Consider the following 113,712-nt stretch of genomic DNA (forward strand, 5'->3'; position numbering starts at 1 on the left):
GCCCCGGGACACAGGTCCCGGGGCAGCCCCTTTGGTTCAGGCGAAGCGCGCGGCTACGCCTCCTTGCTCAGGTTCGGACCGGTGCCACCGGCCGCCTGCTCGATCGGCGGGACGTCGGGCAGGGCCGCCTTCTCCTCGCCGCGGAAGGTGAAGGTCTTGTTCTCGCCCTCGCCCTCCGTGTCCACGACCACGATGTGACCGGGACGCAGCTCGCCGAAGAGGATCTTCTCCGACAGCGAGTCCTCGATCTCGCGCTGGATCGTACGGCGCAGCGGCCGGGCGCCCAGCACGGGGTCGTAGCCCTTCTTGGACAGCAGCTCCTTGGCGGACTGGGAGAGCTCGATGCCCATGTCCCGGTCCTTCAGGCGCTCGTCCACCTTGCCGATCATCAGGTCGACGATCGCGAGGATGTCGTCCTGGGTCAGCTGCGGGAAGACGACCACGTCGTCGACGCGGTTGAGGAACTCGGGGCGGAAGTGCTGCTTGAGCTCGTCCGAGACCTTGTTCTTCATGCGCTCGTAGTTGCTCTTCGTGTCACCCGAGGCCGCGAAGCCCAGGTTGAAGCCCTTGGAGATGTCCCGGGTGCCGAGGTTGGTCGTCATGATGATGACCGTGTTCTTGAAGTCCACGACCCGGCCCTGGGAGTCGGTCAGGCGACCGTCCTCCAGGATCTGCAGCAGCGAGTTGAAGATGTCCGGGTGGGCCTTCTCGACCTCGTCGAAGAGGACGACGGAGAACGGCTTGCGGCGGACCTTCTCGGTCAGCTGACCGCCCTCTTCGTAGCCCACGTAGCCGGGGGGCGAACCGAAGAGACGCGACACCGTGTGCTTCTCGCTGAACTCCGACATGTCGAGGGAGATCAGCGCGTCCTCGTCACCGAAGAGGAACTCGGCGAGCGCCTTGGACAGCTCGGTCTTACCGACACCGGACGGGCCCGCGAAGATGAACGAGCCACCGGGGCGCTTCGGGTCCTTCAGACCGGCACGCGTACGGCGGATCGCCTTCGACAGCGCCTTGACGGCGTCGATCTGGCCGATGACCCGCTTGTGGAGCTCGTCCTCCATGCGCAGCAGGCGGGACGACTCCTCCTCCGTGAGCTTGAAGACCGGGATGCCGGTGGCCGTGGCGAGGACCTCGGCGATCAGCTCGCCGTCGACCTCGGCGACGACGTCCATGTCGCCGGCCTTCCACTCCTTCTCACGCTTTGCCTTGGCGGCCAGGAGCTGCTTCTCCTTGTCGCGCAGGGAGGCGGCCTTCTCGAAGTCCTGCGAGTCGATCGCGGACTCCTTGTCGCGGCGCACGCCGGCGATCTTCTCGTCGAACTCGCGCAGGTCCGGCGGCGCGGTCATCCGGCGGATGCGCATCCGGGAACCGGCCTCGTCGATCAGGTCGATCGCCTTGTCCGGCAGGAAGCGGTCCGAGATGTACCGGTCGGCCAGCGTGGCGGCCTGGACCAGCGCCTCGTCGGTGATGGAGACCCGGTGGTGGGCCTCGTACCGGTCGCGCAGACCCTTGAGGATCTCGATCGTGTGCGGCAGGGACGGCTCGGCGACCTGGATGGGCTGGAAGCGGCGCTCGAGGGCCGCGTCCTTCTCCAGGTGCTTGCGGTACTCGTCCAGCGTGGTCGCACCGATGGTCTGCAGCTCACCGCGGGCCAGCATCGGCTTCAGGATGGAAGCCGCGTCGATGGCGCCCTCGGCGGCACCCGCTCCGACCAGCGTGTGCAGCTCGTCGATGAACAGGATGATGTCGCCGCGGGTGCGGATCTCCTTGAGCACCTTCTTCAGGCGCTCCTCGAAGTCACCGCGGTAGCGGGAGCCGGCGACCAGCGCGCCGAGGTCCAGGGTGTAGAGGTGCTTGTCCTTGAGGGTCTCGGGCACCTCGCCCTTGACGATGGCCTGAGCGAGGCCCTCGACGACGGCGGTCTTGCCGACGCCGGGCTCACCGATCAGGACCGGGTTGTTCTTCGTACGGCGGGACAGCACCTGCATGACCCGCTCGATCTCCTTCTCGCGCCCGATGACCGGGTCGAGCTTGGACTCACGAGCGGCCTGGGTGAGGTTCCGGCCGAACTGGTCGAGGACCAGGGACGTCGAGGGCGTGCCCTCGGCAGGCCCGCCGGCGGTGGCGGTCTCCTTGCCCTGGTAACCGGAGAGCAGCTGGATGACCTGCTGCCGCACCCGGTTGAGATCTGCGCCCAGCTTGACCAGGACCTGGGCGGCGACGCCCTCGCCCTCACGGATCAGGCCGAGCAGGATGTGCTCCGTGCCGATGTAGTTGTGGCCCAGCTGAAGGGCCTCGCGGAGCGACAGCTCCAGGACCTTCTTGGCACGGGGGGTGAAGGGGATGTGCCCGGACGGGGCCTGCTGCCCCTGCCCGATGATCTCCTCCACCTGCTGGCGGACCGCCTCGAGCGAAATCCCGAGGCTCTCAAGGGCCTTGGCGGCGACACCCTCACCCTCATGGATCAGGCCCAGGAGGATGTGCTCGGTGCCGATGTAGTTGTGGTTGAGCATCCGGGCTTCTTCCTGAGCCAGGACGACAACCCGCCGCGCGCGGTCGGTGAACCTCTCGAACATCGTTAATCGCTCCTCAGAGCGGTCAGGCAGTGGGGGGAACTTCCCCTCCCTGTCCTTCCGCAGCTTAGTCCCGCAAGCGGGGACCGCTCATTCCAACTGCCGACACCGTCGATGGCCTCCTGACCCCGAACGCCGACATCTGCTCCAACCCGATGGTGCGAGACGATGTTCCCGCAGGCCAGGCACTTACCCTCACCATCAGTACGCCGATGGCGAACGTGAGACCACCTTGCCTGCGTGTCGCCCCCTCCCACTAGGGATGTCTTACCCGCTGGGACTGACACTCCATGCCGCGCCCCCCGGTTCCCTCCGCTACGGGCGAACAACCTTGCGCCACCCCACACCCCCGCACGCCCCCGAATTCGCCACTCTGTGCACTCACCGCAACACCCAGCGTAACCCGCACGTCCATTCGGCGGTTGCACTTGGCATGGTCGGCACCCGCCCCAAGATCATCACGGACCTCGCCTCGATTCCCCTCCCCCGTCGGCCGCTCGATCCGAGCGATCAGGTCCGCCGGTGGTACGAGAACGAACTGGGCTGGCCGGTGGTGCCCGCCCCACCCGGAGCCCCGCTGAGCCTTCGCGTGGGCCTGCACTTCGACGTCCTGGACGTCCCCGCCGAGGCGGGCCGCGCGGCACTGCGCCATCTGGCACCCGACTCGCCGGTGGCCGTCCAGGGCGACCGGATGCGGCTCCTCCTGGCCGCGGGCAGCGCGGAGGAGGTGCCGGGGGTGCTGGACTGGCTGGAGTGGGGCACGCTGCCCCTGGACCTGACGGCGCTGGGCGAGGGCGACCTCATGGAGGCGCCGCTGCCGCCCGGGAGGCGGCCGGTCACGGCCGTACGGCCGCTTGCGGTTCTCGGGTCACCGGCGCTGGTGCGGCACCTCGCGGCCGAACCGGGCTCTGTGGACCCTGGTCCGGCCGCGGCGGCCGTACGGTGTCCCGTCGATTCGGGACCGGGGGGAGCCGTAGGGCGTCCTGGCCTGCCGGGGCACTGCGGAGTGCGGTCGCTTCCCCCGGACCGCTCCGATGCCGTGCAGGGGGCCGCCGTGTGGCTGCGGCCCCCCGAGCCTGAGGGCGAGGTCGAAGCCTCGCTGCCGACGTTGTCGGCCCTTGGGGGCGGTGGGGGCGCCCCCGATCTCGTGCGGGTACTGGGCACGGTGGCGACGCACTGCCACCGCCTGGGACTGCGACGCGCGTGCGTGCAGCCTTCGGCCTGTCCGTAGATCAGGCATCGGCCCGGATCAGGCGTTGGCCTTCTCGTATGCCTCGCGAATGGACGCCGGAACGCGGCCGCGGTCGTTGACCTCGTAACCGTTCTCCTTGGCCCACGCGCGGATCTGCGCGGTGTCCTGGCTGCCGCCGGAAGTGGCGCGCGCCTTTCCACGCCCACCCGAAGCACGGCCTCCGGTGCGACGACCGCCCTTCACGTAAGGCTCGAGAAGGCCACGGAGCTTGTCCGCATTGCCGGTCGTGAGATCGATCTCGTACGTCTTGCCGTCCAACGCGAACGTCACGGTCTCGTCCGCCTCGCCGCCGTCGAGGTCGTCGACAAGAAGGACCTGAACCTTCTGTGCCACCGGATTTCCTTTCATCGATAACTTGAGGGCCTGGGGTCTGCGGCGTCCGCCGTTTCGCCGTCCCCTGTTATATGCAGTACTGCAGTACGTCGGAAAGCAAACCGCTTTTGCTGGAAAAACACAAACCCCCGGGAGAGACTCACAGGCCGACTGCGGTCCGGAAACATGCGCGTTTCGGACATAGGGCACCTGGGCAGGGTGACCCGTCGGAATAGTGGGGGACGATCACAGATGCAGAAGCATCCGGCTGTTGCCCAAGGTGTTCGGTTTCACTCGTTCGAGACCGAGGAACTCCGCGACGCCCTCGTCATAGGAACGCAGCAGCTCGGCGTAGACATCGGTGTCGACCGGCGTCTCGCCGATCTCGACGAAGCCGTGCTTGCCGAAGAAGTCCACTTCGAAGGTCAGACAGAAAACGCGGCGAACGCCGAGCCAGCGCGCCGTGTGCAGCAACTTCTCCAGCAACTGATGACCGACGCCGGCACCCTTCAGGCCGGGCTTCACGGCCAGAGTGCGGACTTCCGCCAGGTCTTCCCACATCACGTGCAGGGCGCCGGCGCCGACGACCTCGCCGTTGTCGTCCCGTTCCGCGACCCAGAACTCCTGGATGTCCTCGTAAAGAGTCACTGTGGCTTTGTCGAGCAGGATCCGACGCCGGACGTACTCGTCAAGGAGACGACGCACCGCCGGGACATCGCCGGTACGGGCCCGCCGGACGGTGATGGCTTTTGCGGTGACTTCTGGGCTCTGAGCCGCGGGGCTCTCGGCCGAGTGGCTCTCTGCGGACATGAGCGGACGCTATCGCCCGTCGGGCTCCGGTGCCGACGCGGGGTTCTCGGCGGCGGTATCGGTACGGGTATCCGCGGCGGTATCGGTGCTGGTATCGCCGCTGGTATCGGTGCTGGTGGTATCGGCGGCGGCGCCGGTATCGGTGCCCGTAACGCGGCGCGTATCCGGTGCTTCCGCGGGTTCGGGCGTTTCCGGGCCCTGGACGATGCGTACCGCGTTCCGCAAGGCCTGGCGCTGTTCCTCGCTCATCATGCCGAAGAAGGCGACGAGTGCGGCGGCGGGGTTGTCGCTCTGCGACCAGGCGTCGTTCATCAGGGCGGCGGCGTAGGCGGCTCGGGTGGAGACCGCCTCATATCGATAGGCCCGGCCTTCCGCCTCGCGGCGTACCCAGCCCTTCTGATGGAGATTGTCCAAAACGGTCATCACCGTGGTGTACGCGATGGACCGTTCCTGCTGGAGATCTTCCAGGACTTCTCGAACGGTCACCGGGCGGTTCCACTTCCACACCCGCGTCATGACCGCGTCTTCGAGTTCTCCCAATGGGCGAGGCACAGCTCGCACAATAGTGGGAGATCTGGGTGTTGGCGTGCCGGACGTGCTCTTTCTCCGGCAAACAGGAACAAAAAGGGCGTACGACTCGGAAAGCGGTGAGCTTGGAGTCGTACGCCGCTGGGTTCAGGCGTCCGGGGTCGCCGAGGCCTGGCGGGTGCCCTCCGCGCGCGCGAGGGCGGCGTCCACGGCCTCGTCCTCCTTGGCCTTGTTGGCTCCGCCCTGGGTCTTCACGATCACCCTGATCACACCGATGAAGAACACGGCCATGACGGCCGGGGGGAGGAGTGCGGAGACGTAGTCCATGCGTCCAGGGTAGCCAGGGGGTGAGGGGCGGATGGGGCGGGGGTTGGGCGTTGTGGGGTGTTCGCGGCTCGGTGGTTCGCGGCTCGGTGGTTCGCGGCTCGGTGGTTCGTGCCTCAGCCGGCGGCGAGCTGCTGGGGCGGGTTCGCCGGGGGCGGGGTCGGCTTGCGGCGGGGGAAGACCTCGCCGGGGGTGGGGATGGGGCGGGCCGGCTTGGGCGCGGGTGGTGTGTGCTCGGGGCCGGGGTCGGGCTTGGGGGTGGCCGGCTTTTCTGCGGGCTTCTTCCGGGGCGGCTTGGCGGGGTCCTGGCCGGCCGCCTGCGCCGGGAGGGCGACCGGCGGGCGGGGGCGCTCCTCGGAGAGGCCTCCAGGGAGGGCCAGGAGGTGCGTACGGGACGCCGGGACGGCCGGCTTGGCAGGAGTGGCCGGGTGGGCGGCGCCGCGCGCGAGACGGGCTTGCACGTCCTGTTCCGCCGGCTCCTGGCAGCGGGTGAGGAGGGCGGCCGCGGTGGGGTTGCCGCGCAGGGCGCGGAGGGCGGCGAGGTCCTCGGCGGTCGGGGGGTGCCCGGCGGCGAGGGCCTCCTCGAGGAGGGTGAGGTAGCCGGCTGCGGTGCCGGGGAGGGCGGCGCGGTAGCGGGCCAGGTCGGCCGTCAGGAAGGCACGCAGCCGGGCGCCCTCGCGCATCGCCTCGTCGAGCGACTCGGCGAGGCGGAGGCAGTCCTGGACCTCCTCGGCCGAGGCGGGGCTGGGGTGTAGGGCGAGGGCGAGAGCGCGGCGGAGCACACGCAGCTCCTCCGCACCGAACGCCATGGCGCCGCGGGATCCGTATGGCGTGGGCATGGGCCGACGATACGCGCTAATCAGACAAACGCGGCATAGGTGAGGTGGGTGTGGCGTGGGGCGCCACTCGGGAGGGGGGTGTGATGCCTGCGGCGGCCCGTCGCGGTTCAGTGGGGGCCGCGTAGCGCCTGCGGGTGTGTGGTGGGTCGGGGCCGTGCCGGGGGGTGTCCGTCCTCGGACCGGCGGTTGGGTCGGGCAGAGAGGTGCCGTTTCTTGACGCCGGCCACTGCGGGCGGACACCCCCCGGCACGTCCCCTTGCCGCCGTACGCGGGTGCCGCGACGCGGGGGTGCGCCACCACGGTCAGTCCGGCGGTCCCTTTAAGTGCCGGTCCGATCAGCATTCCAGCCCGTCCGGCGTTTGAGCACGAGGCCCCCTGCAGGGCCGCAGCGGGGCCTAGGCGTCGCAGGCCCCCGGTGGGCCACCCCGACGCCGGTCAGCTCTCGCCGGGCAGCATGAGTCGGTGTGGCCCAACCGACGGAGTCACATGCGGGACACGTTGCGTTCGTAGACCAGGCGGAGGCCGACCAGGGTCAGCCACGGCTCGTGTTCGTCGATGACCGAGGACTCGCCCAGGACCATGGGGGCCAGGCCACCCGTGGCGATGACGGTGACGTCTTCGGGGTCGTCGGCGAGTTCGCGGGCCATGCGGTTGACGACGCCGTCCACCTGGCCGGCGAAGCCGTAGATGATGCCGGACTGCATGGCCTCGACCGTGTTCTTGCCGATGACGCTGCGCGGGCGGGCCACCTCGATCTTGCGGAGCTGGGCGCCCCTGACGCCGAGGGCCTCGACCGAGATCTCGATGCCGGGGGCGATGACACCGCCGATGTACTCACCGCGCGCGCTCACCGCGTCGAACGTCGTCGCCGTACCGAAGTCGACGACGATGGCCGGGCCGCCGTAGAGGTCGACCGCCGCCACCGCGTTGATGATGCGGTCGGCGCCGACCTCCTTGGGGTTGTCCGTGAGGATCGGGACGCCCGTCTTCACGCCCGGTTCGACGAGGACCGCGGGGACGTCGCCGTAGTAGCGGCGGGTCACCTCGCGGAGTTCGTGAAGGACGGAAGGGACGGTGGCGCAGATGGCGATTCCGTCGATGCCGTCGCCCAGCTCGTCGCCGAGGAGCGGGTGCATGCCCATCAGGCCCTGGAGCAGCACCGCCAGTTCGTCGGCGGTGCGGCGGGCGTCCGTCGAGATGCGCCAGTGCTCGACGATGTCCTCGCCGTCGAACAGGCCGAGGACGGTGTGCGTGTTGCCTACGTCGATCGTGAGGAGCATGCCGGTCCCTACTCCGCCGCTCGCAGGTCCAGGCCGATGTCCAGGATCGGCGAGGAGTGGGTGAGGGCCCCCACGGCCAGGTAGTCGACGCCCGTGTCGGCGTACGCCTTGGCGTTGGCCAGGGTCAGGCGGCCCGATGCTTCGAGTGCCGCCCGGCCGTGCACGATCGCCACCGCCTCCTCGCACTCGCCCGGCGTGAAGTTGTCCAGGAGGATCAGGTCCGCGCCCGCGTCCACCACTTCGCGGAGCTGGTGCAGGGTGTCCACCTCGACCTCGATCGGGAGGTCCGGGAAGGCTTCACGGACAGCCTTGAAGGCCTGGGTCACGCCGCCGGCCGCAAGGACGTGGTTGTCCTTGACCAGCGCCGCGTCCGAGAGCGACATGCGGTGGTTCACGCCGCCGCCGCAGCGGACCGCGTACTTCTCCAGGGCACGCAGACCGGGGGTGGTCTTGCGGGTGTCGCGGACCTTCGCCTTCGTGCCGTCCAGTACGTCCGCCCACGCGCGCGTGGCCGTCGCGATGCCCGACAGGCGGCAGAGGATGTTCAGCGCGCTGCGCTCGGCCGTCAGGAGGTCGCGGGTGCGGGTGGTGATCGAGAGCAGCTTCTGGCCCTCCGCCACGCGGTCGCCGTCCTCCACATGGCGCTCGACCTCGAACTCGTCCTCGCAGACGATCGAGACCACCGCCTCGGCGACCCTGAGGCCCGCCACGACGCCCGCCTCACGCGCGACGAAGTCGGCGGTGGCCACGGCCTCTTCGGGGATGGTCGCGACCGTCGTCACGTCCACGCCGTGGGCCAGGTCCTCCTGGATGGCCACGTTCGCGATGTCCTCGACCTCGACCGGGTCGAGGCCCGCGTCGGCCAGGAGTTGAGCGAGCGCGGGGTCGAGGCCGCACTCTGCGTATTCTGCGGCCCCCTCGTCGGCACCGCAGGCGCAGCCGTCGCCGCAGCCGCCGGTCGAGGCGAGGGGAAGGTCGGGGGTGGTCACTGCTGTCACTGCTCCTGGGGACGGGTCGGGGGGAAGTCTGCGGTGTCTGTGGTGTGCACGGCCAGTGTGCGGTCCGGGTTCAGGCGTACGACGATGTGGCGGCGCCATGTCGCGTCGTCACGGTCGGGCTCGTCCTCGCGCCAGTGGCAGCCCCGGGTCTCCTTGCGTTGCTGCGCCGCGGCCACCAGGACCCGGGCCACGCAGAGGAGGTTCGTGGCCTCCCAGGTGTCCACGCCGGGCTCGGCCGTCTTGCCGTTCTCGGCGAGGGCGTCGCGGGCCTCGGTGTGCAGCTGCTGGATCTGCTCGGCGGCCTTGGCGAGGGACTCCGCGGAGCGCAGGACTCCGGCGCCGTCGGTCATCGTCCGCTGGATCGCGAAGCGGGCCTCGGGGCCGAGCAGCGGGTGCTCGGGGGTCTCGGGGTAGGGCACCGGGTGCGGCACGCGCGCGTGGAGGCCGTCGGCCGCGCGGGCGGCCGCGATGTCGGCCACGATGCGCTCGGCGTAGACCAGGCCTTCGAGGAGTGAGTTGGAGGCCAGCCGGTTGGCGCCGTGCACGCCCGTGCAGGCGACCTCGCCGCACGCGTACAGGCCGGGGACGGTCGTACGGCCCTGGAAGTCGGTGCGCACGCCGCCGGAGGCGTAGTGGGCGGCCGGGGCGATCGGGATGGGGGTGGTGACCGGGTCGATGCCGTTCGCGCGGCAGGCGGCGAGGATCGTCGGGAAACGGTGCTCCCACATGTCGGCGCCGAAGTGGCGGGCGTCGAGGAACATGTGTTCCGCGTCCTGCTCCTGCATGCGTCGCATGATGCCCTTGGCGACGATGTCGCGGGGGGCGAGTTCGGCAAGTTCGTGCTGTCCGACCATGAAGCGCACGCCGTCGGCGTCGACCAGGTGGGCGCCCTCGCCGCGTACGGCCTCGGAGACCAGGGGCTGCTGGCCCTCCGCGTCCGGGCCGAGGAAGAGGACCGTGGGGTGGAACTGGACGAATTCCAGGTCGCTCACTTCGGCGCCCGCGCGAAGCGCCAGGGCCACGCCGTCACCGGTCGACACCGACGGGTTCGTCGTCGCGGAGAAGACCTGGCCCATGCCGCCGGTCGCGAGGACCACCGCGGGCGCGTGGACGGCGCCCACGCCGTCGTGCTGGCCCTCGCCCATGACGTGCAGGGTGACGCCGGCCGTACGGCCCTCGGCGTCCGTCAGGAGGTCGAGGACCAGTGCGTTCTCGACCGTGCGCAGGCCACGCGCGCGTACCGCCTCGACCAGGGCACGCGAGATCTCCGCGCCGGTCGCGTCCCCGCCGGCGTGGGCGATACGGCGGCGGTGGTGGCCGCCCTCGCGGGTGAGCTCCAGGCCGCCTTCCTCCGACTCGTCGAAGTGAGCGCCGGTCTCGATGAGGCGGCGTACGGCGTCGGGGCCCTCGGTGACGAGGATGCGGACGGCGTCCTCGTCGCACAGACCCGCGCCGGCGACCAGGGTGTCGTCGAGGTGCTGTTCCGGGGTGTCGCCCTCGCCGAGGGCCGCGGCGATGCCGCCCTGGGCCCAGCGGGTGGAGCCGTCGTCGAGGCGGGCCTTGGTGACGACGACCGGCGTCAGGCCGGCGGCCTCGCAGCGCAGGGCCGCGGTGAGGCCTGCGATGCCGGAGCCGACGACCACGACGTCCGCGGTGATGGCCCAGCCGGGCGCGGGCGCGTGCAGTCGTATGCCTGTGCTGGTCACGAGGCGGCTCCGAAGGTGAGAGGGAGGTTGTCGATCAGGCGGGTCGCCCCGACCCGGGCGGCGACGGCGAGGACGGCCTCGCCGGTGAACTCGTCCTCGATCTCGCTGAAGTCGGACGGGTCGATGAGCGCGAGGTAGTCCAGTTCGAGCGGCGGGTCGAGGCGGGCGGCCTCGTCGAGGAGCAGGCGGGCGGCGGCACGCACGGCCGCCGGGGCGCCGGGGACCGCCTTGGCGACGGCGTGTGCGTCCGCCGCCGCGCGGGACTCCCCTATGGCGCTGAGCGCTTCCGCACGCGCGCGTGTGGCGGGCACTTCGCGGGCCCGCGCGCGCAGCGCCTCCTGTGCCGCGTGCCGGTCGCGGCCGGCGAAGAGGGCCTGGGACAGCGCGAGTGCCGTGTGCCGTTCCTTGGGCGAGAGGTAGCGGTTGCGGCTGGAGAGCGCGAGGCCGTCCTCCTCGCGCACGGTCGGGACGCCCACGATCTCGACGCCGAAGTTCAGGTCGCGCACCATGCGGCGGATCAGGGCGAGTTGCTGGGCGTCCTTCTGGCCGTACAGGGCGACGTCGGGGCGGGTGAGGTGGAGCAGCTTGGCGACGACGGTGAGCATGCCGTCGAAGTGGCCGGGGCGCGAGGCGCCCTCCAGGCTGTCGCCCATGGGGCCGGCGCTGATGCGGACCTGGGGCCGGCCGCCCGGGTAGACCTCGTCCACGGAGGGCGCGAACACGGCGTCGGCGCCCGCCTGTTCCGCGATCTTGAGGTCGGCGTCCAGCGTGCGCGGATAGCGGTCGAGGTCCTCGCCCTCGCCGAACTGCAGGGGATTCACGAAGACGGTGACGACGACCTCGCCCTGCGGGCCGGCGATCGTGCGCGCGGTGCGGATCAGGGTGGCGTGGCCCTCGTGCAGGGCGCCCATGGTCATCACGACGGCACGGCGGCCGGTACGCGTGCGTGCGTGCAGTTCGTCAGCTGTGCGCAGCAGGGTCGTCATCGGGCGTCTCCCTCGGCGCCGTCGGTCCCGTCGGTCCCGTCGGCGAGTACCCCGAGAAGGTCCTCGGCGAGCTCCGGCTTGAGCAGTCCGTGGGCGAGCGCCCGATCGGCGGTCGCGCGCGCCATCGCCAGATAGCCGGCGACGGCCTGCGGGGCGTGCCTGCGCAGTTCCGTGACGTGCGCGGCGACGGTGCCCGCGTCCCCGCGCGCGACGGGGCCGGTCAGGGCCGCGTCGCCGGAGCGCAGGGCGTTGTCGAGGGCGGCGCCGAGCAGCGGGCCGAGCATCCGGTCGGGGGCCGCCACGCCCGCCTCGCGCAGCAGCTCCATGGACTGGGCGACGAGCGTCACCAGGTGGTTCGCGCCCAGTGCGAGCGCCGCGTGGTAGAGCGGGCGCCTCTCCTCGGCGATCCACTCGGGTTCGCCGCCCATCTCGATGACGAGGGCCTCGGCGGCCAGCCGCAGCTCCTCGGGCGCGGTGACGCCGAAGGAGCACCCGGCCAGGCGCTGGACGTCCACGGGAGTGCCGGTGAAGGTCATCGCCGGGTGCAGGGCCAGCGGCAGGCCGCCCGCGCGCAGGGCGGGGTCCAGGACCTTCGCTCCGTATCGCCCGGAGGTGTGCACCAGCAGCTGCCCCGGTCGTACGGCACCGGTCTCGGCGAGGCCCTCGACCAGCCCGGGCAGCGTGTCGTCCGGGACGGTCAGCAGCACCAGCTCGGCGCGCGCGAGCACCTCGGCGGGCGGCACGAGCGGCACGTCGGGGAGCAGCTGTGCCGCTCGCCGCCGGGAGGCGTCGGAGACCGCGGAGACGGCCACCGGGCGGTGCCCGGCGAGCTGGAGGGACGCGGCGAGTGCGGGGCCCACGCGGCCGGCGCCGACGACACCGACGGTGAGCCGCGCGGGGCGGTCCCTGGGATCTGGCTGTTGGCTTGTACTCACTCGACGGCGGCCTTCCCGTTCCAGTCCGCTCCGGGTACCGGACGATTTCTCGTCATGTTAACGCGATTGGTTCGAGAGGCGTTCGGTTGTCCACAGGCTGTGGGTTTCCATACGCCTTGCGCGCACGGGTGGACAGGTGAGGGCAGCAGTCGAAACTCGGGTGCCCGCTCGGGTGGCCTCCCGGGATGATCGGGCCATGAGCGATGCAGCGGAGCAGGGCACACAGCAGAGCACGCGGACGGACGACGAACAGCGCAAACAGCGCTTCGAGCGGCGCATAAGCGCATTCCGGAGTGCGGAGCGTGTCCTCTCACGCCTCGACTTCCTGGGCACGCTCCGCGAGCGCCTCGCGCTGCTGGAGGCGGCGCCGGACGTGTACGACCTGGACGAGCGGGCGGACCTCTATGGCAACGGCGTCGTCGAGGCCCTGGAGGACAAGACCGCAGCACTGCTCGGCAAGGAAGCCGCCGCGTTCTTCCCGACCGGCACGATGGCCCAGCAGATCGCCCTGCGCTGCTGGGCCGGCCGCACCGGCGACCCGACCGTCGCCCTGCATGCGCTGGCCCACCCCGAGGTGCATGAGCGAGACGCGTTCAGCCAGGTCAGCGGGTTGCGCCCGGTTCAGGTGACGAGCGAGCCGAGGCAGCCGACCGCCGCCGAGGTCCGCGACTTCGAGGAGCCCTTCGGGGCACTCGTACTGGAACTTCCCCTCCGCGACGCCGGTTTCCTGCTGCCTTCCTGGGACGAGCTCGTCGAGGTGGTGGACGCAGCGCGGGAGCTCGACGCGGTGGTGCACTTCGACGGTGCGCGTCTGTGGGAGTCCACCGTCCACTTCGGCCGCCGGCTGGAGGAGATCGCAGGCCTGGCGGACAGCGTCTACGTGTCGTTCTACAAGTCCCTGGGCGGATACGGGGGCGCCGCGCTCGCCGGTCCGCGGACGCTGGTGGAGGAGGCGAAGGTCTGGCGGCACCGCTATGGCGGCATGGTGTTCCAGCAGTTCCCCACGGCACTGTCGGCGCTGGTCGGCCTGGAGCGGGAGCTGCCCCGGCTGCCGGAGTACGTGGCCCACGCGCGCGTGGTGGCCGCCGCGCTGCGCGAGGGGTTCGCCGCAGCCGGGGTGCCATGGGCGCGCGTCCACCCCGAGGTGCCGCACACGAACGAGTTCCAGCTGTGGCTGCCGTACGACGTCGACGTCCTCTCCGAGGCCGCGATCCGGCAGGCGGAGGAGACGAGAACCGGTCTGTTCGCCAACGCCTGGGGTCAGAAGGGTCCGGGGCTGGCCTGCACCGAGGTCTCGGTCCGCGGAGCCGGCCTGGAGTGGACGGCCGAGGACGTGAAGGAGGCCGTCGCCCGGTTCGTGGCCGTGCTGACCGAGGAGGTCAGTGGGTAGGGCGGGCCCGCGGACGCAGCCACCGCCCCAAGGCCTGGCGCATCCGCCCATGGGCCGGGCGTCCGGCGACCACGGCCCGGAACTGCCGGTGGTCGCGCCACTCGCGCGCGACCTGCCAGTCATGGGCACCGGGCCCGGGCGGGGCGGGATCGCCGTGTTGGTGGGCGCGGTAGGTGTCGAGGAGGTACTGCTGCGTGATGCTCATGGCGTATCGCCTTCTCGGGACGTGGGAGACAGGTCGGGGGAGGCATGGGTGCGGAGGGATCGGGCTCCGCGGTCGCCCCGGTGATCCCAGGCTTGCCTCCGTCCGGCGGCTGCGTCGCGTCGATTGACGGCCGTCGTCAATCGGCGGCCGCGTTGTCAGTGGCGGGGTGCACCATGAGGGCATGAGCGTGACCATCGACATCGCGGGGCTGCGGCCGGAGAGGCTCGCCGTCGTGCCCTCACCCCTGGCCGAGCTCGGCATGGCGCTGCACGCGCTGTCGGAGCCGGGGCACCACCCGGGCCTGCAGGGGTGGGTCACGGGCGTCACGGCCCGGTTGGACTCGCACCTGGCCGACCGGATGTGCGAGGCCGACTTCCTGTGGCGGTCGACGTTCTCCGACCTCTTCCTGCCCTTCGCCGGCATCCCGGGCCGCGGCGCCCTCCCGGGCGCCACACTGGCGGAGGAGCTGGATCAGCTGGACAAGCTGACGGACGAGCAGTTCGTGGACGCGGCCCTGGAGTTCACCTGCGCCCTGCCGTACAGCACGCGCGGGCCCGACGCGCTCTCCGACGCCGGTGTGCGGCGGCGTGCCCTGGACCTCGCGGCCGCACGCGGGCCGCAGCAGATGCGGTTCAGCGAGCGGCTGCTGTTCGATCCGCCGCGCATCCGGGCCTGGCTGCGCCAGTTCCTCCAGGACTGCGACGAGGCCTTCTTCGCCGACACCTGGTCCCGGCTGCGCCACCAGCTCGCGGCGGACGCCCGCCACAAGACGGACCTCCTGCGGCACAAGGGCCTGGCGGAGGCGCTGGCCGCGGTGTCCCCGGCGGTCACTCTCGACGAGGCCGCCGCGCGGATCACGGTCGACAAGCTGGGCGATGGCCGTACGGCCACGGGGGACGGCGGCCTCCTCCTCGTCCCGACGAGCCTGGGCTGGCCGCACCTGATGGTCCTGCACCGCTACGCCTGGCAGCCGGTGCTGCACTACCCGGTCGGCTCCCCGGAGCTCGCCGCCCCGCCCACGCTCGAGCAGCTGGCTCTGCGGATGACCGCGCTCTCCCACCCCGTGCGCATGCGCATCTGCCGCAATCTCGCCCGCAGCGCGTACACCACGGGCGAGCTGGCGCAGGCGCACGGCGTGACGGCGCCGGAGATATCCCGGCACCTGGGCGTGCTGAAGAAGGCGGGCCTGATCACCACCCGCCGCCGGGGGCGGTACGTCCTGCACCAGCTGGACGTGACGGTGGTGGCCCGGCTGGGCAGCGACTTCCTGGAGGGGATCCTGCGCTGAGCGCCTACCTCCTGCGCCCACGGCTCAGTCGAAGCGGATGTGCCTGATCCCGACCCTCGCCTGCCGCAGCCGGGTGCGCAGCGCGCCCTCGCTGTTCGGCCTCAGCCGCAGGCCGGCCAGGACGGCGATGCGGTCCGCCGTCTTCGGCACGGTCGAGTGGTCCGTCCACAGATGCTCGGCGAACTCCGGCTCCCGCAGCCGCTCCAGGCAGTGGTCGAGCTGCTGGACGGCCCAGCTCTCCCGGCGCAGCCCGGCGTTCGTGCCGAGGTTCTTGTCGACGTTCTTTCCGGTGGCGTACTGAAGGAGGTGCCCGAAGCCCCGCTCACGCAGCCGCTTCAGGACCGTCTCGCGCTCGGCGAGGAGCGTGAAATGCCGTACGTCATGGCCGAGTTCGCGCAGCCGGCCCACAGTCTCCTCGAAGTAGCCGGAGTCCGTGACCGTCATGGGCGCGATCACCACACCGTCGTGCTTGGTGAGGGCGAGGTCGAGGACCTCGACGACCCCCTGCCGCCAGGAGCTCAAGTCCTGGAAGTCCCCCCGCAGTTCGGGCGGCAGCGTCCGTCGCAGCCCGAAGCCCGCGTGCTCGGGGTCGCAGACCACGCTGCCGGGCAGGCGGCGCTGGATCTCGTACGCGGTCTGTGTCTTGCCGCCCCCGAAGGGGCCGTTGATCCACAGGAGCATGCGCAGACCCTAGTGGGCACCGGTTACGCGGGAGTCACGCCGACGTGCGTCAGCCGTGCCCGCCGGCCCGCACCAGACCCGTCTCGTACGCGAGGACGACCACCTGCACCCGGTCCCGGAGTCCCAGCTTGGTCAGGATGCGGCCGACGTGGGTCTTCACGGTCGCCTCGGACAGGACCAGCCGGGCCGCGATCTCGCCGTTGGACAGGCCCTGGGCGACCAGCACCATGACCTCGCGCTCGCGGTCGGTGAGCCGCTCCAGCTCCTTGTGCTTGGGCTCGTTGCCGCTGGAGGGCAGCATGGGCGCGAAACGGTCCAGCAGACGCCGGGTCGTCGACGGGGCGACCACCGCGTCGCCGCTGTGCACCGCGCGGATGGCGGCGAGGAGTTCGCCGGGCGGCACATCCTTCAGCATGAAGCCGGAGGCGCCCGCCTTCAGCCCGGAGAAGGCGTACTCGTCGAGGTCGAAGGTGGTCAGGATCAGCACCTTGGGCGGCTCGGGGTCCGAGCAGATACGGCGGGTGGTCTCGACGCCGTCCAGCTTCGGCATGCGCACGTCCATCAGCACGACGTCGACCGGGGTCGAGCGCAGCACCTGGAGGGCCTCGACGCCATCTCCCGCCTCCGCGACGACGTCCATGTCCGGCTGGGCGGCAAGCACCATCCGGAACCCGGTGCGCAGCAGCACCTGGTCGTCGACGAGCATCACGCGGATCGTCATCGGGGTCCTCTTCCGTGTCTTTCGTATCCGTCTACAGGGCCGTTACAGGTGTCAACAAAGCGCATGCGCAAGCGTCAGTGTGCTGGTTTGAGCGGCAGCAGCGCACTGATGCGGAATCCTCCGCCCGGGCGCGGCCCCGCGTCCAGGGTGCCGCCCACCATGCCGACCCTCTCGCGCATACCGATCAGGCCGTGGCCGCTTCCGTCGGCGCCGCCGTCCTCGTACAGCTCGTGCGGGGCGCCCTTGCCGTCGTCCTCGACCAGCAGGCCGAGCCCGTCGTCGAAGTAGACCAGGCGCACGCTGGCGCCCGTGTTCGGCCCGCCGTGCTTGCGCGTGTTCGTCAGCGCCTCCTGCACGATGCGGTACGCCGTCAGCTCCACGCCGCTGGGCAGCGGGCGCGGGGTGCCCTCGACCTTGAAGTCGACCGGCAGACCGGAGCTGCGGCACTGCTGGATGAGATCGTCGATCTGCTCGACGTCGGGCTGCGGGACGTACTCGCCGCTCTCCTGGTGTTCGCCGGTACGCAGCACCCCGAGCAGGCGACGCATCTCGGCGAGGGCCTGGCGGCCGGTGGAGGAGATGGTCTCCAGGGCCTTCTTGGCCTGGTCCGGGGCGGAGTCGAGGACGTAGGCGGCGCCGTCGGCCTGCACGACCATCACGGAGACATTGTGCGCGACGACGTCGTGCAGCTCGCGCGCGATCCGGGCGCGTTCGGCGGCGACCGCGACCTTGGCCTGCGCCTCGCGCTCCTTTTCGAGCCGGGTCGCGCGCTCCTCGAGCTGCTCGTAGTAGGCGCGACGGGTCCGGATCGAGTCGCCGAGCACCCAGGCGAGCGCGAACGGCACCGTCAGGAAGATCACCAGGGCCACATTGCTCAGAACTGTGGAGTCCTGCTCGGGCCAGCGCGTCTGTGCCAGGGGCGCCGCACACAGGCCCGTGACCAGCGCGAGCCGGGACGCCCAGCGGGCGCCGGTCGCGGCCACGGTGTAGGTGATCACCAGGAAGGCGAAGTTGACGGGCGTCGGCGCCACGTTCAGCACCAGCTGCGCCAGCCCCACGACGATGGCCAGCACCAGCATCTTCTCCGGCATGCGCCGGCGCAGCGCGATCACCAGGCCCAGCAGGAGGAGGACCGGGACGACGACCGCCTCGGAGGAGGTGCCCGGCAGGTCCTGCCCGCCCTCCTCGCGGACGGCCACGCTCATCACAGAGACCCCGAAGAGGAGGACGGCCCAGGAGCTGTCGACCCACGTCGGGTGCCTGCGGAGGAAGTCATAGAGGCGCTGCACGTAACCCAGCGTAGGGAAGCGAGATGTGTGCCCGGGTCAACCGGAGGGCCGATCCGCACTACCCGCGCGTACTCCGCAAGGTGGAGGCTGCGTTCTCCTGTGCGCCTAGGCCCTGCCGTTTGGATCGTCTCGGCGTCGCGGGCCCTGGCACGCACATCTGCGGCGTTGACGACAGGGCCTAGCCTGGGCCGGTGACAGAAGTGGCGACGGGCGAGTGGCGCGGGTGGCGGGCGGCGACGGAAGCCGCCCTGTACGGCCCTGACGGCTTCTACCGCCGCCCCGAGGGCCCCGCCGGTCACTTCCGGACGTCCGTCCACGCGTCGCCCCTCTTCGCCCTTGCCGTGGCCCGGCTGCTGTGCCGGGTCGACGAGGCGCTGGGCCGCCCCGAGCGGCTCGACTTCGTCGACATGGCGGCGGGGCGGGGCGAGCTGGTCACCGGCGTCCTGGCCGCCCTGCCCGCCGACGTGGCGGCACGCACACGTGCGTGCGCCGTCGAGCTCGCCGACCGCCCGGAAACGCTGGATCACCGGATCGAGTGGAGGTCCGAGCCGCCGCTGCGGATCCAGGGACTGCTGTTCGCGAACGAGTGGCTGGACAACGTCCCCCTGGAGGTCGCGGAGGTGGACTCCGCGGGCGTACCCCGTCTGGTTCTCGTACGACGGGACGGGACCGAGCGTCTCGGGGAGCCGGTCGCCGGTGCGGAGGCGCAGTGGCTCGCACGCTGGTGGCCGCTCGGAGGCGCGCAGGGGGCGCGGGCCGAGATCGGGCTGCCGCGAGACGGGGCCTGGGCCGCGGCCGTGGCGCCCCTGGAGCGGGGGCTCGCGGTCGCCGTGGACTACGCGCACACGGCGCCCGCGCGGCCGCCCTTCGGGACGCTCACCGGCTTCCGCGAGGGGCGCGAGACAGTGCCCGTGCCGGACGGCTCGTGCGACATCACGGCGCACGTGGCCCTGGACGCGTGCGCGACGGCGTGCGCGCTGCCCGGCGCACGCCTCGTGTCCCAGCGCGAGGCCCTGCACGCCGTGGGCATCACAGGCGCACGCCCGCCGCTCGAACTGGCCTCCACCAACCCCACCGAGTACGTGCGCGCCCTCGCGGCCGCGGGAGAGGCCGCCGAGCTCACGGCGACGGCCGGGCTGGGAGACTTCGGCTGGCTGCTGCAGCCGGTCGGAATTCCGGACGTACTGGCGGACTGACAGCGCCCGGCTCCCCGCCGACTACTTGTCGATGTCCCCCACCTACTTGTCGATGTCCCCCACCACGAAGAACATCGACCCCAGGATCGCCACCATGTCCGCGACCAGCGTCCCCGGCAGCAGCTCGACCAGCGCCTGGATGTTGTTGTACGAGGCCGAGCGCAGCTTCAGCCGGTACGGCGTCTTCTCGCCCTTGCTGACGAGGTAGTAGCCGTTGATGCCGAGCGGGTTCTCGGTCCACGCGTAGGTGTGCCCCTCGGGCGCCTTCAGCACCTTGGGAAGCCGCTGGTTGATCGGCCCGGGCGCCAGTTCGGCGAGCCGGTCCAGGCAGGCGTCGGCGAGGTCGAGGGCGACGTGGGTCTGCTCCAGCAGGCACTCGAAACGAGCAAGGCAGTCACCCTCGTCCCGGGTCACCACCCGCAGCACGTCCCCCAGCTCGCCGTAAGCCAGATACGGCTCGTCGCGCCGCAGATCGAAGTCCACGCCCGAGGCGCGCGCGATCGGCCCGCTCACGCCGTACGCGTGCACGGCCTCCGGCGTGAGGGCGCCCACGCCCCGCGTACGACCCCGGAAGATCTCGTTGCCCAGCACAAGATCGTCGAACCGGTCCATACGGGAGCGCACATCGGCGACGGCGGCACGCGCACGCGTGGCCCACCCGGCCGGCAGGTCCTCCTTCAGGCCTCCGACCCGGTTGAACATGTAGTGCATACGCCCACCGGAGACCTCCTCCATCACATGCTGGAGCTCCTCGCGCTCCGTGAAGGCGTAGAAGATCGGCGTGATCCCGCCCAGCTCCAGCGGATACGACCCCAGGAACATGAGGTGGTTCAGCACCCGGTTGAGCTCCGCGAGCAGCGTCCGGGTCCACACGGCCCGCTCGGGCACCTCCATGCCGAGCATGCGCTCCACGGCGAGGACGACGCCCAACTCGTTCGAGAACGCCGACAGCCAGTCGTGCCGGTTGGCGAGCATGATGATCTGCCGGTAGTCGCGGGCTTCGAAAAGCTTCTCCGCGCCCCGGTGCATGTACCCGATCACCGGCTCCGCCCGCACGATGCGCTCGCCGTCGAGCACGAGCTTGAGGCGCAGCACGCCATGCGTGGACGGGTGCTGGGGGCCGATGTTGAGCACCATGTCGGTGCTCTCCGCGGCGCCGCCGATACCGACCATGGTCTCCGTCGTAGGAGTCATGGACACAGTCTCTCCTACGTACGCTGGCCTCATGGAGACGGGGAGCCCGGAGAACACGGGGACTGCGGGAGACGTGCCGGTGGCGGCCGAGCCGGGGTGGCGGGGGCTGCCACCGGGCCTGCTGCGCATGCGCCGGCTGTTGCTGGTGGTGTGGCTGGGTCTGCTGACGATCGGCCTGGGCCTGCTGCTCGGCCTGCTCGCCGGACCCGCCTGGGCGGCCTTCGCCGTGCTGCCGCCGGTGCTGATGGCGTGGGGCTGGGTGATGCTCGGCCGCAACTGGCGTTCGTGGCGCTACGCCGAGCGCGCCGACGACCTGCTGATCAGCCGGGGCGTGCTGTGGCGTGAGGAGACGATCGTGCCGTACGGCCGGATGCAGCTGGTCGAGGTGACGTCCGGCCCGGTGGAGCGGCACTTCGGCCTGGCCAGCGTGCAACTGCACACGGCGGCGGCCGCGACCGACGCGACCATCCCCGGCCTGGACCCGGCGGAGGCGGAACGCCTGCGCGACCGGCTCACCGAACTGGGCGAGGCCCGATCGGCGGGCCTGTGACGACGCAGGGCGTCGACGACGCCGTACGCGAGAAACAACCCGTCACGGAACGCCGGCTGCACCCGGTGACGCCGCTCAGGCGCGCGTGGGCACCGATCGCCGTACTCATCGGCTGGGCGGTGCACGACCCCGACCAGGCGCAACGCCAGCTGACCAGACTGACCACCACCACCCTCCTGCTCGCGCTGGCGGTGCTCGTCCCCGCGGCGGCCCTGTACGGCTTCCTCACCTGGTGGTTCACACACTTCGCGGTGACGGACAGCGAACTGCGCATCCGCACCGGGCTGCTCTTCCGCCGCACCGCGCACATCCGGCTGGAACGCATCCAGGCGATCGACATCACCCAGCCCCTGCTCGCGCGCGTGGCAGGCGTGGCCAAGCTCAAACTGGACGTCATAGGCACGGACAAAAAAGACGAACTCGCCTTCCTGGACGCGGAAGAGGCACGCACTCTCCGCGCGGAACTCCTCGCCCGCGCCGCCGGCTTCGCCCCCGAGACGGCACACGAGGTGGGCGAGGCACCGTCCCGCCAACTCCTGCGCGTACCCCCGACCGTCCTGGCGATCTCGCTCGTCCTGACCGGCGCCACCTGGGGAACACTGGCCGCCGCGATCGTCGTACCGAGCGTCCTCTGGCTGGTCACCGGGAGCGTGTGGACGGTTTTGGCGACCGCGGTTCCGCTGATCGGCGCGGCAGGGGCGAGCAGTGTGGGACGGTTCGTCGCCGAGTACGACTGGACGGTGGGCGAGTCACCGGACGGACTGCGCATCGACCACGGCCTGCTGGACCGCGCACACGAGACGGTGCCGCCCGGCCGCGTCCAGACCGTACGGATCGTCGAACCGCTGCTGTGGCGCCGGCGCGGCTGGGTACGGGTGGAACTGGACGTGGCGGGCTCGTCCAACTCCGTGCTGCTCCCGGTCGCCCCTCGCGAGGTGGCCGAGTCGGTGGTCGCACACGTACTCCCCGGCACGACGGTCCCCTCCCGCGCCGCCCTGTCCCGCCCACCGCGGCGCGCCGCCCGGTGCATGCCGCTGTGGTGGCGCGGCTACGGCCTGTCCGTCACGGAAGCCGCCTTCGCCGCCCGAACCGGCCTCTTCCGCAGAAGCCTGGCCCTGGTCCCGCACGCGAAGGTCCAGAGCGTATGCCTCACCCAGGGCCCCTGGAAGCGCCTGTGGGGCGTCGCCGACGTACATGTGGACACGGGGGCCAACAAGACGGTGACCGCCCGTCTGAGAGACGCCGAGGAGGCGGCGGAACTCCTGCGCAGCCAAGCGGAACGCTCCCGCACGGGCCGCAGGGACGCCCGTCCGGACCGCTGGATGGCGTGACGGTCCCGGAAACGGCAGGCCCGGCACCCCTCAGGAAACCGCGCTCCGCAACCCCTGCACATCGATCTGCTCGGTCTCGTCATGAGCCGTCAGGTCGATGACCTGCCCGATCCCCCGGGACTCCGCGTCCGCGGGCTTGAACTCCGCCTCGGCCTCGGCCTTGTGAAGAGCCAGGGCCTCCTGGCCCACGACATCGGCGAGGTCCTCGTTCTGGACGGACTCCAACGCGGAGGACTCGGCCCGCTTGGTGCCGAAGAAGTCGAAGCCACCCTGGACCGCCGGACGCCGTACGGGCGTCGTCGGCGCGACGGCCACGGCAGTCGGCGCGATGAAGTGCCCGGACGGCTGCCGAGCCGCGGGAAGCGCAGGCTGCTGAGCGGTGCGGGCGACCGCGCCCGTCGGGGTGCCGGCGGCCGCGCGCTCATGCCCGTCGACCGCCTCGGGCTTCCCCTGCGCGTCATCCTCCAACGCAGGCTCCGTCTCGGACCCGGCAGCGTCCCGCGCCTCCGCCTCGGCGGCCCCCGAACCGGACTTCACCGGCTCGTCGTCGGAGTGCCCGTCGCCCTTGGGGGGCTCGTTGTTCGGCGGCTCGTCCTTCGGGGGCTCGTCCTTCGGGGGCTCATCCTTCGAGGACGCGCCCTTCACGGGCTCACTGTCCGAGGACTCGCTCTTCAAGGACTCGCTCGTCGAGGACTCCCCCGCAGGAGACTCCCCGTCCTCGTCGAACCGCGCCAACGCCTCCTTGGCCCGCAGGAACAGCCGAGAGCCCTCGGGCGAGAAGACAGCGGAAGCTGCCGACGCCTCCTCAACAGCCTCGGCATCGACCTCAGCCTCGGTGTCGGCCTCAACCTCGGCCTCAACCGCGGCACCCTCGGAGTCGGCCTCGACATCAGCGGGGACAGCCACAGTCCCCACACCGTCAACCGGACCCGGCACAGCCCCCGGCGGCAACGCCCGCGCGGGCGCCCCCGCCTCTATCTCCAGGACCCGCCGCTCCTCCAGCACACTCGCCCGCTCGGTCTCCGCCGTGGCGTACCGCCGCAGCAGCGACGCATGCTCGTTGCGCAGCCCCGCGAGCTCGGCCCGCTTGGCCCGCAGCCGCTGCTCCAGCTTCACCCGCAGCTCGCGCGACTCCTCGAGGTCGGTCTCCAGCTCGGCGACCCGCTCCTCGTGCCGCCACTCGTCGCTCGCACGCGCGCGCGTGAGGTCGGCGACCTGCTTGCCCGCCTGCGCGTCCCAGCGGCGCATGACGACCCCACCCACGACCGCCGTCGCCGCGGCGGCCGCGGCAAGGCCGCGCAGCACCACGGGCTCGCTGAACACCCAGGGTGCAAGGGCACAGACAACGGACACGCCTGCGATCGCCGACGGGGGCAGCAGCCTGTGCAAGGGCGGGGAATGACGGTGACGTCCACGTGGCATGGCCAGAAACTTACCGCGCGTAGGCGAATCTTGGCGCCCCACCCCGTAAAAACACAGCCATCCCGAGTCGTTCATGCGGCAACAGGAATCAGATCCGCCACCGTAATAGCCAAGAACCAAGATCACATAGCCTCATGGGGCGGGTCACCTGCCGTTCAGCCGCCCGCTCATCCACTCCAGCGTCCCCGGAATCTCCCGCCGCCAGGTGTTGAAGTTGTGTCCCCCGCTTTCGAGGATGATCGACGAGATCCGCGTCCGCTCGGTGGCCTTCACACGCTCAATGAACTTCAACGTGGCCTTGTAGTTGGATTCTCCAACTTTGCTGCTGCTGACGAGCAGTGAAGTGTCCGGGGCAGGCATGTGCTCGAGGTACCACCACAGGTTCGCGCGATTGCGCAGTTCCTCGTCCCCCTGGAAGAGATCGCCCGTCGTGGGGTCGATCGGAGCGTCGTAGTAGGCGGAGAGCCCCGCCCCGGCGACGTACACCTTGGGATGGTGCAGGGCGAGCTTCAACGCGCAGTAGCCGCCTGTGGAGTTCCCGATGACGCCCCACCTGCCCGACTTTCCACCCACCCGGTACTGCCCGCTCACGGCCTCGGGCAGGTCCTTCGCGAAGAACGACTCGGTCTGCGGCCCGCCGGGAACGTCCACGCACTCCGTGTCCCGCGGCGGCGCCACGGTGGGCCGCATCATCACCAGGATCATCGGCCGCGCACGACCGTCCCCGACGAGCTTCGCGGCCGTACGCGGATAGTGGAGTTTGCCCGCCAGCGCCTCGGCGGTGCCCGGATACCCGGTGAGCACGACGGCCGCCGGGAACGTGCGCTCGCGGAACTCCGGCTGAAAATACTCGGGCGGCAGATAGACGTACGCGGGCGTGGCGATGCGTGTCGTACGGCCCACGATCTCGACCTTCTGGATCTGACCGCCCGTCTCCGGCCGCGTGCTCCCGGCCCCCGGCACCCGCAGCGTGTCGACGACCTTCAACGGCCCTCCGCCGGGCGTGTGGTCCACCACCACACCCTGCTCCTTCTCCTGCCCGAACAGGTCGGCCCAGCCTGCGTAGAAGCCGAAAGCCTGGTTCGCGGCGAGCCCGACCGCCATGAAGAGCATCAACTGCGTGGTGAGCAGCAGGCCCACGCGCCCGCAGACGGCCCGCCAACCGCGCCGCGCCAGTCGTGGCCACAGCCAGACCGTGCCGACGAACAGCCCTACGGCGGCCGACACCGCCAGCGCCAGCAACTTGTCGCTCGTGAGCCCCATCGATGGTTACCTGTCCGCACTTTCCGTCCGGTCCACGCGGGCGCACGACACATGCGCCCGCGCCGCCTCCCCTGCACCTTCGCAAGGGCTTGCCCCGGACTTTCCTTGGCCTTTGAAACGGTTTTGGGGAGCTGAGTGAACCTCTCCCCTCAAGACACCGTCCTAGAGGGCGCAATGTCGCCGGATGCCCGAATCGGCACCGGATCCAAGGTCTCTCGCAGAACTAATGGGATGCGATGTCTGTCAGGACAGATGTGGAAATGTCGGGCGCGGTTCCTCAACGATCGAACCGAGGGGGGCAACTGCCCAGCCGGGTACGGCAGCTGCTCCGCGGCCCGCGCCCCGAGGCAGTTCCCCTGCTCGTCGGCAGAGCCTGCGCCCTGGTGGGCCTGCTGGACATCGCCGCGGGTGTCTTCCCGCGCTTCCGGCACAGCCGTATGCACGCCATCGCCGAAGTGCTGCCGGGCTCCACGGGCCCGTTCGCGGCGGCGCTCTCGCTGAGCGCGGGCGTACTGCTGCTCCTGCTGGCGCACGGCCTCAAGCGCGGCAAGCGGCGGGCCTGGCGGGCCGCCGTCGTGCTGCTGCCGGCCGGAGCGATCGCGCAGTTCACGTACCGCCACTCCGTGGTGGGCGTCGTCATCTCCCTGGCACTGCTGGCCACCCTGCTGCGCCACCGCGACCAGTTCACCGCCCTGCCGGACCCGCGCAGCCGGTGGCGGGCGCTGGCCAACTTCGTCCTCATGGGCGCCGGTTCCCTCGCCCTCGGCCTGATCGTCGTCAGCGCCCACCCGGACACCCTGGTCGGCGACCCGAGCCTGGTCGACCGCATCACCCACGTCCTGTACGGCCTGTTCGGCTTCGAGGGCCCGGTCGACTACCAGGGCAACACCTCGTGGACGGTCGCCTTCTCGCTCGGCGCCCTCGGCTGGATCACGGCGGTCACGACGATCTACCTCGCCTTCCGCCCCGAACACCCCGCCGCCCGCCTCACCGAGGACGACGAGGCCCGCCTGCGCGCCCTGCTCGCCAAGCACGGCGGCCGCGATTCCCTCGGCCACTTCGCGCTGCGCCGCGACAAGGCCGTCGTCTTCTCGCCCAGCGGCAAGGCGGCGGTGACGTACCGCGTCGTCTCCGGCGTGATGCTCGCCAGCGGCGACCCGATCGGCGACGTGGAGGCCTGGCCCGGCGCCATCGAGCGCTTCATGGACGAGGCCAAGGCCCACTCCTGGACCCCCGCCGTCATGGGCTGCTCCGAGACCGGCGCCGAGGTGTGGACCCGCGAGACCGGGCTCGACGCCCTCGAACTGGGCGACGAGGCGGTGGTGGACGTCCCGGATTTCTCGCTCGCCGGCCGCGCGATGCGCAACGTGCGACAGATGGTCAAGCGCATCGAGCGCGCCGGTTACGAGACCCGGGTACGGCGCGTCCGTGACCTCGGCGAGACCGAGCTGGACCGGATACGCCGCGCCGCCGACGACTGGCGCGGCACCGACACCGAGCGCGGCTTCTCCATGGCGCTGGGCCGCGTCGGCGACCCCGCCGACGGCGACTGTCTCGTCGCCACCGCCCACAGAATTGAAGGGGCGGCGCGAAGCGCCTCAGGTAGGGCGGTGATGGGAGACGGGTGGGCCGACGAGGAGCCGGGAGAGTACGGCGACCTCAAGGCGATCCTCCACTTCGTGCCGTGGGGCACGGACGGGGTCTCGCTGGACCTGATGCGCCGCGACCGCTCGGCGGACCCCGGCATGAACGAACTGCTGATCGTGGCCGCCCTGCAGGCCGCCCCGAAGTTCGGCATCGCGCGCGTGTCCCTCAACTTCGCGATGTTCCGCTCGGCCCTCGCGCGCGGCGAGAAGATCGGCGCGGGCCCCGTGCTGCGCGCCTGGCGGGGCCTGCTGGTCTTTCTGTCCCGCTGGTTCCAGATCGAGTCCCTGTACAAGTTCAACGCCAAGTTCCGGCCACGGTGGGAGCCCCGTTTCGTGGTCTACCGCGCCTCGGCCGACCTGCCCCGCCTCGGCTTCGCCGCCATGCAGGCCGAGGGCTTCGTGAACCTGGCCCTGCCGCTGCCGCGCTTCCTGCGCCGCCGTACGACCGCACCGCGCCCCTGCCCGCACCGGGTGGCGGAACGGGACGTCCAGGCAGCGTGACCGCGGCCCCCGGACCGGCCCGAGCGGAAGCCCCCTGCCCCCGAGGGCTCCCGCTCGGGCCACGGCACGTCCCGGCACCCCCTTGGGCCTAGGCTGAACGTATGAGCAAGCAGAGCCGACGCGGGCGCGTCGCGGGCCTTCCGCAGTGGGACCGGTGCGCGGTCATGGGAGTCGTCAACGTGACCCCCGATTCCTTCTCCGACGGCGGCCGCTGGTTCGACACGACGGCCGCCGTCAAGCACGGCCTCGCCCTGGTCGAGGAGGGTGCCGACCTGGTCGACGTCGGCGGCGAGTCCACCCGCCCCGGCGCCAGCCGGGTCGACGAGGCCGAGGAACTGCGCCGCGTCATCCCCGTCGTCCGCGGCCTCGCTTCCGAGGGCGTCACGATCTCCGTCGACACCATGCGCGCCTCCGTCGCCGAGCAGGCCCTCGCCGCCGGCGCCGCCCTCGTCAACGACGTCAGCGGCGGCCTCGCCGACCCCGCGATGATCCCCGTCGTCGCGGACGCCGGCGCCCCCTTCGTCGTCATGCACTGGCGCGGCTTCCTGGAGGGCGGGAACGTCAAGGGCGTCTACGACGACGTCGTCGCCGAGGTCGTCGACGAGCTCCACGCGCGTGTGGAAGCCGTTCTGGCCGGCGGCATCGCCCCCGAGCGTGTCATCGTCGACCCCGGCCTGGGCTTCTCCAAGGACGCCGAGCACGACCTCGTGCTCCTCGCCCACCTCGACCGCCTTCTCGCCCTCGGCCACCCCCTCCTCGTCGCCGCGTCCCGCAAGCGGTTCCTCGGCCGTGTCCTCGCCGGGCCGGAGGCCGCGCCGCCGCCCGCGCGCGAGCGCGACGCCGCCACGGCCGCCGTCTCGGCGCTCGCGGCGCACGCCGGCGCTTGGGCGGTGCGGGTGCACGAGGTACACGCCACGGCGGACGCGGTGCGCGTGGCACGAGCCGTCGAGGGAGCGCGCGTCCCCGAGAACACGCCGGGCGCGCAGGCCGCCGAGGGAGCCCGGTGAGCGCCCCGCACACCGACGTCGAGCAGGTGGAGGCCGCCAACACCGGCTTCTACGAGGCGATGGAGCGCGGCGACTTCGAGGAGCTGTCCTCGTTCTGGCTCACCCCGTCCGACCTCGGCGTCGACGAGACCTACCACGACCCGGCGGACGTCGGCGTGGTCTCCTGCGTGCACCCCGGCTGGCCGGTTCTCACCGGCCGCGGCGAGGTCCTGCGGTCGTACGCGCTGATCATGGCGAACACCGACTACATCCAGTTCTTCCTCACCGACGTGCACGTCTCCGTGACCGGCGACACCGCCGTGGTGACCTGTACCGAGAACATCCTCAGCGGCGGGCCCGCCCCCGAGGGCGACGAGGAGCTCGGCCCGCTCGTGGGCCAGCTCGTGGTCGCCACGAACGTGTTCCGGCGCACGCCTGAGGGCTGGAAGATGTGGTCGCACCACGCCTCGCCGGTTCTGGCCGAAAACGACGAGGACGAGAGCGACGACACCCCCTCCTGAGTGGGTAGGCGACCTACAGGCCGACCGCAGGACCGCACAGGACCGCACCACAGGGCCGCACCACAGGACGGCAGGAACACGCGCAGGGACAATCACGGACAAACACTGGGATGACGCGCAGGAGCCACCCGCAAGGCGGCCCGCCGGCCCCCGCCGGGACCAAGAAGTGGTTGGAATCACGCGTCCACGGGTAGGCGCGGCTACCACCCCGTGAGCCGCCGGGTTCCCCACGGGAAACACCCAGTGAATCCTCCCGGCCCGGACCGGACCCACGCCCCCGTGGCCCGGCCCTGTCAGTGCCCGCAGGTAGATTCGGTCGAGGCCGGTGTGCCGCCCGCACACGGCATCGACCGGCCGTACCGACGATTGCAGGAGTGATTCGCGTGGATCGTGTCGCGCTGCGCGGCCTGAAGGCCCGCGGGTACCACGGTGTGTTCCCCGAGGAACGCAGGGAGGGCCAGACCTTCGTCGTGGACCTCGTCCTCGGTCTGGACACCCGACCGGCCGCCGCCGACGACGACCTGGCGAAGACCGTGCACTACGGCATCGTGGCGGAAGAGGTCGTGGCCGTCGTCGAGGGCGACCCGGTCAACCTCATCGAGACGCTCGCCGAGCGCATCGCCCAGGCCTGTCTGAAGCACGAAGGAGTCCAGGAGGTCGAGGTCACCGTCCACAAGCCGGACGCGCCGATCACCGTCCCCTTCGACGACGTGACCGTCACCATCACCCGGAGCCGAGTATGACTGCACCGTTCATCAAGGGCCCCAACGACCCGACCGTACAGCCGGTACCCGCCTCCGTCGTCGACCAGGTCGACGCCGCCGACACCACCCTCAGCAACCCGAAACGGGCCGTGATCTCCCTCGGCTCCAACCTGGGCAACCGCCTCGAGACCCTCCAGGGCGCCATCGACGCCCTGGAGGACACCCCCGGCGTGCGCATCAAGGGGGTCTCCCCCGTCTACGAGACGGAACCGTGGGGCGTCGAGCCGGGCACCCAGCCCTCGTACTTCAACGCGATCGTGGTCCTCAAGACCACCCTCCCCCCGTCCTCCCTGCTGGAGCGGGCGCACGCGGTCGAGGAGGCCTTCCACCGGGTACGGGACGAGCACTGGGGCGCGCGCACCCTCGACGTCGACATCGTCTCGTACGCCGACCTGGTCTCCGACGACCCGAACCTCACGCTTCCCCACCCGCGCGCCCACGAACGCGCCTTCGTCCTCGCCCCCTGGCACGACCTGGAGCCCGAGGCCCAGTTGCCCGGCCGCGGCCCCGTCGTCGACCTGCTCGGCACCGTCACCCGGGACGGCGTCGCACCGCGCAGCGACCTGGAACTCCAGCTGCCCGAATAGTCGTTAAGGTCAAGACGACCACATTCCGTGGGGACCCGGGGGAGCTGAAGGGGCACCGTGAGAGAGCTGCGCATCAGGTTGCTGGCAGGCGTGTTCATCGTGGCCGGAGTCCTGTCCTGGGCGGGCGCCCGCCTGTGGAACGCCGTCGGGACCCTGCCCAGCGTCCCGCTGGCCGCGCCCATCGTCCTGGCGGTCATCGCCGTGATCCTGCTCGCCACGGCACTCTCGATCCGCGCCCGCCTCAAGGCCCAGCGCGAACGCCGCCCGGAGGCCAAGGGCGTCGACCCCCTGATGGCCGCCCGCGCGGTCGTCTTCGGCCAGTCCAGCGCCCTGGTCGCCGCCCTCGTCGCCGGCATGTACGGCGGCGCGGGCGTCTTCCTCCTGGAGTCCCTCGACATCCCCGCCCGCCGCGACCAGGCCATCTACGCCGGCTTCTCCGTCGTGGCGGGCATCGCCGTCATAGCGGCAGCCATCTTCCTGGAGCGCGTCTGTAAACTCCCGGAGGACGACGAGCACAGCGGCGCGGGGGCGGCGCCCACTGCCTGAGAGTCACCAGGGTTGGCGAGCCAGGTGGCCGTTCACGAGAAAGCCCGGGTAGGGGTCGAGTCGGTAGCTGTAGAGAGTGAACGGTTTCGGGCTTCCGGCCCCGCGCGTCCGCACGTCGCGCACCTCGACCCATGTCGACTCGATGAGTCCCAACGGGTGCTGCTCGGGCTTGAAGGTCCCTCGGGACGGCCAGCTGTCGGCGACGACCAGATGCGAGGCCAATCCGTTGCCCCGAGGCATGAATCTTGCGCCGATCTCTCGTGCCGGCTCGGAGAGAAACGGCACGTTGGACCCACCCGTCAGGCGAGCCGAGCAGCTGATCCGGCGCCACGGTGAACGACACATGGTCAGTCACGAGATCCAGGACCTCGCGGACCTTTGCCGCCACCACTTGAGTGACTGTCGTCTGGACCGTGCGCTCTCCGTCCAACGTCCAGAGTCGGCTGCCCACCCGGACACTCCGCGCCTGTAAGCGCCCGCCAACCCCATTCACCGCTCGGCAGCCCGAACCCCACCGCGATCTTCCTTGATCAGCGATCAGCTCCACTGGCCGAGGACGGTATCGGGCACCACTGACAATCAGGTCAGCGAGCCAGTATCAGGCTCATGGCCTCAGCCCTGGTCGTGGCGTCCCGAAGCTGGCCCCGCACCGCCGACGTCGTGGTCTTGGCACCGGGCTTGCGGATACCGCGTACCGACATACACATGTGCTCGGCCTCGATGACGACGATCACGCCCCGGGCCTCAAGGATCTTCATGAGCGAGTCGGCGACCTGCGTGGTGAGCCGTTCCTGCACCTGAAGGCGACGGGCGAACACCTCGACCAGCCTCGCCAGCTTCGACAGGCCCGTGATCTTGCCGGTTTCGGCCGGGATGTACCCGATGTGAGCTACGCCATGGAACGGCAACATGTGATGCTCACACAAGGAGACGATCTCGATGTCCTTGACCAGGACCATCTCGTCATGCCCGATATCGAACGTAGTCGTCAGGACATCCTCGGGCTGCTGCGTGTGTCCGGCCAAAAGCTCCCGATACGCCCGCGCCACCCGCCCCGGCGTCTCCCGGAGCCCCTCCCGGTCCGGGTCCTCCCCGACGGCGATCAGCAGCTCGCGCACGGCGTTTTCGGCGCGCTTCTCGTCGAACTCGCCGACGCGGCCCTCGCCGTCCAGCGTCACGGGGTCGGTCATGTGGTGCCTCGATCCTTTGCGGGTGGCGCGTATGGGTCACGCGTCTGAACTGCCGGCATACGAAAATGCCACGCCCCCCAGGCTAGAACCTGGGGGGCGTGGCATTCATTCCGGGCCTGGTGTGGTCACCAGGGCCTGAGCGGCGTCAGCTCTCGGGACGCTCCTCGGGGGCCGGTTCGGCCACCGAGGCGGGCTCCGTCGCCGTCGACTTGGCGGTGGTGATCGCCGGCGTCGCGCCGTTGGCGCCGTTCGTCAGTGCGAGCTCCTTCGGGGAGAGCACCGGCGGACGGGTGGACGGCGTACGGCGGGAGGAACCGGTCCAGGCGGGCCGGGGCGGACGCTTGACGATGGGGGCGAAGATCTCGGCGATCTCCTCCTTGCCCAGCGTCTCCTTCTCCAGCAGCTGAAGCACGAGGTTGTCGAGGACGTCGCGGTTCTCGACCAGGATTTCCCAGGCCTCGTTGTGCGCGTTCTCGATGAGCTTCTTGACTTCCTCGTCCACCAGCGCGGCGACCTCTTCCGAGTAGTCGCGCTGGTGAGCCATCTCACGTCCGAGGAACGGCTCGGTGTTGTCGCCACCGAACTTGATGGCACCGAGGCGCTCGGTCATGCCGTACTGCGTGACCATCGCGCGGGCCGTGGTGGTGGCCTTCTCGATGTCGTTCGCCGCGCCCGTGGTCGGGTCGTGGAAGACGAGCTCCTCGGCCGCGCGGCCGCCCAGCATGTACGCCAGCTGGTCCAGCATTTCGTTGCGGGTCGTGGAGTACTTGTCCTCGTCCGGCAGGACCATCGTGTAGCCGAGAGCACGGCCTCTGGAGAGGATCGTGATCTTGTGGACCGGATCGGAGTTCGGGGAAGCCGCCGCGACCAGGGCGTGTCCGCCCTCGTGGTACGCGGTGATCTTCTTTTCCTTGTCCGACATGATCCGGGTCCGCTTCTGCGGGCCCGCCACGACGCGGTCGATGGCCTCGTCGAGCATCTGGTTGTCGATCAGCTTCTTGTCGCTGCGGGCCGTCAGGAGCGCCGCCTCGTTGAGGACGTTGCTCAGGTCCGCACCGGTGAAGCCCGGCGTGCGGCGGGAGACCGCAGACAGGTCGACGTCCGGGGCGACCGGCTTGCCCTTCTGGTGAACCTTGAGGATCTCCAGACGGCCCAGCATGTCCGGGCGGTCGACCGCGATCTGGCGGTCGAAGCGGCCGGGCCGCAGGAGGGCCGGGTCGAGGATGTCGGGCCGGTTCGTCGCGGCGATGAGGATCACGCCGCCCTTGACGTCGAAGCCGTCCATCTCGACGAGCAGCTGGTTCAGGGTCTGCTCGCGCTCGTCGTGACCGCCGCCGAGGCCGGCACCACGGTGACGGCCGACCGCGTCGATCTCGTCGACGAAGACGATCGCCGGGGCGTTCGCCTTGGCCTGCTCGAACAGGTCACGCACTCGGGAGGCACCGACACCGACGAACATCTCGACGAAGTCGGAACCGGAGATCGAGTAGAAGGGCACACCCGCCTCGCCCGCGACGGCGCGCGCGAGCAGGGTCTTGCCGGTGCCGGGCGGGCCGTACAGCAGTACGCCCTTGGGGATCTTCGCCCCGACGGCCTGGAACTTCGCCGGTTCCTGCAGGAACTCCTTGATCTCCTGGAGTTCCTCGACCGCCTCGTCCGAGCCGGCGACGTCAGAGAACGTCGTCTTCGGGGTGTCCTTGGTGATGAGCTTCGCCTTGGACTTGCCGAAGTTCATGACCCGGGAGCCGCCGCCCTGCATCTGATTCATCAGGAACAGGAAGACGACCACGATCAGGACGAAGGGAAGCAGGGAGAGCAGGATGCCGACGAACGGGTTCTGCTTGGACGGCGAGACCGTGTAGCCGTCCGGGATCTGCTTCTGCTGGTACTTGTTCTGCAGCGTGTTGGCGATGTCCACGCCTTGGTCGCCGATATAGCTCGCCTGGATCTTTGTGGCGTCCTCGACCTTTTCGCCGTCCTTGAGCTGGACCTTGATGATCTGCTCGTCGCCGGTGGTCAGCTTGGCCGACTCGACCTTGTTCTCGTTGATCGCCTGGACGACCTGGCCGGTGTCCACCGTCTTGTAGCCGCCGGACGAGCCGACGACCTGCATCAACACGACCACGGCAAGGACGGCCAGCACGATCCACATGACCGGCCCACGGAAGTATCGCTTCACGTCCATCCATACGGAGCGGTGTCGCCCCGTCCCTCCTGCCATAGTGAGTTTGATAAGACAGTTCTTCTGACGGTACCCCAGCTTCGACGCCCGTAGCCGCACGGGACGGCCGGTAAGCCCGTCTGCATGCTCCAACGGCGCGAGGCCCGCCGGGGTTCCCGATCTTCGTACGGGTGTTGGGCCCTTCGGGTCCGCGATCGCGGACCGCCGGGCTCAGCCGCCGTAGACGTGGGGCGCGAGCGTACCGACGAACGGGAGGTTGCGGTACTTCTCGGCGTAGTCGAGGCCGTAGCCGACGACGAACTCGTTGGGGATGTCGAAGCCGACCCACTCCACGTCGATGGCGACCTTCGCGGCGTCCGGCTTGCGCAGCAGCGTGCACACCTTGAGCGACTCGGGCTCGCGCGAGCCGAGGTTGGACAGCAGCCAGGACAGCGTCAGACCGGAGTCGATGATGTCCTCGACGATGAGGACGTGCTTGCCCTTGATGTCGGTGTCGAGGTCCTTGAGGATCCGCACGACACCGGAGGACTGGGTGCCGGCGCCGTACGACGACACAGCCATCCAGTCCATGGTGACGGGGGTGGACAGCGCCCGCGCGAGGTCGGCCATCACCATCACCGCGCCCTTGAGGACTCCGACGATGAGCAGGTCCTTGCCCGCGTACTCCGCGTCGATCTTCGCGGCCAGCTCGGCCAGCTTCGCGTCGATCTCTTCCTTGGTGATGAGCACCCGCTGGAGGTCGGCACCCATGTCTTTCGCGTCCACCCGCATCACTTTCGGTCGGTCGTCCCGCATTGATTGGCTCGGCCGGCCCCTCCGTCGTGTTCGTGGAGGGGTCGGGAATCAGCCTTGCCGAATCACCAGTCTGCCACCCTGGCGCTGGGCGACGACTTTGCCGGGGAGATTGATGGCTCCCTGACCGCGCCAGCCGGTGATCAGACGGTCGACTTCCTCGATGTGGCGGGCGAACAGCGCTCCGGCGGGCGCCCCGGCCTCGATGGCGGCGCGGCGCAGGATCCGGCGGCGCACGGCGGGCGGCAGCGCGTACAGCTTGGCGCACTCCAGGAGGCCGGCCGCGTCGCGTACGGCGGCCTCGGCATGGCCGGCCCAGGCGTCGAGCGCGTCGGCGTCGTCGCGGGAGAGCTGGGCCGTGCGGGCGAGGGCCTCGACGACGCCTTTTCCGAGCGCCTTCTCCAGGGCGGGCAGGCCCTCTTGGCGCAGGCGTGAGCGCGTGTATGCCGGGTCGGCGTTGTGCGGGTCGTCCCAGACCGGCAGGGACTGGACCATGCAGGCCTTGCGCGCGGTCTGCCGGTCGAGCCCGAGGAAGGGGCGGCGGTAACGGCCGCCGGCCCCCGAGACCGCGGCCATTCCGGACAGGGAGCGGATGCCGGAGCCGCGGGCGAGGCCGAGCAGGACGGTTTCGGCCTGGTCGTCGCGGGTGTGGCCGAGCAGGACGGCGATGGCGCCGTGGCGGGCGGCCGCGTCGTCGAGGGCGGCGTAGCGGGCGTCACGGGCGGCGGCCTCGGGTCCGCCCGAGCGGCCGACGGTCACGGCGATGGACTCGACGGGTTCGAGGCCGAGTTCGCGCATGCGCAGGACGACTTCCTCTGCGCGCAGGTCGGAGCCGGGCTGCAGACCGTGGTCGACGGTGATGCCACCGGCGCGGATGCCGAGTTTGGGGGCCTCGAAGGCGAGGGCGGAGGCGAGGGCCATGGAGTCGGCGCCGCCGGAGCATGCCACGAGCACGAGCGGGGAGGGGGGTCGCTCGTGCGGGGTGGTGCGAGGTTGCTCCTGCGGGGCCCGGCCTGGGGGCGCGTACGACGGTTCGCGCGCCGTGTCGTGGGCGGCGGGCGCTGCGCCGGTCGGCGTCACGGGCGGCGCCGGGGGCAGCGACATGTGCGGGATCTCGTACGAGGTCGCGCGCCGCCTGCCGGGGGCGACGAGGGCGTCGGTGGTGCGGCTGTGTTGGGTGAGGATGTCGTGGAGGACGCGGCGGACCGCCAGGCGTATCGCCGCGACCGCAGGATGGGGACCCATGTCCGGTTCCCTTCATGAAGTTTTCGGGGGGTGAGCCCGAGCTCGGTCACTCAGAGTGTATAGATGGTGACAGAGACGGGCCGTTCCCCGAGCATTGCACGCCTACCCATGGCTCACGGTCCCTCGGACGGGTGATTGGAGGGGCGTTCGCCTGCCGTCGGCCGGATTCGGTTCACGACCTTCGTATGAGATGCACGACTCGGCGCGCGATTCACGACTCCGCCTTGCGATGCACCCGCGCGATCCAGTCCGCCGGTTTGGCGATCTCCGCCTTGGTCGGGAGGGTGTTCGGGGACGTCCACACGCGGTTGAAGCCGTCCATGCCGACCTGGTCGTGGACGGCCCGTACGAAGCGTTCGCCGTCGCGGTACTGCCTGAGTTTGGCGTCGAGACCCAGCAACTTGCGCAGGGCCATGTCCAGTCGGGAGGCACCCTTGGCGCGCCGCTGCTGGAACTTTTCGCGGATCTCGGCGACGGTCGGTACGACCTGGGGCCCGACTCCGTCCATCACGAAGTCGGCGTGGCCCTCCAGGAGCGACATCACCGCGGTGAGCCGGCCGAGGATCTCCCGCTGGGCCGGGGTCTGCACCAGTTCGACGAACGAGCGTCCGCCGTCGTCCTCCTCGGCCTCGGGCCGGCCGCCGGCGAGCGACTGTGCGGCCTCGCGGATGCGCTCCAGGACGGTCATGGGGTCGACATCCGTCTCCGCCAAGAAAGACTGGATTTCGCCCTCGAGGTGGTCCCGCAGCCACGGCACGGCGCTGAACTGCGTGCGGTGCGTCTCCTCGTGCAGGCACACCCACAGGCGGAAGTCGTGGGGCTGTACGTCGAGTTCGCGCTCCACGTGGACGATGTTCGGGGCGACGAGCAGCAGTCGTCCGGCGCCGTTCTCTCCCGCCGGGAGTTCGCGGGTGGCCGGGGCGAAGGTCTCGTACTGGCCCAGGACCCGGGAGGCCAGGAAGGACAGCAGCATGCCGAGTTCGACGCCGGTGACCTTGCCGCCGACGGCGCCCATGACCGCGCCGCCGGGGCTGCTGCCGCGGCGCTCCTGCATCTTGTCGAGCAGAGGCTTGAGGATCTCGCGGAACCCGGCGACGTTGGCCCGTACCCAGCCGGGGCGGTCGACCACCAGGACGGGGGTGTCGTGGGTGTCCTCCGTGCCCATACGAGTGAAGGCCCGGACGTGTTCCTCCGAGGCCTTGGCATGTCGGCGCAGCTCGGCGACGACGGCCCTGGCCTCGTCGCGGCTCACCTCCGGGCCGGGCCGCACGAGCCGGGTCGCGGTCGCCACCGCGAGATTCCAGTCGACCATCTCGGCACCACCGATGCTCGTCATGTGTCAACCGTACGTGAGCGTTCCCACTTGGGGCAGGCCGTGCGGATGTGCGGAGGCGGGTCCGGCAGGGGTGGACGCGAGTTGGACGGCGCCCGCAGGTGCCTAACCGCAGCCGCAGGCCGCCAGTGCCGTCGCGGTTCTGTCCAGGGCCGACTGGGCGGCGTCCTTGTTCGTCGTGTTCGTTGCCAGGAAGGCGAAGGCCAGCAGGTGGCCGTCCTGGTCGACGACCGTGCCGGCCAGGGCGTTGACGCCGGTCAGGGTGCCTGTCTTGGCTCGGACGATGCCTGCCGCTCCGTCCGTGTAGCGGCTGCTCAGGGTGCCGGTGAAGCCGGCCACCGGGAGGCCGGTCAGTGCCGGGCGCAGTTGCGGGTGGGTCGGGTCGGCCGCCTTGGCCAGGAGGGACGTGAGCAGGTCCGCGGTGAGTTTGTCGTCGCGGTTGAGGCCGCTGCCGTCCTTGAAGGAGACGCCGGACACCGGCAGTCCGAGCTTCTTCAGCTGGGCCGCGATCGCCTGTCCGCCACCGTTGAAGTCGGCGCGCTCGCCGCTCGCGACGGCCGTGTGGCGGGCGAGGGCCTCGGCGATGTCGTTGTCGCTGTTGGTGAGCATGCGCTCGACCAGGGAGGACAGCGGGGGTGAGGAGACCTCGGCGAGGGCCTCGGCCCGGTTCGTGGCCTTGGACGGGCCGGGGGACGTCGTCCTGATGCCGCGGTCGGCGAGGAAGGACGCGAACTTGGTCGCCGCGTCCGTGGCCGGGTCCTTCGCCCGGGTCACCGGACCGCTGGTGGAGTCGTCCGTGCGGGCCTCGTCGGCCATGAGGGCGCTGACCGGGGCGAGGTTGCCGTCCTCGCCGATGGGGTGCAGTTCGGGGCCCGCGTAGAGCGTCTTGTCGTACGAGAGGGTGACCTCGCGTACGTCGCGCTTCTTCAGGGTCTGTGCGGTCGCGTCGGCCAGTTCGCGCAGGCTGGCCCAGCCGTCGGCCTCCTTGCGGGCCGTCAGGGTGGGGTCGCCGCCGCCGACCAGGACGAGTTCCTTGGTGTCGGGTTCGAGGGCGGTGCGGGTGGTGAGGCGGTGGTCGGGGCCCATCGCGGTGAGGGCGGCCGCGGCGGTGGCGATCTTCGTCGTCGACGCGGGCGTGAGGGGCTCGGCGGCTCCGACGCCGAAGAGGCGCTTGCCGCTGGCCACGTCCACGATCGCCGCCGACCTGCGCGTGCCGAGCTCAGGGACGTCCAGGAGCGGGCCCAGGAGGTCGGCGAGAGCCCGGCCGTTCGGGACCGAGTTCACGGTGCCCACGCCCCCGCCGAGGCCCGTCAGGACGGAGCCCGCGGAGGGGGCGGGACGGGGCGCCTCGCCTGCCGCATCGGACGAACCGGACGTATCAGTACGACGACCGTGATCTGCGCCACCCGTGCGCTCCTGGGCGGCCGCCCAGTCCCGCTCGGCCGTACGCTGACCGGTGGAGTCCCAGGGGCCGGCGGCGGTCACCACTCCGGCGGCCAGCGCCAGTCCGGCGGTGGCGGCGCCCGCGGTGTACTGCCAGGTTTTCGGCTTCGTGATCCGCGCGGCCTGCGGTGATACGGCTCGTGCGAGCCGTTTGACCTGCGGTTTCGCGGCCGTCGCGGCGCGTGCGAGACGTGGGCGTACGGCGTCCGCGGCCCGTGCCAGACGCGGTCGAACGGCGCTCGCGACCCGCGTCACATGCGGTCTCGCGGCTCGCCAAGGCCTCAGCTCTGGCACGACCACCAGCCCCTTTCGCGATCACACACCTGCGTGAGGGACACTTAACCACCAGAACTATGTGCTGATCATGGAGGAGCCACCGGTGGAGTTCGACGTCACGATCGAGATTCCGAAGGGTTCGCGGAACAAGTACGAGGTGGACCACGAGACCGGTCGGATCCGCCTGGACCGTCGACTCTTCACCTCGACCGCCTACCCGACCGACTACGGCTTCGTCGAGAACACTCTCGGCGAGGACGGCGACCCGCTGGACGCGCTGGTCATCCTTGACGAGCCGACCTTCCCGGGCTGCCTCATCAAGTGCCGCGCGATCGGCATGTTCCGGATGACGGACGAGGCGGGCGGCGACGACAAGCTGCTGTGCGTGCCGGCGACGGACCCGCGCCAGGAGCACCTGCGTGACATCCACCACGTCTCCGAGTTCGACCGCCTGGAGATCCAGCACTTCTTCGAGGTCTACAAGGACCTGGAGCCCGGCAAGTCCGTCGAGGGCGCCGACTGGGTGGGCCGCACCGACGCCGAGGCCGAGATCGAGCGGTCCTACAAGCGCTTCAAGGACCAGGGCGGCCACTGAGCCACCGGTACCTCTCAGCCACAAGTGAACGGGCTGCACGCGTGCGCGTGCAGCCCGTTCGCGTGTCTGTGCGCATACTGAGAGCGGCAGGAGGTGTCGTACAGGGAGTGCTACGCAGGTGACGGACGCGGAGGACCGCAAGCCGCAGTCGGACGAGGCGAGGATGGCCTTCACGCCTCCCGCCGGGATCGAGGTGGGCGACAGCGAGTCGGAGACCACGTCCGAGTTCGCCCTGCCCAAGGGGCTGGACGTGCTGCAGGCGCCGCTCCACGAGCCCGAGGGATCGGCGTTCACCGCGCCCAGCGGCTACACCGCCGAGGACGCCTCACCCGCGTTCACCCCGGCCGGCGGCATACCGCGGATAAGCCTGACCAAGGACCTGCCCTGGCAGGACCGGATGCGCACGATGCTGCGCATGCCGGTCACCGAGCGGCCCGCGCCGGAGCGGATGCCGCGGGCGGAGGACGAGGGCCCGGCCGTCCCGCGTGTACTCGACCTGACCCTGCGTATCGGCGAACTGCTGCTGGCGGGCGGCGAGGGCGCCGAGGACGTCGAGGCCGCGATGTTCGCGGTCTGCCGCTCCTACGGCCTGGACCGCTGCGAGCCGAACGTCACCTTCACCCTGCTGTCGATCTCGTACCAGCCGTCGCTGGTGGACGATCCAGTGACGGCGTCGCGCACGGTACGGCGGCGCGGCACCGACTACACGCGCCTGGCCGCCGTGTACCAGCTCGTCGACGACCTCAGCGACCCGGAGAGCCACATCTCCCTGGAGGAGGCCTACGGGCGGCTCGCGGAGATCCGCCGTAACCGGCACCCGTACCCGACCTGGGTGCTGACCTCGGCGAGCGGGCTGCTCGCGGGGGCGGCCTCGGTGCTGGTGGGCGGTGACCTGATCGTTTTCATCGCGGCGATGTTCGGCGCGATGCTCGGCGACCGGCTGGCGTGGCTGTGCGCGGGCCGCGGGCTACCGGAGTTCTACCAGTTCACGGTGGCCGCGATGCCGCCGGCGGCCATAGGGGTCGCGCTGACGCTGACGCACGTCGACGTGAAGGCGTCCGCGGTCATCACCGGTGGGCTGTTCGCGCTGCTGCCCGGACGGGCGCTGGTGGCGGGCGTGCAGGACGGGCTGACCGGCTTCTACATCACCGCGGCCGCGCGACTGCTGGAGGTCATGTACTTCTTCGTCGGCATCGTCGTCGGCGTGCTGGTGATCCTGTACTTCGGCGTGAACCTGGGTGCCAAGCTCACCCCTGACGAGGCGCTGCTCGCCTCCGACCGCCCGTACTGGCAGATCGCCGCGTCGATGCTGCTGTCACTGACCTTCGCCGTGCTGCTCCAGCAGGAACGGACCACGGTGCTCGCGGTGACCCTCAACGGAGGTGTCGCCTGGGTGGTGTACGGCGCGATGCACTACGCCGGTGAGTTCTCGCCGGTCGCCTCCACGGCCGTCGCGGCCGGGCTCGTGGGGCTGTTCGGGCAGTTGATGGCGCGCTACCGGTTCGCGTCCGCGTTGCCGTACACGACTGCGGCGATCGGGCCGCTGTTGCCGGGTTCCGCCACGTACTTCGGGCTGTTGGCGATCGCGCAGAACGATGTCGACGAGGGGCTGGTCTCCCTGGCCACGGCGGCTTCCCTGGCCATGGCCATTGCGATCGGGGTCAACCTCGGGGCGGAGATCTCTCGGTTGTTCCTGCGGATCGGGTCGCCGGAGAAGCGGCGAGCTGCCAAGCGGACTCGAGGGTTCTGAGCGCCTGGTAGCTCGGTCGCTTCCGAATCGACGGCGGCTGCGGATCGTGTGTGGTTGATCGCGCAGTTCCCCGCGCCCCTGAAGGGGCGCTTCAGTACCCCTGATTGGGCGGGTACTGCTGGTTCTGCTGACCGCCGTACGGCTGCTGTTGGCCGTAGCCCTGGGGGTACTGCTGGGCGTACGGCTGCTGTTGGGGCTGCTGCTGCGGCTGCTGTTGGCCGTAGTACTGCTGGTCGTAGTCGTACTGCTGCTGCCCCTGGTTGCCGTACTGCTGGGGGTGGTCCTCCGAGGGGATGCGGCGGAGCTGGGTCGTCGCGTCGTCCATCATCGGGGCCTGCTGGGCTTGCTGGGCCGGTGCGGCCGGGGACTGGACCGCCGCGCGCTTCTTCTTGGCGCGCTCCCGCAGGTACTCGATGATGATCGGGACCACGGAGATGAAGACGATCAGGACGAGGATCGCTTCGACGTTCTTGTTGATGAAGTCGATCTGGCCGAGCCAGTAGCCCGCGAGGGTGACGCCGGTGCCCCAGGCGATACCGCCGATGATGTTGTACGTGAGGAACGTGCGGTACTGCATACGGCCGGCGCCCGCCACGATCGGGGCGAAGGTGCGCACGATCGGCACGAAGCGGGCGAGGACGATCGCCTTCGGGCCGTACTTCTCCATGAACTCGTGGGCCTTCTCCAGGTTCTCCTGTTTGAAGAGCTTGGAGTTCGGCCGGTTGAAGAGCTTCGGGCCGAAGAACTTGCCGATCATGTACCCCACCTGGTCGCCGATGACGGCGGCCAGCACGATCAGGGTGCACACCAGCCACAGCGGCTGGCTGATGTAGTTCCCCTCGGCAACGAAGAGGCCCGCCGTGAACAGCAGGGAGTCCCCGGGCAGGAACGCGAAGAGGCCGGACTCGGCGAAGACGATCAGCAGGATGCCGGGGAGGCTGAAGGTCTCGATCAGATAGTCCGGGCTGAGCCACTCGGGGCCGAGCGCAAGCGTGGTCACGGGATTGTGGCTCCTGCGGGGAGGGGGCGGAGGCGAAGCTGGGTGCTCAAATTATCAACGCTGCACTGGCCGCCCAGGTTCCATGGACCCCCTCAGGATGCACTGTGCCCCTGCTGGGGCAAAGCTGTGATTCATGGGCATCGAAGAGTACGGCGGCGGGCAGGAGCCACAGCCCGACGTTCTGGTGGTGACCACCAATGACATTCCCGGCTATCGGGTCACCTCGGTTCTGGGTGAGGTCTTCGGGCTGACCGTGCGCTCACGGCATGTGGGCAGCCAGATCGGCGCCGGACTGAAGTCGCTGGTCGGCGGTGAGCTCAAGGGCCTCACCAAGACCCTCGTGGAGACCCGCAACCAAGCCATGCTGCGGCTCGTCGAGCAGGCACGCGCACGTGGGGCCAACGGCGTCCTGGCGTTCCGCTTCGACGTGTCGGAGGCCGCGGACGTGGGCACCGAGGTGTGTGCCTACGGGACGGCGGTGGTCCTGGCCCGGGAGTGACCGGTGCGGGGCCCGGGCCAGGAGCCTCAGGAGGAGTGCCGGGCGGCGTTGGCGAGGATCGCGTCCCTCAGGTAGACCGCGAGGCCCGGCTTGGCCTGGTCGATGTTCTGGGTGAACCGCGCGTCGGAGACGTACATCTCGCCGAGGCAGGCGTGCATCTCGTGCCCGCAGTCGTAGTGGTTGCGGGCGATCCCCCGGCGGTGCTCCTCGGCCGCGTCCATGGCCGTCTCGGAGTCGGCCGGCTCACCGGCCTCCATGAGCGCGACGAAGCGCCGGTTGAGTTCGTCGGCCTCGCGCTGGATCCGCTGCCAGTCCTCCTTGGTGTAGGAGGCGGCGCGCTGCTGTGACTGCCGATAGGCGTCGGTGTTGCCCCAGCGCTCCTGCACCTCCTCCTCGTACTGGTCCGGGTCGAAGTCCCCGAACACCTCGAACTTCTCCTCCGGCGTGAGATTGATGCCCATCTTGCGTGCCTCCATGGCGTGCTCCACGGCCGTCGCCATCTTCTGCAGCTTCTCGATCCGGGCGGTCAGCAACTCGTGCTGCCGGCGCAGGTGTGCGCGCGGGTCCGCGTCCGGGTCGTCGAGCAGGGCGGCGACCTCCTCGAGCGGGAAGCCGAGCTCGCGGTAGAACAGGATCTGCTGCAGCCGGTCGAGGTCGGCGTCGCTGTAGCGCCGGTGGCCCGCGTGGCTGCGCTCGCTGGGCACGAGCAGGCCGATGTCGTCGTAGTGGTGCAGGGTGCGCACCGTCACTCCGGCGAATCCGGCGACCTGTCCCACGGAGTAGCTCACTTCCGCTCCCTTCTCGGTACGCACTCCACGATGAGTCCTCACGCGGCGTGAGGTGCAAGCCCGGCGGCCCGGACCTACCGTCGTATACATGCCACTGCATCGTGGGAACAGCGAAGCACCGGACGACAAGGGCGGCGGGCGCAGGCTCGCGGTCAACCCCTTCTACGGCGAGACGAACCCGGTCAGCGGCATGACCGAGGCCCCGCCCACCCATCGGCTGCCCGACGCCCCGCTGCCGCCGGCGACGGCGTACCAGGTGGTGCACGACGAGCTGATGCTGGACGGCAACTCCCGGCTCAACCTGGCCACCTTCGTCACCACCTGGATGGAGCCGCAGGCCGGGGTGCTGATGGCGGAGTGCCGGGACAAGAACATGATCGACAAGGACGAGTACCCGCGCACCGCCGAGCTGGAGCGGCGCTGTGTGGCGATGCTCGCCGATCTCTGGAACGCGCCGGATCCCTCGGTGGCCGTGGGCTGCTCCACCACCGGGTCCAGCGAGGCGTGCATGCTCGCCGGCATGGCGCTCAAACGGCGGTGGACGCGGCGCAACGCCGACCGGTACCCCGGTGCGCGCCCCAACCTGGTGATGGGCGTCAACGTCCAGGTCTGCTGGGACAAGTTCTGCAACTTCTGGGAGGTGGAGCCCCGCCTGGTCCCGATGGAGGGCGAACGGTTCCATCTGGACCCGCAGGCGGCGGCCGAGCTGTGCGACGAGAACACCATCGGGGTCGTCGGAATCCTGGGCTCCACCTTCGACGGTTCGTACGAGCCGATCGCTGATCTGTGTGCCGCCCTGGACGCCCTCCAGGAGCGCACGGGCCTCGACGTCCCGGTGCACGTCGACGGCGCGTCCGGTGCCATGGTGGCGCCCTTCCTCGACGAGGACCTGGTGTGGGACTTCCGGCTGCCGAGGGTCGCCTCGATCAACACCTCGGGGCACAAGTACGGGCTCGTCTACCCGGGTGTCGGCTGGGCGCTGTGGCGGGACAAGGAGGCACTGCCCGAGGAGCTCGTCTTCCGCGTCAACTACCTGGGCGGCGACATGCCGACCTTCGCGCTGAACTTCTCGCGGCCCGGCGCCCAGGTGGTGGCGCAGTACTACTCGTTCCTGCGGCTGGGGCGGGAGGGGTTCCGGGCCGTGCAGCAGGCCTCGCGGGACGTGGCCGGGACGGTCGCCGGGGCCGTGGAGAAGCTCGGCGACTTCCGGCTGCTGACCCGGGGCGACCAGTTGCCCGTCTTCGCCTTCACGACGGCCCCGGACGTCAAGGCGTACGACGTCTTCGACGTGTCCCGGCGGCTGCGCGAGAAGGGCTGGCTGGTCCCGGCGTACACCTTCCCGCCGAACCGCGAGGACCTGTCCGTCCTGCGGGTGGTGTGCCGCAACGGCTTCTCCGAGGACCTCGCCGAGCTGTTCGTGCAGGACCTGACCGTGTTGCTGCCGGAGCTGCGCCGGCAGCCGCACCCCCTGACACAGGACAGGGGGGCGGCCACCGGGTTCCACCACTAGGCGGCGCCCTAGCGGCTCAGGCGTCCGAACCGCCGTACCGCGAGCGGGAAGAACACCGCCAGGAGCACCAGCGGCCATACGATCGCCGCCCCGACGCCGTCCGTACCCGTGCCGCCGAACAGGTCCCGTACGGCCGTGGCCGTCTGGGACATCGGGTTCCACTCGACGACCGTGCCGAGCCAGCCCGGCATGGACTCGGGCAGCGCGATGGCGTTGGACAGGAAGCCGATCGGCCAGACGAGGATCTGCACCGCCTGCACCATCTCCGGCTTCCCGGCCACCAGCGCCAGGTGGATGCCGATCCACAGCATGGCGAAACGGAACAGCAGGAGCAGGCCCACGGCGCCCAGGAAGGCCCCTGGGCTGCCCTCCGCTCGCCAGCCCAGTGCGTATCCGATGCCCATCAGGGCGAACAGGGCCAGCGCCGACTGGAGCATGTCGGCCACCGAACGGCCCACCAGCACCGCACCGTTGGCCATCGGCATGGATCGGAAGCGGTCGATCACGCCCTTGTTGAGGTCCTGGGTCACCGCGATCATCGTGCCCTCCAGGCCGAAGGCCATGGTGAGCGCGAGCATGCCGGGGACCAGGTAGTCGATGTAGGAGCCCTGCAGGCCCCGGCCGCCGCCGATGAGGTACCCGAACATCAGCAGCAGCATCACGGGGAAGACCAGGTTGACCACGACCTGCACGGGTTGCCGCGCCCAGTGGGCGAGTTCGCGGCGGGTCATGGTCCAGGAGTCGGTCAGTGCGTACGCGGTCACACGGCCTCCTTCACTCGTTCGTCGCGCCCGGTCAGCTGCAGGAACACCTCGTCCAGCGTCGGCCGGCGCAGCGCGACGTCCTCGGCCTCGATCCCGGCCTCCTCCAGGGCCCGTACGACACCGGAGAGCGCCGCCATCCGGTCGGTGACCGGGGCGCTGAGCAGGCGGCGGTCGGGGTCCACCGAGACGTCGTCCTTCGGCACGGGCAGCAGGGCGACGGCCGCGCCCAGTTGGCCCGCGTGCCGCAGGACCACGTCGATGCGGTCGCCGCCGGTGAGCGCCTTGAGCTGGTCCGCGGTGCCGTCGGCGATGACCCGGCCGGCGTCGACGACCGAGATGCGGTCGGCGAGCTGGTCGGCCTCCTCGAGGTACTGGGTGGTGAGCAGGACCGTCGTGCCGCCACCCACCAGGGACCGGACGGCGGACCAGACCTCGACACGGCCGCGCGGGTCGAGACCGGTGGTGGGTTCGTCCAGGAAGAGCACCTCCGGGTCGGTGATGAGTGAGGCCGCCAGGTCCAGTCGCCGGCGCATGCCGCCGCTGTACTGCTTCACCGGCTTGCGGCCGGTGTCCGCGAGGCCGAAGCGCTCCAGGAGCTCGTCGGCGCGCACGCGCGCGGGGCGGGCGCCCAGGTGGTAGAGGCGGCCGAACATCTCCAGGTTCTGCCGGCCGCCCAACTCCTCGTCCAGGGCCGCGTGCTGGCCGAGCAGCCCGATGCGCAGGCGGACCTCGTAGGCCTGGCGCACCACGTCGTGTCCCGCCACCTCGACGTGGCCGCTGTCCGGCCGCAGGAGGGTGGACAGGATGCGGACCAGGGTGGTCTTGCCCGCGCCGTTCGGGCCGAGCACTCCGTGCACGGTGCCGCGCGCGACCGTGAGGTCGAGCCCGTCCAATGCGTGTTTGCCGGCTTTGCCGCCGTACTTCTTGCGTGCCCCTTCGACGATGATCGCCGCGTCGGCCACTGAATCTCCCTCGCTAGTCAAACTTGACTACCAGCTCGAAGCTAATACCCGAGACGAACTTAGTCAAACTTGATTAGCCCACGGACCTGATCAGCTCTGATCCTCGGGGTGCCGCTCCCCCGACGCGTACGGGTTCTCCTGGTCGTCGGCAAGGATCCCGACGAACGGATCGCCCTCGCCGGAGAAGGTGTAGGCGCCTCCCCGGATGCGTTCGATCAGCCCGCGAGTCCACTCGGCGCCGGTGTCCGCGGAGTGGACCCAGAAGTTCATGATCTCGCCGATGTGGCCGAGCTGGGCGGGGCCCTCCTCGGGCGTGTAGTACTCCGTGACGGCCTTGCGCCACCCCTCGATGCTGCGCACCCGCTCCTCCAGGAGGGCGAGGACTTCCTCGCGGTCCAGGTCGACCATGAAGCCGAGCGCGGCGGTGAGCACGTCCGGCCGCTGGTCGTAGGCCGTGAGGTACTGCCGCACCAGCCCGAGGTACTCCTCGGTGCCCTGCTGCGTGATCTCGTACTCCGTGCGCGGCGGCCCGCCGGCCGTGGACGGCGCGATCTCGTGGGCGTGCAGCAGCCCCTGCTTCGCCATCTGCTTCAGGGCGTGATAGATCGAGCCGGGCTTGGCATTGGACCACTCGTGCGCGCCCCAGTACTCCAGGTCGTTGCGCACCTGGTACCCATGGGCACGCCCGTGCTGCCGGACCGCGCCGAGCACGAGAAGACGGATCGCTGACATGCGGTCCAGATTAGGGCGGCGGGCGGCCGGGGCCGAGGTCAGCCCCGGGAAGCCCGCTGTTCACCCTCAGTCACCCTCAGAACGGGAAGCCGCTCCTGCCGTGCTGCACCGAGATCCACTTCGTCGTCGTGAACGCGTCCAGCATCGTCTCGCCGTTCAGACGGCCGAGGCCGGAGTGCTTCTCGCCGCCGAAGGGGACGATCGGCTCGTCGTGGACGGTGCCGTCGTTGACGTGAAACATGCCGGTGTCGATCTGCTTGGCGAACGCGACGCCCCGCTCGACGTTGCCGGTGTGGACGGCGCCGCTGAGACCGTACGGCGTGTCGTTGACGAGGCGTACGGCCTCCTCCTCGCCGTCGAACGGGACGAGGAAGGCGACCGGGCCGAAGACCTCCTGCTTCAGCAGGGGCGAGTCGGCCGGGAGGCCGGTGAGGACGGACGGCTCGACCAGGTTGTCCGTCGTCGTGCCGTGCACCAGGGCCGTCGCGCCCTCCGCGATCGCCTGCGCGACGGTGGCCGAAATGGCCTCCGCCTGGGAGGAGTTGATGACCGGACCGATGACGGTCTCCGGGTCGCGCGGGTCGCCGGCCTTCAGGGTCTTCACCTTGGCGACGAACTTCTCGGTGAACCGGTCCGCGACCGAGCGGTCCACGAGGACACGGTTGGCGGCCATGCAGACCTGGCCCTGGTGGACGTACCGGCTGAAGACCGCCGCGTCGACCGCGTAGTCGATGTCGGCGTCGTCCAGGACCACCAGCGCGCTGTTGCCGCCGAGTTCGAGGACCGAGCGCTTGAAGAGCGAGGCGCAGACGGTGGCGACATGGCGGCCGACCTTGTCGGAGCCGGTGAAGGAGATGACCTTCGGGACCGGGTGCTCGATGAAGGCGTCGCCGATCTCGGCTATGTCCGTGATGACGACGTTGAGGAGACCGGCGGGCAGGCCCGCGTCCTCGAAGATCTTCGCCACCAGGGAGCCACCGCAGATCGGGGTGTTCTGGTGCGGCTTCAGCACCACGCCGTTGCCGAGCGCGAGGGCCGGGGCGACCGACTTGATGGAGAGGAGGAAGGGGAAGTTGAAGGGGCTGATGACGCCCACGACGCCGACCGGGACGCGGTAGACGCGGTTCTCCTTGCCGTCGATCGGCGACGGGATGATCTTGCCCTCGGGGCGCAGGGACAGGTGAACCGCCTCGCGCAGGAACTCCTTGGCGAGGTGGAGCTCGAAGGCCGCCTTCAGCCGGGTGCCGCCGAGCTCGGCGATGATCACCTCGGTGATCTCCTGCTCGCGGTCCTCTATCAGGCGCAGCGCCTTCTCGAAGACGGCACGCCGGGCGTACGGATTGGTCGCGCCCCACTGCTTCTGGGCGCGGGCGGCGGCCTGGTAGGCGTCGTCGACCTCGTCGACCGTGGCTATGGTGATCGACGCCAGCTTCTCACCGTCGTACGGGTTGAAGTCGATGATGTCCCAGGAGCCTGTGCCCGGGCGCCACTCACCGTCGATGTACTGCTGAGCCAGGTCGGTGAAGTAGGACGACATGTGATCCCTCAATCCCTAGCGGACACCGATCGACTGATCACGGAAGTCTTGACCGGCTTTGACCGGCTCTGATCGCCTTGATCGACTCGATCACCTAGACCGCCTTCACGGTCTGATCACACGTCATCGTACTTGTGTTTCAAGAGAGTTGAAGGAGACCCCGGAGAAGATCCCGGCTCTCGTCCGGACCGGGGCTGTCCTGCTGGAGCTCCTTCAGTGCCTTCTCGTACTGGGCGACGTCCTCGTGCTTGTCGAGGTAGAGCGCGCTGGTGAGCTGCTCCAGGTAGACGACGTCCGACAGGTCGGACTCGGGGAAGCTGAGGAGGGTGAAGGCACCGGACTCACCGGAGTGACCGCCGAAGCCGAACGGCATGATCTGCAGCCGCACATTGGGACGCCCGGAGATCTCGATCAGGTGCTGGAGCTGGCCGCGCATCACCTCGCGGTCACCGTACGGACGGCGCAGGGCGGCCTCGTCCAGGACGATGTGGAACTCGGGGGCGCTCTCGTCGACGAGGTACTTCTGCCGCTCCAGGCGCAGCGCCACGCGCTTTTCGACGTCGGCCTTGCTCGCGCCCTTCATACCGCGCCGGACGACCGCGCGGGCGTACGCCTCGGTCTGCAACAGGCCGTGCACGAACTGCACTTCGTACGCGCGGATGAGGCTCGCCGCGCCCTCCAGGCCGACGTACGTGGGGAACCAGCTGGGCAGGACGTCGGAGTAGCTGTGCCACCAGCCCGCGACGTTGGCCTCGCGGGCGAGGGAGAGGAGCGAGGCGCGCTCCTGCTCGTCCGTGATGCCGTAGAGCGTCAGCAGGTCTTCGACGTCACGCGTCTTGAAGCTCACCCGGCCCAGCTCCATCCGGCTGATCTTCGACTCGGAGGCGCGGATCGAGTAACCCGCCGCCTCGCGCGTGATCCCGCGCGCTTCCCGCAGTCGCCTCAGTTGCGAGCCGAGCAGCATGCGCCGCACCACCGATCCGGGCTCTCCCGCGCTCACGTTCGCCAGCCTCCCCAACCGTCTTCAGGGCCCGCAGTCTGCCACTAAATCACTTCGAGCAGTACTCGTCCGATTACAGAGACGGAAAGAAGACAAGGATTCCTCTCAGGAAGAGGTGAGGGATGAGCAAGGAGAGGCGCTGAAGTTGGCGGAAAAAATGGCCAACAAGCGGTACGGGAACGGCCAATTCGGTCACGTGCACGTGCATCTGCCCTTGCATCTGCCCTGCGCATCCGAAACCATGGTCCCGCGCAACCGCTGCATCGCAACGACCGCGAACTCCCGGGAGTGCCTCGCATGGGGACGAATGGATCGACCATGCTCGAGCCGTTACGGCAGGGCCTTCCGCCGCTTGATCCCGCAGCCGTCTCCAACGCCGCCTCCTGTGCACTGCCCGCCCGCTACGAAGCGGTGCGTGAGGCGCGGAAGTTCACGCGTCGCACCCTGGATCAGTGGGAACTGGGCGATCGCTTCGACGATGTGTGCCTCGTGGTCTCGGAGTTGGTGACCAACGCGCTGCGACACGCCCTGCCGGCGAACGCGCAGCGTGTGCACGACCAGGCACCGCCGGTGCGGCTGCATCTGATGCGGTGGACCGAGCGGCTGGTGTGTGCGGTGCGCGACCCCAGTCATGACAGCCCGGTCGCGCGCGATTCCGACGACTTTTCGGCGGAGTCGGGGCGGGGGCTGTTCCTTGTGGACTCCTTCAGCGACAGCTGGGGGTGGCATCCGCTGGCCGGGGCGCTCAACGGCAAGGTGGTGTGGGCGCTGTTTCGGCTTCCGGCGCCGCAGGGGGGTTCGGGGGCGGCGGAATGATGTGCTGCGGCGTGTGCTGGCGTCGCGATTCTACGCGCGTTACATAGGCCGTTTCGTGCGGATATGCGCGGTTGGCGTGTGCTCGACTGCCCCTCAGCCCGCTACCAAGTGGTCGAACTCGCCGTCCTTGATGCCCAGGAGCATCGCTTCGATCTCGGCGCGGGTGTAGACGAGGGCCGGGCCGTCCGGGAAGCGCGAGTTGCGCACGGCGACGTCACCGCCGGGGAGCCTCGCGAACTCCACGCAGGAGCCCTGCGAGTTGCTGTGCCTGCTCTTCTGCCAGGCCACCCCGTTCAGATCCGTGGCTGCCATGCCGTTGTACACGTCGTGGTCCACAGGTCGCTCCCCGGTGGTGTTCAGTGGTGTGCGTCCGGATCATAGCTCTGTTCACGTGCAACTGCATGAGCAGATGCACGTGCACGGGGGGTGTTCCTGTGGTTACTCCTGTGACGTACGCCGGGCGGTATGCGTTCCAGCGCTTCCCTCGCGTGCCCCGCGGATCGCGTCGCAGTCGGGAGCGGTCCCTCGTGTATTAGGAAGAGACGCGCTACGGGGCGCTGATGTTCCAGCGCCGTGACGGCAATTCAGCCCACGGGGTCAGCGGGTGGCGTACGGAAGCAGGGCCATCTCCCTTGCGTTCTTGATGGCTTTTGCCAGGTCTCGTTGCTGTTGGACCGTCACCCGGGTGACACGGCGGCTGCGGATCTTGCCTCGGTCGGAGAGGAAGCGGCGGAGGAGGTCCGTGTCCTTGTAGTCGATGTAGGTGATGCCGGCCTGGTCCAGGGGGTTGGGGCGGGACTTCGTGGGCTTGCGCTCGGGCTTGCGGGGCATGGGGGTCAGACCTCCAGGAGGGTGTCGAAGGCGGATGGGAGTTGCTTCCAGGCGGTGCGGCCGGCGGCGTACTCGGCGTCGGTCAGGAGGCAGGATTCGAGGAGTTGCTCGAGGCCGTCGCGGTCGAGGGCGGGTGAGGTGAAGACCAGGTGCTGGCAGCAGTCGCCGTGCTCGGGGTGCCAGTCCAGGGCGGCGGCGGCCCGGCGTACCGGCGGGACCATGTCCCAGGCCGCGTCGGGGAGTGAGGCGAGCCATGGGCCCGCGCTCTCCACGCACAGGGCGCCGCCCGCCGCGTCCCAGTGCAGTAGCACGTCGGGCTTGTCGGCGAGCCAGAACCGGCCACGGCTGCGGGCCGCCACGCAGGTCAGGTCCTCCAGCGCCGCGTACAGCCGCTCCGGATGGAAGGGGCGGCGGCGATGCCAGACGAGGGTGGAGACGCCGTGCGCGTCGGCCTCGGCGGGGAGCAGGGCGCACGCCGGGTGCTGGGCGGCGTCGGCCGCCTCGACGTCGAAGCCGGCCAGGGCCGCCCGGGCGAGGGAGGACAGCGGGCGTCGGCGCGGGGCGGGCACCGTCAGGTCGTCGATCGGGACCTGGCGGGCCGTCGGGTGGAGTTGGGCGAGAAGTTCGCGGTCCTCGTCGTCGGCCTCCGGCGAGGCGGTGACGGCGAGGACGGGAGCGTACTCCAGCTGGCGCGCGAAGGTGTCGGCGACCGTGCGCTGATCGGTCGCCGCCGCTGCGAGGCCGCGCTCGGCCAGGTCGTCACCGTTGCCCAGAAAGGGCAGGACCAGCGCCGGGTCGACCGCGGTGAGCACGCCGGTGACCGTGAGCCCGCCTGCTGTGACCACCTCGGCCATGGCCTTCGGTTCGACCGAGTCCCACAGTTCGACGATCGCCATACGGGTGCCGCCGGCGTCCCGGATGCGCAGGAGTTCCGGCACCAGATCCTCACGCAGCGCGCAGCAGGCGCAGTCGTTGACGAGCGGCGCCTCGCCGGCGCTGACGATGCCGGTGGCGTCGCGGATCGTCCGTACGACCGTGCCGGCGGCGGCCGTGGCCAGGTCGTGGTGGAGTACGACGCTGTCGGGGACGTCGGCGAGCAGCCGTGCCACGGCCTCTTTGCGGGCGTCGGCGTGCAGACCGCCGACGATCACGACGGAGAGTTCGGGCACCGGGTCAGCCCTGCTTCCCGTAGCGGCGCTCGAAGCGCTCGACTCGGCCGGCCGTGTCCATGACGCGGGCCGTGCCCGTGTAGAAGGGGTGGCTGACGTTCGAGATCTCGACGTCGACGACGGGGTAGGTGGCCCCGTCCTCCCACTCGATCGTTTTCTCGCTGGTCATCGTCGAGCGGGTGAGGAAGGCGTGGTTCGCGGCGCGGTCGCGGAAGACGACGGGGCCGTAGGACGGGTGGATTCCGTTGCGCATGGCGGTGCTCAGCGCTCCTCTCGGAAGTCGACGTGGCGGCCGGCGACCGGGTCGTACTTGCGCAGGGTCATGCGGTCGGGGTCGTTGCGGCGGTTCTTGCGGGTCACATAGGTGAAGCCGGTTCCGGCGGTGGACCGGAGCTTGATGACCGGGCGGAGTTCGTTGCGTGCCATGCTGCTATCTTACTGAAAATGAATTCCATTAACAGTAGCGAGCGAGGAGAGGTGCGTCACCCGTGTCCGCCCACTGCATGCTGACCGGCGCCCGGCCCGGCTTCGGCAACACGATTTCCCACTCCCATCGGCGGACCTCCCGCCGCTTCGACCCCAACATCCAGAGCAAGCGCTACTGGCTGCCCGGCGAGGGCCGGTATGTGCGGCTGCGGCTGAGCGCCAAGGGGATCAAGACGGTCGACGTGATCGGCGTCGAGGCGGCCGTCGCCCGGATCCGCGCCCGGGGGGTGAAGGTCTGATGGCCAAGAAGAGCAAGATCGCGAAGAACCGGCAGCGACAGGAGGTCGTCGAGCGGTACGCCGCCCGGCGGGCCGAGCTGAAGGAGATCATCCGTCGGCCCTCGTCCACGGATGCCGAACGGCTCGCCGCCCGGCGGGAGCTGAGCAGGCAGCCGCGGAACGCGAGCGCCACGCGCGTACGCAACCGCGACCAGGTGGACGGGCGGCCGCGCGGCTACTTCCGTGCCTTCGGGCTGTCCCGGGTGGGTCTGCGGGAGCAGGCGCATGCCGGGTATCTGCCGGGTGTGCGCAAGGCGTCCTGGTAGGTACGGCACGTTCCGGAGCTTTGGACCGGACTCCCTGGTAACTTGCAGCGGGCGTTTCGGCCACATGGCCGACTCGGCCGTATGCCGACCGCTACAGCTTGGGAGCTTCCAGTGACCTCGGCGACTTTCTCGCGTACGCGCACGATGTCCGGCCGGCGGATGCGGGTCGCGGCCACGGCCGCGGCCCTGGCCGGCGCGCTCGCCCTGACCGGGTGCAGCGGCGACGGCGACTCCGACGCCAAGGACGGCTCCTCGGCCGACCCCTCCGCGACGGCCGGTGCGGACACCGGCGGCGGTACGGGAGGGGGATCGGCGTCCGCCTCCGGTGAGCTGGAGGGCAGCTGGCTCGCCACGACCGACGGCAAGGCCGTCGCGCTCGTCGTCACCGGCAAGCAGGCCGGGCTCTTCGCGACCGGCGGGACCGTGTGCAGCGGGACCGCCGGCGAGGAGAGCGGGATGAAGATGATCCGCCTGAAGTGCACCGACGGCAGCAAGGGCCGGGCGACCGGGATGGTCGACTCCGTCGACAAGTCGCGGCTGAAGGTGACCTGGGAGGGCGACCTCGGCGCCGAGACGTACACGAGGGCGGAGGGCGGGAAGCTGCCGACGGGGCTGCCTACGGCCGGTCTGGGATCGTGATGTTTCATCGGTGACGTCCGCCCGATCAGTGCGGTGAGCGCTTCCGATCCATGCGGCGGTCACCGATGACCGGTGCGGAGATCGCCGCCCGCTCACCGACGCCACCCCCCAGAGGACCCATGCGCGCCACTTCCCTCCCCGTCGCCGCCCTCGCCGCGGCCCTCCTCCTGACCGCCTGCGACGACGGCGGGGACGGGGGCGGCAAGAGCAAGGACAGCAAGGCCGGTTCCGCGTGTGTCGGCGAACTGGCCGTGCGGTTCGGGCCCGCCAACGCGGCCCCCGCCGCCGGGGACACCGGCAACGTCCCCGTCACGGTCACCAATCGCGGCGACGGCGAGTGCGTCCTGGTCGGGCTGCCCGCCGTCGAGTTCGACGCGGGTGGCACGACGATCTCCGTCGCGGCGGACGAGGGTGCCGGGGCCGCCGCGTCGACGAGAACGACGCTCGTGAAGGAGGCCTCCACCTCCTTCGCCCTCACCTATGTCCGGGGCGAGGAGGGCAGCGGCAAAAGCCTCGCCGTGGACACGGTCAAGGTCCGGCTGCCCGGTCCACCAAGGCGCAGAGCTTCAAGTGGTCGTACGGCGATGTCGCGCTGAAGAGCGACGGGAAGGCGCCGGACGCCTCGGTGAGCGGGTTCCAGCGGACCGGCGACTGACGCCGGTCCGGCGGTTCAGCCGAGCCGCCGACGGGGGGCCACCTGCGCCCTTTCGGCCGCCTCCGACCCCTCCACCCAGCCCGCCTCGTCACTGACGCCGCGCAGGCGGGTCGTGGTCGTCTCCGGGAACATGCGGTCCAGGCGGTCGGTGACCGCCACTTCGCGGGTGGCGAGCACCGGGAGCAGGTCCTGGGTCACCTGCGACTGCGCCGCCTCGGCCAGGCGGGTGCCGATGCGGTGGGCGTAGGCCGCCAGGAACGACTGGCGGAAGGTCTTGGTCCGCTTGCGGCCGCCCGCCCGCTGCGCCGCCTCCGCCTTCGTCATCGCCGTCTGGGCCTGCACGAGGAGCGAGGTGTGGAGCAGCTCGACCACCTCCAGGTCGGCCTCGAAACCCACGACCGTGGAGAAGGCGAACGGTTCGTTCCACACCGCACGGCAGTGGTTGGCGGTCGCCACCGCGTCCAGCAGGACCGCCTTCGCCTGTTCGTACGGCGGTTCCACACCGATCCGGCAGGCGCCGGGGGCGTCCTTCGCGCCCTGCGTGCGGGTCGAGAGCAGCGCCTCGTCGACGCTGTACCGGGCCATCAGCTCCTGGGCCTTGGCACTGAGCGCCTCCGCCTCCTCCGGAAACCCGGTCGCCTCCGCCTTCGCGAGCAGCGCGCGGATGCGGGTGAGCATGCGGGACTCGGATCCCGGGCGCCGGGCGGTTTGGCCGGCCGGCTCGGCCGGCTCGTCGAGGGGCTCCAGCGCGGGCAGGCGCAGCAGGAGGCGGTACAGCTCCAGGACGGCGGTCGCGTGCGAGAAGCGGTCCGTGCGGGGCGGGGCCTCGGCGGGCAGGTCGTCGAGCTGGGCGTGCCAGCGGGGGCCGCGGGGGCGGTCGTACGGCCGCTGCGCGTGGATCAGCGCCGAGAGCAGCCGTACGTGTACGTCCTCCAGCTCGCGCCGTACGAGCCGTACGACATCGGCGGGCTGCCAGCCGCGTCGCCAGGTGGCCGCGACGAACTCCTGCCCGCGTTGGGCGAGTTCGGCGTCCGCGGTGGGGTCCGCGGCGAGGAGGGAGGCGCCGGTGTCGAGGGCGGTGTCGGTGTCGGCGTAGAGGGCGTGCTCGAAGGCCCGGTCGACGGGGCCGGGCGTACCGCTCGAACTGTTCGTACTGCTCACCTGGCGATGGTGCCACGGGGCGGACGCCACGCCGACGGGACCGCCGGGGAAGCCCTGCGCACCCGGCCGGATGGTGTCAACCACGGGTTGACACCTCTGGACTGTCAACCTACGGTTGACACATGTCGACGAACCCGACCATCACGTCATCCGTACGTCTCGACGAACTCATCGCGGCCATCAAGAAGGTCCACCAAGAACCCCTCGACCAGCTCCAGGACGCGGTGATCGCCGGCGATCACCTCGGCGAAGTGGCCGACCACCTGATCGGCCACTTCGTGGACCAGGCCCGGCGATCGGGCGCCTCCTGGACCGACATCGGCAAGAGCATGGGCGTCACCCGGCAGGCCGCGCAGAAGCGGTTCGTGCCGAAGGAGTCGATCGACCTCGACCCCCAGCAGGGCTTCGGCCGCTACACGCCACGTGCCCGGGGCGCGGTGGTGGCCGCCCACAACGAGTCCATCGCGGCCCGCAACTCCGAGGGCCGGCCGGAACACCTGGTCCTCGGCCTGCTGGCCGACCCCGACGGCCTGGCCGCGAAGGCGATCACGGCGCAGGGCGTGCTCCTGGACTCCGTACGCCAGGCCGCCACCGCGGCGCTGCCGCCCGCCGTCGACGAGGTGCCCGAGCTCGTCCCCTACGGCTCGGACGCCAAGAAGGTGCTGGAGCTGACCTTCCGCGAAGCTCTGCGCCTCGGCCACAACTACGTCGGCACCGAGCACATGCTGCTGGCCCTGCTGGAGTTCGAGAACGGCACCGGCGTCCTGTCCGGCCTCGGCCTCACCAAGCAGGCGGTCGAGGACTACGTCGTCGAACTGCTCTCGAAGTTCCTGCAGAGCGGTGAGCAGACGAGCAAGGAGTCCCGCGAGCAGGGCGAGGCCGGCGAGGCGCAGGGCTGAGGCCGTTGTCAGACCCGGGTGCCACACTCGCAGCATGACCGACCGGTGGGCGCTCGCTCCGGCCGAGGACGGTGGCGTGGAGGTCGCCCCCCTCGGTCCGGACGGGCTGCCCGCGGGGCCGGTGCGCCGGGAGGCGGATCTCGCTCAGGCCGTGCGGGGACGGCCCGATGTCGCGCGGTGGGTGTGGCGGTCCACCGCCGAGGTGTATCCACGTCTGCTCGCCACGGGGGTGCGAGTGGAGCGGTGTTACGACATCGAGGACGCCGAGACCCTTCTCCTGGGTCACGAGGGGCGGTCCGGGGAACCGAGATCGGCCGCCGCGGCCCTCGCCCGGCTGCGCGGGCGCCCCGTGCCGCCCGATCCGCCCCAGCGGTCCGCCGAACGCGGCTCGCAGTCCTCGCTCTTCGAGCCGCAGGCGGTCCACGTACCGCTCGACGACCTCGTCGAGGTCTACGCCGACCAGCAGCGCCGACACGACAAGGCCGGGCATCCGGAGCGGATGCGGCTGCTGACCGCGGCCGAGTCGGCGGGGATGCTGGTCGCCGCCGAGATGAACCGGGCCGGGCTGCCGTGGAGCGCCGAGGTGCACCGCCGGGTGCTGCACGAGATGCTCGGTGAGCGGTATGCCGGGGGCGGGGAGCCGCGGCGGCTGGCCGAGCTGGCCGACGAGGTGTCCGCGGCCTTCGGCCGCCGGGTGCGGCCCGATCTGCCCGCGGACGTCATCAAGGCCTTCGCGCAGGCCGGGATCAAGATCAGATCGACCCGTCGCTGGGAGATCGAGTCCCTCGACCATCCGGCGGTGAAGCCGCTCGTCGAGTACAAGAAGCTGTACCGGATCTGGGTGGCCCACGGCTGGTCCTGGCTGCAGGACTGGGTGCGCGACGGGCGGTTCAGACCGGAGTTCCTCGCGGGCGGGACGGTGACCGGGCGGTGGGTGACCAACGGCGGGGGCGCGCTGCAGATCCCGAAGGTCATCCGGCGTGCCGTGGTCGCCGACCCGGGCTGGCGGCTCGTGGTGGCGGACGCCGACCAGATGGAACCGCGGGTGCTGGCCGCGATCTCCCGTGACCCCGGGCTGATGGAGGTGGCCGGACGGGAGACCGACCTCTACCAGTCGGTGTCGGACCGCGCCTTCTCGGGCGACCGCGCCCAGGCCAAGCTCGCCGTGCTGGGTGCCGTCTACGGCCAGACCTCCGGCGACGGGCTCAAGAACCTCGCCGCGCTCAGACGCCGTTTCCCCAAGGCGGTGGCCTACGTCGACGACGCGGCGCGGGCCGGTGAGGAGGGGCGGCTCGTGCGGACCTGGCTGGGGCGGACGTGTCCGCCGGCGGCCGGTGCGACGGACGACGCCGCCGAGGAGGCGGGCATTCCGGTGCCGGACGCGCAGGACGAGCCCGCCGAGGGCTCCGGGCCGCAGGAGTGGGGGCGGGGCTACGCCTCCACCAACGCCCGCGCCCGGGGCCGCTTCGCCCGCAACTTCGTCGTCCAGGGCAGCGCCGCCGACTGGACCCTGCTGCTGCTCGCGGCGCTGCGGCGAGCCTGCGCGGACATGGCGGCTGAACTGGTCTTCTTCCAGCACGACGAGGTGATCGTGCACTGTCCCGAGGAGGAGGCCGAGACGGTCGTGACGGCGATCCGGGAGGCGGCGGAGCTGGCGGGGCGGCTGACGTTCGGGGAGACGCCGGTGCGGTTTCCGTTCACCACGGCGGTGGTGGAGTGTTATGCGGATGCGAAGTGATCACCGGGTGTGGTCCAGCAGGAGGCGGAGCTCCTCGACGACCGCCTTCTCGTCGGTGCCGTCCAGCAGGTCGAGAGCGGTGCGCCACTCGGCGTGCGCGGCCTGGACACGGCTCAGTTCCCGCAGCAGCAGGCCGTACTGGTGCCGGGCCAGGCCGCCCATGTAGCGGTCGGCTCGGGCGTCGGCTCGGGTGAGGAGTTCTGCGCAGGCGTGGGTGGCGCGGTCGGTGTGGCCGAGGAGACGCAGGGCGCGGACCAGACCGAGGCGGGTCTGGGACTCGCCGTGCCAGTCGCCGTGGCCGCCGAGGATGCGCAGGCTCTCCTCGAAATGCGCGGCGGCTGCCGCCGGTTCGCCGAGGGTGAGGTGGGCGTAGCCGATGTTGCAGCGGGCCGAGTGCTGCACGATGACGTTGCCGATCTCGTCTCCGATGGCGAGTGAGCGGCGATGCTGCTCGATGGCGGCCCTGGGGTCGGTGTGCTCGTACAGGTTCCCGAGGTGGCTGTAGGTCACCGCCTCGCCGTGCGGGTCGTTCAACTGCCTTGAGTACTCCAGGCTCTGGCGCAGCGCCTCCCCCGACTCGTCGTAGCGGCCGAGCCCTTCGAGCAGCAGGCCGCGGTTGTTGAGGCAGCGGCGCATCCAGGAAACGACTTCGAGATGCCGCCAGATCGTCAGGGCGCGGTCGTTGAGGTGCAGCGCCTCGGTGTGGCGGCCGGTCAGGAAGTGCAGACCGGCTAGGTCGCCCAGGGCGTATGCCTCGGCCGCTTCGTCGCCGAGCCGCGTCGCCAGGCGCAGTGCGGTCCGGCCCAGTAGCTCCATCTCGGCTACGTGGCCGCTGCGTTGGAGGTAGGGGAAGAGGAGGCGGATGAGGGTGGAGAGGGGGCCGGTGGTTGCGGTCGTGGCCGTGGCCGTGGCCGTCCGGGGGTTGGGGCCGTCGTCGCCGTACTGCTCCACCAGCGCGACGATGTTCTCCAGTTCCGAATCGCCCCACGCGAAGGCGGCTTCGGGGCTGGGGAAGACGGGCACCGTGGCGACGGTCGTCGTGTGCCCGGGCGGTTGGGTCGGGGTCGGGCGACGGCGGTCGTCCTGGTCGAGGCCGGGTTCGACGATGGCGGTGAGGGTGCGTTCGGCTACGGCGGCGTACCAGCGCAGGGCGGTCTCGGTGACGTCGGCTTCGCCCTCGGCGTCCGCTCCGGCACCGGCGAGCTCGCGGGCGAAGTCGCGTACGAGGTCATGGGGGGCGTAGCGGCCGTACGCCGTCTCCTCCAGGAGGGCCACGTCCACGAGTCGGTCGAGTGCGGCTTCGGCGCGGCGTTCGTCGGTGCCGGTCAGGCGGGCCAGCAGGGGTGCGCCGTACGCGGGCAGGTCGAGGGCGCCGATGCGGCGCAGGGCGAGAGCCGCGTCCCGGTCGGCCTCACGTTCGGAGGCGGCGAGGGCGTCGTGGGCGACTGCGAGGGAACGGCGGACGCTCAGGTCGTCGTACTCCAGGTGATGCAACCGGCTCTCGGCTGCGGCCAGTTGCCCGGCCAGCATGTCGGGGGTGAGCGCACTGCGGGCGGCGAGCCGGGCAGCGACGACACGGAGGGCCAGGGGGAGGCCACCGGTTAGGGCGATCAGGGGGTGGGTGGGGGGTGTGGGGGCCTCGGTGGTCGGGGCTGGGCGGCCCTCGGTGGTGGGGACTGCGGCTTCGCCGCCAGGTGTGCGGGCATGGGTGTCGGGTGCGGGGTCGTTGCCGGTGAGTGGTTGCGCTTCGATGGCGGGCGGGCAGCCGTCGTTGGTGGGCGCGGGGCCGTCGCCGGCCGGTGCCTGGGCCGCGCCGCCAGGCGTGCGGCCACAGCCGGTCGGTGCGGGTCCGTCGTCGGTGGGGGATTGCGCATCGCGGCTGAGCGCGCGGCCGTCGTCGGTGGGCGCGGGAAGCTCGCCGGCCGGTGCCTGGGTTTCACCGCCGAGCGTGCGGCCACAGCCGGTCGGTGCGGGGCCGTTGCCGGTGGGGGCTTGCGCATCGTGGCTGACCGTGCGGCCCTCGTAGGTGGGCGCGGGAAGTTCGCCGGCCGGTGCTTGGGCTTCGCCGCCAGGTGTGCGGCCACAGCCAGGGGCTGCGGGCCCGTTGCCGGTGGGGGCTTGCACGTCGCGGCCAGGCGCGCGGCCATCGTCGGCAGGCGCAGGGCCGTCACCAGCGAGCGCTTGACCGTCGCCGACCCGCGCCTGGGTTTCACCGCCGAGCGTGCGGCCACAGCCGGTCGATGCGGGGCCGTTGCCGGTGGGGGCTTGCGCATCGTGGCCGGGCGCGCGGCCGTCGTCGGTGGGCGCGGGAAGTTCGCCGGCCGGTGCTTGGGCTGCGCCGCCAGGCGCGCGGCCACAGCCAGGGGCTGCGGGCCCGTTGCCGGTGGGGGCTTGCGCATCGCGGACGGGCGGGCGGCCAACGTCGGCAGGCGCCGGGCCCTCGCCGACCTGTGGCTGCCCTGCGCCGCCAAGTGTGCGGCCAGGGCCGGTCGGTGTGGGGCCACAGCCGGTCGGTGCGGGGCCGTCGTCGGTGGGCGCAGGGCCCGTGCCGCCCGACTCGCCGCCCCCGCTACCGGTCGCCGGGGCGTCGCCTGCGGAGGCACGGCGCTCGTCGGCAGGTGACTGCGTCTCGACGGCGTCGGTCTGGTCGCCGGTGTCGGCGGTCCCCCGTCCAACGGGGCGGTCGGGCTCGGTACGGGCATCGCGGCCGTCGTTGACCTGGCGGAAGCCGCCGTGGAAGCCGTCGCGCCCCGAAGCCGCGCGTAGCAGCGCCGCGCTCTCCTCGGCGGTGAGGGGCGTCAGCGGGAAACGGCGGACGCCGTCCAGGGCCGTCAGCGGGGAGCGGCTGGTGACGATCACCGCGCAGCCGGGGCCCGCCGGGAGCAGTGGGCGTACCTGGGCGGCGTTCGCGGCGTCGTCCAGGAGCATCAGCGTGCGGGTAGGGGCGAGCAGCGAGCGCAGCAACGCGGCGGCCGCGTCCGGGTGTTCGGGTATGGAGCGGGGGTCGGCGCCGAGGTCGCGAAGGAGTGCGGTGAGGGCTTGGCCGGGGGTGAGCGGGGGCATGCCGGGGGTGGCGCCGTGCAGGTTGACGTAGAGCTGACCGTCGGGGAAACGATTCGCCAGCCCATGGGCGGCCTGCAGCGCGAGGGCGCTCTTGCCGACGCCGGGCATGCCGCTGAGGACGGCGACGGTGATCGTCGGGGTGGGTGCGGTCGTGGGGGCGAGGGTGCGGCGCAGGTCGGTGAGTACGGCCGTACGGCCCGTGAAGTGGGCTGGAGGTGGGGGAAGTTGGGCGGGGCGGGGCGGTCGGGGTGGGCCGGCCGGGGCGTCCCCCTCAGGGAGGGCATCGCCTTGCCCGGGTCGCCGGGTGGTGTCGTCATCGCGCGTAGCGTCAGGGTTCACGGCGTTGTGGGGCACGTCGCCGACCTGGGCAGCGGCAGAGCCGACGGCACCGCGCGCCGGGTCGCCGCCCCCACGCTCCGAACCCCCGCGCACCAATGCCGCGCGTCCTCCCTCCGAACCCGCACGCAACACCTCAACATGCGCCTCCCGCACCCCCACCCCCGGCTCCACCCCCAACTCCTCGATCAGACGCGTGCGCAGATCACGGTGGACGGCCAGGGCCTCGGCCCGTCGGCCCGTGCGGTGGAGGGCGAGCATCAGGTGGCGGTGGAAGGACTCCCGTAGGGGATGTTCGGCGGCCAGGGCCGCAAGCTCGGGTACCAGGGCGTCGACGCGCGGCCCGGCCACGCTCAGCTCGGCGTCGTAGCGCCACTCCAGGAGCAGGAGCCGCGCCTCCGCCAGGCGCTGGACGAGCGCGTAGCCGCCCACCTCGGCGGGCAGGCCGGCCAGGGGCGTGCCGCGCCACAGTGCGAGCGCTGCCGTGCTCTCGCGCAGCGTGCGCTCCCAGTCCCGGCCGGCATGGGCGACGCGGGCCGCGGCGACACCGGTGACGAAGACGTCGACGTCCAGTTCGCCCTCGTCGACGCGCAGGACATAGCCGGGCGGTGCCGCCCGCAGCCGTTCGGGGTCGTCGAGAAGTCGCCGTAGCCGGGCCACGTGGTTGTGCAGCGAGGCCCGCGCCGACGGGGGCGGCGCCCCGCCCCACAGCACGTCCGTCAGCGACTCGACGGAGACGACCCGGCCACCTTCGAGCAGCAGCGTGGCGAGCAGGGCCCGCACCTTGGGGCTGCGAATGGTCCGGACGGCACGCTCGGACACGCTCGGCGCGTCGTCGCCGGGGCTCCGGCCGGCACAGGACTCGGAGGAGCCGTCGTCCGCCCCGGCCTCGAACACGACCGCCGGCCCCAGCAGTCCGAACCGCAGCCCGTACCGCTTCACGCCGCCACTGCCTTCCCACGCGACGGGCCCGCGCCCTTGTGTGTGACCTATGTGCAACCCATGCACAGCCCATGTACGACGGTTTCCCGCCACACCCTTCACGACGCTACTCGGCCACGAACCGTTCCACCCAGGTCGTCTCCCGTCACCGTCCGTCGACTTCACGCCAACTGAACGGCGCCGAAACGGAGCATCGTTGGCCACATGTTAGCGATCCGTTGGTGTGGCCTGATGTGATCACTTCATCGGATCTGGCCCGACGGTGCGCGCGTACGACGCGTAACTCGGGGGAGTGTCGCCGCCGCGGCCGGATTCGGGGACGTATGCGGGTCCCGGTCGTCGGAGGTGAGCGACCGGGACCCGCGTCCCCATCCCCTCCCCGGCCCGGCCCGCTCGTGGCCCTAGATGACCGGCGGCCGTCCCAGCCGGCACAACCGCCACACCGTGTGCCATCGCATGGGCCGCCGCTCACCGGCCGGTTCCCGTACGCCCTCCAGGAAGCCGCCGAACCAGGCGCGCAGGCCGGCGAGCGACGATCGGTTGCGTACGAGGGTGAGGAGCACCCACAGCCCGAGATGCACGGGAATCAGCGCGAGGGGCAGTCGGCGGCGGGTCAGCCAGACCCGGTTGCCTCGGGGCGAGGTCCGGCTCAGACCCGCAGCGGGTTGGAGCACGTGGCCGCCATCAGGTACCAGGCGGTGGCCCCCACGTGCCGATACGGGTAGTACCCGAACCCGAACCCCGTGTCGAGCGGGCTGCTGGCCGACACGACCCCCGCCCGCTCCGGAAGTGCCCGCCCGCCGACGGTCTGCCACCCACCCAGCAGGTCCTGGGCCCGCTCGATGGAGTCGAGCAGCCGCCGCGCCCGCGCCTCGTCACCGCGCCGGTGCCGGTCCCGCAGGGCGAGCGCGAGGTGGGCGGTCCCCTCGAACCAGACGGCGTTGCGGTCGGGCTTGGGCTGGGAGTCGGCGATGGGGGCGTCCTCGTCGGCGAGGAGACTGGCGGAGCTGAAGGTGACGCCGTCGTACGACTGCCCCGCCGGCACTGTGCTGTTGCGTCGCGCGGCGTGGTCGAGGACGGCCAGTTCGCGCGCGGCCCAGTCCAGCGACCGGGCGTGGGCGCGGGAGTCGAGGGCGAGGTGGGTCCAGGTCTGGGTGTCCTCGGGGATCGGCGACTTGTTGACGGTCACCCCGTCGTTGGTTCCGGTGTAGAAGAAGCCGCCGGCCGGCTCCCACATCCTCATGACGAACGCCTCGGCACGCGCCCGCCGCGCCGCCCACCCCCTGTCCCCCGTGAGCCGGGCGAGCCGGCCGAAGAGGCAGAGGAGGTCGGTGTTGTGCTCGGTGGAGGTGAAGGGCAACTTCTCGTCGGCGCCGTTGACCCCGAACTTGTATCCACCGAGGGGTTCATCGGTACGGCCGTTCCGCTCGATCCACTCCCCGATCCGCACGGCACCGCCCAGGAACCGCCGCTCCCCCGTCCGCCGCGCGAGCGCACTGAGCGCGATCCCGGCCCAGGCCATGTCCCCCACGGCCGTACCCGTGAACCCGAACTGCGTTCCGACATTGACGGCCCCGTCCGCCCGCACGAACCCGTCCGGCTGCCGTGAGCCGTCGTAGAAGGTGTACGGCCCGACGTTGTACCCCTGCCGAAGCCGACCGTCGTCGTGCACCGGGTCGTGCTGCTGGGCGTACAGCAGCGCGTCCCCGAGCAGGACCGCGCGGCCGCGCCCGTCTGCGGTGCGGATGGCGAGGAGGGCGAGGATCGCGAGGGCGTTGTCGTAGGTGAAGGCGGTGCTGAACAGACCGGCTTCATCGCTGTAGCTCTGGGCGAGACGGATGGGGCCGTGATCGGGGTAGGCGTCCATGGCGGCGGCGAGGAAGGCGAGTCCTCGCCGCCGAGGGGATGCGGAAGGCATGGCGTGAGCGGCGCCGGCGCCGGTCCCCGCGAGGGCCGCGACGCCGAGGCCCAGGCCGGTACCCATGAGCGCGCGGCGACTGAGCGCCGGCCCCTGCATGCCGTTCACGCGGTTCATGCGATTCATGTCGTGCATGTGGTTCATGCCGTTCATGCCGTTCATGGGTCTCCCTCGCCTCTGAGAGCGCTCTCAAGGATGCGGGCTCATTCTGCTGGCGCGCGCGGGGCGGGTCAATGTCCTTGACCTTTCCAGCAGTTGACGATGGAGAGCCCCGGCCAGCCGGGGGATTACCGGCCGGGGCAGCTCAGATTCGACCGGCACCGCCCGGACGGTCGAAACGCTTCATGCGCTCCAGCACCTGGTCCGCGTTCGGCTGCTCGATCTCGTCGACGATGCGGCCGTCGGCCAGGAAGACCACACGGTCCGCGTACGCCGCGGCGGCGGGGTCGTGCGTGACCATGACGATCGTCTGACCCATCCGGCGCACCAACTGGCCGAGCAGGGACAGGACTTCGGCGCCGGAGCGGGTGTCCAGATTTCCGGTGGGTTCGTCCGCGAAGATGATCTCGGGACGGCCTGCCAGGGCGCGGGCACAGGCCACCCGCTGCTGTTGGCCGCCGGAGAGCCGGCCCGGACGATGCCGGAGCCGGTCCAGGAGGCCCAGGGCCGTGGTGACCTGCTCCAGCCACTGCGGCTCCGCACGGCGTCCGGCAATGCCCAGGGGCAGGGTGATGTTCTCGGCCACGGTCAGGGTGGGCAGCAGGTGGAACGACTGGAAGATGAAGCCGATCCGGTCCCTGCGTAACCGGGTCAGCTGCCGGTCCGAGAGCCGGGAGAGCTCCAGGTCACCGATCCGCGCGGACCCGGAGGTCGGCGAGTCGAGGCCGGCGAGGCACTGCATCAGGGTGGATTTGCCCGATCCGGAGGGCCCCATGATCGCGGTGAACCGGCCGCGGTGGAAGGAGACGGTGACACGGTCGAGCGCGGTGACGCCGCGCGCACCGTTGCCGTGCACCTTGGTGAGGTCGACGGCGGAGGCCGCCGGGAAACCGTGTGCCTGCTGTGTCGTGCCGTGGTGGAAGGGGGCCGAGGTCATGTGACGCTCCTCGTGAGTGACGCGGGTACGGACGGGGGCCCGAGCGGTGGTGTCCGCAGGCCGGTTCGGGCGGCGAGCAGCGCGAGGACACGGGCGCTCAGGGACCGGGCGTCGCCGCCCGCTCGTCCGTAGTGGCCGGTGTTCTCCTGATGGTCGAGGAGGAGGGGCGACTCACCGGAGGTGGCTTCCTGCAGCGCGGCGCAGAGTTTCCAGGCATGCCACGGTCGCACCCGGGCGTCGTTGCCTCCGGTGATGAAGAGCGCGGCGGGGAGGGCGTCACCGTCGCGGACATGGTGGTACGGGGAGTACGTCAGGAGTGCTCGCAGCGCGTCGGGGTCGGCCGGATCCCCGTACTCCGCACTCCACAGCGGTCCGAGTCCGCCCACGTGGTAGCGCGCCATGTCGGTGAGCGGGGCGGCGCAGGCGACGGCCGAGAAGAGGTGGGGCGCACGCACCAGGGCCGCGGACAGGACGAGGCCGCCGTTGCTGGCCGCGAGCGCGGCGAGTCGGCCGTGGCTCGTCTCTCCCTCGGCCTGGAGCGTTTGTGCCGCCGCGCACAGGTCGTCGACGGTGTCGGACTTCCCCGGACCGCGTCCTGCGGCCGCCCAGTCGTTCCCGAACTCGCCGCCGCCTCGGGCGTGGACCCAGGCGATACGTCCGCCGGCGACGAGCCAGGCGGCGAAGATCGGGTCCCAGGAGGGTTCGAGAGGGACGCCGAAGCCGCCGTAGACCGTGACCAGAGTGGGTGCCGGTTCGTGCCGGGTGCCGGTGGGCGGGTCGCAGATCGTGATGGGGACGGTGGTTCCGTCCCGGGAGGCGGCCGTCAGCGTGCGCAGAGCGGATCGCGGGGACGGCGGTTCGATGGGCGCCCTGGAGGTGACACGCCTGCTCAGCGCACCGTGGTGAGGGTCGTCGGCGAGGAGCCAGAGGGAGTCACCGGGGTGTGCGTCCCTGTCGTAGGACGTCGGGCCGAGACGCAGGCGGGCGGGCCAGGTGAAGCTGTGGGCCGGTGCCTCGCCGGTATCGGTGCCCAGGGGAGAGCCGGCCGCCTCGACCGCACGCCGGATGTCGAGGCGGCGCACGGTCCCGGACTGCCTCAGCACGGCGAGGTGGGGATCCGTACGGGCACCCAGCACGCGCAACGCCCGGATGCCACCGGCCGATGCGGGTTCCGGATCGGAGTCGGACGCGAGTCGGGCGGGCTCGGTCACGGCCGCGTTCGCGACGCGGGACAGGTCCAGTACGAACAGGTCGCCGTCGTGTGCGGCGACGTAGGCCTCGTCGGTGCCGAGCGCGACGGCCGTGACGCGCAGGTCGTCGAGGGGCAGGGGCTGCCAGTCGGGGGTGCCCGTCCCGCTCCAGCGCGTGCACCACCAGCGGGCTGTCGAGGAGCCCGAGGACCGGGTCCTCAGCAGCAGATGGCCCCCTGCGCCCCCGTGCAGCGACAGCCGTACGGGGCCGGCGACGGGGAGTTCGACGGTTCGCGTGCTGCCGTCGCCGAGACCGTGGGCGTGCAGCGTGTGTTCGGTGCGCGTGCCCGAGCTGTACAGCAACAGCCCGTCGAGGAAGGCGATGGCCGGGTGCGGCGACGCGTCGGAGAGCTCTCCCGGTTCCCCGGCCGGGCCGACCGGTATGAGGTGCAGGCCGCCGTTCTCGTGTCCGTCACGGTGCAGCTGCGCCACGACCACGCGCCCCGTCGGATCGGGCTGCCAGCCCGCCAGGCGGCTGACGGCAGAGTTCCCGCTCGTGCCGAACAGCTCGCGACCGGGGCCGCTGTCACCGGACTCGGAGCATGTCAGTGACTCCCCGCCGTTCTCGGTGAGTTCATGCCTGAAGAGCATCCCTCCGGCCTCCACCGGCGGCGTGAGGGGACGGCCCGTCGCGGACGTTTCGATGTCGGTGAGGACGTGCCGCCAGATCGCCTCGGCGTCCTGCTCCCGGCGGGAGTGGCGCTCCAGCAGGGTCCGTTGGAGCGCCAGCCAGGAACGTGTCCGCGGGGAATCGCCGTCCTCCAGCCAACGAAACGGATCGCGAGGACCGTCGACGGCCGGCTCGGGCACGGCACGGTCGGCCGCCGGTGCGGTGTCAGCCATGTTTCACCTCCATGGGCTCTTCCTCGAACTCCCCGGGCGCATCGCTCGTCGCCGCGTGCCGCGTCGCGATGAAGCCACCGCCGACCGCCAGCAGCAGCACCACCACGGCGGCGCCCGCGACCGTCGGCGTCAGGCCGAACTGATGCGATCCGGCACCGGCCAGCGCCGGCCCGAAAGGCGCGACAGCCTGGGAGAGGAACCCGCTGCCGCTGTGCACACGCCCTTGCAGACGGGGCGGAGTGATGCGCATCTGGGTCGAGGTGATGATCACCGTGATCACGGGGCCCGCCGCGGTGGCGGCGGCCAGCAGCAGCGCTGCGCCCCATGTGCTGTGGACCGTCGCGAACCCCAGCAGCGCGGCGGCCACGACGCCGGTGGCACAGGCGATGCCGGGTCCCGCCGGGAGACGCCGTGCCACCGGAGCCGCGACGACGGAGCCGGCCAGTGCTCCGGCTCCCAGGGCGGCGGTCTGCACGCCGATGCCGAGGCTGCCCGCGCCGGAGCCTTCGGCCGAGGCGATGATGACGATCAGCAGGCCGTTGAACACCAGGTTGAGCACTGTCGCGTTGAGTGCGCCGTAGCGCAGGAACGGCGAACGCCACAGGAAGCGAAGCCCTTCCGCCACCGCCTTCAGAGGTGGTTGCTCAGCACTTCTGGGACCCGCCCCCGCGGGCAGCAGCGCGGCGAAACAGGCCGCCACCAGGTAGGTGCCGGCGTCGGCCGCGAACACCCAGGCGGCGTCGACCTTGAGCAGCACGCCGCCCGCCAGCGGACCGGCGATCATGGCGACGGCCGCCCGGCTCTGGATCAAGGCCAGGGCCCTGGGCAGCAGTTCGGCGGGGACGAAGTTCCGTACGGCGACGTTCTCGGCGGGTGCGAGTGTGCTCCCCACCGCGCCCAGCAGGAAGGCGGCGCCGAGGAGAACCCCCCATCCTGCTTCGCCGACGGATTCCAGCGCGGCGAGCGTTCCCAGGACGAGGGCACCGGCACCGTTGCAGGCGAGCAGCAGGCTCCGGCGTTCGTACCGGTCCGCGAGGACGCCGGCGGGCAGCCTGGCCAGCACGATTCCGAGCGACAGCGCGGTGCTGATGAATCCGGCGAGCCGTACGTCCGCGCTGTTGTGGAAGGAGACGACGGGCAGCGCGATGACCGAGGCGGCCGTACCCACGGCGGACGCCGACTCACCGAAGTACAGGAACCAGAACAGCCTGCCGAGCCGCCTTCGCGCATTCCTGTGCCCACCCGGCTCGGTCATGCCGCTCTCCTCGCGAACTGCTCCTGCACGTTGGACATGGGGTGAGCGGTCATGGCCGACGGCACGCCGACCGCGAGAGCCGCGGCGACCAGCACTCCGACGGTCCACGGCACGTCGAAGCCCGGCAACGCTCCGGCGCCGAGGACGATGGACAGCGGAACAAGGCAGGTCACAGCCGTGACGGCGGCCAGGACCACGCCGACCACGGTGGCGCCGGCCGCCTCGTACAGGACACAGCGCAGCAGCTGGAACCTGCCGAGCCCCATCGCCCGCAGCTGGGAGCGCTGCGCGCGGCGGTCTCGCTGGGCGAGCGAGGAGGTGTTAGCGGCGGACAGCAGCGCGTAGCCCGCGACCACGGCCACGATCAGACGGGAGGCCAGGTCGTCGGCGGGGTTGCGGGGGCTGAGATCGGCCAGGTACCCGGCCCGTGAGGCGACCTTCTGGCCCGGCTCCCTCGGCCAGGACCGGAACTCGCCGGTGAGCAGGATGCGGTCGGCGTACGGAGCCGGAGTGTGGTCGAGGGCGGTGGAGCGCGGGATCACGAACTCCGGGAAGGCGAGGTCGCGTTCATAGACGGCGACCAGGGTCAGCGTCCGGTGCGACCCGTCGGCCAGGGTGAGCCGCGCCTTGTCGCCGACCCGCCAGTGGTGCCCTTCGGCCTGTATGGCTCCGGCCGCGAAGGAGCCCTCGCCAAGATCCCCCAAGCTCCCTTCACGCACGTCGAGATCCACGACCCCGGCCAGCGCGCGGCCGTCCACGCCCCACGCACTGGTGGCCGCGGGCTGGTCGTCGAAGGAGGTCGCAGGGGCGGTGACCTCCGACGCCACCAAGGGCGTGGCCGCTCCCCCGGGGAACGGCCGTGCCGTCGCGGGGAGGCGGTGGCCCGGTTCTGCGGTGACGACACCGGCGGCGCGCAGTCCCTCCTGGGTCTGCCGCTCCACCGTCCGGCCGATGGTGGCGCCCGCTCCCAGCAGGGACACGGCGACGCCGACCGCCAGCAGGACCGGTACCGCCATCGCCGTCGTACGCGCCGGGGTGGCCCGCAGCCCGGCGGCGGCGATTCGTCCCACGCGCGGGTCCAGGATCCGCATGGCCCAGCAGGCAGGAACGACGAGCGAGGGCACGATCCACGGAGCGAGTACGGCGAGGGTGGGGATCACCATCAGCGCCAGGCCGGGAGCCATGGCGCCCCGCACCGTCGCGGGCAGGTCCATGAACGCCATGACGAACAGCAGCGGGACGCAGAGGGTCAGGGCCATCGCAATGCCCGTCACCAGCCGCGCAGTACTGCGAGAGGAGGCCACCGACAGCTCCGCGTCCTTGAGCAGGATCCCCGGGCTGACCCGGCCCGCGGCCAGTACGCCGGCCATGGCCGCCAGCAGCCCCACTCCGGCCGTGGTGAGACAGACGACGACCGCCGTCCACCAGATCTGGTCGGCCGGTGGGAGGGGAGCCGACGCGGGAAACAGCTCCCGCTCCACCAGCAGGTCCCTGCCGAGGTGGGCCAGCGGCACCATGCCCACGGCGGCACCCACCGCGGCTGCGAGAAGGGCGAGGCTCACCACGTCGACAGCTACGGAGCGGCGCAGTCCGCCGGCGGTGACCCCGAGGGCGCGCAACACGGCGAACTGGGCCAGGCGTTGCCCCGTCCACAGCGAGACGGTCGAGCCGATCACGATGACCGCGGACATCAGCAGCATGGACAGCAGGAGCGAGAGAACGTTCCGCGCGTCCAGGGCGGTGTCGGCCGCCACCGAGTTCTCCGGGAAGTCCGGCAGGCCGGCGCCGATGAACAGCAGCGCGCACGCGCCCACCCCGGCCGCCGTCGTCGCGCAGGCCAGGGCCGCACCGGCGACTCTGCCGGGGTAGGCCCGCACTTCGGAGACGAACAGGCGGCGCATGCTCGTGGTTCCGGCAAGGGGCTGTGGGGTGCGAGACGCCGCAGGCACGGTTCTCTGTCCTCCGCGGGGAGCATAAACTGGGAGGAGCCCGGGGAGGCCACCCTCATTGTGGCCTCCCCGAACTCGCTTCTCGGAACGAGTGGATCCGGTGACTGCCGTGTGTCAGTGGCACACGACGATGCTGACGGAGCTCACGGGAGCGTCGACGACGATCTCTTCGTCCAGCTCCTGCAGAGCCAGCACGTGCAGCATGCGAAACACCTCCTCGTTCCCTCGAAGCAAGCGATCACTTCCTACGACGTCGGTGCCGTGCCTCAGTGGCAGGCGACGACGCTGACGGAGCTCACGGGAGCGTCGACGACGGTCTCCTCGTCCAGCTCCTGCAAGGCGAGAACATTCAGCATGGGAAGTCACCTCCTTCTGTGCTGAGTCGAGGGGTGAAAAGTCCCGGCCAGCGCCGGCTGTTCACCTCAGTGGCAGGCGACCACGCTGACGGAACTCACGGGAGCGTCGACGACGGTCTCCTCGTCCAGCTCCTGGAGAGCCAGAACGTTCAGCATGCGAAACACCTCCCTTCTCAACTCGCCGGGCCGTCCGACGTTCGACGGCGGTCGAACGTCTGCCTCAGTGGCAGCCACCGAGGCTGATGGTGCTGATCGGGGCGTCGACGACGGTCTCCTCGTCGAGCTCCTGAAGGGCGAGAACGTTCAGCATGCGAAACACCTCCTTCCGCAATGGGTCCAGGCGGGCCGGTTGCCGCGCGGCAGACCGAGCGACGGCTCAGTGGCAGCCGCCCAGGCTGATGGTGCTGATCGGGGCGTCGACGACGGTCTCCTCGTCGAGCTCCTGAAGGGCGAGAACGTTCAGCATGCGAAACACCTCCTTTCTCAACTCGTCGGTCCGGGCACCGGCGCGGTCGTCCGGCCGGGTGCTCACCCGTGAGTCGGGTGAGCACCGGGGAGCAGACAGCTGCCGGGGGTCTGTGCCGCCTTCAGCGCGACGATCGCGCCGGCGGAGCCGGTGGCCAGGTCCGTCGAAAGACGGACCAGCTGATCTCCGTGCAGCACCTGGGCGTCCTCGAACGGTGCGAGGTGCAGGGCCAGGGCTCGGAGATGGGTGTCGAGCTCCTCCCGCCAGTCAGGTAGGCGCACGAGGGCATGGGAGAGCACGTATGCGAGTCCGGAGCGTCCGTTGAACAGCCCTCCCTGTACGACGACTTGCACTGCTCCGGCGCGCAGCGTGCCCTCCACTACGTCGGTGGCGTCGATGTTCGCGGCCTGCGCTTCGGGCAGGGCCAGTGCGGCCAGTGCCACGCCCCCCGACCCCTCGGCGAGGTACGGCAGCAACCGGTCGGAGCTGTGCATCTGGAGCATGCCGTCGAGTTCGCGGGCGTGCCGCAGATCGCGGCGCACGGCCTCTTCGGCGGCTTGGGCCCACTCCAGGTCCCCGGTCGACGCGGCGCACCGCGAGAAGAGGATCGAGGGGCCCGACCAGCCGTTCATCAACCCCGGTCGGTCCAGGGCCCCTTGCTCCCCGATCCGCTCGCGGACGCGGGCCGCGACGTCGAGGGCCTCGTCCTTGAGTCCGACGTCCAGGAAGAGGTGAGCGATGCCGGTGAGTCCGCCGAACAGGCCGGGTGAGAGCGGCAGCGGGCCTGCCAGCAGCCGGTCGACGAGGTTCGCCGTTTCACCGTGCCCCATGGTGTGCAGCAGCCATGCAGCCCCCGCGAGTCCGCCGTAGAGTCCTGTCGGCGCATCGACGGGAGCCCGTCGCGCCGTACGCACGAGCCAGTCCACGTGCTCGTCCGACGGGACGCTCCCGGCCGCCAGCTGAGCAAGCAGCACTCCGGGAGTGCCGTACGCGAGGCCAAGTGCGGCTCCCGGCCGGTGACCGGCGACATCCCCGGGGAACAGCCGGTCCGCGCGGCGGCCGTCCGCGGCGCGGGCGATGCCGCGCAGCAGTTCGTCGACGGACGGTGCGGGCAGTACGGCGGCCGGGACCGGGGTGTACGCATCGCCCAGGTGAGGCCGCAGCGCGGGCGACAGCGCGAGCCGCTCGGTCATGCGCCGCACGAACTCGGGCGGCAGCGCCGGAAATGACGTGACCGCCAGTTCCAGCAGCGAAGCCACCGCCGCCGGGTTGCGCAGCGTCAGTACCGTGAGGGGCACCAGCGAGGCGAGTTGGCAGCATCCCAGCGCGAACAGATCCGCGTCCCGTGGGTCGGTGATCGTCGGATCCGTGAAGCCGGGAGCTCCGAGCGCGGCCGTCCGTACGGCGTCCAGCGGCATGGCGAGTTCGAAGTCGACGAGGGCGATGCCGCCTTCGGGACGGACCAGGATGTTGCGGTGGTGCAGATCACCGAAGGCCACGCCGTCGTGGTGCAGCCCCAGTACGCACTCCTCGACCTGCTCCATCCTCCGGACCGCGAGAGCGGCGAACTCGGCGCGGGCAGCCTCCGTCGGCCGGTACCGCGTGAGCGGATACTCCCGCCCCAGCCAGGCGTTGACGGTCTCCCCCTCCACGTACTCCATCACCAGGTACTGGTGCTCCCAGGCGGTGAAGGAGCCGTACACGCGCGGTACGAAGGGCAGGTGCGCCAGCCGTCGGAGGATCGCCTCCTCGGTGCGCAGCCGATGCACCGCGTCGGCGCCGAGCGCGTCGAGCCCCGCGTGGGGACGGGCCTCCTTGAGGACCACCGGCCGGCCCTGTGCGTCATCCGCCAGATAGACGCCGCCGCCGTTGGAGAAGTGCAACGCCTTGCGTACCCGGTAGCCGCCCAACGTGCCGTCGCCCTCGGCCATGGCGCCGGCCGACATCTGGTCGGCGAGGAACTCCGGCGTGTCGACCCACTCGGGCACGGTGAACGCCGGGCGGCGGTGATCCGGAGTCAACTGCCCCTGGGAATCGCGGAACGCGGGCACGCGGGTGCCGTCCGGCAACTCGCACCACATCAGCTTGAAGGCCCCGTACCGGACGGAGACCGGGCCCTCGTTCCAGCGGTGGTCGGACAGGACGTAGGGTCCGGGGCGCCCGTGCAGCGCGCCCTCGAGTTCGGTGAGGGCGGCACGCAGTTCGCCCTCCGTACGCGGGTACACGGTCACGGTCTTGCCGCTCGTGGCCCGGCCCGCGTACTTGGTGTTCATCGCCGTGACGATGCGTCTGCTCCGCAGGAACTTCCAGGGCACGGCGAGCCGTCGGCACACCTTCCAGGCCGCTTCGATCGTCTCCTCGGCACTGTCCGGCGTAGCACTGACATGTATCTTCCAGCCCTGCTCCGGCATGTCCGTCGCACCGACGGGCGTCAGGAATTCCCAAACACCCTGGTGTATGCGCCGCCAATCGTCAGGAATTTCCCCTACGCTCAGCGAGAAGCGAGTCGAGGAGTCCTCGCAGCGATCCAACGGTTCGTACCAGGTGGAATCGGCGATGGTAAACGCCTCATATCCGGGGTCCATACGCCCTCCCGCTCCTCGACATGTTCCGATCCTTTCCTCCCTGCATTCCGGTCGGCAACCCGGAAAGGTGAGGCTTAATCGGACTCCCGACATCCGCTTCCAGCCGGGATTTCGAGCGTCCATCTCTAAGGGAAGGCTCCTCGGGAGGTCACACAGCTCCGCACAGGCTGACCGAAACCGACGCATGAATGACCGGAATCACCCAGCCGCGAACGTTCCGCCGGCCATGGCACCATGAGCGGTATGACGACGCGGATTGTTCTTGCCGACGATCAAGCCAGCATACGTATGGGATTCCGCCGCATTCTCGAAGCCGAGGACGACTTGCAGGTCGTCGGTGAAGCGGACAACGGAGTCGCGGCGCTCGTGGCGACCCGCTCCCTGGAGCCCGACGTGCTGCTGGCGGACATCCGCATGCCGGAGATGGACGGACTGGAGCTGACGCGCGAGATCGCCCGGTCCATGCCGTCCGTGCGCGTGGTCGTGGTCACCACGTTCGACCTCGACGAGTACGTGCACACCGCGCTGCGCGAGGGGGCTTGCGGGTTCCTCCTCAAGCGCTCACGTTCCGCCGTGCTCGTCGAGGCCGTGCGCGCGGCCGCAGCCGGCGACTCCATGATCAGCCCCGAGATCACCACGCGGCTGCTCAGCCGCTTCCGGCACGAACGCCGGACGGTCCGGCGGCCCAGCGAACCGCTGACGTCACGCGAACAGGAGGTGGCCCGCCTCGTCGCGGAGGGGCTGACCAACTCCGACATCGGTGCCGAGCTCTTCATCTCCGCGGGAACGGTCAAGACGCATCTGGCCCGGCTCCAGAAGAAGTTGGGGGTCCGCAACCGCGTGGGCATCGCCGCCTGGGTCTGGGGCTCGGGCCTGATGGCGCGGACGTGACGCCGGCTTCCCCGACGGCGCATCGGTCTGCCGAACGGCCGATACCGCCGAGCCCCGCCTCGCGGCACCATGTGCAGCATGCCGGGACGATCAGGGAGCCATGACACGCGAAGGACAGCCGATGCCCGTCACACGGTGGTCGGCTGCCTCGCGGTGATACGCGCAACCGGCAGTACCTGCCGCAACTCGGTGCCGTTGCCCCGCAGCAGCAGCCGTCCGAGGTGCGTGACGGTGTGGACGGCGTGGCTGCCCCTGCGCCGCGTCGAGATCAGCCCGGCCGCTCGCAGAACCGTCGTGTGCTGGCTGACCGCCGCGGTGGTCACTCCGAGCCGTTCGGCGAGTTCGGCGTTGCCGGAGCCTTCCCGCACCGCACGCAGCGCCGCCGCGCGCGTCTTGCCCACCAGCGCCGCAAGGCTGTCTGCATCCTCACGCCGCTCGCCTCGCACGGCGTCCGAGTCGGCCAGCACACCGGGAAGGTCCTCGGGGCGCGGCCGGTTGGGGAACGTCAGCAGGGGCGCGCCCTGCGGATCGCCCCGGTCGAGTCGCACCACGTGGGCAGGCCGGTGCAGGAACAGCGACGGCGCCAGGACCAGGCCCCGCCCGCCTGGCTTCAGCTCGCCCGAGCGCACACCGTCGAGCTCCAGCACGGGGGGCTCCCAACGGATGCCGGCCCCCAGGCTGCCGAGCAGCGCCCCGACCCCGTCGCGTCCCATGATGTGCCGAAGGGACTCCCGTGCACCGTCCAGGTGGGCGCGGATCCGCTCCCAATGGGGTGCCACAGCCAGTGCGGAGAAGTCCTGGACGGCGGATGTCACCTGTGGATGCTGCGCGCCCGTACAGAGTTCGAGCAGCCCTGAACAGTCGCCCCCGAGACGTAACAAGCGGCCGATGCGATCCGACCTCGCGGCGGAACTCATGAGGTGTCTGCGTATCCGCCGACGCCATTCACCGAATCCATCATCACCCGTCTCCTGGAGCGCCTCGAGGGCGAAGACGGTTTCGAGCAGAGGAACGTCCCCATCGCTGATTCTGATACGTGCCAGGTCATCGGCGGACAGGATGATGCGGTACATGAAGCTGTGACTCCCATTCAAGTGAGTAGCGACCGTACGACGACCGATGCAGAGGGCGACTTGGTATCGCGACACGATTCCCGGTCGTCAGACTCTCTTCATCTCTCCGCTTTCCGAATTCTGACGACTCCCTTGTCGGTGCGGGCGACTATGCTGCGGGCGGCCGCCGGAACGTCCACGAAGTCGACGTGTACGCCCGACGCATTTCCCGCCCTGCCGTCCACGCGGTATTCGGCCGGCGCGCTCGGCAGAGTCACATCGACATCACCGGCATCTGAAATCGCCGTCACCCGCACCGGGGGGCGCGCGAACGCGAGCGCCAGCGGTGCTCGGCGAGTACGGGCATCGACGTACGCGGACTCGACGTCCTCGAGCTGAATTCGCCCGCTGCCCGACCGCAGCCGAAGCATTCCGGACGTCCGCTCCACTCTCACGTCACCCGTCCCGGTGGAGATGCGCAGCGCGCAACGCAAGCCGACGACCGCGACACTGCCCCGCGACGTCACGGACACGTCGACACCGCCAGGGACCCTCACCACGTACGTGCCGCGGCAGTTGATGACGATGCCCGGGCACTCGGCGGAGAGGCGGAGTGTGGTTCCGTCCAGCGCCCAGTTCGCATTTTTGGCGGCGGCTCCGGCGAGCTCGCGCGCCACGACGAGCCCGTCCCCGCGCCCGCGCTCCAGCCGCAGTTCGCCGGCACCGCCCACGACGACGGAGAGCCGCCGCCCGGTGAAGTCGAACCGGCGCCGATCGTCACGAGGGGAGGCGTCGAGATCGTCCATGGCACCGGTGCCCAGGTAGGCCAGCGCGGCGCACATCACGACCAACGCCAAAACGATCCGTCCCCCCGTTCGTTCAGACATACGGATCATGCTGTCAGGCGGGGGCATCCATCGGTATCAGCCATTCGGCAGATTGCGTCACCGGGACGGCCGGCACGAAGAGGCCAGTGGCAGCACTGCGGCAACGCGCCACCCACCTCCCTCGCAAGGCCCCGCCGTAAGGCTCCCGCCCAGCGCCGCGACCCGCTCCGAGAGGCTGCTGATGCCGGTGCCTCCAGCCCCCGGCGCACGGGCGACCAGACCGGGCTCGGCTTCGGGATGCCGTGCGTCATCGGTGATCCGGACCCGTAACAGCGTGGTGCCCTCGGCCTCTTCGCGTCGGAGGAGGACCTCCACACGCGACGCGTTCGCGGCATGCCGGCGTACGTTGGTGAGCGCCTCCACGATCACCCGGTACCCCATCGCGCTGACCTCCGCCGGGATGTCGTCCGCACTTCCCTCGGCCATGACCAGGACCGCCTCGGGTGAGCCGGTCCGGCTGAACCGCTCGACCAGGGACGCGAGTTCGCTGAGGTCACGACGCGAGCCACTGTGCGACGGCGGGTTCGCGGGCCTCGCTTCCGCATCGCCGGCGGCGGCGAGTTCACGGCGTCCGGCGGCCTCCACGACGTGCTGCCGTCCGCCTTGCCCGTCTCCTGCCGGTGCCTCGGCCAGCAGTTGAACGGTGTGATCCATGGCCTTCAGGGCCTGCGCGCCCGCCGCCCCGATCTCGGGAAGCAGTTCCAGCGCCTGCCGCGGGTCCTTTTTCGCCAGCACCTGCGCCGCCTCGACGAGCACGACCACCGCCGTGACGTCATGAGCGGCGTAGTCGTGCAAGTCACGGGCCAGGCTGAGCCGTTCGGCCCGTCGCTCCGCCACGGCGACGGCGCGGCTGCGCGCGTCCAGGTTCCGCAAGTAGGCACCGACGCCCATCGCGACCATGGCGAGGATCGCCCAGATCAGACAGAGCTGAAGAGTCTCGCCGCGGCTGGAGGGCGGAACCACGTTCATGGTGATGCGCAGCGGCGACAACGTGATCGTCGTCGCCAGCAGCACCGCGAGGCCGGTCGCCGTCCAGGTGCCCGCGCGGCGTACCCCGACGACCACCAGCATCATCAGCGCGATCGTCTCGGCGGTCCACCAGTTCGCCGCGGCCGACCGGGCCGGCCCCTCGTAGACGAAGGTGACGACCAGCGAAACGGCCGCGGCCCCCGGCAGGGCAAGCAGCAGGAGCCTCGGGTCCTGGGGACTCCACACCGTCAGCACGAGAGCGGCGGTGAGCACCACAGCGCCGGACCCGCTGATGAGCGGCCCTACCGACGCGGTCGTCATGACGGCGATCACGGACGTCGCCCCTACAAGGAGCGTGCACAGAAGGCCTCGTAGCCCGCGCAGTCCACGCAGCCCGCGTAACCCTCGTAGCCGGCCGCGCCCTTGTCTCCCCGCCCGCCTCTGATGCGTCACATGGCGAAAGGCTAGTACCCGTATGACTTCGGGCCGGGCCGATGACCGTACTGACCCTGCTCTTCGGATGATCCAGGGCCTCAGAATGGTGCGATGGACCATCACTTCGTTGGCATCCCAGAGTTGACCGAAGTTCCCCGTGTCGCTGTCGTCGTCGACGTCATGCGCGCCTTCACCGTGGCTGCCTGGGCCTTCTCGCGTGGCGTCGAGAGGATCGTCCTGGCGTCGACGGAGAGTGAGGCACTTGCCTTGAAGGAGAGCCGCCCGGGCTGGCTGGCGTTGAAGGACGGAGCCCCCGCAGCGGGCTTCGACGCGGTGAACTCACCCGGCTTGCTCAGGTCACGCGATTTCGCCGGGCGCACGCTGGTGCAGAAGACGACGGCAGGCACCGTGGGCGCTCTGGCCGTCGCGAACGCGCCGCTGGTCCTGTGCGCCAGCTTCGTGGTGGCCGGCCCGACCGCGCGGTACCTGCAGACCAAGGATTCCGGTCCGGTGACGTTCGTCGTCACCGGCGAGGGCGGCCAGGCCGACGAGGACCGGGCCTGCGCCGAATACATCGGTCGACGCATGGCCGGCGACGATGTCGAGGCGGCCCCGTATCTCCACCGCGCCAGGACTTCTCGCGCCGCGGCAGATCTCGCCGCCGGGCTGCGCAGCGGGTGCCACCCGGACGATGTCGATCTCTGCCTGGAAATCGACAGGTTCTCCTTTGCGATGATGGCTCGCCAGGAAGAGTCCCTGACGGTGCTCCGGCCGGTTGCGATGTCCGACGTCCCGTCCAGTCACCGCTGACCTGCTCCGCATGCCGGTGTCGCTCCTCGAATGCGACCGGACACGGCGGCGACCGCGCGTGGACCACCCGGCTACACCACCGTCACGGACCGGGCCTCCCGGAAACCGTCCGTGCGGAAGCGGCCCGTCAGCGCCTCGTCGGGTGCGGCCGACAGGATGAGGAGGTCGTGGCCGGGGGCCTGCGCGGACTCCGGCCAGGACAGTGTCGTGCCCCGGTGCCGTCCCCACGTCACCACGAGCGCGGGGTCGGAGAGTGAGCGCAACGTGAGAAACCGGTCGGCGTGTTCGCCCGCCAGCTTGGGGTCGAGTACCTGGGAGGGGACGGGGGCGAAGCCGAAGCGGCTCTTGAACGTGAACAGTCCCGGCTGCACGACGTGCCCGAAGAGCGACGGGTCGTTGCCGAGGGACGCGAAGGCCAACCCGCTGTCGCGGGCGAAGTGGAACGCCTCCATGTAGGCGACCCGCATCACCCGGCTCAGGCGCGCGTCGGCGGAGGCCGCGGAGAAGCGCATCTGCAGCAGGGACTGCCCGGGGCGGAGCCACCACAGCGAGCCGACGATCATTCGGGCGCCTTCGTACACGCAGACGCTGACGTGCTCGTGACCCGCCGCGAGGAGACGGTCGCGCCAGCGGCGGGCGAAGTTCTTCCCGCGCGGCATCGCCTCGATCTGGCGGTCGTACAGCACGAGGAACTCGTCCACGAGCTGCGGAGTCAGTCCGACCCGGACGCTGACATGCAGCCCTTCGTCCTGGACGAAGCGGCGGCCCAGGCGGATGTTGCGCCGCTCGGTACCGGAGAGTGCGGCCTCGAACTCCGTCGCGGAGTCCCGCAGGGGAGCGCACCAGTTGATCCAGCGCGGACGTGCCACGAACCCCAGAGCGGTCAGGGTCGCCTCGTCGAGACCGTCGGACTCGGCGAGCCTGACGATGTCGACCGGCACCTCGCTGTCCTTCCAGGCGTGCTCCTCGGCCTCGTCGCGGTTCACCGTGGCGACGACGACGTGATCCAGCTCAGCGATCTCCACGGGAGGCTCCTTCCAGGTCCGCCTCCTGGGCGGCCGGTTCGCTGCTGCGGGTGTAGACGGCCCAGATCAGGATCGCGGCGCCCCACAGGCCCAGTGCGGGAAGCCAGTACAGGAAGCCGTCGAAACGGCTCGCCCACGCGAAGAGAAATCCGGAGAGGGGGGAGGCCCCCGTGATGAACATGCGGATCGTCGCGTTGGCCCGGCCCGCGACATCGGCCGGGATCGTCTCCTGCCGGTAGGTGATCGAGGCCACGTTGCTCACGGCGACAGCGAAGCTCTCCAGCATGAAGCCGGCGAGCCGCACCGGCAGCAGTGGCGTGGCCACGAGGACCAGGCCGGCGAACGCGATCAACTGAGCCGCCAGAATGGTCCGTTCGGGGCTCCAGGTGGGGGCGATGGCCGGTGCCAGGCGGCTTGCGAGGGCGCCCATGAGCAGACCCACCGCCAACACCGCCGAAATGACGGTGCTGTTCATGTCCTGGTCCCCGAACTCGGTGATCAGGACGGGCTCCAGCTGGCCGATGGCAAGGTTCGTCATCGACATGGTCACCACGAGCCAGAGGATCTCGCGGCGGCCGACCCAGCGGAATCCGATCGCGAGGTCCCGGCGGATGTCCATCTTCTCGCGGCTGGATGCCACCCGGGGAAGCAGCAGCGCGACGCAGCCCGCCAGCAGGTACAGGACCGCGATGCACACCGAGGCCGGCGCAGGGCCGAGGAACTCGAAGGCCGTACCGCCCAGGACCAGCCCGACAACTTTCGACAGCTCGATCGCCGAGTTCAGCTTGGCCACGGCCACGGGACGGGCGGGCGCACTGATCAACTTCGGGATGAGCACGAACTGGCCGGTGATGGTGCTCGCGACCCCGCCGAAGCCCGAGAGCAGCACCAGCGCGGCCACCGACAGCCGGCTGGACAGCAGCGCCGCCAGCAGGACGAGACACATGGCCTGCTGCAGCTGGGCCAGTACGTAGATCGTCCGCTTGTCGAAGCGGTCGATCAGCGCACCCAGGAAGGGCGAGGCGACGTAGGAGACACCGCGCAGCGCGAACGAGACCAGCGCCAGGGCGACGGAGTCCGACTCCGCGAGCACCGCCAGCGGAATGACGATGCCCATCTGCCAGTCCGCGACCTTCGAGAGCATAGAGGAGGTGACGAGCACGCGCAGCACGCGCGTGTCCGCGGACAGCCCTTGGTGCATGTGAGTTCTCCCGGAAGGGCCGACCGAACCTACTTGACGGCGGTGTCCAGCGCGCGGCGCTGCCTGCGGTGGCGGTTGGCCTCTCTCATGATCTTCGTATAGAAGGTCACGTAGCTGTCGTCCGTGTGCACGGCGTGTTCCTTGGCCACCGGATGACGTTCGTGAAGGCGGTTGATCGGGACCACCATCGACGCGTGGTGCTCGACGTGGAAGTTGTTGCCGTTGGTGAACCACTGGCTGAACCAACTGCCGCTGATTGTGCGGGTGTTGCGCAGCACGTCCGTGCTGTCCGTCTCGCACAGGACGTGCTCGGGCAGCTCCAGGAGGAAGTGGATCGGTATCGACAGCAGGAGCGGCAGGACCCACAGCATCAGCACGGCGTGGCCGTACCCCCCGACGGACAGTCCCACGGCCCCGATGATGTACAGCGCGAACAGGCGGTACTCGGTGATGACCTGCCGGCGGGCACGGTCGGCGATCTGTCCCATCGTGTACGTCCAGTTGCCACGGCAGCTCTTGAGGACGTCCACCACGACCTGGAGGAGCCGCGCGGGGCTGAGCGTGCCTCGCAGCAGAGCCCCCCAGGTCAGCGGCGCGCGCGTGTCGAAGCCGAAGAACTCGGAGTCGTCGGGCGTGCCCAGGTACTTGTGGTGCTGAAGGTGCTGAACCCGGTAGTGGCTGTACGCCGAGAGCAGCGGGAGTCCGAGCAGGAATCCCACGGGCCGGTGCGGCGAGCTGCTGCGGAAGGCCGAGTGGTGCAGGCACTGATGCTGCAGCTCCACCATGTGCGTGTACGTCGCGGCGAGCAGGAGAACGCCGGCGGATGCGCCGAGCAGGCCGGAGGTCAGGGCGAGGAACCCGCCGAGACAGCTGAGCAGCAGGGCCACGGCCAGCTTCGCCACGAACACGAGTTCGTCATTGCGCGTGACTCTCGTCCGTTCGAACAGCGCCTTCGCCACGGCGTTGTCGGTACTCATGATCTCCCCCTTGAGCGCGGTCCGAAGAACCGCTCGGATGTGACGCGCTACTGCCAGACCACCGTGGTCGCCCCGTCGGCGACGCGGTACGCCTCGCGTCCGAGCACGGAGTTGACGATGCGAGCGCTGCGCCAGGACGCGAGGCTGAGCAGCGTGTCGTTGATGCCGTGGGTGCTCTCCGCGAAGCCCTGGACGTAGATGCCGAGGTCCTGCGGGCCGTCGAACTCGAGGGAGTAGTCCGGCCGCACGCCGAACCTGCCGTCCTCGATCGACAACTGGTCCTGGATCGGCTTGAGGTACTCGGGAATCGGGCTGTGGTATCCGGTGCAGAAGATCACCAGGTCCACCGGGAGCCGTTCGACGTCCCCGCGGTTCACGTCGTGCAGGTCGACGACGATCTCGGATCCGTTCTGCTCCAGGTCCACCGCCCGTCGGCACGCCAGGAGCCGGTGGCGCAGCCCGGACCGCAGGACGTGGTCGAGGTGGTAGAGCCGCCGGTAGACGGAGCCCAGCAGCTCGTCGGTGATGCCGTCGCCGCCGGCGTCGTGCTGCTCGCGGATGATCTCCGCGCGGCGCGCGGCGGGAAGCCCGTTGAAGTAGCCGGCGAAGTTCGACGAGAACCACTCGTTGGTGAAGGGCGAGTCGTCCAGCGGCTGGAAGCCGATGCGGCTGGAGGTCCAGGTCAGGGACGAGGGAAGGCGGTTCTCGTCGGACAGGATGTGGTTGACGACCTCGGCTCCGCTCTGCCCCGCCCCGACGACGAGAACCCGGCGCCCCTTCCACTCGGGGCGGGTCACGGTCAGGTTGCCGCTGTGCACCACCCGCTCGCCCTCGAAGGGCTTCGCGAAGGCGGGCAGGCGGGGCTCGGACCCTGATCCGAGGACGAGATTGCGGGCCGTGCTGGTGGCACCGCCCGCGGAGGTGACCCGGAAGCCGTCGTCGGTCAGGGACACGGACTCGACGCGCTTGCCCCATCGGAGGGACGGAAGCTGCGCGGCCGCCCACTGGTAGTACTGCTCGAACTCGCGCCGGGAGCAGCTCAGACCGTTCGCCTCCAGGAACCTGAACGCCCGGCCCGACTCGACGAGGAAGTTCAGGAAGGAGAACTTGCTTCGTGGGTCGACGAGCGTGACGAGGTCCCTGAAGTACGTCACCGTCAACTGGGAGTCGGGGAGCATGAGTCCGGGGTGCCACCGGAACTCCGGTTTGGCGTCCAGGAACCGGGTGCGGAGCTCGGGCAGGGGGTCGGACAGGGCCGCGAGGCTCAGATTCGCCGGCCCTGTGCCGATGCCGATCAGGTCGAAGTCAGGCATGCCACATCTTTCGTTCATGGGTCGGGGCGCAGCGGTCGCGCCCGCGGGGAGAGGAGACGTACCGCGGGTGGCCAGTCACCGCCGGTACTCGGCCTCGATCCGGGCGATCCGGTGCAGCAGCGCCTCGTCGTCGGGGGCCCTGACCACGTACGAGTCGAGGAAGTCCGTCGAATGCCGGACGCCTCCGCGGCCGTTGCCCGCGCCGCTGTGCGTGAGGTGTTCCACGACGCCCAGGTCCGCCAGCCGGTCGGCGTCGATCCCCCGCGCGTCGCCGCCCCCGGGGTAGAAGGCGATGAATCCGCTCGTGCCGCCTCCGTCCACGGCGGCCGGTGCGGAGCCGAGGGAGATGTCGAGCCCGGCGTCGATGCGGATCTGCGTCTCGACGATGTTGAAGCCGTACTGCGCCTGGATGACCGGGGGGATGATGCCGCCCGGCGGGCGCCCGGCGACCTCGCAGAACACCAGCTCGTCCGCCTCCGTACGGAACAGCTCCAGGTGGGTGGTGCCGTCCTGGATCCCCAGTGCGGCCAGCACCTTCGCGTTCAGCGCCGTGATCCGCCGGTGCAGCTCGCCCTCACCCACGAGGACGGTGCCGAAGACGGAGCCCGGACGGTAACTCGCGGGATCCGCCAGGTACTTGCCGACGCTGCGGAAGACGATGTGCCCGTCGCGCACGACGGAGTCGCAGTGGTAGATCTGTCCCTTGACGAACTCTTCGACCTCGTAGTGCGATCCGGAGAGGTCCAGACCCCCGACGACGCGCCGCGCGTCCTCCAGCGACTCGACGATGTAGAGATCTTTCGCGGCGAGGCCCCAGCGGCTCTTGATGACCTTGCGGCCGGTGGCCCAGTCCACTTTCTCCAGGTCCTCGACGCTGTCGAGGGCGGTGAAGTCGGGAACGGCCGCGGCGCCCGCCGACCGTACGGCCTCCTTCATCCGCACCTTGTCGCGGAAGCGGGTCGCCGTCTCGTGGTCCATCCCGGCAAGGCCGAACTTCGAGCGCATCTCAGCAGCGAGGAGCACCGCCCGCTCATGCACGGCGATGACCCGGCTGATGGGGTGGTTGCGCAGCGTCCACTCGCAGATCTCGCGCCGGCGGGCCTCATCGTCGGCGTCGCAGAGCGCGACGTGGTCGAGGGGGTGGTCGGCGAATCCGCTGACTCCGCCGTGGACCCGCTGGCGGGCCACCATGTGGATCTCGATCTCCGAGGTCGGAAGAATGTGGGTACCGCCGCGGTCGAAGTGCGCGTACGGGTGGTCGTTGATGAACAGCGCGGTCGTCTTCGTCATCGGGTGACCCCTTCCGGTGCGCGGGCGGGGCTCGTGGCGTCGTCGCCGGCAAGCTCGAGGGCCCGGCCCAGGGACGCGCGCACCAGGTCGAATCCCGTGAGCCGCCCGACCAGCTCGGCCTCGGTGTCCGTGCCCGGGGTCGGGGCGGCCCCGAGAACGCGCACCTCGCCGTCCCGGCTCCGCAGCCGGATGCGGGCGGGACCGTTCTGCAGGCCCGCCGCGTCGAGGAACCCGGTCAGGGCAGCCTCGACGGCGTCGTGGTCACCGACGGTCAGCCGCCGCTCCGGAACGACGTGCTCGGGCAGCGTCGGCTGTCGTCCGTCGTCCACGAGCGCCACCCACCGGTGGGCTCCCGCCTCGCTGAACGTGTACGCGTACCGATCCCCGGCGTCGTCGGCCGCACCACCCACCGCGCCGGCCGTGAGGCGGCGCAGCACGTCGGCCGTGGTGCCGGGCGTGCCGAGGAGGGAGTTCGCGAGCGCGGCCGGCAGGGCACCTGCTTCGCTGAGCGAGACCACCGCGGTGGGAGCGAGCGGACGCAGGACCTCCAGGACGAATTCCTTGAACGTCTCCCCCGTGAAATCAACGCTGTAGTAGCCCGAGAAGTCGTCGACCAGGTCGTGCACCGGGGCGCCGGGACGCTGGACGAAGACGGTGTGGCAGCCGAGGGTGTGCGCGCTGCGCGCGGTGGGCACGCTCGCGTCGATGACGACCAGGCGCCCGGAGGCCGACTGGGTGTTTCGCTGGGGCCCTACCACTGTCCGCTCCTGTTTCCGTTCCCGTCGTGCACCGCTCCGCCCAGGTGCGAGAGCTCTTCCCTGATGGCGGCCAACTCCCAGTCCTCCCTGCTGCGCACGTACTTGGGGTCGGCGGCGACGATGGAGGCGGTGGAGGTCCGGCTGCCTGCCAGACGCCAGCGCACCGTTCCGGTGACCGGGGCCACGAGTTCCGTGACGAAGGCCTGGCACGCCGCTCGCAGACCGCCGAACCAGCGTCCTTCGAGCGCTTCACGGACCCAGATCTGCTCGACGTGGATCTTCTCCCTGAGGGCCTCGGCGTCGAGCACCGCCGTTTCCAGGTGACGGCGGGACGCCAGCAGCAGCCAGGCCGCTGGCATCTCCCGCACTTCGAGGACCTTGATTCCGTCCGCGAGGTGCTCCAGGCCGGTGTGGCGGCCCAGGCCGTGGGCTCCGACTGTGCGGTTGAGCAGCTCGATGATGTCGATGAGCGGGAGTTCCCGCCCGTCGACGGCGACCGGTGTTCCGGCGCGGTAGGTCACTTCGAGGTCCTGCGTACCGAGGCTCGCTGGCGTCGCGCTCCACCGGTAGTAGGACTCGGGTACCTCGTGGCTCTCCGGATCGTCCAGGCTGCCGGACTCGAACTCGCGGCACCACAGGTTCGAGTCGCCGCTGGCCGAGCGCTCGGACATCTCGTCCAGGCCGATGGCCCGCAGCTCCTTGATCTTCATCTCCCGGCTCACGGGATCGAGGTCGTACGGAGTGCCGAAGTGCCCCTGGAAGCCCAGCTGTTCGAGCGCGCCGTTCAGCCGGCGCAGCGTGTTCTGCGAGCGGTTGGCGGTGTGCAGGATCATCTGCGCGTCCAGGTCCCGCGCCACCTGCACGGCCGTACGGGCGATGAGCGGCCGGCTCAGGGACGAGCTGACGGGGTGGGTGTCCAGGTACACGCCGTGCGCGGCGATCGCGGGCTTGACGAACTCCTCCACGAACGCGGCCCGTCCGTCGACCAGATGGAGCCGTACTCCCAGCTGGTCGGCGATCCGCCGGATCTGCTCCGGCTGCTCGTCGCCACCGACGTCCACGCCGAGAGCGTGCACCTCGGTGGCGCCTGCCTGCACCAGGCGGTGCAGGAGGTAGGTGCTGTCCAGCCCACCGCTGAACAGCGTCACGATGGGGCGCCTCACATCAACATCACTCCGCGTGATGTCGTGGAAGGACCGGATCCCCCTTCGACTTGTCTTCACGCCGCACGTCCTTACGGTCCAGCCGGATTCTGAGGGAGGAGGTGGTCGCGGCCGCCGCGATCTGTCGCGCGGTCGGCTCCATGACCGTCAGCGGTCGGCGGGCTGCGAACAGTCGCGCAGGAAGGACAACTTCGAGTAGAGGCCGCGGTTGGCGGCGATGCCGAGGCCCGCCAGATGCGCCTCGACCAGACTGGTCAGACGGCCCAGCTCGGCGTCGATCGTCGACCCGTCGATGCCGGCGTGCCGACGGGTCTCCAGGTACTCCGTCTCCACCTGCCGCATCTTGCGCCCGGTGCCGTCGCTGAGGGTGATCTCGTCCGTCTCGATGCCGAAGCAGTGCCCGGTGGTGAGGGACTGGACGTTGATGTCGAACTTCGTACGCCGGAGCCCCGGCAGTCGCCTGAAGCTCAGGTCGGGGAACTCCCGGGCCAGGTAGCCCTCGAAGTCGGCGCCCGGAATCTCCAGGCCGTTGCGGAAGGTCTCGACGCGGCGCAGGGAGTCCTTCGCGAACTTCTTCATCTTGAGCCGGTACGTGCCGTCCGCACGCTCCTGGAAGGCGTAGTGGCCGACCTCGTCGTCCGGGGCGAGCACCTCGAAGTTGTACTGCACGAAGTGCCAGCGGCTCAGCTCGTATCCGGGGTCGGTGACGAACCCGGGGAAGTCCCCGTTCTCAACGGCCGTCCACATGCTCTTGGTGAGGGGCCAGATGGAGGCCTCGTCGACGAGGGTGATCTTCTCCTCGATCTCGATGTCCTTCTCGTATCCCAGATAGGCGTTGCCCTCGATGCGGACGAAGTCCTCGAGTTCGGTGCGGTGCTTGAACGCCGCCGCCACGAGCTCACCCAGGCCGACGTCGGCGGCATGGTCGAACTGGGCGACGCGGACGAACAGCGCCCCGATGGCACGTATGCGGGTACACATCAGTACTTCCGTGTACGGCTGCTGCCCGCCGGCGTGCGTACGGAGCAGCATGACCGGACCGAGCGCCGCGAGCGCCTCGTCCGTGGCACCGGGATCCGGAGCCTGGCCCGGCGCCGCCAAGGCGGTGCGCAGGTGGTCCGTGAAAGCCTCGTCGAGCCTTGTACCGGCCCACGTCGCCAGGGGCTCGGCCGGTTGGGCGAGCGCCCTGGCCCCATCCGTGGCCTCGAGCACCGCCAGCGCTCGCGCGACGGTGTCCCCCTGGCGCAGGTACTCCACGGCCCGCGTGCCGGCACCTTCCTCAGGTGCGAGCTCCACCACGAGTACGGGCGCGTCCGCGACCGGCGCGAGCGTGTACTGGTAGGCGGCATCGGCGAGGACGAGACGCCGGGCGACGGCCGCGCCGACTCCCCCGTCGTCAACGGGCAACTGCGCTGTCAATGCAACTCCTAGTGAAGTACTCAGACACGGAAAGGCCACCCCCAAATCGACGGACCAGATGCCCGTGAAGATAGCCACGCTGCTTAAAAGGCGACGGCTGGAGCGACCTCTCGCGGCGCTGCGAGAATCCGGAATAGAAGAATCCAAGGCGGCAGACGGCAAAACGGAGACGTTTCACCCGGGTCGCCGCCGAGATTAGCAACGAGGGAGCACACTAAGCAGACCCGGCATTAGCCGTCAACACACTTCCACGCCTAGGCGTGTCGGCTGCCACCCGATCACCGACGGCCCCCAACTCCCCAACAAAACGGGCGAGTTCCGCCCATAGATCTGCCGCCCGCACATAGCCCCCCATCTGCTGCTCACCGGCACCGCCGCTATCGCACACCTCCCGTTCAGATGGCGCCTGGCCAGCAGAAATCAGGAAAACAATCAGATCGAGACACCACTTCTCGGCCACCCGCGTCTCATTCACCGAGACGCCATCCGGTAATCGGTTTACAACGTCGCTCGTAAGGATCTAGGTTCACTCAGGTGTCGGCGGGGGGACACGACTTCAGAACCATGGATTCACCTCACAGGTATCCGCATCCTTGGTTCTCGCCTTCCCTCACGAAAGCCGCACAGCAGGCCGGTCAGTATTTGGTGACGGAACACTTTCACTAGGCGGTACAAGTGCGCGCACAGCAAAACCCCGCGGGGCCAGGATCGAGGACCGGGCGACTCGTGGCCGTGGTGGGCCTGGACGGAGCCGGCAAGTCGACCCAGGTGCGCATGCTCGGCGAATGGCTCCGCTCACAAGGCGTTCCGGGTCAAGCGCACCGAAGCCTCACCATGGCCCCCGTACGCAAGGCGCTCAACGTCATCGCCGAACAGGAGGGGCTCGCGGACCACTTGGAGCTCATCGGCGGCGAGACCATGCGCCTCGTCTCCTCCTGCTCCCAGCTTGCCCGGGTCACCGCTCTCGCGGAGAACCTCACGACATCCCCGGACGTCGTGATCGTCGACCGCTTCGTCTACTGTCAGTACGCCCTGGCCAAGGCCGAGGGGGTCGGCAGCGTCGACTTCCTGCGCAGGCTCCTCGGAGGAGCGCCCAAGCCGGATCTCACGATCTTCCTGGACGTCTCCCCGGCCGAAGCGGTTCGCCGCATCAACGTGCGCGGAATCGACGAGGAGGACCCGGAGTTCCTCGAGACCTTCCGGGCCGCCTACCTCGACCTCCCCGAGTTCACCGATTTCGTCTCGGTCCCGGGAGACGGCGACTTCGAGACGGTACAGCTGGCCATGAGGCAGGCCCTCGTCGACGCGTTCCCCGAGATCTTCGCGAACGTCTCGACCGGCTGAGCCGCCCTCCCGACGGGGCCGAGGCTCCGTCGAGCCCGGTCATCTCTCAACTGGCTCAGAAACACCGGAACTTCGAGAGAACCGACCTCCACCACACAGGTGATGCGGTCGGTGCCGGCCGCCGTACTGGCGAGCTCCCTTCCCTTGTGGCCACAGCCCGGGACGGCACGCGGACGAGACGGCCGACGCTTCGGCACGCCCCGTAGAACCCTGCGGCTTCGAGCGCCGGCCGGATGGCGGGGCGCAGGACCTCCCCCCGCCCCTCGCTGCTCCGGCAACGGCTCGCCGCCTCGCGCCCACCCTCATGTGTCGGTCGTCCCACGGCGATCACGCCCTGCCGGCCGGGCCGCACGTTCCACCTCGGCAATCCATCCAACAACGACGGGATAACACGATGAAGGGCTCGATCGTCCTGGTGAACGACACTGACGATCCCGAGATCACTCGGTCGATCGCTCAGGAGCGGCAGCACCGGCTGACCCAGCTGATCGCCGCGCTCCGCCTCTTCTCACGCTGGGGCTACGACGAAGGCGAGGGCTTCGCCGGGCACTTCGCCTGCCGGGACCCTGAAGTGAAGAACGCGTTCTGGGTGAACCCCGTCGGGGTCCATCTGGCGATGGTCGACGTCGACGACCTCGTCCTGCTCGACTACGAGGGCAACGTGCTGGCAGGTCGCCACCCGGTCAACATCGGTGCCCTGGTGCTGCACTCCAGCGTGCATGCCGCACGACCGGACGTGGTGGCCTCGGCGCACTTCCATTCCACATACGGACGCATCTGGGCAAGCACCGGCAGAATCCTCCCCATCACCAGCCAGGACACCTGCGCCTTCTACCAGGACCAGGCGGTGGACCACGAATTCGGCGGCCTTCCCCACACCTTCGAGGACGGCCGGGCAACCGCCGAGGCGCTCGGCGACCTCAACACCCTGATCCTCAAGTACCACGGCCTGCTCACCGTCGGGGCCTCGGTGGAGGCGGCGGCCTGGCGCTACATCACCCTGGAAAGGGCGTGCAAGGCGCAGGTGCTGTCGGCGGGGCTCGGGCCGCTGGAGCCGATCCCGCACGACGTCGCCCTCAAGACACAGCGCTATGTGGCATCCGAGGAGAGCGCGCGCGTGCAGTTCCAGCCCCTCTACGACTACATCGAGCACGTCGACGGGGCGTGGACCACCGAGGCGTCCCGTATGCCCGTGGTGCCTGTGCCCACTCCGGTCTGACCTCGCTGCCCTCAGCGACCCGCCCACCGCACCGGAGTTCACCCGTCTCAGGAGGACCGTTGAAAGCGCAGCTCACCCGGCCGGAACTGGACGCCTTGCCGTCCTACCTGCCAAGCCCCATCCCGCTCGACAGCAGCGGTGCCCCGCAGGCACCCGACGCTGCAAGACTCGCGCTCAACGAGCTTCCCTTCGGCCCTCTGCCCGGTGTCCTCGAAGCCATCATCGCCGCCGCCGACGGCTCCAACCGCTATCCGGACATGGCGGCCGTGGCCCTGCGCAACGCCCTGGCCGACCGCCACGGTGTGACACCGGATCGGATCGTGACCGGCTTCGGCTCCGTCTATCTCCTCGAACTGCTGCTGAAGGCAGTATGCGAACCCGGCCAGGAGTTCGTCTTCCCCTGGCGCTCCTACGAGGCATATCCGGTCGCCGCGGTGGGCGGCAACTTACGTCCCGTCCAGGTGCCCTGCGCCGCCGACTTCCGTCAGGACCTCGACGCCATGTCGGCGGCGATCACCGCCGACACCCGAGTGGCGCTCATCTGCAATCCCAACAACCCCACCAGCACCGCCGTCACCCGCGCGGAGCTCACGAAGTTCATCGACTCGGTCCCGGAATCGGTCCTGGTCGTCCTGGATGAGGCATACGGCGAGTTCGTCACCGACCCCGATGTCCCGGACGGACTGGTCGAGTACGGCGACCGGCGCAACGTAGTCATCCTCCGCACCATGTCGAAGGCGTGGGGCCTGGCCGGCCTGCGCCTGGGATGGCTGGCCGCCGCGCCGGAAGTGGCCACCGCCATGCGCAAGCTCCTGGCCCCCTTTGCCACCAGCACCTTCGCCGAGGTGGCCGCGCTCGCCGCGCTCGAGCAGGAGAAAGAGGTACGCCGCCGCGTCGACTTCATCACCGCGGAACGCGCCCGGATGTACCCGGCGCTGAAGGCACTCGCGCCCCGGGCCCCAGTGTCTCAGGCGAATTTCTTCTGGCTCCCCATGGCGGATCCCGCTGCCTTTGCGGCGCACTGCAAGGCCGGCGGGGTCCTCATACGCGACTTTCCCGAAGCCGCCCGCGTAACCATCGGCACGGCAGCGGAGAACGACCGGCTTCTCGAGGTGACAGCCACAGCCGGCGAGTTGCTTACAGCGAGGATTGACTAGTGTTCATTCCCCTTGATTCCGACGGCCATCTGATAAATCTTGCCGCCGCCGAGAAGGTGGGTCCGCAATGGCGCCCCCTCATCGAGAGTCTGGTGGATGAATGCAGGTCACGCTACGAAGATCTTGCCAGCGTTTACATCAGAGGATCGGTGGCCACCGGAACAGCCGTGTGGGGACGTTCGGACATTGACCTCATAGCCGTGACGCACCAGGAGCACCCGTTCGACAGGGTGTGGATGCAGGAGGCCGCGGATCGTACGCGCAGCCGGCACTCGAGCGTCGTCGACATCGACCTCGCCATTACATCGGCGACAACCATACTCAGGGACCGCAAAAGCGGCTTCTACATCAAGACGCAATCGGCTCTGGTGTACGGAGAAGACTTCGCGCCACGGATCGCCCCCTATCCGATTGATGCGGAAGCGTTCAGTCATCTGTTTAATCTAGAACTCGATCTCAAAACGGTCCGTGGCGCCGTCGACGGCGCCACGGAGGCGTTTGCGCGAACGCTCGTTTTGCGACTCGTGAAGCGAGTACTGCGCGCCGGCCTGGAATTGGTTGCCGAACGGCAGCAAGAATATACGCGCGACCCGGACATGTGCTGCGACCTCTTCGGAAAATATTATCCCGAAAAGGCGGCAGCCGCGCGGAACATATTGGCGCTCATGTCCGAGTTGACCGATCCAGATGACGCGCTTGAATCAATCGAATCATTGATTGATTGGATCGCTGTCGAGAGGTCACGCCACTACCCGCTGGAACTTCCGAAGATCGCTTTCATCGACGACCTCGGAGTCTGACAGGACTTCAGAGCTGCGCCGAGGTGCCCGGGGCCAGACGCAGATGCTCCGTGCCGCCGAGCCCGCCGATCTGCCGGTCGTAGATCGGGCGGGCCAGGTCGGACAGGAGCGCGTCGTGGATGTCGTACGCACGGCGCGGCTTGACCTCGCGTACGTAGTCGATCACCTCGGAGATCTTGCTCCAGGGAGCCTGCACCGGAAGCATCAGCGTCTCGACCGGGTGGTCGGGGACGGTGAGGGCGTCGCCGGGGTGGAAGACCGTGCCGGCGTCGTCGCCCTGTACGAGGTAGCCGACGTTCGTGATGCGCGGAACGTCCGGGTGTATGACGGCGTGCAGCTCGCCGTGGACCTGGACGTCGAATCCCGCCGCGGTGAACGTGTCGCCGTGGCCGACGGTGTGGACACGGCCCGGGAACGCGGCGGTCAACTGCTCCGCGACCGACTTCAGGGTCCAGATCTGCGCGCCGGGGTCGGCCTCCATCCCGGCGCGCAGCCGTGCCTCGTCGAAGTGGTCGGGGTGCTCGTGCGTCACCAGGATCGCGTCGGCGCCGAGCGCGGCGTCCTGCTCCGAGAACCCGCCCGGATCGATGACAAGGGTTCGGCCGTCCTTCTCCAGGCGGACACAGGCGTGGGCATTCTTGGTGAGCTTCATGGGGCCATCCTGTCGTGCGCTCCGGGCCACGGTCCGCCAACTTCCGCAGCAGCATTGCCCCCGCAGGCCTCCGGGGACACACCACGGGCATCACGAACCGCGGCCCGAGAGGTCATGGATCGATCGGTTCGACGGAGCGTCAGCCGCGGTAGACGCTGAAGCGCTTGGTCAGCGTGCGGACCAGCTCGTGCTCCCCCACCACACCGACCGCGCAGACGCCCAGTTCGCCCGGCGCCGCTCGGGCGACAAGGTCCCGGTAGGCGTCGAAGGAGTTGCTGAGCGACTGACCCTGAGCGGTGAACAGCACGGTGGGCAGTCCCTCGGCCCGGGCGGCCTGGGCGAGAGCGGTCAGGTGACTGCTCCGGCCGGAGAGCACCAGGGTGTTGAACCGGATGCCGGCGTGCAGCGCGCTCTCGGCGTCGCGCACGTCGTCCGCGTAGATCCGGTCGTCGAGGCGGGCCAGCTGGCCCATGACGATCGCGGAGGCATTGGCGACCGCTCCCGCGTCCATCGACTTGTCGACGGCGATGGCCGTGCGAAGAAGGTCGGACGTCACTGCTGTTGCCTCCGCTCGAACACGACGAAGCTCATCGGCGTACCGGCCGAGAGCACCTCGATGGTCTTGAGACCGTAGTGGTCGGCGCAGGTCTGATTGGTGATGGCGGCCGCTGTACGGGGATTCTCCAGGGCGCCACGGCAGGCCGCGCTGTTGGACGTGGCCTGGACCGCGTCGTCCGTGCGGCTCTGGACACCGGCCTCGAACAGGACTCGGGTCGCCGGGTGGTAGTGGACCGTGTCGAAGCGGTGGAGGGCCGCATGTTCCTCCGGGGCGGCAAGGACCATGTCGGGCAGCGTGCTGACGAACGCCTCGACCGCGCGCAGTTGCGGGTCGAAGAAGAAGGAGCGGATCTCCGGGTATGCGCCGGCGACGAGCAGCGCGTCGTGCCGGCCGTCCTTCACCGACGTGGCGGCGAGTTCGAAGGACGGGTAGCCGAACAGCCGGCCCGTTCGTCCGTGTGCCGCCGCCCACCGCATTCCCACGGTGACGCTGCAGGTCAGACCTGCGGGATCATCGGCAAGGGTAGCGGCGGAGCGGTAACGAACGGCCGGGGTGATTTCCGTGGAAAATGCTGCCGCCTGCTCATAACCATCGATCTGTGCATCGATCTGTGCAGTCACGGTCAGCTCTCCCTCACATACGAGAGGAAGAGGGAATAATCACTGCTCGATTTCATAGAAACCCACCCCGTCGAGATATCGAATCGTCCCCATGTCACGGTGGACGATCTCTTCCACTTCATGCATCAGATTGACGATCACGGGATACGTCGTGTCGTCCATGGTCGGCACGATCCGGTCACCCGGCCGCACGAGCTCCCAGACTTCCCGGAAACTCTCCATCGACCTGATCCGGTCGAGGTCGGGGTAGCCCGCAAGCTTTCCGGCGACCGGGGAAATGAGTGCCACCCAGGCGAAGAACCGGTCAATCACATAGGGCTCGCCCCGGCGGGCGAGGAAGCGCCGGGGGCGGACATAGGCGTCCACTGCCCAATCGAGCTGGGACTCGCCGGTGGCCAGCTGGGCGTAGTACGGCAGGTCGCCGCCGGACAGCCGGGCGCCCGCCTCGATGAGACAGGGGCCCTGCGGGGTCATCTTGAGCTCCACATGCGCCGCGCCGTACCGGATGCCGAGCGCGTCCAGCACGGCGAAGGCGTACTGGACCAGCGCATCCTGAACCTCGCCCCGGCGCGGCACGATGTAGCACGCGCCGGACAGGTCCGTGATCCCGTTGACGGAGTACCGGGAGCTTCGCCAGATCTCGGCGGCGTGGTGCTGGCCGTCGAGGCTCGCCGTATTGACGATGTACTCCGTACCCACCAGGTATTCCTGGGCGAGGACCGCCGTATTGGGGGCGGAGAAGATGTCGTCGGACCCGATGAGCCGACGGAAGGCCGTGGCCGCCTCCTGCGGAGTGTCGCAGAACGAGACGCCGTCCCCGCCCGCACTGCGCATCGGCTTGACGACGATCCGGCCGCCGATCTCCCGGTGCCAGTCCACCAGTTCGGCCTCGGTCTCGGCACGCAGGTGCCGTGCTGTGAGCAGGCCCGCGGCGCGTGCGGCCTCGGCCATCGCGGCCTTGTCCCTGCGGGCCTCGCTGAGCCGGGTGCCATTGGACGGCAGCCCGAGAGCCTCGCTCAGGACGTCGGCGAAAGCCACGCCGTACTCACCGCCGGCCATCACGGCGACCGGCCGGTACGCGGCGAGTTCCTTCAGGGTCCGGTCGAGATCACCGTCGTGCACGATATTCGCCGCGTAGTTCTCCAGCGTCGGGCGCGACGACCGGTACACGGCGGGCGGCTCGGCAGAACTCTGGATCCGTACGCAGGGAAATCCGGCCCGTCTAAATGCCGGCGCTATATGGCGAGCGGTCTGCGGAACGCCGTGCGATGCCGTCTCATGGGTATCCACGAGAACGACATGCGGCTTCCCAGACGCGTAAGAATTGGTTCCCACTATTTCCCCCGTACCTGTCGGAACAATATGCATCCTTCACTGCCCCATTAAGACCTGTCAACCTGTCATCTCACCATCCGGAATGCCGCTCGCCCGCAGCCGACGTCGACAGTCGAGTGACTATCGTGCGAAGATTTCCACCCATGCGGACCAAGCGAAATCCCGCCACATTCGAGCGGTTTTCAGCCATGACTCAGGCCAGATTCGGTGGCCTTCCCGGACCTTTCTGGATTCTCTGGTCAGGAACCCTGATCAACCGGCTCGGCACGATGGTCATACCCTTTCTCTCCTTTTATCTGAGTCGCGAGCGTGGATTGGCCGCCACGGAGGTCGGTGCCGTTCTCGCGGTGCTGGGGATCGGCGGGGTGCTCTCCCAGCCGATCGGCGGAGTGATCACGGACCGCTGGGGCCGTCGGGTCGCGCTGAGCGGCGGCATGCTGGCCACGGGCGCGCTCATGCTGGCCCTCGGCTATGCCGAAAGCACCGCCGTCATCGTCGTGGTGGTGTTCCTTCTCGGCGTCGCCCTGGACCTGTTCCGGCCCGCGTCCCAGGCGATCGTCGCCGACCTGTTCCCGCCCGAGGGACGCCCCAGGGCCTTCGGGATGCTGCTCTGGGCGGTGAACCTGGGCTTCGCGCTGTCCATGGCTCTCGGCGGAGCACTGGCCAGGGACGGGTTCCTCACGCTGTTCTGGATCGACGCGCTGAGCTGCGCCGTCTTCGGTCTGCTCGTCTGGCGGGGAGTGCCGGAAGGGCCGGCCCGGCAGACCAGGGTCGGCCAGGGGCGCGCCACCGACGCCCTGCGGGATCAGGTGATGGTCATCTTCGTGCTCCTGACCCTTCTGTGCGCCTTCGTCTTCATGCAGGCCCTGACCACCCTGCCCCTGGCGATGGAGCGGCAGGGCCTGCCCACGTCCTCGTACGGCCTGGTCATGGCCCTCAACGGGCTGACCATCGTGGTGCTCCAACCGCTGATGGGGCACCGGCTCGGGCATGTCGACCGCACGCACGGGCTGGTCCTCGGCATGGTGCTGATGGGCGTCGGCAACGCCGCCACGGCCTGGGTGTCCACCACCCCCGGGTACGCCGGCGCGGTCGCCGTCTGGACGGTGGGCGAGGTCCTGCTGACCTCGCTCGGCTCCGCCCTGGTCGCCGACCTGGCACCGGTGGACCTGCGCGGCCGGTACAACGGCCTGTACGGACTGGCCTGGGGGCTCGGATCGTTCACAGCGCCGCTCGGCGGCACCCGCCTGCTGGAGGTGGGAGCCCCCGTGCTCTGGTACACATGCGCCGCGCTGTGCGGTGTGGCGGCCGCCGGGCAGTGGGCCCTGCGCGGCGCCGTACGACGCCGGATGGCGTCGGCCGAAGGTTGACCGAACGGGTGCCGGTCGCCATCGCCCCGGGACGCCGCGATGTCCCCCGTCGGCAGCGAGTCGTCCGCCGGCTCCGCGCGGTGGGAACCACGCAGGCCGGCAGCACCGCCGCGCCTCCGGCGACCGGCAGACGATGGCACCGTCAAGGACTACCCCAAGATCGTCCGTCGCGGCGACCGAGTCCTCGCTCCACGTGCGTCAGCCGAACGTCTCCTTGCGAAAACGCTTCGCCGCGAAGAGGAAGCGGTCGTTCGCGGTGCGCTCACCGATGCTGATCCGCACGCCTTCGCCGTCGAACGAGCGCACCAGGATTCCCTCGTCGTCGCAGTCCTGGGTGAAGGCAGCCGTGCGCTCGCCGGTGGCAAGCCACACGAAGTTGGCATGGGACGGAGGCACAGTCCATCCCTGCTCGGTCAGTGCCGACGTCACCCGGTCCCGCTCGGCCACGAGCGCGGCGACCCGTTCCCGCATCAGGCCGTCGGCCCGCAGTGAGGCGATGGCCGCGTCCTGTGCGAACCGGGTCACCCCGAACGGCACGGCCGTCTTGCGCAGCGCCACCGCGACGGGTTCGTGTGCCACGGCGAAGCCCACGCGCAGACCGGCGAGCCCGAACGCCTTGGAGAAGGTGCGCAGGACACAGACATTGGGGCGGTTCCGGTACACCTCGATCCCGTCGGGAAAGTCGTCGTCTCGGACGAACTCGATGTACGCCTCGTCGAGAACCACCAGCACGTCAGGGGGAACTCGGTCGAGGAAGCGTTCCAGCTCCGCTCGGCGGACGATGGTTCCGGTGGGATTGCTGGGGTTGCAGACAAGGATGAGCCTGGTGCGATCGGTGATCGCGGAGGCCATCGCGGCGAGGTCGTGCGCCGCCCCGGTGGTGAGCGGGACCCGCACGGAGTCCGCCCCCACGATCTGCGTGAGCACCGGATACGCCTCGAACGACCGCCAGGCATAGAGGACTTCGTCCCCCGGCTCGGCGACTGCCTGAAGCAGCTGCTGTGTGACGCCCACGGATCCCGTGCCCGTCGCGATGTGGGACTCCGGCACGTCGAGGTACCGGGAGAGCTCACGGACGAGTTCCCCGCAGGCCAGATCGGGGTAACGGTTGACGCTGTCCGCACCGGCGAGCGCCCGCTCCAGCACGCCGGGGAGCGGCGGAAAGGGGTTCTCGTTGGAGGACAGCTTGTACACGGCGCCGGCCCGCGCGCCGGAGGACGCCACGGAGCGCCCCGGCCGGTAGCCGGGTATCGACTCAAGGACCGGCCTCAGTCTGGGTAACTGCTCGCCCACTCGCTCTGCCCCCTCAGCTCACGACACAATGAGCGGCCATGATCCTTTAAGCCTTTCGGCCTGTTCAAGGGCATCTCACCTGCTGGGCGTTGAACGCCGGGGCCGGCAGGGAGGGCAGACCCCAGGCCACTCCGCCACTGCATCGCTCACACAGACCAGGTCGCGGCACTCCGACCGTGTGGCGCGTGCCGCCCGACCAACACAAAAGGCCAGGTCACGAAATATGTGACCTGGCCTTTGCCGGAGCCGCCTTCGGGATTCGAACCCGAGACCTACGCATTACGAGTGCGTTGCTCTGGCCATCTGAGCTAAGGCGGCGCGCTGTCCGCACTATGGTGCGATCAGCAACGTCGGTAAGTCTACACAGTTTCTGAGGGTGCTCCGTACCGCCCCCTACCCGGCCCTCCGCGGCCCTTCAGCGTGCCTCCGCCACCATCCCCGGGCCCCGGAGCGCGGCACTCCGGGGCCCGGTACCACCGATCACGCAGCCGTCAGCAGCGCTTGTCGCGCGCGGGCGGCGTCCCCCGGAGGAGATACGTGTTGATCGTCCTGTCGATGCACGTGCTGCCCCGCCCGTACGCCGTGTGGCCGTCGCCGTCGTAGGTGAGCAGGCGGGACGAGGAGAGCTGGCGGGAGAGGGCCTTGGCCCAGCGGTAGGGGGTGGCCGGGTCGCGGGTGGTGCCGACCACGACGATGGGGGCCGCGCCCCTCGCCTCGATGCGGTGCGGCTCGCCGGTCGGTGCCACCGGCCAGTACGCGCAGTTCAGGGTGGCCCAGGCGAGGCCCTTGCCGAAGACGGGGGACGCCTTCTCGAAGGCGGGGAGGGCTGCGCGCACCTCTTCGGGAGTGGAGAAGGCCGCCGGGAGGTCCACGCAGTTGACCGCCGCGTTGGCGAACATCAGGTTCGTGTAGCGGCCGTCGGAGTCGCGCTCGTAGTAGCTGTCGGAGAGGCCGAGGAGGCCCGCGCCGTCGTTCTCCCGCATCGCCGCGGACAGGGCGTCACGCAGCGTGGCCCAGGCTCCCTCGTCGTACATCGCCGCGATCACGCCGGTGGTGGCGAGGGACTCGCTGAGCTCACGGCCGGCCGCGTCGCCGGTCGGGATCGGCCGCGCGTCGAGCTTCTCGAAGAAGGCCTTGAGGTTCTTGCCGACCTCGTTCGCCTTCGTGCCCAGCGGACAGTCCCGCTTGCGCACGCAGTCCCGCGCGAACGCCTGGAACGCCGTCTCGAAGCCCGCCGTCTGGTCGAGGTTCATCCGGCGGGCGGGCAGGGACGGGTCCATGCCGCCGTCCAGGACCAGCCGGCCCACCCGGTCCGGGAAGAGCCCGGCATACGTCGCCCCGAGGAAGGTGCCGTACGACGCCCCCACATACGAGAGCTTCTCGTCGCCCAGCACCGACCGCAGGAGGTCCATGTCCCGGGCCGCCTCGGCGGTGGAGACATGCCGGAGCAGGCCGGGCGCGTCCGCTCCGCAGCCCTCAGCGAACTTCTTGTACGCGCTGACGAGCCGGCTGGTCTCCTTGGCGTCGTCGGGCGTGAAGTCCGTCTGCGTGAACGCGTCCATCTCACGGCCGTCGAGGCATTCGACGGGCTCGCTGCTCGCGACCCCGCGCGGGTCGACCGCGACCATGTCGTACTGGGCCCGCACCTCCATCGGGTAGCCGATCCCCGCGTACTGCTGGAGGTAGCCGATCGCCGAACCGCCCGGCCCGCCCGGATTCACGAGCAGCGACCCGAGCCGCTTGCCCGGTCCCGTCGCCTTCTTGCGGGCCACCGCGAGACGGGTCTCCCCGCCGTCCGGCTTGGCGTAGTCGAGCGGCACCTTGAAGGTCGTGCACTGGAAGCCGGGCACCCCGCAGCTGTGCCAGGTCAGCTTCTGTGCGTAGTACGGCGTGAGCGCGGCCGGTGTCGACCTCGGCAGCGCGGCCAGCGCCGCCCCGGCCGCCGGGCTGCCGGTTTTCATCGTCGCGTCGGGCGCCCCACCGGAGGAGCAGGCGGAGACGAGCAGTGCGGCAACGGCGATGAGGGTGCCGAACGTGCCGGCCCGCCGTGGGGTCGAGCGGCGATTGCGTGGGCCCTGCCCGCTGTGGCTCGGGTCTGGGGTGAATGGAGAGCTGCGCCTGGTGTGCATTTGGCGAGCGTAACTCTGTGCAGTGGTTTGGATGCTGTGCGTACACGTCACGGCTCGTACGTGTTACGCGGGTCAACCTCCTGTTGATCACTTGGGCGTGCCTGCCCGGGGCGACGGGAATGGGGCGGCGGGAGTGGGAGGCGGGAGTGGGGAGGCGCGGGCGAAGGTGGCTGGAGCGGCGGTCGGCCCGGCGATTCAGCCCGCTCTGAGTGCCATGGTCATCGCCTCCACCGCCAGCAGCGGCGCCACGTTGCGGTCGAGGGCGTCGCGGCATGCGGCGATCGCCTCGATGCGGCGGAGTGTGGACTCGGGGGAGCTGTCGCGCGCGAGGCGTTCCAAGGCGTCCTCGGCATCGGTGTTGGCGAGGGCCACGCGGGAGCCGAGCTGCAGGGCGAGGACGTCGCGGTAGAAGGCGGTGAGGTCGGTCAGGGCGAGGTCGAGGCTGTCGCGCTGCGTGCGGGTACGGCGCCGCTTCTGCTTGTCCTCCAGGTCCTTCATCACGCCCGCCGTGCCGCGGGGCATCCTGCCGCCCTGCGCCGCGCCCAGCGCCGTCTTCAGCTCCTCGGTCTCCTTGGCGTCCATCTCCTCGGCAAGCTGCTTCGCGTCCTCGGCGGCGGCGTCCACCAGCTCCTGGGCGGCCCTGAGGCAGGCGCCGACCTCGCCGAGCCGGAGGGGCAGCTTGAGCACGGCGGCCCGGCGGTCGCGGGCGGCGGGGTCGGTGGCCAGGCGGCGGGCCCGGTCGACGTGGCCCTGGGTGGCGCGGGCCGCGGCGGCGGCGACTTCGGGGTCGATGCCTTCTCGCCGTACGAGCATGTCGGCGATGGCGGCCACCGAGGGCGTGCTCAGGTTCAGGTGGCGGCAGCGGGAGCGGATGGTGGGCAGGACGTCCTCGATGGAAGGGGCGCAGAGCAGCCAGACCGTGCGGGGGGCGGGCTCCTCCACTGCCTTCAGCACGGCGTTGGCGGACTTCTCGTTCAGTCGCTCGGCGTCCTCGACCAGGATGATCTGCCAGCGGCCGTTCGCCGGCGAGGTGAACGACTTGCGGACGGTGTCCCGCATGTCGTCGGCGAGGATCTGGGCGCCGACTGCGGCGACGGTGGTGACGTCGGCATGCGTGCCGACCAGTGCCGTATGACACCCGTCGCAGAAGCCGCATCCGGGGGCGCCGCCCAGCGCCCTGTCAGGGCTGACGCACTGCAACGCGGCGGCGAAGGCCCGCGCCGTCTGATTCCGGCCCGCTCCGGGCGGCCCCGTGAACAACCAGGCATGCGTCATCTTGGACGCCTCGGGGGGCGGCGCGTCGGTGGCAGCGGCGGTGACGAGGGCATCAGCGTCCCGAGCGGCAGCACCCAGCTGCTCACTCACCCTCTCCTGTCCCACCAGGTCGTCCCACACGCTCACGGGTCACGCCGCCCTTCGCTCACATTTCGCGGTGCGGGATCCATTGTGCGGGGCAGCACTGACAACGGGTGACGGAGCGGGCAGAGCCGACCCGCAGACGGCTCCAGCTTCATGTCGGGCCGACCGGACCGCGAACAGCCCCTGAGCCCGGGTCGCCGCCCTCCGGGCGGACCCCGCACCGAGCCGACGGTCGCCGAGTCCACCGGGCCCAGCGCACCGGTTCCCAGCGCACCGGGGCCCAGCCGACCGGTTCCCAGCCGACCAGCACCGAGCAGCAGCCCCGCCCGCCCGGCCAACCGGCCTCAACACCGCCCGATCTCAGCGCTGCCCAGCCGCAGCGCCGGCCGACCTCAACGCCGATGACCTCAGCGGCGCCGCCCCCGGCCTTCGTCCTCGTCCTCATGCGGCCCGAGCAGCTCATCCGCCAGCGTGGGCAGGTCATCCAGCGGCGTCTCCTCGGCCCAGTCGGACCGAGCCCTTCGCCGCGGTGCCCCGGCCTCGTCGACCTGGGGCATCTCGCGCGTGCGTTCCTCCTCGCGGAAGTGCCCCGGCGGAACCCGATCCGCGGACTCCCCCGACACCGGAGGCAGCACCGCGGTCTCATCCGCGGCCCGCGGAGGAACCGGCGGGAGCACAGCGGTCTCATCGGCGGCGCCGGGCACCACCGGCGGCAGCACGGCCGTCTCGTCGGCCGCTCCCGAAGGCGCCGGCGGCTGCGGCAGCTGCGTCGTCACCTCGGCCTCGGACTCCCCGGAGGCACGTCCACCGGAAGCACGGTCGCTCGCAGAACCTGCACCGCCCGTCCCCCGCCGGTCCTCGTCCCGCACCGGCCGCAGCACAGTCGTCTCGTCCGAGGCGCCACCGGGTGCCCGCCCCGGCGTGACGACCGGCGTCGGCACCGTCAACGCGTCCCCAGGAGCAGCCCCGGCATCGGACGCCGCCGGCTTCGGGCCCGCCTGGGCCTGCGCCGCCGCCTGCTCGGCCAGCCGTCGTGCCTCCTCGGCCCGCAGCAGGGCCTCCTCCGCCTTGCGCTGCTTCTCCAGGCGGACCGCTTCCGCCTCGGCCCGCAGCCGGGCCTCTTCCTCGGCCTGCTTGCGGCGGCGTTCCTCGTCGGCCTTGCGGCGCGCTTCCTCCTCGGCGCGCACCTTCTCCTCCGCGAGGAGCCGCTGCCGCTCCTCCTCGGCTCGTCGGCGTGCTTCCTCGGCCCGCAGCCGGGCCTCCTCCGCCTGCCGTTCGGCCTCGCGCCGCTGCGCCTCCTCCAGCTCGCGCCGCTTGCGCTCCTCCTCCTCGGCACGCAGCCGCGCGAGCTGCTCCTGGCGCTCACGCTCCAGGCGCTCCTCCTCGGCCTTGCGGGCGGCCTCTTCCTCGGCCTTGCGGCGGGCCTCCTCCTCGGCCTTGCGGCGCGCTTCCTCCTGCGCCTGGATCTCCGCCTCCGACAGGGGCAGCATCTGGTCGAGCCGGTGCCGGATCACGGTCGTCACCGCTTCGGGCTCCTGGCCCGCGTCCACCACCAGGTACCGACCGGGGTCGGACGCGGCCAGCGTCAGGAATCCGGAGCGCACACGCGCGTGGAACTCGGCCGGCTCCGACTCCAGCCGGTCCGGGGCCTCGGTGAACCGCTCGCGGGCGATCTCCGGCGAGACGTCCAGCAGCACCGTCAGATGCGGCGCGAGTCCGTTCGTCGCCCAGCGGTTGATCCGGGCGATCTCCGTCGGGGACAGGTCACGGCCGGCCCCCTGGTAGGCGACCGAGGAGTCGACGTACCGGTCCGAGATCACGACCGCGCCGCGCTCCAGCGCGGGCCGGACCACCGTGTCGACGTGCTCCGCGCGGTCCGCCGCGTACAGCAGCGCCTCGGCCCGGTGCGACAGGCCGGCGCTGGAAACGTCCAGCAGGATCGACCGCAGCCGCTTGCCGACCGCCGTCGCCCCGGGCTCGCGTGTGACGACGACCTCGTGGCCCTTGCCGCGGATCCACTCGGCGAGCGCCTCGGCCTGGGTGGACTTCCCGGCGCCGTCGCCGCCCTCCAGGGCGATGAAGAAGCCGGCCGTCGCGGGCACCTGCTCGGGGTCGTCCCCGCCGAGCAGCGCGTCCCGCAGGTCGTGGCGCAACGGCACGCCGGAGCGGTCGTCGACCTTGGCCAGCACCAGCACGGCCACCGGCAGCAGCAGCGCGCCGACCAGCATCAGGGTGAACGCAGCTCCGCCGTGCGCGAAGACGAACTTGCCGCTCTCCAGCCGGTGCGGCCCGATCAGCGCGGCCACGAGCGGCGCGATCACGGCGCCGAGCGCCACACAGACCCGTACGACCGCGTGCAGATGCTCCGTCGTGCGCGCGCGCCGGAATTCCTCGGCCTCCTGGTCGAGCAGGGTGTGCCCGGTGTTGGCGGCCACGCCCGCGCCGACGCCGGCCAGCGCGATGATCAGCAGCACGGTGGTGACGTCCGGGACGAGTCCCGCGGCCAGCAGCGCGACGCCGGTGAAGGCGATCACCAGCGCAAGCAGGCGGCGGCGCGACAGCGTGGGCAGCACGGAGGGCGCCGTACGGATGCCGACGACCACGCCGCCGGTCAGCAGGAGCACCAGCAGGCCGTACAGCACCGGGCCGCCGCCCAGGTCCTTGGCGTGCAGCACGGACACGGCGACCACGGCGGACACCGCCCCGGCGACTGCCGCGCACGCCGTCACCAGCAGCGGGATCGCGCCGGTACGGCCCTTGTCGATGCCCGAGCCGGTCTTCGGTCGGCGCAGCCCCTCGAGCGGCGACCGCGCGCGGGGGGTGCGCGTATCGGGCAGCTCCAGGAAGGTCAGCACGGACAGGGAGGCGGCGAACAGACCTGCCGCGACATACGACGCGAGGGCCGCCTGGTGCTGCTCGAACCAGTCGAGGCCGGTACCGAGCAGGTTGTTCAGCAGGGCCGCGACGACCAGTGCGGCGGCGGCCAGGGGGATCGCCACGAAGCCCGTGCGCAGCGACAGGCGGCGCAGGGCGTCCATGTGGTCCGGGAGCGGTCGTACGGTCGCGCCCTCAGGTGGTGGGGGCGGCAGCAACGCGGGCGCAGCGCTCTCCCGGCACACCGTCCAGAAGCGCTCGGCGACGCCGGTGACGAAAACCGTGACCAGAAGGAGCGCCAGCGCATTGTCCGGCGTCCAGTCGATCCACAGCGGCGCGACGATCAGCGTGGCGGCCCGCAGGCCGTCCGCGCCGACCATGGTCCAGCGCCGGTCGAGCGGGCCTTCCTGGGAGGTCAGCGAGGTCAGCGGGCCGAGGAGTACGGCGCCGAAGAGCAGCGTCGCCAGGATGCGCACGCCGAAGACGGTCGCCACTGCGAACGCCACGCCCCGGTAACCGCCGCCGAACGACCCTTCGGCGATCGCCGCCTGTAGGGCCAGCAGGACCAGCACCAGGAGGGCGAGGATGTCGCCGACACCCCCCACCAACTGCGCGCTCCACAGCCGCTTGAGCTGCGGTCGGCGCAGCAGGGCGCGGACGGCACGCTCGCGGGAGTCCGCGGTCAGGGCGTCGTCGGGGGCGGGGTGGTGGGCCGTTGGCTGGTCGGCTCGCGTCATGCTTTCAGCCTATCGGGACCCACCGACAGCCCGGCGCTCCCGCCCGAACGTCCGCACGCCCCGACACCAAACTGATGCCGAGGCGTTCGTTTTGCGAACCGGAAGTGAAGAGCCGGACCCTCAATCGGCCCCCGTGAGAGCCCGGTTGGACTTCACGAAGACCGATCGCTGTGCGCGCAGGCGGCTGCTCAGTCCTCGCTCGCCGACTTCGAAGCCGTCGCCTTCTTGGCGGTCGTCTTCTTCGCCGTCGTCTTCTTCGCAGCCGTCGTCGTCTTCTTCGCCGCGGTCTTCTTGGCGGCCGTCTTCTTGGCCGGGGCGGCCTTCTTGGCGGTCGCCTTCTTCGCGGGAGCCTTCTTCGCCGTCTTCTTGGCGGGGCCCTTGGCCCGCTTCTCGGCGAGCAGCTCGAAGCCGCGCTCCGGGGTGATCGTCTCGACGCTGTCACCTGAGCGCAGGGTCGCGTTGGTCTCCCCGTCGGTGACGTACGGGCCGAAGCGGCCGTCCTTCACCACGACCGGCTTCTCGCTCACCGGGTCGGTGCCCAGCTCCTTCAGCGGCGGCTTGGCGGCCGCGCGGCCACGCTGCTTGGGCTGGGCGTAGATCGCCTGCGCCTCTTCCAGCGTGATCGTGAAGAGCTGCTCCTCGGCCTGAAGCGAGCGCGAGTCCGTGCCCTTCTTCAGATACGGGCCGTAGCGGCCGTTCTGCGCGGTGATCTCCACGCCCTCCGCGTCCTTGCCGACGACCCGCGGCAGGGACATCAGCTTGAGCGCGTCCTCGAGCGTCACGGTGTCGAGCGCCATCGACTTGAACAGCGAGGCCGTACGCGGCTTGACGGCGTTCTTGCCGGTCTTCGGGGTGCCCTCGGGGAGTACCTCGGTGACGTACGGGCCGTAGCGGCCGTCACGGGCGATGATCTGGTGGCCGGTCTGCGGGTCGGCACCGAGCTCGAAGTCACCGCTCGGCTTGGCGAGCAGTTCCTCCGCGAGCTCCACGGACAGCTCGTCCGGGGCCAGGTCCTCGGGGACGTCCGCCCGCTGATGGTTCTCGGAGTCCTTCTCGCCGCGCTCGATGTACGGGCCGTAGCGGCCGACCCGGAGCACGATGTCGTTGCCCACCGGGAACGACGACACCTCACGCGCGTCGATCGCGCCCAGGTCGGTCACCAGCTCCTTGAGGCCACCGAGGTGGTCCCCGTCGCCGTTGCCGGCCTCGGCCGCGCCGCCGTTGTGGGTGCCCTCGCCGAAGTAGAACCGCTTCAGCCACGGCACGGACTGGGCCTCGCCGCGGGCGATGCGGTCGAGGTCGTCCTCCATCCTGGCGGTGAAGTCGTAGTCGACGAGCCGCCCGAAGTGCTTCTCCAGGAGGTTGACCACGGCGAAGGACAGGAAGGACGGCACCAGGGCCGTGCCCTTCTTGAACACATAGCCGCGGTCGAGGATCGTGCCGATGATCGACGCGTACGTCGACGGGCGGCCGATCTCCCGCTCCTCCAGCTCCTTGACCAGCGACGCCTCGGTGTAGCGGGCCGGGGGCTTGGTGGCGTGCCCGTCGACCGTGATCTCCTCGGCGCTGAGCGCGTCGCCCTCGCTGACCTGCGGGAGGCGGCGCTCGCGGTCGTCCAGCTCGGCGTTCGGGTCGTCGGCGCCCTCGACGTAGGCCTTCAGGAAGCCGTGGAAGGTGATCGTCTTGCCGGAGGCGCTGAACTCGACGTCCCGGCCGTCGGCCGAGGTGCCGCCGATCTTGACCGTGACCGAGTTACCGGTCGCGTCCTTCATCTGCGAGGCGACCGTCCGCTTCCAGATCAGCTCGTAGAGCTTGAACTGGTCGCCGGTCAGCCCGGTCTCCGCAGGCGTGCGGAAGCGGTCACCGGAGGGGCGGATCGCCTCGTGCGCCTCCTGCGCGTTCTTGACCTTCCCGGCGTACGTCCGGGGGGCCGACGGCAGGTAGTCGGCGCCGTAGAGCTGCGTGACCTGGGCGCGGGCGGCCGCGACGGCCGTGTCGCTCAGGGTCGTGGAGTCCGTACGCATGTACGTGATGTAGCCGTTCTCGTACAGCTTCTGCGCGACCTGCATCGTGGCCTTCGCGCCGAAGCCGAGCTTGCGGCTGGCCTCCTGCTGCAGCGTCGTCGTACGGAACGGGGCGTACGGCGAGCGGCGGTACGGCTTGGACTCGACGGACCGCACCGCGAACTGCGTGTTCTCCAGGGCGGCGGCGAGGGCGCGGGCGTTCGCCTCGTCGAGGTGGAGGGTGTTCGCGCTCTTGAGTTGTCCCACGGAGTCGAAGTCGCGGCCCTGCGCGACCCGCCTGCCGTCGACGGTCTGCAGGCGCGCGACCAGCGACGACGGATCCGACGAATCCCCGGCGCGGCCGGTCGCGAAGGTGCCCGTCAGGTCCCAGTACTCAGCAGAACGAAACGCGATGCGCTCGCGTTCCCGCTCCACGACGAGCCGGGTGGCGACGGACTGGACACGGCCGGCCGACAGACGCGGCATGACCTTCTTCCACAGGACCGGCGAGACCTCGTAGCCGTAGAGGCGGTCGAGGATGCGGCGGGTCTCCTGGGCGTCGACCAGCTTCTGGTTCAGCTCGCGCGGGTTGGCGACGGCGGCCTGGATCGCGGCCTTGGTGATCTCGTGGAAGACCATCCGCTTGACCGGGACCTTGGGCTTGAGCACTTCCTGGAGGTGCCACGCGATGGCCTCGCCCTCGCGGTCCTCATCGGTGGCGAGGAAGAGCTCGTCGGACTCCTTCAGCAGGTCCTTGAGCTTCTTGACCTGGGCCCGCTTGTCGGCGTTGACGACATAGATCGGCTCGAAGTCGTGCTCGACGTCCACGCCGAGGCGGCGGACCTCGCCGGTGTACTTCTCCGGCACCTCCGCGGCGCCGTTCGGAAGGTCGCGGATGTGCCCGACGCTCGCTTCGACTACGTAGCCGGGGCCCAGGTAGCCCTTGATCGTCTTCGCCTTGGCAGGCGACTCGACGATGACGAGTCGGCGGCCGCCCTGTGCGGTCTCGCTGGTCGGGGACAACTTCGCTCTTCTCTCCGGTCGACGCTGGGGCCTCCCCAGGGTCGCTTGGATCCCGGGGTCGGGTGGTGGTGACGCTGCGGAGTGTGACGGTACATCCCGCCCGGTTGTCAAACGGGAAAAGCCCGCAACGGCCACTCGAACGGTAACCCGACTTCCGCCATTCCTGCCGCCCGGAGTGCCCACCGGCCTTTTCGAGCCTTTCCGGAAGAGGGCCTCCCAATTACCGGCCGCCCAGCTCGTGGGCCGTTCTCAGAGTCGGGTGAAGCACCATGTTCCGATGATCAGCGCGATCACCGAGGCAAGGCCCGCGAGCGTCGCCGATGCGACGGGACTCACACCCTGAGCGACGGGCCGGCGCTGCCGCACCCGGACCACGGTCCAGGCCAGCAGGCCACCTCCGAACAGGGCGAACACAACCCCGGCGAAGAGCGCCGGTCCCGTTTCCATGGTTCCGTTTGCCCCTTTTCTCCCGCCAGTATGCGCTCAGCCAAGCGAGGCTGACACGCATGGACGGCGTACAGGCGAACCTGAGGTGAACGAGGAACCGACGCACCTGTGGACTTCCGCCTCGGTGGACGCAGTCGTCCCGAAGCACCCCAGAAGGGGCTCATAGGCCCATGGGACCCACGGCCCTCTCCGGTCTCAGTCCCGCTCTCACCTTCTGCGTTCCGGCCGTGGATGAGCGCTGGATGATCTCCTTCGGACCCGGCGTCCAGATCGACGCGAATTTGATGTTGCACAGCTTGGCGGCGTTGCCGGAACCCTTCCTGCGGATCATTTCGTGGCACGCATGAACTGTGCCTATGACCTGGACGGCTCGAGAAAGCCCTGCTCCACCAACAGCCGGATCTGCGCGGGTGTACGGTCGCGGAGCAGAACCGGGTCCTCGCCCATGAGTTGGGCGATGGCGTCCAGAATGCGCCCTGCGCTCAGCGAGCCGTCGCACACGCCCGCGAAGCCCGCGCCGACCGTGTCCACCTGGGTGGCCCGGCGCATGCCGCGGTGCTGGCGCAGCACCACGTGCTCCGGGTCCTCGGCGCCGGGCATCCCGATCTGCTCCTGCACGATCTCGGCGACGAGCCTGAAGTGGTCCTCCAGCAGGGCCGCGTCGTCGTTGGCCCGCAGGTAGTCGAGCCGGTCGAAGTGCGCACGGACGGTCTCCCCGAGGGGCTGCTCGACCGGGTGCGGCCACTCCTCCACCGTGATCGCGGGCACGGCGGCCGACGTCTTTCGCAGGGTGATCCACCCGAACCCCACGGCCTTGACCTTGCGCGCCTCGAACTCGTCCAGCCACGCGTCGTAGCGCGCCTGGTACTCGGCCGCGTCGCCGCGGTGATCGCCGGCGTCCCGGAGCCACAGCTCGGCGTACTGCGTGACGTCCTGGACCTCGCGCTGCACGATCCACGCGTCGCACCCGCGCGGCACCCACGACCGCAGCCGGTCCTGCCAGTCCTCCCCTTCCACGTGCTGCCAGTTGGCGAGGAACTGCGCGAACCCGCCCTCGCTCAGCCGCTCCCCTGCCCCCTGAACGATCGACCGGCACAGATCGTCCCCGCCCATCCCGCCGTCGCGGTACGTCAGCCGCGCGCCCGGCGAGATCACGAAGGGCGGGTTCGACACGATCAGGTCGTACGTCTCGCCGTTCTTGAGCGGCTCGAACAGCGAGCCCTCCCGCAGGTCCGCGGCCGAGGCACCGGACAGCGCGAGCGTCAGCGCGGTGATGTGAAGCGCGCGCGGGTTGAGGTCGGTCGCCGTCACGCGCGTGGCGTGCTGCGCGGCGTGCAACGCCTGGATTCCGGAACCGGTGCCGAGATCGAGGGCAGCGGAGACGGGCGTACGGACGGTGATGCCCGCGAGGGTCGTGGACGCGCCGCCGACGCCGAGGACGACGCCCTCGTCCTTGCTGCCGATGCCGCCGGCACCGCCGACCGCGCACCCCAGGTCGGACACGATGAACCAGTCCTCACCCGCGGGCCCGCCGTACGGCCGTACGTCGACGGTTGCGGCGACGTCATCGCCGGGGTGGTCTCCGGATCCGGCCGGGTCCCCGCCGACCCGGACCAGCCACCCGCTCTCCAGGCACGCGTCCACGGGCAGAACGCCCGCCACGCGCGCGTGTGGGACGGGCTGCTGCAACAGGAACAGCCGTACGAGCGCCTCCAGGGGCGTGTCTCCCCGGGTCGCCCGGAGCGCGGGCACGGTCTCGCTGCGCGCAAGCGCCGCGTACGCGGGCGCGCCGAGCAGTTCGAGCAACCCGTCCGCGGTGAAGGAGGCCCCTAGCAGGGCCTCCCGCAGCCGGGCGGCGACATCGTGGCGGTCGGAGGCGGGCAGGGCAGGCAGGCTGGAGTCACTCACGCCCTCATTGTGACCCGCGCCAGCGCGCGGAGGGGGCTCAGCTGCCGGCGGCGCCTGCCGACGCGGTCACCGCGGCGGCCTGCTTGCAGCCCTCCTGGGAGGTCAGCGCCTTCTTGGTGTCGCCCGACTCCAGCGTCTTCAGCGCCGTGACCGCGCTCTTGCGCTGGGTCTCCACCTGCTTCATCTCGGCGGACACGTCCTTCAGTCCGGACGCGAACTTCGCCTGGTTCTTGGTGTCCAGGCCGTCGACGCGCTTCTTCAGGTCGCCGTATGCCGCGGACAGGGCGGTGAGCTTCTTGACGACGTCCTGCTGGACCTTCGCACCGTCTTCGACGCCGGGAGGCGCACCGGCGTTGCTGATGAGGGACGCGCGCGCCTTGTAGCCGTCGGCGAGGTCCTGGAAGGCCTCGGAATCGGCCTTCTGGAGCTCCTTGGGCGTGCTCGTGGTGTCCTTGGCCGCCTTGGTGATCGCGACGTAGGCCGCCGAGATCTTGGCGTTCTGCGCCGGCACCGCGTCGCAGACCTTCTTGGCCCAGGCGTCCAGCTCCGGGTTGCCCTCGTCGCTCGTGCATCCCGTCAGCGCCAGCAGCAGCACCGCACCGCCGGACAGTGCGGCCGTGAGCTTCTTGTTCACCGGTTTGGTCCCTTCCGTGGCTCTCGGCCACCGGACCTTACACGGATGCCGGGAGGCGGCCGCGAGCGGAATGCGGCATTCATGGCGTTACCAAAGTTTTTGCACCATGTGAGAGAAGGGTCACGGCTAGGGCGTGAACGGACACAAGGCAGGCGGGCGGCACGCCAACGCGCGCCGCCCGCCCGCATCTTGAGCTGGGCCGTCGTAAGACCGCCTATGAAACCACCGCGGGGTCGGCCGGCTTGGCCACCCTGTCGGCGTTGCCTTCGTCACCCATGGCGATACCGCGCCGCTTGGAGACGTACACCGAGCCGACGATCACAAGGAGCGAGAGTACGGCGATCGCGACCCGTACCCCGACGTTCTTGTCCTCGCCGTAGCTGAACTGGATGACCGCGGGCGCGATGAGCAGTGCGACCAGGTTCATCACCTTCAGCAGCGGGTTGATCGCGGGACCGGCGGTGTCCTTGAAGGGGTCGCCGACCGTGTCACCGATCACCGTCGCGGCGTGGGCCTCGCTGCCCTTGCCGCCGTGGTGGCCGTCCTCGACGAGCTTCTTGGCGTTGTCCCACGCACCACCGGAGTTGGCGAGGAACACCGCCATCAGCGTGCCGGAACCGATCGCGCCCGCCAGGAACGCACCCAGGGCGCCGACCCCGAGCGTGAATCCGATGAAAATGGGCGCCAACACGGCGAGCAGACCGGGTGTGGCGAGCTCGCGCAGGGCATCCCGGGTGCAGATGTCGACGACCTTGCCGTACTCCGGCTTATCCGTGTAGTCCATGATCCCGGGCCGCTCGCGGAACTGGCGCCGCACCTCGTACACCACGGAACCCG

Annotated in this window: 104 protein-coding genes, 1 tRNA gene and 1 pseudogene (1 of these 106 only partly in view); 31 read left to right on the forward strand and 75 right to left on the reverse strand. The window is 70.4% G+C overall.

Annotated features, from left to right (window positions below; all coding sequences use genetic code 11):
• Positions 1-53: 53 nt before the first annotated feature.
• Entirely contained in the window at positions 54-2,579 is a 2,526-nt protein-coding gene (locus tag ACWGDB_RS21155; RefSeq protein WP_383610751.1) for an ATP-dependent Clp protease ATP-binding subunit, read from the reverse strand.
• Between the two features lie 430 nt (positions 2,580-3,009).
• On the opposite strand from ACWGDB_RS21155, the gene ACWGDB_RS21160 reads away from it, so the two are divergent.
• Positions 3,010-3,807 (forward strand): SCO3374 family protein, encoded by a 798-nt coding sequence (locus ACWGDB_RS21160; protein WP_453823813.1) that lies wholly within the window; start codon positions 3,010-3,012, stop codon positions 3,805-3,807.
• 18 nt (positions 3,808-3,825) lie between these two features.
• On the opposite strand, the gene ACWGDB_RS21165 is transcribed toward ACWGDB_RS21160, so the two are convergent.
• The 10 genes from ACWGDB_RS21165 to ACWGDB_RS21210 form a co-directional block, all read right to left on the reverse strand.
• Positions 3,826-4,161 (reverse strand): histone-like nucleoid-structuring protein Lsr2, encoded by a 336-nt coding sequence (locus tag ACWGDB_RS21165; RefSeq protein ID WP_328425060.1) that lies wholly within the window; start codon positions 4,159-4,161, stop codon positions 3,826-3,828.
• A gap of 225 nt (positions 4,162-4,386) precedes the next feature.
• On the reverse strand, positions 4,387-4,950 hold the full coding sequence (locus ACWGDB_RS21170) for an amino-acid N-acetyltransferase (protein ID WP_328425062.1): 564 nt from the start codon (positions 4,948-4,950) through the stop codon (positions 4,387-4,389).
• 9 nt (positions 4,951-4,959) lie between these two features.
• Entirely contained in the window at positions 4,960-5,466 is a 507-nt protein-coding gene (locus tag ACWGDB_RS21175) for a BlaI/MecI/CopY family transcriptional regulator (protein ID WP_383610743.1), read from the reverse strand.
• Positions 5,467-5,625: 159 nt separating this feature from the next.
• Entirely contained in the window at positions 5,626-5,805 is a 180-nt protein-coding gene (locus ACWGDB_RS21180; RefSeq protein WP_453823814.1) for a hypothetical protein, read from the reverse strand.
• A 113-nt stretch (positions 5,806-5,918) separates the two neighbouring features.
• A complete protein-coding gene (locus ACWGDB_RS21185) occupies positions 5,919-6,611 on the reverse strand; it encodes a hypothetical protein (protein ID WP_453823928.1) in 693 nt (230 codons plus the stop codon).
• A gap of 512 nt (positions 6,612-7,123) precedes the next feature.
• Entirely contained in the window at positions 7,124-7,921 is a 798-nt protein-coding gene (locus tag ACWGDB_RS21190; RefSeq protein ID WP_453823815.1) for a type III pantothenate kinase, read from the reverse strand.
• Positions 7,922-7,929: 8 nt separating this feature from the next.
• The gene (gene nadC, locus ACWGDB_RS21195) at positions 7,930-8,910 is read right to left on the reverse strand and encodes a carboxylating nicotinate-nucleotide diphosphorylase (protein WP_453823816.1); all 981 of its coding nucleotides are present in this window, start codon (positions 8,908-8,910) and stop codon (positions 7,930-7,932) included.
• Between the two features lie 5 nt (positions 8,911-8,915).
• Positions 8,916-10,625, reverse strand: coding sequence for an L-aspartate oxidase (locus ACWGDB_RS21200; RefSeq protein WP_453823817.1), 1,710 nt, complete (start codon positions 10,623-10,625; stop codon positions 8,916-8,918).
• Complete coding sequence (panC, locus tag ACWGDB_RS21205) at positions 10,622-11,611, reverse strand: pantoate--beta-alanine ligase (RefSeq protein ID WP_453823818.1); 990 nt, start codon at positions 11,609-11,611, stop codon at positions 10,622-10,624. Before panC ends, ACWGDB_RS21200 begins: the two co-directional genes overlap by 4 nt.
• Complete coding sequence (locus ACWGDB_RS21210) at positions 11,608-12,546, reverse strand: Rossmann-like and DUF2520 domain-containing protein (protein ID WP_453823819.1); 939 nt, start codon at positions 12,544-12,546, stop codon at positions 11,608-11,610. The genes panC and ACWGDB_RS21210 overlap by 4 nt, the downstream gene beginning before the upstream one ends.
• Positions 12,547-12,742: 196 nt before the next feature.
• Here ACWGDB_RS21210 and ACWGDB_RS21215 point away from each other — a divergent pair, with 196 nt between their 5' ends.
• Positions 12,743-13,936, forward strand: coding sequence for a threonine aldolase family protein (locus ACWGDB_RS21215; protein ID WP_453823820.1), 1,194 nt, complete (start codon positions 12,743-12,745; stop codon positions 13,934-13,936).
• Here the strand turns inward: ACWGDB_RS21215 and ACWGDB_RS21220 are convergent.
• Complete coding sequence (locus ACWGDB_RS21220; protein ID WP_453823821.1) at positions 13,926-14,141, reverse strand: hypothetical protein; 216 nt, start codon at positions 14,139-14,141, stop codon at positions 13,926-13,928. The genes ACWGDB_RS21215 and ACWGDB_RS21220 overlap by 11 nt on opposite strands.
• A 181-nt stretch (positions 14,142-14,322) precedes the next feature.
• On the opposite strand from ACWGDB_RS21220, the gene ACWGDB_RS21225 reads away from it, so the two are divergent.
• Entirely contained in the window at positions 14,323-15,429 is a 1,107-nt protein-coding gene (locus ACWGDB_RS21225; protein ID WP_453823822.1) for a DUF5937 family protein, read from the forward strand.
• 24 nt (positions 15,430-15,453) lie between these two features.
• Here the strand turns inward: ACWGDB_RS21225 and ACWGDB_RS21230 are convergent, their stop codons facing one another.
• The 3 genes from ACWGDB_RS21230 to ACWGDB_RS21240 all read right to left on the reverse strand — a co-directional run bounded on the left by ACWGDB_RS21230 (position 15,454) and on the right by ACWGDB_RS21240 (position 18,120).
• Positions 15,454-16,110 carry an AAA family ATPase gene (locus ACWGDB_RS21230; RefSeq protein WP_453823823.1) on the reverse strand — a complete coding sequence of 219 codons (657 nt, stop codon included), beginning with the start codon at positions 16,108-16,110 and terminating at the stop codon, positions 15,454-15,456.
• A 49-nt stretch (positions 16,111-16,159) separates the two neighbouring features.
• The gene (locus tag ACWGDB_RS21235; protein ID WP_383610716.1) at positions 16,160-16,831 is read right to left on the reverse strand and encodes a response regulator; all 672 of its coding nucleotides are present in this window, start codon (positions 16,829-16,831) and stop codon (positions 16,160-16,162) included.
• A gap of 74 nt (positions 16,832-16,905) precedes the next feature.
• Positions 16,906-18,120 carry a sensor histidine kinase gene (locus ACWGDB_RS21240; protein WP_453823824.1) on the reverse strand — a complete coding sequence of 405 codons (1,215 nt, stop codon included), beginning with the start codon at positions 18,118-18,120 and terminating at the stop codon, positions 16,906-16,908.
• Positions 18,121-18,311: 191 nt separating this feature from the next.
• Here ACWGDB_RS21240 and ACWGDB_RS21245 point away from each other — a divergent pair, with 191 nt between their 5' ends.
• Positions 18,312-19,316 carry an SAM-dependent methyltransferase gene (locus tag ACWGDB_RS21245; protein ID WP_453823825.1) on the forward strand — a complete coding sequence of 335 codons (1,005 nt, stop codon included), beginning with the start codon at positions 18,312-18,314 and terminating at the stop codon, positions 19,314-19,316.
• 42 nt (positions 19,317-19,358) lie between these two features.
• On the opposite strand, the gene ACWGDB_RS21250 is transcribed toward ACWGDB_RS21245, so the two are convergent.
• On the reverse strand, positions 19,359-20,510 hold the full coding sequence (locus ACWGDB_RS21250; protein ID WP_453823826.1) for an NADH-quinone oxidoreductase subunit D: 1,152 nt from the start codon (positions 20,508-20,510) through the stop codon (positions 19,359-19,361).
• Between the two features lie 31 nt (positions 20,511-20,541).
• Between ACWGDB_RS21250 and ACWGDB_RS21255 the strand changes: the two genes are divergently transcribed.
• A complete protein-coding gene (locus ACWGDB_RS21255; RefSeq protein WP_453823827.1) occupies positions 20,542-21,060 on the forward strand; it encodes a PH domain-containing protein in 519 nt (172 codons plus the stop codon).
• A complete protein-coding gene (locus ACWGDB_RS21260) occupies positions 21,057-22,391 on the forward strand; it encodes a PH domain-containing protein (RefSeq protein WP_453823828.1) in 1,335 nt (444 codons plus the stop codon). Before ACWGDB_RS21255 ends, ACWGDB_RS21260 begins: the two co-directional genes overlap by 4 nt.
• Before the next feature lie 30 nt (positions 22,392-22,421).
• Here the strand turns inward: ACWGDB_RS21260 and ACWGDB_RS21265 are convergent, their stop codons facing one another.
• Both ACWGDB_RS21265 and ACWGDB_RS21270 read right to left on the reverse strand, forming a co-directional pair.
• On the reverse strand, positions 22,422-23,813 hold the full coding sequence (locus tag ACWGDB_RS21265) for a hypothetical protein (RefSeq protein WP_453823829.1): 1,392 nt from the start codon (positions 23,811-23,813) through the stop codon (positions 22,422-22,424).
• Positions 23,814-23,957: 144 nt separating this feature from the next.
• Positions 23,958-25,076, reverse strand: a complete 1,119-nt coding sequence (locus ACWGDB_RS21270) for an alpha/beta hydrolase (protein ID WP_453823830.1) — start codon at positions 25,074-25,076, stop codon at positions 23,958-23,960.
• Between the two features lie 260 nt (positions 25,077-25,336).
• Here ACWGDB_RS21270 and ACWGDB_RS21275 point away from each other — a divergent pair, with 260 nt between their 5' ends.
• From ACWGDB_RS21275 to ACWGDB_RS21300, 6 genes are all read left to right on the forward strand, one after another.
• Entirely contained in the window at positions 25,337-27,223 is a 1,887-nt protein-coding gene (locus ACWGDB_RS21275) for a phosphatidylglycerol lysyltransferase domain-containing protein (protein WP_453823929.1), read from the forward strand.
• Positions 27,224-27,324: 101 nt separating this feature from the next.
• Entirely contained in the window at positions 27,325-28,230 is a 906-nt protein-coding gene (folP, locus tag ACWGDB_RS21280; RefSeq protein ID WP_453823831.1) for a dihydropteroate synthase, read from the forward strand.
• Positions 28,227-28,730 carry a nuclear transport factor 2 family protein gene (locus ACWGDB_RS21285; RefSeq protein WP_383610688.1) on the forward strand — a complete coding sequence of 168 codons (504 nt, stop codon included), beginning with the start codon at positions 28,227-28,229 and terminating at the stop codon, positions 28,728-28,730. The genes folP and ACWGDB_RS21285 overlap by 4 nt, the downstream gene beginning before the upstream one ends.
• 383 nt (positions 28,731-29,113) lie before the next feature.
• Positions 29,114-29,473: a dihydroneopterin aldolase gene (folB, locus tag ACWGDB_RS21290; protein WP_369272627.1), complete on the forward strand. Its 360-nt coding sequence runs from the start codon at positions 29,114-29,116 to the stop codon at positions 29,471-29,473.
• Positions 29,470-30,081, forward strand: coding sequence for a 2-amino-4-hydroxy-6-hydroxymethyldihydropteridine diphosphokinase (gene folK / locus ACWGDB_RS21295; protein WP_383629500.1), 612 nt, complete (start codon positions 29,470-29,472; stop codon positions 30,079-30,081). The genes folB and folK overlap by 4 nt, the downstream gene beginning before the upstream one ends.
• Positions 30,082-30,138: 57 nt before the next feature.
• Positions 30,139-30,627 carry a DUF3180 domain-containing protein gene (locus ACWGDB_RS21300; protein ID WP_453823832.1) on the forward strand — a complete coding sequence of 163 codons (489 nt, stop codon included), beginning with the start codon at positions 30,139-30,141 and terminating at the stop codon, positions 30,625-30,627.
• Between the two features lie 584 nt (positions 30,628-31,211).
• Here the strand turns inward: ACWGDB_RS21300 and folE are convergent.
• The 6 genes from folE to dacB form a co-directional block, all read right to left on the reverse strand.
• On the reverse strand, positions 31,212-31,817 hold the full coding sequence (gene folE / locus ACWGDB_RS21305) for a GTP cyclohydrolase I FolE (RefSeq protein ID WP_383610672.1): 606 nt from the start codon (positions 31,815-31,817) through the stop codon (positions 31,212-31,214).
• Positions 31,818-31,962: 145 nt separating this feature from the next.
• Complete coding sequence (ftsH, locus tag ACWGDB_RS21310) at positions 31,963-34,002, reverse strand: ATP-dependent zinc metalloprotease FtsH (RefSeq protein WP_453823833.1); 2,040 nt, start codon at positions 34,000-34,002, stop codon at positions 31,963-31,965.
• Between the two features lie 207 nt (positions 34,003-34,209).
• Positions 34,210-34,770, reverse strand: coding sequence for a hypoxanthine phosphoribosyltransferase (gene hpt, locus ACWGDB_RS21315; RefSeq protein WP_328430472.1), 561 nt, complete (start codon positions 34,768-34,770; stop codon positions 34,210-34,212).
• Between the two features lie 72 nt (positions 34,771-34,842).
• Complete coding sequence (gene tilS / locus ACWGDB_RS21320; protein ID WP_453823834.1) at positions 34,843-36,036, reverse strand: tRNA lysidine(34) synthetase TilS; 1,194 nt, start codon at positions 36,034-36,036, stop codon at positions 34,843-34,845.
• Positions 36,037-36,247: 211 nt separating this feature from the next.
• Positions 36,248-37,372 (reverse strand): zinc-dependent metalloprotease, encoded by a 1,125-nt coding sequence (locus tag ACWGDB_RS21325; RefSeq protein WP_453823835.1) that lies wholly within the window; start codon positions 37,370-37,372, stop codon positions 36,248-36,250.
• A 102-nt stretch (positions 37,373-37,474) separates the two neighbouring features.
• Positions 37,475-39,112, reverse strand: coding sequence for a D-alanyl-D-alanine carboxypeptidase/D-alanyl-D-alanine endopeptidase (gene dacB, locus ACWGDB_RS21330; protein WP_453823836.1), 1,638 nt, complete (start codon positions 39,110-39,112; stop codon positions 37,475-37,477).
• Between the two features lie 79 nt (positions 39,113-39,191).
• Here dacB and ACWGDB_RS21335 point away from each other — a divergent pair, with 79 nt between their 5' ends.
• Positions 39,192-39,683: an inorganic diphosphatase gene (locus ACWGDB_RS21335; RefSeq protein WP_164425123.1), complete on the forward strand. Its 492-nt coding sequence runs from the start codon at positions 39,192-39,194 to the stop codon at positions 39,681-39,683.
• Positions 39,684-39,801: 118 nt separating this feature from the next.
• Positions 39,802-41,433, forward strand: coding sequence for a threonine/serine ThrE exporter family protein (locus ACWGDB_RS21340; RefSeq protein WP_453823837.1), 1,632 nt, complete (start codon positions 39,802-39,804; stop codon positions 41,431-41,433).
• A gap of 91 nt (positions 41,434-41,524) precedes the next feature.
• Here ACWGDB_RS21340 and ACWGDB_RS21345 read toward each other — a convergent pair whose 3' ends face one another.
• On the reverse strand, positions 41,525-42,433 hold the full coding sequence (locus ACWGDB_RS21345; protein ID WP_453823838.1) for a DedA family protein: 909 nt from the start codon (positions 42,431-42,433) through the stop codon (positions 41,525-41,527).
• Positions 42,434-42,566: 133 nt separating this feature from the next.
• On the opposite strand from ACWGDB_RS21345, the gene ACWGDB_RS21350 reads away from it, so the two are divergent.
• Entirely contained in the window at positions 42,567-42,932 is a 366-nt protein-coding gene (locus tag ACWGDB_RS21350) for a YbjQ family protein (protein WP_453823839.1), read from the forward strand.
• Between the two features lie 26 nt (positions 42,933-42,958).
• On the opposite strand, the gene ACWGDB_RS21355 is transcribed toward ACWGDB_RS21350, so the two are convergent.
• Positions 42,959-43,720 (reverse strand): MerR family transcriptional regulator, encoded by a 762-nt coding sequence (locus ACWGDB_RS21355; protein ID WP_453823840.1) that lies wholly within the window; start codon positions 43,718-43,720, stop codon positions 42,959-42,961.
• Positions 43,721-43,808: 88 nt separating this feature from the next.
• Here ACWGDB_RS21355 and ACWGDB_RS21360 point away from each other — a divergent pair, with 88 nt between their 5' ends.
• Entirely contained in the window at positions 43,809-45,230 is a 1,422-nt protein-coding gene (locus ACWGDB_RS21360) for a glutamate decarboxylase (RefSeq protein WP_453823841.1), read from the forward strand.
• A gap of 8 nt (positions 45,231-45,238) precedes the next feature.
• On the opposite strand, the gene ACWGDB_RS21365 is transcribed toward ACWGDB_RS21360, so the two are convergent.
• The 5 genes from ACWGDB_RS21365 to ACWGDB_RS21385 form a co-directional block, all read right to left on the reverse strand.
• Complete coding sequence (locus ACWGDB_RS21365; RefSeq protein WP_383610643.1) at positions 45,239-45,994, reverse strand: ABC transporter permease; 756 nt, start codon at positions 45,992-45,994, stop codon at positions 45,239-45,241.
• The gene (locus tag ACWGDB_RS21370; protein ID WP_453823842.1) at positions 45,991-46,956 is read right to left on the reverse strand and encodes an ATP-binding cassette domain-containing protein; all 966 of its coding nucleotides are present in this window, start codon (positions 46,954-46,956) and stop codon (positions 45,991-45,993) included. The genes ACWGDB_RS21365 and ACWGDB_RS21370 overlap by 4 nt, the downstream gene beginning before the upstream one ends.
• 90 nt (positions 46,957-47,046) lie before the next feature.
• Positions 47,047-47,688 (reverse strand): PadR family transcriptional regulator, encoded by a 642-nt coding sequence (locus tag ACWGDB_RS21375; RefSeq protein ID WP_453823843.1) that lies wholly within the window; start codon positions 47,686-47,688, stop codon positions 47,047-47,049.
• A gap of 76 nt (positions 47,689-47,764) precedes the next feature.
• The gene (locus tag ACWGDB_RS21380; protein WP_453823844.1) at positions 47,765-49,225 is read right to left on the reverse strand and encodes an aldehyde dehydrogenase family protein; all 1,461 of its coding nucleotides are present in this window, start codon (positions 49,223-49,225) and stop codon (positions 47,765-47,767) included.
• A 139-nt stretch (positions 49,226-49,364) separates the two neighbouring features.
• A complete protein-coding gene (locus ACWGDB_RS21385; RefSeq protein ID WP_453823930.1) occupies positions 49,365-50,189 on the reverse strand; it encodes a helix-turn-helix domain-containing protein in 825 nt (274 codons plus the stop codon).
• Between the two features lie 333 nt (positions 50,190-50,522).
• On the opposite strand from ACWGDB_RS21385, the gene ACWGDB_RS21390 reads away from it, so the two are divergent.
• Positions 50,523-51,041 (forward strand): ATP-binding protein, encoded by a 519-nt coding sequence (locus tag ACWGDB_RS21390; RefSeq protein WP_453823845.1) that lies wholly within the window; start codon positions 50,523-50,525, stop codon positions 51,039-51,041.
• 93 nt (positions 51,042-51,134) lie between these two features.
• On the opposite strand, the gene ACWGDB_RS21395 is transcribed toward ACWGDB_RS21390, so the two are convergent.
• The 5 genes from ACWGDB_RS21395 to rpmG all read right to left on the reverse strand — a co-directional run bounded on the left by ACWGDB_RS21395 (position 51,135) and on the right by rpmG (position 53,467).
• Positions 51,135-51,353: a DUF397 domain-containing protein gene (locus tag ACWGDB_RS21395; RefSeq protein WP_217207196.1), complete on the reverse strand. Its 219-nt coding sequence runs from the start codon at positions 51,351-51,353 to the stop codon at positions 51,135-51,137.
• Positions 51,354-51,638: 285 nt separating this feature from the next.
• Positions 51,639-51,872 (reverse strand): 30S ribosomal protein S18, encoded by a 234-nt coding sequence (gene rpsR / locus ACWGDB_RS21400; RefSeq protein WP_453823846.1) that lies wholly within the window; start codon positions 51,870-51,872, stop codon positions 51,639-51,641.
• 5 nt (positions 51,873-51,877) lie between these two features.
• Positions 51,878-53,041: a CobW family GTP-binding protein gene (locus ACWGDB_RS21405; protein WP_453823847.1), complete on the reverse strand. Its 1,164-nt coding sequence runs from the start codon at positions 53,039-53,041 to the stop codon at positions 51,878-51,880.
• Positions 53,042-53,045: 4 nt separating this feature from the next.
• Entirely contained in the window at positions 53,046-53,294 is a 249-nt protein-coding gene (locus ACWGDB_RS21410) for a type B 50S ribosomal protein L31 (protein ID WP_328425145.1), read from the reverse strand.
• A gap of 8 nt (positions 53,295-53,302) precedes the next feature.
• Entirely contained in the window at positions 53,303-53,467 is a 165-nt protein-coding gene (rpmG, locus tag ACWGDB_RS21415; RefSeq protein ID WP_015658813.1) for a 50S ribosomal protein L33, read from the reverse strand.
• 62 nt (positions 53,468-53,529) lie between these two features.
• Here rpmG and rpmB point away from each other — a divergent pair, with 62 nt between their 5' ends.
• From rpmB to ACWGDB_RS21435, 4 genes are all read left to right on the forward strand, one after another.
• Entirely contained in the window at positions 53,530-53,766 is a 237-nt protein-coding gene (gene rpmB / locus ACWGDB_RS21420; protein ID WP_453823848.1) for a 50S ribosomal protein L28, read from the forward strand.
• Positions 53,766-54,071, forward strand: a complete 306-nt coding sequence (gene rpsN / locus ACWGDB_RS21425) for a 30S ribosomal protein S14 (RefSeq protein WP_328880172.1) — start codon at positions 53,766-53,768, stop codon at positions 54,069-54,071. Before rpmB ends, rpsN begins: the two co-directional genes overlap by 1 nt.
• Before the next feature lie 159 nt (positions 54,072-54,230).
• Positions 54,231-54,710 carry a hypothetical protein gene (locus ACWGDB_RS21430; RefSeq protein ID WP_453823931.1) on the forward strand — a complete coding sequence of 160 codons (480 nt, stop codon included), beginning with the start codon at positions 54,231-54,233 and terminating at the stop codon, positions 54,708-54,710.
• Between the two features lie 119 nt (positions 54,711-54,829).
• Positions 54,830-55,306, forward strand: coding sequence for a DUF4232 domain-containing protein (locus ACWGDB_RS21435; RefSeq protein ID WP_453823849.1), 477 nt, complete (start codon positions 54,830-54,832; stop codon positions 55,304-55,306).
• Positions 55,307-55,380: 74 nt separating this feature from the next.
• Here the strand turns inward: ACWGDB_RS21435 and ACWGDB_RS21440 are convergent, their stop codons facing one another.
• Positions 55,381-56,556: a DUF2786 domain-containing protein gene (locus ACWGDB_RS21440; protein WP_453823932.1), complete on the reverse strand. Its 1,176-nt coding sequence runs from the start codon at positions 56,554-56,556 to the stop codon at positions 55,381-55,383.
• A 92-nt stretch (positions 56,557-56,648) separates the two neighbouring features.
• Here ACWGDB_RS21440 and ACWGDB_RS21445 point away from each other — a divergent pair, with 92 nt between their 5' ends.
• Positions 56,649-57,425, forward strand: a complete 777-nt coding sequence (locus ACWGDB_RS21445; RefSeq protein ID WP_453823850.1) for a Clp protease N-terminal domain-containing protein — start codon at positions 56,649-56,651, stop codon at positions 57,423-57,425.
• Between the two features lie 34 nt (positions 57,426-57,459).
• Positions 57,460-59,163, forward strand: coding sequence for a bifunctional 3'-5' exonuclease/DNA polymerase (locus tag ACWGDB_RS21450; RefSeq protein WP_453823851.1), 1,704 nt, complete (start codon positions 57,460-57,462; stop codon positions 59,161-59,163).
• On the opposite strand, the gene ACWGDB_RS21455 is transcribed toward ACWGDB_RS21450, so the two are convergent.
• The 13 genes and pseudogenes from ACWGDB_RS21455 to lanKC form a co-directional block, all read right to left on the reverse strand.
• Positions 59,164-63,504, reverse strand: a complete 4,341-nt coding sequence (locus tag ACWGDB_RS21455; protein ID WP_453823852.1) for a BTAD domain-containing putative transcriptional regulator — start codon at positions 63,502-63,504, stop codon at positions 59,164-59,166.
• Positions 63,505-63,905: 401 nt separating this feature from the next.
• A pseudogene (locus ACWGDB_RS21460) lies at positions 63,906-64,133 on the reverse strand (glycosyltransferase family 2 protein); the annotation flags it as partial.
• A gap of 20 nt (positions 64,134-64,153) precedes the next feature.
• Positions 64,154-65,539 (reverse strand): Tat pathway signal sequence domain protein, encoded by a 1,386-nt coding sequence (locus tag ACWGDB_RS21465; protein WP_453823933.1) that lies wholly within the window; start codon positions 65,537-65,539, stop codon positions 64,154-64,156.
• 187 nt (positions 65,540-65,726) lie between these two features.
• Positions 65,727-66,518 (reverse strand): ABC transporter ATP-binding protein, encoded by a 792-nt coding sequence (locus tag ACWGDB_RS21470; RefSeq protein WP_453823853.1) that lies wholly within the window; start codon positions 66,516-66,518, stop codon positions 65,727-65,729.
• On the reverse strand, positions 66,515-68,611 hold the full coding sequence (locus tag ACWGDB_RS21475; protein WP_453823854.1) for a prolyl oligopeptidase family serine peptidase: 2,097 nt from the start codon (positions 68,609-68,611) through the stop codon (positions 66,515-66,517). The genes ACWGDB_RS21470 and ACWGDB_RS21475 overlap by 4 nt, the downstream gene beginning before the upstream one ends.
• Complete coding sequence (locus tag ACWGDB_RS21480) at positions 68,604-69,866, reverse strand: MFS transporter (protein ID WP_453823855.1); 1,263 nt, start codon at positions 69,864-69,866, stop codon at positions 68,604-68,606. The genes ACWGDB_RS21475 and ACWGDB_RS21480 overlap by 8 nt, the downstream gene beginning before the upstream one ends.
• Positions 69,863-71,767 (reverse strand): FtsX-like permease family protein, encoded by a 1,905-nt coding sequence (locus ACWGDB_RS21485; protein ID WP_453823856.1) that lies wholly within the window; start codon positions 71,765-71,767, stop codon positions 69,863-69,865. The genes ACWGDB_RS21480 and ACWGDB_RS21485 overlap by 4 nt, the downstream gene beginning before the upstream one ends.
• 162 nt (positions 71,768-71,929) lie before the next feature.
• On the reverse strand, positions 71,930-72,019 hold the full coding sequence (locus ACWGDB_RS21490; protein WP_453823857.1) for a class III lanthipeptide: 90 nt from the start codon (positions 72,017-72,019) through the stop codon (positions 71,930-71,932).
• Between the two features lie 62 nt (positions 72,020-72,081).
• Positions 72,082-72,171, reverse strand: a complete 90-nt coding sequence (locus ACWGDB_RS21495) for a class III lanthipeptide (RefSeq protein WP_453823858.1) — start codon at positions 72,169-72,171, stop codon at positions 72,082-72,084.
• A gap of 66 nt (positions 72,172-72,237) precedes the next feature.
• Entirely contained in the window at positions 72,238-72,327 is a 90-nt protein-coding gene (locus ACWGDB_RS21500; RefSeq protein ID WP_453823858.1) for a class III lanthipeptide, read from the reverse strand.
• Between the two features lie 64 nt (positions 72,328-72,391).
• A complete protein-coding gene (locus ACWGDB_RS21505) occupies positions 72,392-72,481 on the reverse strand; it encodes a class III lanthipeptide (RefSeq protein ID WP_360295057.1) in 90 nt (29 codons plus the stop codon).
• 66 nt (positions 72,482-72,547) lie between these two features.
• A complete protein-coding gene (locus ACWGDB_RS21510; RefSeq protein WP_360295057.1) occupies positions 72,548-72,637 on the reverse strand; it encodes a class III lanthipeptide in 90 nt (29 codons plus the stop codon).
• A 62-nt stretch (positions 72,638-72,699) separates the two neighbouring features.
• Positions 72,700-75,408 carry a class III lanthionine synthetase LanKC gene (lanKC, locus tag ACWGDB_RS21515; RefSeq protein ID WP_453823859.1) on the reverse strand — a complete coding sequence of 903 codons (2,709 nt, stop codon included), beginning with the start codon at positions 75,406-75,408 and terminating at the stop codon, positions 72,700-72,702.
• Between the two features lie 48 nt (positions 75,409-75,456).
• Here lanKC and ACWGDB_RS21520 point away from each other — a divergent pair, with 48 nt between their 5' ends.
• Positions 75,457-76,113, forward strand: coding sequence for a response regulator (locus ACWGDB_RS21520; RefSeq protein ID WP_453823860.1), 657 nt, complete (start codon positions 75,457-75,459; stop codon positions 76,111-76,113).
• A 128-nt stretch (positions 76,114-76,241) separates the two neighbouring features.
• Here ACWGDB_RS21520 and ACWGDB_RS21525 read toward each other — a convergent pair whose 3' ends face one another.
• The 3 genes from ACWGDB_RS21525 to ACWGDB_RS21535 form a co-directional block, all read right to left on the reverse strand.
• Positions 76,242-76,928 carry an ArsR/SmtB family transcription factor gene (locus ACWGDB_RS21525; protein WP_453823861.1) on the reverse strand — a complete coding sequence of 229 codons (687 nt, stop codon included), beginning with the start codon at positions 76,926-76,928 and terminating at the stop codon, positions 76,242-76,244.
• Between the two features lie 356 nt (positions 76,929-77,284).
• Positions 77,285-78,061 (reverse strand): DUF4097 family beta strand repeat-containing protein, encoded by a 777-nt coding sequence (locus tag ACWGDB_RS21530; RefSeq protein ID WP_453823862.1) that lies wholly within the window; start codon positions 78,059-78,061, stop codon positions 77,285-77,287.
• A 48-nt stretch (positions 78,062-78,109) separates the two neighbouring features.
• Positions 78,110-79,342: a sensor histidine kinase gene (locus ACWGDB_RS21535; protein ID WP_453823863.1), complete on the reverse strand. Its 1,233-nt coding sequence runs from the start codon at positions 79,340-79,342 to the stop codon at positions 78,110-78,112.
• A 225-nt stretch (positions 79,343-79,567) separates the two neighbouring features.
• Between ACWGDB_RS21535 and ACWGDB_RS21540 the strand changes: the two genes are divergently transcribed.
• Positions 79,568-80,266 (forward strand): 2-phosphosulfolactate phosphatase, encoded by a 699-nt coding sequence (locus tag ACWGDB_RS21540; protein ID WP_453823864.1) that lies wholly within the window; start codon positions 79,568-79,570, stop codon positions 80,264-80,266.
• Between the two features lie 71 nt (positions 80,267-80,337).
• Here ACWGDB_RS21540 and ACWGDB_RS21545 read toward each other — a convergent pair whose 3' ends face one another.
• The 8 genes from ACWGDB_RS21545 to ACWGDB_RS21580 form a co-directional block, all read right to left on the reverse strand.
• Positions 80,338-81,291 (reverse strand): GNAT family N-acetyltransferase, encoded by a 954-nt coding sequence (locus tag ACWGDB_RS21545; protein ID WP_453823865.1) that lies wholly within the window; start codon positions 81,289-81,291, stop codon positions 80,338-80,340.
• Positions 81,278-82,492 carry an MFS transporter gene (locus ACWGDB_RS21550; protein ID WP_453823866.1) on the reverse strand — a complete coding sequence of 405 codons (1,215 nt, stop codon included), beginning with the start codon at positions 82,490-82,492 and terminating at the stop codon, positions 81,278-81,280. The genes ACWGDB_RS21545 and ACWGDB_RS21550 overlap by 14 nt, the downstream gene beginning before the upstream one ends.
• 29 nt (positions 82,493-82,521) lie before the next feature.
• Positions 82,522-83,469, reverse strand: a complete 948-nt coding sequence (locus ACWGDB_RS21555) for a fatty acid desaturase family protein (RefSeq protein WP_453823867.1) — start codon at positions 83,467-83,469, stop codon at positions 82,522-82,524.
• Between the two features lie 47 nt (positions 83,470-83,516).
• Positions 83,517-84,782 (reverse strand): lysine N(6)-hydroxylase/L-ornithine N(5)-oxygenase family protein, encoded by a 1,266-nt coding sequence (locus ACWGDB_RS21560; RefSeq protein WP_453823868.1) that lies wholly within the window; start codon positions 84,780-84,782, stop codon positions 83,517-83,519.
• Positions 84,783-84,857: 75 nt separating this feature from the next.
• On the reverse strand, positions 84,858-86,072 hold the full coding sequence (locus ACWGDB_RS21565; protein ID WP_453823869.1) for an ATP-grasp domain-containing protein: 1,215 nt from the start codon (positions 86,070-86,072) through the stop codon (positions 84,858-84,860).
• Complete coding sequence (locus ACWGDB_RS21570) at positions 86,069-86,830, reverse strand: hypothetical protein (protein ID WP_453823870.1); 762 nt, start codon at positions 86,828-86,830, stop codon at positions 86,069-86,071. The genes ACWGDB_RS21565 and ACWGDB_RS21570 overlap by 4 nt, the downstream gene beginning before the upstream one ends.
• A complete protein-coding gene (locus ACWGDB_RS21575; RefSeq protein ID WP_453823871.1) occupies positions 86,824-88,053 on the reverse strand; it encodes an argininosuccinate synthase-related protein in 1,230 nt (409 codons plus the stop codon). The genes ACWGDB_RS21570 and ACWGDB_RS21575 overlap by 7 nt, the downstream gene beginning before the upstream one ends.
• 87 nt (positions 88,054-88,140) lie before the next feature.
• Complete coding sequence (locus tag ACWGDB_RS21580) at positions 88,141-89,412, reverse strand: hypothetical protein (RefSeq protein WP_453823872.1); 1,272 nt, start codon at positions 89,410-89,412, stop codon at positions 88,141-88,143.
• 726 nt (positions 89,413-90,138) lie between these two features.
• Between ACWGDB_RS21580 and ACWGDB_RS21585 the strand changes: the two genes are divergently transcribed.
• The 4 genes from ACWGDB_RS21585 (at position 90,139) to ACWGDB_RS21600 (ending at position 93,932) form a co-directional block, all read left to right on the forward strand.
• Positions 90,139-90,756, forward strand: a complete 618-nt coding sequence (locus ACWGDB_RS21585; RefSeq protein WP_453823873.1) for a dTMP kinase — start codon at positions 90,139-90,141, stop codon at positions 90,754-90,756.
• Between the two features lie 394 nt (positions 90,757-91,150).
• Entirely contained in the window at positions 91,151-91,975 is an 825-nt protein-coding gene (locus ACWGDB_RS21590; RefSeq protein ID WP_453823874.1) for a class II aldolase/adducin family protein, read from the forward strand.
• 59 nt (positions 91,976-92,034) lie between these two features.
• On the forward strand, positions 92,035-93,132 hold the full coding sequence (locus ACWGDB_RS21595; RefSeq protein WP_453823875.1) for a histidinol-phosphate transaminase: 1,098 nt from the start codon (positions 92,035-92,037) through the stop codon (positions 93,130-93,132).
• Positions 93,132-93,932 (forward strand): nucleotidyltransferase domain-containing protein, encoded by an 801-nt coding sequence (locus ACWGDB_RS21600; protein ID WP_453823876.1) that lies wholly within the window; start codon positions 93,132-93,134, stop codon positions 93,930-93,932. Before ACWGDB_RS21595 ends, ACWGDB_RS21600 begins: the two co-directional genes overlap by 1 nt.
• Positions 93,933-93,939: 7 nt before the next feature.
• Here ACWGDB_RS21600 and ACWGDB_RS21605 read toward each other — a convergent pair whose 3' ends face one another.
• From ACWGDB_RS21605 to ACWGDB_RS21620, 4 genes are all read right to left on the reverse strand, one after another.
• On the reverse strand, positions 93,940-94,584 hold the full coding sequence (locus ACWGDB_RS21605) for an MBL fold metallo-hydrolase (RefSeq protein WP_453823877.1): 645 nt from the start codon (positions 94,582-94,584) through the stop codon (positions 93,940-93,942).
• 139 nt (positions 94,585-94,723) lie between these two features.
• Complete coding sequence (locus ACWGDB_RS21610; RefSeq protein ID WP_453823878.1) at positions 94,724-95,140, reverse strand: DUF2000 family protein; 417 nt, start codon at positions 95,138-95,140, stop codon at positions 94,724-94,726.
• Complete coding sequence (locus tag ACWGDB_RS21615) at positions 95,137-95,763, reverse strand: hypothetical protein (RefSeq protein WP_453823879.1); 627 nt, start codon at positions 95,761-95,763, stop codon at positions 95,137-95,139. Before ACWGDB_RS21615 ends, ACWGDB_RS21610 begins: the two co-directional genes overlap by 4 nt.
• A 39-nt stretch (positions 95,764-95,802) precedes the next feature.
• Positions 95,803-97,053 carry an ATP-grasp domain-containing protein gene (locus ACWGDB_RS21620; protein WP_453823880.1) on the reverse strand — a complete coding sequence of 417 codons (1,251 nt, stop codon included), beginning with the start codon at positions 97,051-97,053 and terminating at the stop codon, positions 95,803-95,805.
• On the opposite strand from ACWGDB_RS21620, the gene ACWGDB_RS21625 reads away from it, so the two are divergent.
• Positions 97,032-98,468: an MDR family MFS transporter gene (locus tag ACWGDB_RS21625; protein ID WP_453823881.1), complete on the forward strand. Its 1,437-nt coding sequence runs from the start codon at positions 97,032-97,034 to the stop codon at positions 98,466-98,468. The two genes, ACWGDB_RS21620 and ACWGDB_RS21625, sit on opposite strands and share 22 nt — an antisense overlap.
• A gap of 198 nt (positions 98,469-98,666) precedes the next feature.
• On the opposite strand, the gene hisC is transcribed toward ACWGDB_RS21625, so the two are convergent.
• From hisC to ACWGDB_RS21660, 7 genes are all read right to left on the reverse strand, one after another.
• Positions 98,667-99,761, reverse strand: coding sequence for a histidinol-phosphate transaminase (gene hisC, locus ACWGDB_RS21630; protein ID WP_453823882.1), 1,095 nt, complete (start codon positions 99,759-99,761; stop codon positions 98,667-98,669).
• Positions 99,762-100,005: 244 nt separating this feature from the next.
• A tRNA-Thr gene (locus ACWGDB_RS21635) sits at positions 100,006-100,079 on the reverse strand.
• Positions 100,080-100,252: 173 nt separating this feature from the next.
• Entirely contained in the window at positions 100,253-101,890 is a 1,638-nt protein-coding gene (locus ACWGDB_RS21640) for an alpha/beta hydrolase (protein WP_453823883.1), read from the reverse strand.
• 195 nt (positions 101,891-102,085) lie between these two features.
• The gene (locus ACWGDB_RS21645) at positions 102,086-103,291 is read right to left on the reverse strand and encodes a DNA polymerase III subunit delta' (protein ID WP_453823884.1); all 1,206 of its coding nucleotides are present in this window, start codon (positions 103,289-103,291) and stop codon (positions 102,086-102,088) included.
• A gap of 365 nt (positions 103,292-103,656) precedes the next feature.
• The gene (gene tmk / locus ACWGDB_RS21650; protein WP_453823885.1) at positions 103,657-106,860 is read right to left on the reverse strand and encodes a dTMP kinase; all 3,204 of its coding nucleotides are present in this window, start codon (positions 106,858-106,860) and stop codon (positions 103,657-103,659) included.
• Between the two features lie 188 nt (positions 106,861-107,048).
• Positions 107,049-109,886 (reverse strand): type I DNA topoisomerase, encoded by a 2,838-nt coding sequence (gene topA / locus ACWGDB_RS21655; RefSeq protein ID WP_383610576.1) that lies wholly within the window; start codon positions 109,884-109,886, stop codon positions 107,049-107,051.
• Between the two features lie 249 nt (positions 109,887-110,135).
• A complete protein-coding gene (locus ACWGDB_RS21660; protein ID WP_453823886.1) occupies positions 110,136-110,333 on the reverse strand; it encodes a hypothetical protein in 198 nt (65 codons plus the stop codon).
• Between the two features lie 170 nt (positions 110,334-110,503).
• Between ACWGDB_RS21660 and ACWGDB_RS21665 the strand changes: the two genes are divergently transcribed.
• On the forward strand, positions 110,504-110,680 hold the full coding sequence (locus ACWGDB_RS21665) for a hypothetical protein (protein WP_453823887.1): 177 nt from the start codon (positions 110,504-110,506) through the stop codon (positions 110,678-110,680).
• Positions 110,681-110,687: 7 nt separating this feature from the next.
• Here the strand turns inward: ACWGDB_RS21665 and ACWGDB_RS21670 are convergent, their stop codons facing one another.
• From ACWGDB_RS21670 to ACWGDB_RS21680, 3 genes are all read right to left on the reverse strand, one after another.
• Positions 110,688-112,241, reverse strand: a complete 1,554-nt coding sequence (locus tag ACWGDB_RS21670) for a DUF7059 domain-containing protein (RefSeq protein WP_453823888.1) — start codon at positions 112,239-112,241, stop codon at positions 110,688-110,690.
• A 37-nt stretch (positions 112,242-112,278) separates the two neighbouring features.
• Entirely contained in the window at positions 112,279-112,875 is a 597-nt protein-coding gene (locus tag ACWGDB_RS21675; protein WP_427840584.1) for a small secreted protein, read from the reverse strand.
• Between the two features lie 214 nt (positions 112,876-113,089).
• Positions 113,090-113,712, reverse strand: partial view of a sodium-translocating pyrophosphatase gene (locus ACWGDB_RS21680; protein ID WP_453823889.1) — the end only. It continues 1,783 nt past the right edge of the window; 623 of the gene's 2,406 nt are visible here — the last part of the coding sequence; its start codon lies off the right edge, out of view; its stop codon occupies positions 113,090-113,092.

This window comes from Streptomyces sp. NPDC055013 (assembly GCF_053608645.1).

What these genes read in the sequence shown, in the direction of transcription:
- ACWGDB_RS21155 (WP_383610751.1), bottom strand. Translation starts at nt 2,579, where the DNA reads ATGTTCGAGAGGTTCACCGACCGCGCGCGGCGGGTTGTCGTCCTGGCT.
- ACWGDB_RS21160 (WP_453823813.1), top strand. Translation starts at nt 3,010, where the DNA reads ATGGTCGGCACCCGCCCCAAGATCATCACGGACCTCGCCTCGATTCCC.
- ACWGDB_RS21170 (WP_328425062.1), bottom strand. Translation starts at nt 4,950, where the DNA reads ATGTCCGCAGAGAGCCACTCGGCCGAGAGCCCCGCGGCTCAGAGCCCA.
- ACWGDB_RS21175 (WP_383610743.1), bottom strand. Translation starts at nt 5,466, where the DNA reads ATGACGCGGGTGTGGAAGTGGAACCGCCCGGTGACCGTTCGAGAAGTC.
- ACWGDB_RS21180 (WP_453823814.1), bottom strand. Translation starts at nt 5,805, where the DNA reads ATGGACTACGTCTCCGCACTCCTCCCCCCGGCCGTCATGGCCGTGTTC.
- ACWGDB_RS21185 (WP_453823928.1), bottom strand. Translation starts at nt 6,611, where the DNA reads ATGGCGTTCGGTGCGGAGGAGCTGCGTGTGCTCCGCCGCGCTCTCGCC.
- ACWGDB_RS21190 (WP_453823815.1), bottom strand. Translation starts at nt 7,921, where the DNA reads ATGCTCCTCACGATCGACGTAGGCAACACGCACACCGTCCTCGGCCTG.
- panC (WP_453823818.1), bottom strand. Translation starts at nt 11,611, where the DNA reads ATGACGACCCTGCTGCGCACAGCTGACGAACTGCACGCACGCACGCGT.
- ACWGDB_RS21215 (WP_453823820.1), top strand. Translation starts at nt 12,743, where the DNA reads ATGAGCGATGCAGCGGAGCAGGGCACACAGCAGAGCACGCGGACGGAC.
- ACWGDB_RS21220 (WP_453823821.1), bottom strand. Translation starts at nt 14,141, where the DNA reads ATGAGCATCACGCAGCAGTACCTCCTCGACACCTACCGCGCCCACCAA.
- ACWGDB_RS21225 (WP_453823822.1), top strand. Translation starts at nt 14,323, where the DNA reads ATGAGCGTGACCATCGACATCGCGGGGCTGCGGCCGGAGAGGCTCGCC.
- ACWGDB_RS21230 (WP_453823823.1), bottom strand. Translation starts at nt 16,110, where the DNA reads ATGCTCCTGTGGATCAACGGCCCCTTCGGGGGCGGCAAGACACAGACC.
- ACWGDB_RS21235 (WP_383610716.1), bottom strand. Translation starts at nt 16,831, where the DNA reads ATGACGATCCGCGTGATGCTCGTCGACGACCAGGTGCTGCTGCGCACC.
- ACWGDB_RS21250 (WP_453823826.1), bottom strand. Translation starts at nt 20,510, where the DNA reads ATGACTCCTACGACGGAGACCATGGTCGGTATCGGCGGCGCCGCGGAG.
- ACWGDB_RS21255 (WP_453823827.1), top strand. Translation starts at nt 20,542, where the DNA reads ATGGAGACGGGGAGCCCGGAGAACACGGGGACTGCGGGAGACGTGCCG.
- ACWGDB_RS21265 (WP_453823829.1), bottom strand. Translation starts at nt 23,813, where the DNA reads ATGCCACGTGGACGTCACCGTCATTCCCCGCCCTTGCACAGGCTGCTG.
- ACWGDB_RS21270 (WP_453823830.1), bottom strand. Translation starts at nt 25,076, where the DNA reads ATGGGGCTCACGAGCGACAAGTTGCTGGCGCTGGCGGTGTCGGCCGCC.
- ACWGDB_RS21275 (WP_453823929.1), top strand. Translation starts at nt 25,337, where the DNA reads ATGTCGGGCGCGGTTCCTCAACGATCGAACCGAGGGGGGCAACTGCCC.
- folP (WP_453823831.1), top strand. Translation starts at nt 27,325, where the DNA reads ATGAGCAAGCAGAGCCGACGCGGGCGCGTCGCGGGCCTTCCGCAGTGG.
- folK (WP_383629500.1), top strand. Translation starts at nt 29,470, where the DNA reads ATGACTGCACCGTTCATCAAGGGCCCCAACGACCCGACCGTACAGCCG.
- folE (WP_383610672.1), bottom strand. Translation starts at nt 31,817, where the DNA reads ATGACCGACCCCGTGACGCTGGACGGCGAGGGCCGCGTCGGCGAGTTC.
- ftsH (WP_453823833.1), bottom strand. Translation starts at nt 34,002, where the DNA reads ATGGACGTGAAGCGATACTTCCGTGGGCCGGTCATGTGGATCGTGCTG.
- hpt (WP_328430472.1), bottom strand. Translation starts at nt 34,770, where the DNA reads ATGCGGGTGGACGCGAAAGACATGGGTGCCGACCTCCAGCGGGTGCTC.
- tilS (WP_453823834.1), bottom strand. Translation starts at nt 36,036, where the DNA reads ATGGGTCCCCATCCTGCGGTCGCGGCGATACGCCTGGCGGTCCGCCGC.
- ACWGDB_RS21325 (WP_453823835.1), bottom strand. Translation starts at nt 37,372, where the DNA reads ATGACGAGCATCGGTGGTGCCGAGATGGTCGACTGGAATCTCGCGGTG.
- ACWGDB_RS21350 (WP_453823839.1), top strand. Translation starts at nt 42,567, where the DNA reads ATGGGCATCGAAGAGTACGGCGGCGGGCAGGAGCCACAGCCCGACGTT.
- ACWGDB_RS21360 (WP_453823841.1), top strand. Translation starts at nt 43,809, where the DNA reads ATGCCACTGCATCGTGGGAACAGCGAAGCACCGGACGACAAGGGCGGC.
- ACWGDB_RS21375 (WP_453823843.1), bottom strand. Translation starts at nt 47,688, where the DNA reads ATGTCAGCGATCCGTCTTCTCGTGCTCGGCGCGGTCCGGCAGCACGGG.
- ACWGDB_RS21380 (WP_453823844.1), bottom strand. Translation starts at nt 49,225, where the DNA reads ATGTCGTCCTACTTCACCGACCTGGCTCAGCAGTACATCGACGGTGAG.
- ACWGDB_RS21385 (WP_453823930.1), bottom strand. Translation starts at nt 50,189, where the DNA reads ATGCTGCTCGGCTCGCAACTGAGGCGACTGCGGGAAGCGCGCGGGATC.
- ACWGDB_RS21390 (WP_453823845.1), top strand. Translation starts at nt 50,523, where the DNA reads ATGGGGACGAATGGATCGACCATGCTCGAGCCGTTACGGCAGGGCCTT.
- ACWGDB_RS21395 (WP_217207196.1), bottom strand. Translation starts at nt 51,353, where the DNA reads ATGGCAGCCACGGATCTGAACGGGGTGGCCTGGCAGAAGAGCAGGCAC.
- rpsR (WP_453823846.1), bottom strand. Translation starts at nt 51,872, where the DNA reads ATGCCCCGCAAGCCCGAGCGCAAGCCCACGAAGTCCCGCCCCAACCCC.
- ACWGDB_RS21410 (WP_328425145.1), bottom strand. Translation starts at nt 53,294, where the DNA reads ATGCGCAACGGAATCCACCCGTCCTACGGCCCCGTCGTCTTCCGCGAC.
- rpmG (WP_015658813.1), bottom strand. Translation starts at nt 53,467, where the DNA reads ATGGCACGCAACGAACTCCGCCCGGTCATCAAGCTCCGGTCCACCGCC.
- rpsN (WP_328880172.1), top strand. Translation starts at nt 53,766, where the DNA reads ATGGCCAAGAAGAGCAAGATCGCGAAGAACCGGCAGCGACAGGAGGTC.
- ACWGDB_RS21430 (WP_453823931.1), top strand. Translation starts at nt 54,231, where the DNA reads ATGCGGGTCGCGGCCACGGCCGCGGCCCTGGCCGGCGCGCTCGCCCTG.
- ACWGDB_RS21435 (WP_453823849.1), top strand. Translation starts at nt 54,830, where the DNA reads ATGCGCGCCACTTCCCTCCCCGTCGCCGCCCTCGCCGCGGCCCTCCTC.
- ACWGDB_RS21445 (WP_453823850.1), top strand. Translation starts at nt 56,649, where the DNA reads ATGTCGACGAACCCGACCATCACGTCATCCGTACGTCTCGACGAACTC.
- ACWGDB_RS21450 (WP_453823851.1), top strand. Translation starts at nt 57,460, where the DNA reads ATGACCGACCGGTGGGCGCTCGCTCCGGCCGAGGACGGTGGCGTGGAG.
- ACWGDB_RS21465 (WP_453823933.1), bottom strand. Translation starts at nt 65,539, where the DNA reads ATGAACCGCGTGAACGGCATGCAGGGGCCGGCGCTCAGTCGCCGCGCG.
- ACWGDB_RS21470 (WP_453823853.1), bottom strand. Translation starts at nt 66,518, where the DNA reads ATGACCTCGGCCCCCTTCCACCACGGCACGACACAGCAGGCACACGGT.
- ACWGDB_RS21475 (WP_453823854.1), bottom strand. Translation starts at nt 68,611, where the DNA reads ATGGCTGACACCGCACCGGCGGCCGACCGTGCCGTGCCCGAGCCGGCC.
- ACWGDB_RS21480 (WP_453823855.1), bottom strand. Translation starts at nt 69,866, where the DNA reads ATGACCGAGCCGGGTGGGCACAGGAATGCGCGAAGGCGGCTCGGCAGG.
- ACWGDB_RS21485 (WP_453823856.1), bottom strand. Translation starts at nt 71,767, where the DNA reads ATGCGCCGCCTGTTCGTCTCCGAAGTGCGGGCCTACCCCGGCAGAGTC.
- ACWGDB_RS21490 (WP_453823857.1), bottom strand. Translation starts at nt 72,019, where the DNA reads ATGCTGCACGTGCTGGCTCTGCAGGAGCTGGACGAAGAGATCGTCGTC.
- ACWGDB_RS21495 (WP_453823858.1), bottom strand. Translation starts at nt 72,171, where the DNA reads ATGCTGAATGTTCTCGCCTTGCAGGAGCTGGACGAGGAGACCGTCGTC.
- ACWGDB_RS21500 (WP_453823858.1), bottom strand. Translation starts at nt 72,327, where the DNA reads ATGCTGAACGTTCTGGCTCTCCAGGAGCTGGACGAGGAGACCGTCGTC.
- ACWGDB_RS21505 (WP_360295057.1), bottom strand. Translation starts at nt 72,481, where the DNA reads ATGCTGAACGTTCTCGCCCTTCAGGAGCTCGACGAGGAGACCGTCGTC.
- ACWGDB_RS21510 (WP_360295057.1), bottom strand. Translation starts at nt 72,637, where the DNA reads ATGCTGAACGTTCTCGCCCTTCAGGAGCTCGACGAGGAGACCGTCGTC.
- lanKC (WP_453823859.1), bottom strand. Translation starts at nt 75,408, where the DNA reads ATGCGTCGGTTTCGGTCAGCCTGTGCGGAGCTGTGTGACCTCCCGAGG.
- ACWGDB_RS21520 (WP_453823860.1), top strand. Translation starts at nt 75,457, where the DNA reads ATGAGCGGTATGACGACGCGGATTGTTCTTGCCGACGATCAAGCCAGC.
- ACWGDB_RS21530 (WP_453823862.1), bottom strand. Translation starts at nt 78,061, where the DNA reads ATGATCCGTATGTCTGAACGAACGGGGGGACGGATCGTTTTGGCGTTG.
- ACWGDB_RS21535 (WP_453823863.1), bottom strand. Translation starts at nt 79,342, where the DNA reads ATGACGACCGCGTCGGTAGGGCCGCTCATCAGCGGGTCCGGCGCTGTG.
- ACWGDB_RS21540 (WP_453823864.1), top strand. Translation starts at nt 79,568, where the DNA reads ATGGACCATCACTTCGTTGGCATCCCAGAGTTGACCGAAGTTCCCCGT.
- ACWGDB_RS21550 (WP_453823866.1), bottom strand. Translation starts at nt 82,492, where the DNA reads ATGCACCAAGGGCTGTCCGCGGACACGCGCGTGCTGCGCGTGCTCGTC.
- ACWGDB_RS21555 (WP_453823867.1), bottom strand. Translation starts at nt 83,469, where the DNA reads ATGAGTACCGACAACGCCGTGGCGAAGGCGCTGTTCGAACGGACGAGA.
- ACWGDB_RS21560 (WP_453823868.1), bottom strand. Translation starts at nt 84,782, where the DNA reads ATGCCTGACTTCGACCTGATCGGCATCGGCACAGGGCCGGCGAATCTG.
- ACWGDB_RS21565 (WP_453823869.1), bottom strand. Translation starts at nt 86,072, where the DNA reads ATGACGAAGACGACCGCGCTGTTCATCAACGACCACCCGTACGCGCAC.
- ACWGDB_RS21590 (WP_453823874.1), top strand. Translation starts at nt 91,151, where the DNA reads ATGAAGGGCTCGATCGTCCTGGTGAACGACACTGACGATCCCGAGATC.
- ACWGDB_RS21605 (WP_453823877.1), bottom strand. Translation starts at nt 94,584, where the DNA reads ATGAAGCTCACCAAGAATGCCCACGCCTGTGTCCGCCTGGAGAAGGAC.
- ACWGDB_RS21625 (WP_453823881.1), top strand. Translation starts at nt 97,032, where the DNA reads ATGCCGTCTCATGGGTATCCACGAGAACGACATGCGGCTTCCCAGACG.
- ACWGDB_RS21640 (WP_453823883.1), bottom strand. Translation starts at nt 101,890, where the DNA reads ATGCACACCAGGCGCAGCTCTCCATTCACCCCAGACCCGAGCCACAGC.
- tmk (WP_453823885.1), bottom strand. Translation starts at nt 106,860, where the DNA reads ATGACGCGAGCCGACCAGCCAACGGCCCACCACCCCGCCCCCGACGAC.
- ACWGDB_RS21660 (WP_453823886.1), bottom strand. Translation starts at nt 110,333, where the DNA reads ATGGAAACGGGACCGGCGCTCTTCGCCGGGGTTGTGTTCGCCCTGTTC.
- ACWGDB_RS21665 (WP_453823887.1), top strand. Translation starts at nt 110,504, where the DNA reads ATGGGACCCACGGCCCTCTCCGGTCTCAGTCCCGCTCTCACCTTCTGC.